Raw genomic sequence first — 113,649 nt, forward strand, 5'->3', positions numbered from 1 at the left:
TCGGATCGGACGCACACCCGGAGCCGGTGGTGTGCCGGAAGCGGGTGACGGACACGACCAGGCCGAGCCCGAACAGCAGCAATCCCAGGATCGCCGTGCAAACGAGCGCGACGGGATGAATCGACATGGAACCCCCGGTGAAAGCGGACGTGCGCCGCACATCCGGCGATCGTACCCGCGGCCGGTGCTCCCGGCTATCGCGGAAACCCATAGCGTCTTCATGCATCGGCGCTCGATCCGGACATGATCAGTCCCGATTTACGGTCGATACGGCAATGCACAAAGCCGGTGCGTGAACCGCCGACGCGGCCATCCGCCGTCGCTCCTCGCGTGCCAGCGGCACGCGCAAACGTTACCCACCGCGCCATTCACTCGTCGCTGCAGCGCCGGTTGCCGCATGTCACAGGCATGTGCGTTGCGTCGGCGCATCTCGGTAATGAACCGCCCTTGGCAGCCCGCTGCGGAGGACTACACTAATCCTTAATGAGGTGCGGCTGGAGCCTGCGCCTTCAGGGAGACGCCGCCATGAATCGGCCGCTGAATCGCATCCTGCCGCGCGTGACCGGGAGTGCCTCGGTCTGGACGTGGATCAAGTGGTCCTTGCTGGCCGCGCTGGTGATCGCGATCGCGATCCTCGCGCGACTCGTGATGACCGAGATCGAGACGTCGCGCTTGCAGGCGCACTACCTGTCCGAGCTCACCCGCGACGTCGGCTACACCGTCGAGACCGGCGCAAGCGACCATATCCGCTTCCCTGCCAACGGGCCGTACGACCAGCGCCTCGGCTACTCGATGATTCCCGCGTTCCAGCAGCGCCTGCTCGCGCACGGCTTCGTCGTCGGCAAGCAGGGGCGCGATTCGCAACGCATGCTGTCGCTCGCCGATCACGGCCTGTTCCTGCCTTACGAAGAGAAAGACCAAGCCGGGCTGATGCTGTTCGACTCGACCGGCTCGCCGCTGTTCGCGACCGTGTTCCCGCAGCGCGTCTACGCCGACTTCGACACGGTGCCGCGTGTGGTCGCCGATTCGCTGCTGTTCATCGAGGATCGCTACCTGCTCGACGCGAACCAGCCGAACCGCAACCCGGCGATCGACTGGGGCCGCTTCAGCCGCGCGCTCGCCGACCAGGCGTTGCACGTCGTCAACCATCACCAGGCGCGCCCGGGCGGCAGCACGCTCGCGACTCAGATCGAGAAGTTCCGCCACTCGCCGGACGGCCGCACTGCGACGCCGCCGGAGAAGCTGCGGCAGATCGCGTCCGCGTCGGTCCTCGCGTACCTGAACGGTCCGCAGACGATGCTCGCGCGGCGCGCAATCCTGGTGCGCTACCTGAACTCGGTGCCGCTCGCCGCGCGGCCTCACGTGGGTGAAATCACCGGCATCGGCGACGGCCTCGCCGCGTGGTACGGCCGCGACTTCAACGACGTGAACCGGATCCTGTCCGCACCGACGACCGGCGACAACGTCGACGAACAGGGCAAGACGTTCCGCGAGGTGCTGTCGCTGATCATCGCTCAGCGCGCGCCGTCGTACTTCCTGAATCGCGGCTATCCGGCGCTGCAGAAGCTGACCGACAGCTACCTGCGGCTCCTGTCGAACGGCGGCGTGATCTCGCCCGCGCTGCGCGATGCGGCGCTCGCCGCCCAGATCGAGCGCAGCGCGCCGCCGGCGGCCGCGCGCGTGCAGTCGTTCGTGTCGCGCAAGGCCGTGTCGTCCGCGCGAGCTTCGTTGCTGTCGGCACTCGGGATGAACGACCTGTACCAGCTCGACCAGCTGGACCTGGAAGCCACCAGCACGCTCGACAACGGCGTGCAGCAGGCGGTCGCCGAGCGGCTCGCGCAGGCGTCGACCCGCGACGGTGCGCAAGCCGCCGGCCTGTACGGCTTCGAGATGCTCGCGCCGAAGGACGACCCGTCGCACCTCACGTACAGCTTCACGCTGTACGAGCACCGCAACGGCGCGAACATGCTGCGCGTGCAGACCGACAGCGTGAACCAGCCGTTCGACGTGAACCGGGGCGGCCGCATCAACCTCGGGTCGACCGCGAAGCTGCGCACGCTGATCACCTACCTCCAGATCGTCTCCGACCTGCATGCGCGCTACGGCAACCTGTCGAACGCGCAACTCGCGAAGGTGAAGCCGGATCCGATCGACGGGCTGTCGCGCTGGGCGCTCGATTACCTGTCGCATACGCGCGATCGCTCGCTGCAGGCGATGCTCGACGCAGCGGTCGAACGCAAGTATTCGGCGAGCCCCGACGTGTTCTACACGGGCGGCGGCGCGCAGGTGTTCTCGAACTTCGAGAAGTCGGACAACGGCCGCATCCTGACGCTGCATGCGGCGTTCGAGCACTCGGTCAACCTGGTGTTCGTGCGGCTGATGCGCGACATCGTCCATTACGAGATGCTGCAGGCGGCTGGCCCGTCGTCGTCGTGGCTCGGCGATCCGGAGCAGCGCAAGCATTATCTCGAGCAGTTCGTCGACGGCGAAAGCAAGGTCTACGTGAAGCGCTACTACACGCGCTACGCGGGCAAGGCGCCCGATGACGCGCTCGCGCTGATGCTGAAGGACGTGCGCAAGTCGCCGCCGAAGATCGCGACGGTGCTGCGCAGCGTCGCGCCGAACGAATCGCTCGCGTGGTTCAGCGCGCAGATGCGCGCGCAACTGAAGGGCACGCCGGCCGCGACGCTGTCGGACGACGATCTCGCCGCGCTCTACGCGAAATATGCGATCGACCGGTTCAACCTGAACGATCGCGGCTATATCGCGAGCGTCCACCCGCTCGCGCTGTGGACGCTCAACTACCTGCGCGCCCACCCGGACGCGCCGCTCGGCGACGTTCAGCGCGACAGCCGCGACGCGCGCTTCTACACGTATTCGTGGCTGTACAAGACGCGCTACCACGCGACCCAGGACAGGCGTATTCGCCACATGGTCGAGCTGCGCGCGTACGGGGAGATCACGAAAGCGTGGCGCGCCCTCGGCTACCCGTTCGCGGAAGTCACGCCGTCGTACGCGGCCGCGATCGGTGCATCGGGTGACCAGCCCGACGCGCTCGCGAAACTGATCGGCCTGATCGCGAACGGCGGCCAGAAGGCGCCGACCGAGACGATCACGCGCCTCGACTTCGCGAAGGGCACGCCGTACGAAACGCGCTTCGTGCGCGCGGCCGCGCAGCCGCAGCCGATGCTGTCGCCGGAGATCGTCAACGTCGCGCACACGCTGCTGCGCGACGTCGTGCTCAACGGCACCGCGCGGCGTCTCGCGGGCGGCTTCACGCTGCCCGACGGCAAGACGCTCGAGGTGTACGGCAAGACCGGGACGGGCGACCAGCGCTTCAACGTCTACGCGCGCGGCGCGCGGCTGATCGAGTCGCGCAAGGTCAATCGCAGCGGCACGTTCGTATTCGTGCTCGGCGACCGCTTCTTCGGTGTGCTGACGGCAACCGCGCACGAGCCGTACGCGGCACGCTACGACTTCACGAGCGCGATGGCGGTGCAGTTGCTGAAGTCGATGGCGCCGGCGCTCGCGCCGCTGATCGAGCGTCCTGTCACGGCGGGCACGCGCACGACGGGCCCCGCGCCGCAGGCGGAAATGCCGACGCCGCAAGCAGCGCCGGCCGAGCCTTCCTGACAGCGGCTCGCGCGCGTCGGCGGCGCCCCGGCCGGACGCCATTGGCGGCGACGGTTCAAGCGCGTACAGTAGCGCGCACTGCATCGCGCGCATTGTGCGGCAGCACCCTTCCCCATCCGTTCCGACCAAGAGGAAAACCGCCATGCTCGAACTGCGCCCCGGCTGCGAATGCTGCGACAAGGACCTGCCGCCCGATTCGCCGGACGCACGCATCTGTACCTTCGAATGCACGTTCTGCGCGCGCTGCGCGGACGACGTGCTGAAGGGCCGCTGCCCGAACTGCGGCGGCGATCTGGTGGTGCGACCGCGCCGCCCGGCGAGCCTGCTCGCGAAGTATCCGGCGTCGACGCAACGCGTGCTGAAACCGGGCGGCTGCGCGAACCACTGACGGCCTGCACAGCCCTCCCCGTCAGGACATCTCGATCCGCGCGCGCGTCACCGCGAGCAGCGACGCCATCGCGCGGCGCGCGCCATCCTCGTCGCGCACGCGAATCGCGTCGCTGACGGCCGTGTGCTCGGCAAGCGATGCGTTGAATACATGCGCGCGGCGCGCGTTCAGATGCAGCTGCGCCTCGAGCGTCCGATCGATGAGTGCGCCGAGCGGCACCAGCAGTTCGTTGCCGCCGGCCTCCAGCACGCTCAGGTGAAAGCGCAGGTCCGCGCGCACCCATTCGTCGACGTTGCGCGCGGCGGCCATCGCGCGCACCGCGTCGTCGATCGCGTCGAAAGCGCCCGGCCCGTGCGCGCGTGCGGCCAGCGCGGCCGCATGCGGCTCGATCATCTCGCGCATCTCCTGCAGCTTCAGCGCGAACGCCAGCGGCGGCGCGACGCGCGCGTACCAGTCGAGCAGGTCGGCGTCGAGCAGGTTCCACGCGCGGCGCGGCCGCACGCGCGTGCCGACCTTCGGCCGCGATTCGACCAGCCCCTTCGACGTCAGCGTGCGCAGCGCCTCGCGCAGCACCGTGCGGCTCACGCCGAACATCTCCATCAAGTCCGGCTCCCGTGGCAGCAGCGACTCGGGCGGATAGTCGCCGCGCAGGATCGCCGTCGCCAGCCGGAAGGCCGTCTGTCCATGCAGGTCGCGTTGAATGATCGTTCTCCAGTGACGGGCAAAACCGCGGCTGCCCACTATCTGCACAATAGTGCTATTAATACTATTTTTTATCGGGCTACGCTAGGATAAACGTCACGTATTCGACCGGCGCCGCATTCGCACGTCCGCGCCGGTCAACCCTGGAGACTCGCGACATGAAAATCACCCGCCTCGAAACCTTCGTCGTCCCGCCGCGCTGGCTGTTCCTCAAGATCGAAACCGACGAAGGGATCGTCGGCTGGGGCGAGCCGGTCGTCGAGGGTCGCGCGCACACGGTCGAAGCCGCCGTGCACGAACTCGCCGACTACCTGGTCGGCAAGGATCCGCTGCTGATCGAGGATCACTGGCAGGTGATGTACCGCGCCGGCTTCTATCGCGGCGGCCCGATCACGATGAGCGCGATCGCAGGCATCGACCAGGCGTTGTGGGACATCAAGGGCAAGCATCACGGCGTGCCCGTGCACGCGCTGCTCGGCGGCCAGGTGCGCGAGCGCATCAAGGTGTATTCGTGGATCGGCGGCGACCGGCCGAGCGACGTCGCGAACAACGCGCGCGCGGTGGTCGAGCGCGGCTTCAAGGCCGTGAAGATGAACGGCTCCGAGGAGCTGCAAATCGTCGACACCTACGACAAGGTCGAGCAGGTGATCGCGAACGTCGCGGCGGTGCGCGACGCGGTCGGCCCGCACGTCGGAATCGGCGTCGACTTCCACGGTCGCGTGCACAAGCCGATGGCAAAGGTGCTCGCGAAGGAGCTCGATCCGTACAAGCTGATGTTCATCGAGGAGCCGGTGCTGTCGGAGAACGCCGAAGCGCTGCGCGACATCGTCAACCAGACCAACACGCCGATCGCGCTCGGCGAGCGGCTCTACTCGCGCTGGGACTTCAAGCACATCCTCGCGAGCGGTTACGTCGACATCATCCAGCCTGATGCGTCGCACGCGGGCGGCATCACGGAGTGCCGCAAGATCGCGACGCTCGCGGAGAGCTACGATGTCGCGCTCGCATTGCACTGCCCGCTCGGGCCGATCGCGCTGGCAGCGTGCCTGCAGCTCGACGCGGTGAGCTACAACGCGTTCATCCAGGAACAGAGCCTCGGCATCCACTACAACCAGGGCAACGACCTGCTCGACTACCTGCGCAACCCCGAGGTGTTCCGCTACGAGGACGGCTTCGTCGCGATCCCGCAGGGCCCGGGGCTCGGCATCGACGTCAACGAGGAGAAGGTGCGCGAGATGGCGAAGACGGGGCATCGCTGGCGCAACCCGGTGTGGCGTCACGCCGACGGCAGCGTCGCCGAGTGGTGATGAGGGAGTGAGAGGAGGTGCGTTGCGCGGCGCGGATGCCGCGCAACGGCTTCGAGACGGCCGCCCGACAGGCGGCCGCTTTCGCATCTGGGCCATGCGACGCGCGGGCGCCCGGCCCGGCGCCGCGCCGCCTCGGCCGTCAGCCGAGCGCAGCGAACCCCGGCACGCAGAACGCGAGCACGGCGGCCGCGACGAACACGCCGATCATCGTCAGCGCCTCGAGATGCAGGATGTTGCGGAACGTATGCGCGTCTTCGGTCGATGCGGTACGGCGCAGGCGCGGCAGCGCGGAGAAGCGGTTCAGCCCGCCGAGCACGAGCGCGAGCGCGACGAGCAGCAGCTTGAGCAACAGCACGCGCCCCCACGTGCTGCCGTCGAGCGGCGCGAGCGAGCCGCCGAGCCCGCGCACCGCATTGAGCACGCCCGTGCCGAGCACGAACACGACCGCGATCACCGACGTACGCGACAGTTGCTGGCTGATCCGGATCAGCGCGCCGCGCGCGACCGATGAGCCGAGCACCGGCAGCACCGCGAGCCCGCCCGCAAGCACGAGGCCGCCCCACACTGCGGTCGCGAGCAGGTGCAGCGTCTGCACGCCGACCGCCGCGGACAGCGGGCCGGTGTCGGCCGCATGGCCGAGCGACGCCTTGCCGGCTGCGACCACGATCACCGCGAGCCACAGCACCGCGTGCGCGACCGGGCCTTCCGGCTTTGCCAGCGCGACGATCGCGAGCACGACGGCGCCGGCGAACGCGACGCTCCACGCGAAGCCCGTGTGCGTCTGCGCGAGCATGACGGGAATCGCGGCGAACGCGCCGCCGAGCCCCGCGCCGCTCATCGACGCGGCCTCGTACACCAGCCAGCCGAGATCGGCGAGCACCAGCGCCAGCGCCGCCGCGACCAGCGAATGTTGCGCGCGCAGCCATGCAGGATGCGCCGGCGCGACGACCGGCCGCGCACCGTCCTTGCCGAGCCACGCCTTCAGCAGCGCCGAGCCGACGGCCATCGCGAACGTCGCATCCATCAGCGCCGCCAGCGCGACCTGCCCGATCCACAAGCTGTCGATCCTCATCGCGCGCGCCCTCCGGAGAACGGCCGGCCTGCGGCGCGGCGGCAAGTGGAACGACAGCGGGAAAATGGCAACGGCACGGTAGCGAACGTCATCGATGAATCCGGAAACGGGAGAAATGACTGGATCTGCGGCGGAGGCGGCGCCGCGCGACCCGCGAGTGTACGGTCTTCGATGGTCAAAGCGCACGCCGGTTCACACGATCCATGCGCAAAGCGCGTCAAATTGTCGCAAGTCGCAAACAGGCAGGAACCGATGTCCTTTTGCCAAATAGCCGTCATTACCCATCGATGATAGAATGCCGCGTCGCAGCAGCCCGGCTGTCCTGCCGTCCATGCGCCGAGCCGATCGTAGCCCGGACAGGTCCCCGACGAATAAACATGGAGTCTCGTGTGTCTTCAAGACGCCTCTTCCGTCCGTTGCTTGCCGTTCTCCTGATCGGTGGCGCGGGCCTTATGAGCGCTGCCCAAGCGCAGACCAAGCCCACGGAGCAAGCGCACGCCCAGCAGGCGCCGCTCAAGGCACCCGACACGATGGCCGAGCGCGTGCGCGGCTGTACCGCATGCCATGGCGTTCACGGCCAGGGCACGGACAACGACTATTTCCCGCGGCTTGCAGGCAAGCCGGCCGAGTACCTGTACAACCAGCTCGTCAACTTCCGTGATGGCCGGCGCAAGTACCCGCCGATGAACTATCTGCTGACGTACCTGAACGACGATTACCTGAAGGAAATCGCCGAGCACTTCTCCGCCGAGCGCCCGCCGTACCCGACGCCGGCCAAGCCGACGCTGCCGGCTGCCACGCTCGCGCGCGGCAAGCAGCTCGTCACGCAAGGCGATCCGTCGCGCAAGCTGCCGGCCTGCGTGGCCTGCCACGGCGCGGGGCTGACCGGCATGCAGCCGGCGATCCCGGGCCTCGTCGGCCTGCACGCGGATTACCTGAGCGCACAGCTCGGCGCATGGCGCTCGGGCAACCGCCACGCGAAGGCACCGGATTGCATGCATGAAATCGCGTCGAAGCTGTCGGACGAAGACGTGACGGCCGTGACCGCATGGCTCGCCGCGCAACCGGCGCCCGCCAACCCCGTGCCGGCCCCGGCGCGTTCGATGAAGACTCCGCTCGCCTGCGGCAGCGAACCGCAATAAGGCAAGGGAGACAGACACAATGAAACGCAAGTCCCTGTTTGCACTCTCGGCCGTCGCGATCGTCGCGGCTGCCGCCCTCGTGCCGGTCCTGTGGCCGGGCAACGACACGCTGCACGGCAACGCCGCCGTCGCGGCCACGCCGGCCGACCAGGCCGCGCTGATCAAGAAGGGCGAATACCTCGCGCGCGTCGGCGACTGTATCGCGTGCCACACCGTGCGCGGCGGCAAGTCGTTCGCGGGCGGCCTGCCGATGGCGACGCCGTTCGGCACGATGTACACGCCGAACATCACGCCGGACGACAAGGACGGCATCGGCAAGTGGACGTCGGACGACTTCTACCGCGCGATGCACACCGGCCGTTCGAAAGATGGCAGCCTGCTCTACCCTGGCTTCCCGTTCGCGAGCTACACGAAGGTCACGCGCGCCGACTCGGACGCGATCTACGCGTACCTGCGTTCGGTCCCGCCGGTCTCGGTGCCGAGCCGTCCGCATGAACTGAAGTTCCCGTTCAACAACCGCAACCTGCTGATCGGCTGGCGCACGCTGTTCTTCAAGGAAGGCGAATACAAGCCGGATCCGACCAAGTCGGTCGAATGGAACCGCGGCGCGTACCTTGTCGAAGGCCTCGGCCACTGCTCGATGTGCCACACGTCGATCAACATGATGGGCGGCCCGGTGAATTCGGCGGCGTTCGCAGGCGGCCTGATCCCGCTGCAGAACTGGTATGCGCCGTCGCTGACGAACGACAAGGAACTCGGCCTCGGCGACTGGCACGTGCAGGAGCTATCGGACCTGCTGCAGGCCGGCGTGTCGAACAAGGGCGCGGTGTTCGGCCCGATGGCCGACGTCGTGCACAACAGCCTGCAGTACATGAGCGACGAGGATACGCGCGCGATGTCGACGTACCTGAAGTCGATCCCGCAGAAGGCTGAAGCGCCGAAGAACATGCAGTACGAGCCGTCGAAGCAATTCGGCAACGCGCTGTTCGACCAGGGCAAGAAGATCTACGCGGACAACTGCGCGACCTGCCACGCCGAAACCGGCGCGGGCAAGCCGCCGGCGTATCCGCCGCTCGCGGGCAACCATTCGATCGTGATGGAATCGGCGGTCAACCCGATCCGCATGGTGCTGAATGGCGGCTATCCGCCGAGCACGTTCAAGAATCCGCGTCCGTACGGGATGCCGCCGTTCGCGCAGTCGCTGTCGAACCAGGAAGTCGCGGCGGTCGTCACGTATATCCGGATGTCGTGGGGCAACAACGGTACGCCGATCTCGCCGCAACAGGTGAGCGACCTGCGTTCCGCGCCGCTTGACTAAATAACGCGCGACACACACGGGGGCGCGGCTGCGGGAAACCGCAGCCGCGCCCCTTTGCTTTTTGCGACGCCGTTCCCCGCGCGGGCCGCGCGAGGCGTCGCCGATCATAAAACTCAAGAGTGGTATCTATGTCTTTCGAATCTCTCGGCTTGGCCGAACCGCTCGTCAAGGCGGTCAACGAGCTCGGCTACACGTCGCCGACTCCCATCCAGCAGCAGGCGATCCCCGCCGTCCTCGGCGGCGGCGACCTGCTCGCCGGAGCACAGACCGGCACCGGCAAGACCGCCGGCTTCACGCTGCCGATCCTGCAGCGCCTGCACACGTTCTACGCCGAACATCGCGGCGCGAAGCGCGCGGTGCGCGCGCTGATCCTCACGCCGACGCGCGAACTCGCTGCCCAGGTCGAGGAAAGCGTGCGTGCATACAGCAAATACCTGAAGCTGCGCTCGACCGTGATGTTCGGCGGCGTCAGCATCAATCCGCAGATCGATGCGCTCAAGCGCGGCGTTGACATCGTCGTCGCGACGCCGGGGCGTCTGCTCGACCACATGCAGCAGAAGACGATCGACCTGTCGGATCTCGACATCCTCGTGCTCGACGAAGCCGACCGGATGCTCGACATGGGCTTCATCCACGACATCAAGCGCGTGCTCGCGAAGCTGCCGCCGCAGCGCCAGAACCTGCTGTTCTCGGCCACCTTCTCCGACGAGATCAAGTCGCTCGCCGACAGCCTGCTCGATTCGCCGGCACTTATCGAGGTCGCGCGTCGCAACACCACCGCCGAAAGCGTCGCGCAGAAGATCCACCCGGTCGACCGCGACCGCAAGCGCGAACTGCTCACGCACCTGATCCGCGAACACAACTGGTTCCAGGTGCTCGTGTTCACACGCACCAAGCACGGCGCGAACCGGCTCGCGGAGCAGCTGACGAAGGACGGCATCAGCGCGATGGCGATCCACGGCAACAAGAGCCAGTCGGCCCGCACGCGCGCGCTCGCGGAATTCAAGAACAGCACGCTGCAGGTGCTCGTCGCGACCGACATCGCCGCGCGCGGGATCGACATCGACCAGCTGCCGCACGTCGTCAACTTCGACCTGCCGAACGTGCCGGAAGATTACGTGCACCGTATCGGCCGTACGGGCCGCGCGGGCGCGACGGGCGAAGCCGTGTCGCTCGTGTGCGTCGACGAGAAGCAGCTGCTGCGCGACATCGAGCGGTTGATCAAGCGCGAGATTCCGCAGGAAGTGATCGCGGGCTTCGAACCCGATCCGAACGCGAAGCCGGAACCGATCCAGCAACGCCGCGGGCAGCAACCGCGTGGCGGCCACGGCGGCGGCGGCAATCGCCAGCCTCGTGCGGGCGGCTCCGGTCAGCCGGCCGCGAAGCGCGACGGCAATGCGCAGCCGAAGGCCGCGAAGGCGGCCAAACCGCGTACGGGCGGCGGCGCGAGCGGCAACGCCAGCGGCGGTGCCCGCCCGTCAGGCGGCAACGGCGCGCGTCCCGCGAACGGCAATGCCGCGCATGCGAACCGCAACCGTTCGTCGCGCAGCGGCCAACGCGGTCACTGAAGCCGCGCGGCCGCGCGCCGCAGGTGCTCGACCTGGCGCTGCCAGCGCGCGAGCACCTCGGCGCGCACCTGCCCTTCCAGCGCGAACGTGACACCCGTCGCGAGACGCGCATAGCCAACCCGCTGCGCATCGCCGTGTGCGATCGTCGCGGCGAACCCGGCCAGTCCGCCGAAGTCCCCTTCGAGCGGCTCGATCCTCAGTTGTGCCTGAAAAAATGCGCCGTCCGCGACGAGCGTCAACGCGGCCGCGCGCCGTTGCGCCAGCGCGCGCGCCGCGCGCGATTGCGGCCAGAGTGCGAACAGCAACGTGCGCGCGTCGCGTGCATGAATTTCGCCGACGCTGAGCAGCGTCGTGCGCAGCTGACCATCGTCGGTCGCGACGATCAGCGATGCGGCGAAATCGGCATGGCGTTCGAGCGCGGTGCCGTCGAACAGCGCAACGACGGCCGGCGGCCACGCGTCGAACGTCCATTGTTCGAGCGCGTGGCGATGGGAATCGGTCATGATGGCGGCCCCGGTGAAAAGCAGACGATGATGCCGAAGCATACGCGCGCCGCGGGGCCCGCGGTGACACTCAGCGCATGAACACGTGCCGCGTGATCTTCGTCAGCGGATAGTGGACACTCGGCTGGATCTTCGCGGGGAGGTCGAGCGGTTTGAGCAGCATCTTCACGCACATGTCGGCCGACAGGTTGCGCCGCACGAGCGAGCTGATGCGCGCGGCGCGCTCGCGATTGTATTGATCGTCGCCGACCCGCTCCGGGTAGCGGATCGCGAATACGTGGCGCAGCGCGATCTCGGAATCCTCGTTCTTGATTTCCAGCACGCGGCGCATCAGCGCGCCGAGCACCGCGAGCCGGCCGTTGCCTTCGAGCTTGTTGTACTTCTTGAAGAACTTGAAGAAGTGCTTGTAGTGACGCACCTCGTCCGTGCGGATGTTGTCGGTGATTTCCTTCAGCACGGGCTCGTCCGAGCATTCGTTGATCGCGCGATAGAGCGTGGCCGTGCCCGTCTCGACGACGCAGCGCGCGACCATCTCGAGCGCGCGGGTCTTCTCGAACGCTTCGACCGAGCACGTCTTCGAATATTCGGCGAAGAAATTCGCGAACGCGGTATCCCAGTCGAACTCGGGCCACACATGTGCGATGTACGCCTTCAGCGCGCGCCCGTGCTGCAGTTCCTCGTGCTCCCACGCATTGTTGAGCCACGCGGACACTTCCGGATCGTCGTTGAAGAATTCGCTCAGGTTGCTCGTGTAGAGATCCGAGCCGCTTTCGATGAACGACGACGCGCACAGCAACAGCAGCAGGTCCTCGTTCGCGGCCGCGCGCTGACGATCGATCCGGTTCAGGTCGATGTCCTCGATACGCCACGGCATGACATGCGTCGTTTCAGTAGGCATGGTGGTGCGCTCCCAGTCGTCGCACGGCCGGCCGGCCCGATCTTCGGCACAGGCCCGGCGCGCCCGCAGGCGACGTTTTGCTTGCATTTTTAGTGAGTTGGTCCGGCCGAACCATCCTGGCATCTTAGCCGGACTTTTATGTTCGTGCTTCAGAGCACTGACCATACCCGATGGGCGCAGTTCCGCCGCGTATGTTGCGGTTCGTTAGATGAGTTGTTCGAACCGGTTGCGCACGTTCGACGAGATGCGCCGCGCAAAGCAAAACGGGCGGCCCTCCGGCCGCCCGTCGAGCGCGACACTGGAAGCGTTCCGTCAGAAACCGGCCGCGAGACCGTCGCGACGGCCGTCGCTCGCGGCCACGTAGCCGCGCTCGGGATCGTCGCGGTCAAGGCGCCACACGAACTGCCCCGAGCCGAAATCCATGTAAGGATCGTCGATCGACTTGATCGTGTGACCGCGCGCGGCGAGCGCGTCGACCGTGTCGCGATTCATCGTCGATTCGACATCGAGCGTGAAGTCGCGATTGACCTTCCAGCGCGGCGCGTCGCACGCGGCCTGAGGCTGCTGCCGGTAGCCGAGCATTCGCACGACGGTCTGCAGATGGCCCTGCGGCTGCATGTCGCCGCCCATCACGCCGAAGCTCATCACGGCCTCGGTGCGGCCGTCGACATCCTCGGTGACGAACGCCGGAATGATCGTATGGAACGGCCGCTTGCCGCCCGCGACGACGTTCGGCGACGCCGGGTCCATCGAGAAGCCGTGCCCGCGGTTCTGCAACGCAATGCCCGTATCCGGCACGACGAGCCCCGAACCGAAACCCATGTAGTTCGACTGAATGAAGCTCACCATCATCCCGCGCTCGTCGGCCGCCGACAGATAGATCGTGCCGCCAGAATGTGGCCGGCCCGCAGCGAAGTGCGTCGCGCGTGCGCGATCGATCAGCTTCGCGCGTTCCGCGAGATACGCGTCGTCGAGCATCTGCGCGGGCGTCACGTCCATCGCGCGCGGATCGGCGACGTAGCGATAGACGTCCGCAAACGCGAGCTTCATCGCCTCGATCTGCAGGTGCTGCGAGTCGGCCGAATCGACCGGCCACTCGGCCACGCCCGCATGCTCGGCGATCCCGAGCGCGATCAGCGCGGCGATGCCCTGCCCGTTCGGCGGATTCTCGTGAATGGTGTGCCGGCCGAAGCGCTTGCCGATCGGCTCGACCCATTCCGGCCGGTACGCGCGCAGGTCGGCCTCGGTCAGCGCGCCGCCGCCTTCGCGCGCGAATGCCGCGATCTGCCCGGCGAGCGCGCCCTCGTAGAACGCGCGCGGACCGTCGTTCGCGAGGGTGCGCAGCGTCCGCGCGTGATCCGGCAGGCACATGCGCTCGCCGACGAGCGGCGCGCGCCCGCGCGGCATGAAGGTGTCAGCGAAGCCCGGCAGCCCCTGCAGCTCGGGCACTGCGGCCGCCCACTTGTGCGCGACGATCGGCGACACCGAATAGCCGCGCTCGGCGATCTCGATCGCCGGCTCGAGCAGGTCCGCGAACGGCAGCGAACCGAACTTCGCGTGCAGCGCTTCCCAGCCCGCGATCACGCCCGGCACCGTGACGGTGTCCCAGCCGCGCGTCGGCTTGTTCGCGATGCCGCGCGCGTTTGCGCCGTGGCGCCGGCGGAAGTAGTCCGGGTTCCACGCAGCCGGCGCGACGCCCGACGCATTCAGCCCGGACAGCCGCTCACCGTCCCACACGAGCGCGAACGCATCGCCGCCGAGCCCGCACGACACCGGCTCGACCACCGTGATCGCGGCGGCCGCGGCCAGCGCCGCATCGACGGCATTGCCGCCCTTCCACAGCATCCGCAGCCCGGCCTGCGCCGCGAGCGGGTGCGACGTCGACACGACGTTGCGCGCGAACACCGGAATGCGGGTCGTCGGATACGGGTTGTGCCAGTTGAAGCCAGTCATCGGTTCCACCTCGTCGAAAGCTCAATGAACGCGCCAGACGCACGACCGGCGCGCGCGGACGGTCCGCCATTGCAGCGCGATCCGCGCGATCGCGCAAATTCATTTGTGACATGAATCCATGTACTTTCCGCATGAATTCCGGACGGTGATGCGCCGCAAGCCGGTCGAACGCCCTTCCCGCCCTTACAATAGCCGCTCCGCTTCACGACCTGACCGCCGAGCCATGACCCGAGATCCCCGCCTCACCCTCAACGCGCGCCAGCAGGAACTGCTCGAATGGGTGCAGCGCGACGGCTTCGTGACCGTCGACGATCTCGCCGCCCACTTCGCGGTCACGCCGCAGACGATCCGCCGCGACGTGAACTGGCTCGCCGACCTGAACCTGCTGCGCCGCTACCACGGCGGCGCGAGCCTGCCGACCAGCTCGGAGAACGTGTCGTACACCGCGCGCCAGCGGATGTTCCACGACGAGAAGCGGCGCATTGCGGCGCTCGCCGCGTCGCACATCCCCGACCAGGCATCGCTGTTCATCAATCTCGGCACGACGACCGAGGAAGTCGCCCGCGCGCTGAATCGCCATCACGGCCTGCACGTGATCACGAACAACCTGAACGTCGCGTCGATGATGAGCGGCTACCCCGATTGCGAGGTGCTGATCACGGGCGGCATCGTGCGGCCGTGGGACAAGGGCATCGTCGGCGAACTCGCGATCGACTTCATCCGCCAGTTCAAGGTCGACTACGCGATCATCGGCACGTCGGCGATCGAGGCCGACGGCACGCTGCGCGACTTCGACACGCGCGAGGTGCGCGTGGCGGAGGCGATCATGCAGCATGCGCGCACGGTCTATCTCGTCGCCGATCACTCGAAGGTCGGCCGCCCGGCGCTGGTGCGCCAGGGACACCTGAGCCAGGTGCATGCGCTCTTCACCGACAAGCCGCTGCCACCCGAGATGGCCGACGCGGTGGCGAACGCCGGCACCCAGGTGTACGTCGCGGAATGATGCTTGCGTTGCTGCACCGCACCCAAAACTTCAAGTGAAATCAAGAAGTTGGCGCGCCGACTGAACCGCTTGCGGTACATCTGCCTGTCAAACTGAAAATTAACGGGGCACGATTTGTCGTTGCCCGCGCGTTCGACTAGACTCCAGTTCCCCGGCCCGTTCGCCCGTTACGCCCGTGCCAAGGCGTGTGCGAATCCCAAGGCCGGCGAATACAGCTTTCCCCCCAAGCCATACCCCGTGGGGTATCGCGCACCGGTGTTCGCGCCGGTCGCGCGGGCAGACCGATTGCCATGGAGAGAACGATGCTGAGTCCGCATGAATTCGCCACGCTACTGCTTGTGAAGGACGCCCCTGACCAGGGCGACATGGATCGGGACGAACTCGACGCGCTGCTCGAACAGCAGCTCGTACGGCTGGAAGGGCTGGGATCGGGACGCAAATACTGCGTGACCGAGACCGGCGACGCCGCACTGCGATCCATCAAATACCGCTATTCGTGAAGCCCCGCTGTTCCTGACCTGAGCGCGCCGGCCGGATTTCCGGCCGCGCCGCTTTTCCGGTTTTCCCGCCTCCCGCAGCTTTTCCGCGTCAGCCGCCGCGCAGCGTCGGATCGACCGCGGCCCGCCAGCTGACGGCCTGCGCGCGTGCGCCGTTGAAATACGCGATCCATCCGGCCCGCCCCGCCGCGTCGGGTGCCGCATAGTGCGCCGAAAGTTCGTTTACGAACGCGCAATAATTCGCCTGCGTCAGCCCGCGATACCGCTTCGCCACGTACGCGTCATACAGCGTCGAATAGACCGGCTGCGCGTCCGCGCCCCAGTCGCGCGCGGTGCCGCCGCACGACGTCTGCAGGTCGACGAACGACGGCGCGCGCCAGTTTCCGGCCAGCGGCGGCATACCGGCGCTGCACCCTGCCAGAACGACGGCGCACGCACCGGCCCACATCCCAATACGCATGATTCACCTCGCGAAACGGTCGATTCCGCCAGTATCGTCCGGGATCGCGCCGCGCGCTACTGGCCCCGCTTTTTCGAACTTTACTTTTTCGATTTCGTTCGTTAAATTTCGAATTCGAACATTTCGTGTTCGCCAATTTCCATCAGACGATAAGGACAGCAGGTGACCCAACCGAATCGCTACGATCTGCTCGTCGTCGGCGGCGGCATCAACGGCGCGGGCATCGCGCGCGATGCGGCCGGCCGCGGCCTGTCGGTTTTGCTCTGCGAGCAGGACGACCTCGCGTCGCACACGTCGTCGTCCAGCACGAAGCTGATTCACGGCGGCCTGCGCTACCTCGAATACAACGAATTCGGCCTCGTGCGCAAAGCGCTGCAGGAGCGTGAAACGCTGCTGCGCGCGGCGCCGCACATCATGTGGCCGCTGCGCTTCGTGATGCCGCACATGCCGAACCTGCGGCCGGCCTGGCTGATCCGCATCGGCCTGTTCCTCTACGATCACCTCGCGAAACGCGAACTGCTGCCCGGCTCGCGCGGCATCGACATGCGCCGCCATGCGGCCGGCGCACCGCTCATCGACTCGATCAAGCGCGGCTTCGTGTATTCGGACGGCTGGGTCGACGACGCACGTCTCGTCGTGCTGAATGCGCTCGATGCGAAGGAGCGCGGCGCCGAGATCCTGACGCGCACGAAGCTCGTGTCGGCGGAACGCCGAGGCGACGAATGGGAAGCACGGCTGCGGCACGCGGACGGCTCGATCCGCGTCGTGCATGCGCGCGCGGTCGCGAACGCGGCCGGCCCGTGGGTCGGCGAGGTGCTGCACGGCGCGCTCGGCCGCGGCGCGCAACACAGCGTGCGGCTCGTGAAGGGCAGCCACATCATCACGCGCCGCCTGTTCGATCACGATCACGCATACATCTTCCAGAACCCGGACAAGCGGATCATCTTCGCGATTCCGTACGAGCACGACTTCACGCTGATCGGCACGACCGACGTCGAATACACGAACGATCCCGCGAAGGTCGCGATCGATCGCGACGAGACGCAGTATCTGTGCGATTCGATCAACCGCTACTTCAAGCGCAAGATCTCGCCCGCCGACGTGCACTGGACCTATTCGGGCGTGCGCCCGCTGCTCGAGGACGAAAACGCCGCGAACGCGTCGGCCGTCACGCGCGACTACCGCCTCGAGATGGATGACGGTGCCGGCGCGCCGCTGCTGTCGGTGTTCGGCGGCAAGATCACGACCTTCCGCAAGCTCGCGGAAGAGGCCGGCGACCTGCTGTGCCGCGCGCTCGGCCGCGACGCGAAAACCTGGACGGCCGGCGCGCCGCTGCCCGGCGGCGACATCGCGAACGCGAAGTTCGACGTGTTCGCCGACGCGTTCGCGAAACGCCACCCGTGGCTGCCCGCCGCGCTCGCGCGCCGCTATGCGCGCGCGTACGGCACGCGCGCGGAACGCGTGGTCGACGGCGCGACATCGCTCGCCGAGCTCGGCGCCGAAATCGCGCCGGGCATCCACGACGCCGAACTGCGCTACCTGCGCGACGTCGAATGGGCGACCTGCGCGCAGGACGTGCTGTGGCGCCGCTCGAAGCTCGGGCTGCACGCAGCGCCCGGCACGCTCGACGCGGTGACGGCCGCGGTCGACGCGTGGTTCGCCGCCGCGCACGCGCCGCACGCGTGATTCGTTTGCAGTAGCAGTTGCTTGACCGACGTTGATTCACCGACGCGCCGCGTAACATGCGGCGCGCATCACAACTACGCCAATCCACGGATGGAGATGAGAGACATGCAGGATCAGTACATCCTCGCGCTTGACCAGGGCACGACGAGCTCCCGCGCGATGCTGTTCGACCGCCAGGGCAACATCGTATCGATCGCCCAGAAGGAATTCGAACAGATCTACCCGCAACCCGGCTGGGTCGAGCACGACCCGCAGGAAATCTGGTCGACGCAAGCGGGCGTCGCCGCCGAAGCGGTCACGCGCACGGGCCTGAACGGCACGTCGATCGCCGCGATCGGCATCACCAACCAGCGCGAAACGACGATCGTCTGGGATCGCGAGACGGGCCAGCCCGTCTACAACGCGATCGTGTGGCAGGACCGCCGCACCGCCGACTTCTGCGATTCGCTGAAGAAGCAGGGCCTCGAGGCGAAGGTGCGCGCGAAGACCGGCCTGCCGATCGACTCGTACTTCTCCGCGACCAAGATCCGCTGGATCCTCGACAACGTGCCGGGCGCGCGCGACAAGGCGCGCCAGGGCAAGCTCGCCTTCGGCACCGTCGACAGCTGGCTCGTGTGGAACTTCACGAAGCACGAACTGCACGTGACCGACGTGACCAACGCGTCGCGCACGATGCTGTTCAACATTCATACGCGCGAGTGGGACAGCGAGCTGCTCGAGCTGCTCGACATTCCGCGCAGCATGCTGCCGGAAGTGAAGGCGTCGTCGGAAATCTACGGCCATACGAAAACCACGGTGTTCGCGTCGAAGATCCCGCTCGCCGGCATCGCCGGCGACCAGCACGCGGCGCTGTTCGGGCAGATGTGCACGACGTCGGGCATGGTGAAGAACACCTACGGCACCGGCTGCTTCCTGATGATGAACACCGGCGACAAGCCGATCGAGTCGAAGAACAACCTCGTCACGACGATCGCCTGGCAGATCGGCGACGACGTGCAGTACGCGCTTGAAGGCAGCATCTTCATCGCGGGCGCGGTCGTGCAGTGGCTGCGCGACGGCGTCGGCATCATCAAGACGGCCGCCGAGATCGAAGCGCTCGCCGCGAGCGTGCCGCACACCGACGGCGTCTATCTCGTGCCGGCGTTCGCGGGCCTCGGCGCGCCGCACTGGAATGCGCGGGCACGCGGTTCGGTGTTCGGCGTCACGCGCGGCACGACCTCCGCGCACCTTGCGCGCGCGGCGCTCGACGCGATCGCTTACCAGTCGCTCGACGTGCTGGCCGCGATGGAAGCCGACTCCGGCATCAGCATCGGCGAGCTGCGCGTCGACGGCGGCGCGAGCGCGAACAACCTGTTGATGCAGTTCCAGGCCGACCTGCTCGGCGTCGACGCGGTGCGTCCGCAGATCACCGAGACGACCGCGCTCGGCGCGGCCTATCTCGCGGGCCTCGCGATCGGCTACTGGAAGAACCTCGACGAAGTGCGCAGCCAGTGGCAGCTCGATCGCCGCTTTTCGCCGTCGATGCCGAAGGAGCAGGTCGAACGCTGCATGGCCGGCTGGCAACGCGCGGTGCGCGCCGCCAAGGCGTGGGCCGACGACACGCAGTAACCCGCAGAAACCAGAAGCAATCCGAACGAAATAGAACAACACCGGCGGACCGCGCGGCGCGCGAGTCCGCCGTCATCTATGAGAGACAACATGTCACCTTATATTGCTGAATTCATCGGCACCGCGATCCTCGTGCTGCTCGGCAACGGCGCGGTCGCGAACGTGCTGCTTGCGAAGACCAAGGGCAAAGGCGCGGACCTCATCGTGATCGTGATGGGCTGGGCGATGGCGGTGTTCGTCGCCGTCTACGTGACCGCGTCGTTCAGCGGCGCGCACCTGAACCCGATCGTCACGATCAGCCTCGCGCTCGCGGGCAAGTTCGCGTGGTCGAAGGTCGGCGGCTACATCGCCGCGCAGATGCTCGGCGGAATGGCCGGCGCGCTGCTCGTGTGGCTCGCGTATCGCCAGCACTTCGCGAAGGAAGTCGACGCCGACCTGAAGCTCGCCGTGTTCTGCACGGCGCCCGCGATCCGCAGCACCACGCACAACGTGCTGACCGAAGCGATCTGCACGTTCGTGCTGATTCTCGGCGTGCTGTATCTCGCGTCGCCGCAGGTCGGCCTCGGCGCGCTCGACGCGCTGCCCGTCGGCCTGCTCGTGCTCGGCATCGGCATCTCGCTCGGCGGCCCGACCGGCTATGCGATGAGCCCGGCGCGCGACCTGTCGCCGCGCCTGATGCATGCGCTGTTGCCGATCCCCGGCAAGCGCGACAGCGATTGGCGCTACGCATGGGTGCCGGTCGTCGGGCCGCTGCTCGGCGGCGCCGCGGCGGCCGGCCTGTATCTGCGTCTGCACGCGATGGCCTGAGCGCGGTTTCATTCGAGCTTGAGCGCGCGGCCGCGGCCGCCGCGCGCTCACCCCCTCCATCCTCTGCTTCCCCGGCCACCACTGCGCCGGCACCGCACACCGCCGCTAGCGACCGCCCGCGGCCGACACCAGCGACTTCGGTTTCACGCTCGCGTCCGCGAGCACTTCCGGCGCCACGTCGATCCCGCCTCGACCAGCATGCGCAATGCGCAGTTCCTCCCGGCATCCAGCCCAAAGGGTGGCGCGGCGCAACCGCGAAAGCACGTATCATGGCGAGATGCTCGGCGTCGCCGACACCCCGCTTCTTCACCATCATGCTCGATCACCTTATCTGCGACTGCGACGGCGTCCTCGTCGACAGCGAAGTCATTGCCGACCGCGTGCTGTTCGAAACGCTGTCCGCCACCTTCCCTCACCTCGATTTCGAAGACGCCGCGAAGTCCGCGTTCGGCCAGCAGACGTCGCGCTTTCTCGCCGGGCTCGAAGCGCACTTCGGCATCCGGATGCCCGAGAACTTCATCGAGACCGTCGAGCGCAACATCGAGACCGGCCTCGCCCAATCGCTCGCGCCGATCACCGGCGTGCGCGACGCGCTGTTGAAGGTCGGCCTGCCGGCCGCGGTGGTATCGAACAGCCGGCTCGCGCGCGTGCGCAGCTCGCTGAAGCGCGCGTCGCTCACCGAAATCTTCGGCGATCGCGTGTTCAGCTCCGAGCAGGTCGCGCGACCGAAACCCTACCCGGACGTGTACCTGCACGCCGCGCAGACGCTCGGCGTCGCGCCGGCGCGCTGCATCGTCGTCGAGGACAGCGTGTCGGGCCTGAACGCCGCGCGCGCGGCGGGCATGAAGACGATCGCTTTCGTCGGCGCGAGCCACATCCCCGACAACTACGCGGATGCGCTGCGCGCGATGGGCATCACGCGAATCATGCGAAGGATGGATGAACTGCCGGCGCTCGTCGCGGCCGGCCTGCGCGGCGAATTCGGCGACGTGCAGTCCTGACGGACGGCCGCGCCGAACCGGAGCGACCGGCGTGCGGCGCGATGCGCACGCCGTATCGCGGGCGCATCGGCGCGCCCGCTCGAGCGGCACTCAGGCCGGTTCGCAGCAGCGCTCGCGGGCAGCTGCCAGCGCCTGCCGGAACTCGACCAGTTCCGCGATCGTCAGCATGGGCAGCCCGTGGCGACGCGCGAAATGCTCGACGTCGTCGCCGCGCGTCATCGTGCCGTCCGGATTCATCAGCTCGCACAGCACGCCCGCCGGCTTCAGGCCGGCGAGGATCGACAGGTCGACCGTCCCTTCGGTGTGGCCGCGGCGCGCCAGCACGCCGCCCGGTTGCGCACGCAACGGAAACACGTGGCCAGGCCGCACGATGTCGTACGGCTTCGCATCGTCGGCGATCGCAGCGCGGATCGTCGTCACGCGGTCGGCCGCGGACACGCCGGTATGCACGCCTTCGCGCGCCTCGATCGACACGGTGAACGCGGTGCCGTTGCGGCTCTCGTTGGTCTGCACCATCGGCGGCAGCTCGAGCGCGCGAACCTTGTCGTCGGTCAGGCACAGGCACACGATGCCGCTGCACTCGCGGATCAGGAGCGCCATCGTCTCGGGCGTGATGCGCTCGGCGGCGACGATCAGGTCGGCCTCGTTTTCACGGTCGTGGTCGTCCTGCAACACGACCGCGCGGCCCGCGCGCAACGCGTCGAGCGCGGCGGCGATGCGCGGCGGCACCGGTTCGGAATCGAGCAACGGGAGATCAGCAAAGGCGTCGGCGGGTGCCGACGAAACGGACATGAAGGACATGTGAAACGCTCCTCGCAATTACGATTTGGGCGAAAAACGTTTCAGGGCATTGCAAACAGACAGAACGACAACCCGCTTCGCACGCATGGCAAAGCGGCCCTGACGGACATGACTATCTGCACATCTTCTCTCATCCGGACTATGACCGTCGGCTCTGGCATTCGACCAGATCTGCTGACCCCGCGCGGATGCGCGGGCGCTCGCGGGCTCGCCAGCTTTCGCCAGCCTACCGCCGGTGGGGAATTTCGCCCCGCCCTGAAGACGCACTGATTACCGGCCGGGGTCTACCCGTGACCGGCGGGCCAAGCATACATCAGCTGCGCGCACCGCGCAGCGCACCACACGTAAAACCTTACTGACGACTCTGTCTAACGGCATCGTCCGAACGGCCGGTGCGCGGCGTCGGGCACGAGCCAGCGCGGCGGCACCTCGGGGCTCACCGTCACGCGGAACGCGCGCGCCTCGCTGTCGCCGGGATTGCGCAGGCTGTACGGCTGATCGGCGTCGAACACGATCGCATCGCCGGTCGCGAGCAACTGTCGCCGATCGTGCACGCTGACTTCGAGCGTGCCCTCGCTGACGACCAGGTTGACCGTCGTGCCGGGCGCACGGCGCGTGCCGGGTTCCGTGTGCAGCGGCGCGATCCGCAGCTCGTGGAATTCGGCCGCGGCAGGTTCGCCTTCCGGATACAGCGCGCGCGCCGAGAAGCGGCCGTTCGAGCTGACGACGCGCGCCGCGCGTTCGGCCGCCAGGTGCTCGAAGCCGTTCACCGCGTGGCGCCGCAGGAATGCGGCGACCGATACCTTCAGCGCCGCGGCGATCTTGCAGAGCACCTTGATCGACGGCACGCTGCGCGCGGATTCGATCTGCGCGAGCATCGCGCGCGACACGCCGGACAGCCGCGCGAGCGCATCGAGCGACAACTGCCGCTCGGCGCGCAGGCGCGCGAGATTCACACCGACGACCTGCTCCAGGACATCGAGCGACGCGGACGTCCGCGCGTCGGCGGCATTGCCGGACTCGAAGGAAGACACGTCGCGCACCAGCGCCAGGGGTGAAGACATAGCATGGCCTCCGGGCCGCCACGCGGCCCTGCGAATGGGGTAAGCCGGAATCGGATTGCGCCACGAACGGCGCGTATCGAGACGCTATCACCGGGCCCCGACCCGGCAAACGAAGTTATCTTCACACCGTTATCAGGATCGCGGAGGAATGCGTTTCTCGCGAACCTTTTCCTGTCGCCATGGCGTCGGCGGCACCGCTCAATGCGCGGCCGGTGCCGCACCGCGCGCCGGTGCGCGCGCATCGAGCCGCATCGCGAGCCACGTGACGACGAGCGCCGCGAACGTCACCGCGACGGCGACCCACGGCAACGCGTCGAGCGCGAAGCCGTGCGTCAGCGCGAGGCCGCCGAGCCACGCGCCGCCCGCATTGCCGACGTTGAACGCGCCGATGTTCAGCGTCGACGCGAGATGCGGCGCGCTCGCGGCCTTCTCGACCACGCGCGCCTGCAGCGGCGGCACCGTCGCGAACGCGGCGATCCCCCAGACGAACACGGTCACCGCGGCCGCGACCGGCAGGTGGCTCGTCTTCGCGAACACGGCCATCACGGCCATCAGCGCGACCAGGATCGCGATCAGCGACGGCATCAGCGCGCGGTCGGCCAGCCTGCCGCCGAGCGTATTGCCGACCGTCAAACCCGCGCCGAACAGCACGAGGATCAATGCGACCGCACGCGGCGAATAACCGGTGACGGTTTCGAGGATCGGCGCGATGTACGTGAACACGACGAACACGCCGCCGAAGCCGAGCACGGTCATCAGAAGTGCGAGCCAGACCTGCGGCTCCTTCAGCACGCGCACCTCATGGCCGAGGCCGACGGGCCCGCTGTCGTGGCGGTTCGGCACGAGCAACGCGACGCCGCCGAGCGACAGCACGCCGAGCGCGGCGACGATCCAGAACGACGCGCGCCAGCCGAGCAACTGGCCGACGAACGTGCCGAACGGCACCCCGAGCACGTTCGACAGCGTGAGGCCGGTGAACATCAGCGCGATCGCGCTCGCGCGTTTGTCTGCCGGCACGAGCGACGCGGCCACCACCGCGCCGATGCCGAAGAACGAGCCGTGCGCGAACGACGTGACGACGCGCGCGACCATCAGCATCGCGTAGCCGGACGCGGTCGCGCACAGCACGTTGCCGACGATGAAGATCGCCATCAGCAGCTGCAGCGCGGCCTTGCGCGGCATGCGGCTCGTGAGCACCGCGAGCAGCGGCGCGCCGACCGCGACGCCGAGCGCATAGCCCGTGACCAGCAGGCCGGCCGACGGCAGCGACACGGCGAGGTCGTGCGCGACTTCGGGCAGGAGTCCCATGATGATGAATTCAGTGGTGCCGATGGCGAAGGCGCTGATCGCAAGCGCCAGGAGCGGAATGGGCATGACGTTCTCCGAAAAGGCGGCGGACGCGCAATCCGGTCCGTACCGCACCGCACAAAAGCGGAATGTGCGCATTGTCCCGAATACGCCTATCTTTGATAATTGGCGTGGCATTTGAACCATTTTCAAAAGATTCTGGAAAATCCAATGGATCGACTGGGCGACATCCGGCTGTTCGTCGAGGCGGCCGAACTGGGCAGCCTGTCCGCCGCGGGGCGCAAGCTGAACCTCACGCCGGCCGCCGCGAGCGCGCGCCTCGCGAAGCTCGAGGCGAAGATCGCGACGCGGTTGTTCGAACGCTCGACGCGGCAGCTGCGCCTCACCGACGAGGGCCGGCTCTACCTGAACTGCTGTCGGCAGGCGCTGCAGGCGCTCGATGACGCGCACGCGCTGCTGCAGGAAGGCCGCAACGTGGTGGCCGGCAAGGTGCGGCTGTCGTCGACGTCCGATTTCGGCCGCAATCAGCTGCTCGACTGGCTCGACGAATTCACCACGCTGCATCCGGGCGTCACGTTCTCGCTGACGGCATCCGATTCGTCGTCGAACCTGTGGCAGGACGAGATCGACCTCGCGATCCGCTTCGCCGCCCCGCCCGACGGCGCGCTGATCGCACGCCGGCTCGCCGCGAACCGGCGCGTGCTGTGCGCGGCGCCGTCGTTCGTCGAGCGCCACGGCGTGCCGGCCGACCCGCATGATCTGGCCCGCTTTCCCTGCAACGTGATCACGATCGCGTCGGGCCCGATGAACACGTGGCGCTTCACGCGCGGCGACGAGGTGCAGACCTACACCGTGCCCGTGTCGACAGCGTTCGAAACCAACGACGGCGGCCTCACCCGCGAATGGACGCTGCGCGGCCACGGCATCGCGCTGAAGTCGCTGTGGGACATCGCCGACGACGTGCGCGCCGGCCGGCTGCGCGTGCTGCTGCCCGACTGGCGGCACCAGGACGCGCCGCTGCATGCCCTCTATCACGGCAAGCGGTACATGGCGCCACGCGTGCGCGTGCTGCTCGACTTCCTCGCCGAACGCTTCGCGCGCGAGGAGGCGGCGCTCGACGACCTGCTGAACGCATGCCGCTGATGGCTGCCGAGGTTGCCGGTTCGCCATATCGGGGTCGGAGCGCCATGGCGGCGTCGCGCGGCTGCAACCCGCCACCCGTCCTGGACAGCGCGTAAAGCTATAATGGAAAGCTTTCCCGACGGCTTTTCACGCGTTCGCGCGTATTCGCGAAAGGCGCGCTCGATGCGCGCCGCGGCCCGGCCCGCCACGCGGCGCCGGCACGAGCCGCTGCACCGGCAGCAGCCGTCCCGATTCACCCTTGACGACGCCCCCAGGTCAACCACTGCGAACGGCGAATCCCCATGACCAAGAAAGTTTACGTAAAGACCTTCGGCTGCCAGATGAACGAGTACGACTCGGACAAGATGGTGGACGTGCTCAATGCGGCCGAAGGCCTCGAAAAGACCGATACCCCGGAAGACGCGGACATCATCCTGTTCAACACGTGCTCGGTGCGTGAGAAGGCGCAGGAAAAGGTGTTCTCCGACCTCGGCCGCGTGCGCGAGCTGAAGGAAGCGAAGCCGGGCCTGCTGATCGGCGTCGGCGGCTGCGTCGCCAGCCAGGAAGGTGCGTCGATCGTGTCGCGCGCCCCGTACGTCGACCTCGTGTTCGGCCCGCAGACCTTGCACCGCCTGCCGCAGATGATCGACGCGCGCCGCGAAAGCGGCCGTGCGCAGGTCGACATCACGTTCCCCGAGATCGAGAAGTTCGACCACCTGCCGCCCGCGCGCGTCGAGGGGCCGAGCGCGTTCGTGTCGATCATGGAAGGCTGCTCGAAGTACTGCAGCTACTGCGTCGTGCCGTACACGCGCGGTGACGAAGTATCGCGTCCGCTCGACGACGTGCTGACGGAAGTGGCCGGTCTCGCCGACCAGGGCGTGCGCGAAGTCACGCTGCTCGGCCAGAACGTGAACGCGTATCGCGGCGTGCTGACGGCCGGTTCGACCGAGATCGCCGATTTCGCGACGCTGATCGAATATGTCGCCGACATCCCCGGCATCGAGCGGATCCGCTACACGACGTCGCACCCGAAGGAATTCACGCAGCGCCTGATCGACACCTACGCGAAGGTGCCGAAGCTCGTGAGCCACCTGCACCTGCCGGTCCAGCACGGCTCCGACCGCATCCTGATGGCGATGAAGCGCGGCTACACCGTGCTCGAATACAAGTCGGTGATCCGCAAGCTGCGCGCGATCCGCCCGGACCTGTCGCTGTCGACCGACATGATCGTCGGCTTCCCCGGCGAGACCGACGAAGATTTCGACAAGATGATGGCGCTCGTGCACGAGATGAGCTACGACACCAGCTTCTCGTTCATCTACAGCCCGCGCCCCGGCACGCCGGCCGCGAACCTGCACGACGACACGCCGCGCGAAGTCAAGCTCAAACGCCTGCAACATCTGCAGGCGACCATCGAGGAAAACGTCGCGCGCATCAGCCAGTCGATGGTCGGGAAAGTCGAGCGGATTCTCGTCGAGGGGCCGTCGCGCAAGGATCCGAACGAACTGTCGGGCCGCACCGAGAACAACCGGGTCGTGAATTTCCCGGCGCCGCTCGCGTCGCACCCGCGCCTGATCGGCCAGATGATCGACGTGAAGATCAACCATGCGTACCCGCACTCGCTGCGCGGCGAGCTCCTGCTCGTGAGCGACGACGCGAGCGCGGCCACCCACTGACCGACTGACGTTCAACAGGAGCCCGACGCTACTTTGAAGACCGTCCAAGCACTGGAATTCACCGCGCCGCGCGACGACAACGCGCGCCTCGCCAACCTCTGCGGCCCGCTCGACGAGAACCTGCGGCAGATCGAACAGGCGCTCGACGTCACGCTCGCGCGGCGCGGCCACCGGATCACGATCCGCGGGCGCGGCGCGAAGCTTGCGCTCGCAGCGCTCGAGAACTTCTACAACCGCGCGCGCGATCCGCTGTCGGTCGACGACATCCAGCTTGCGCTGGTCGAAGTGCGCCACACGTCCGGCAACGGCCGCCAAGACACGATCGACGTGCGTTTTCGCGGCGACCCCGACCATCCGTTCGACGATCCCGTCGTGCAGCTCGACGCGGACACGCCGGACGAAGAGCCCGCGCCGAAGCTCTATACGCGGCGCGCCGACCTGCGCGGCCGCACGCCCGCGCAGCGCGAATACCTGAAGCAGATCCTGTCGCACGACGTGACGTTCGGCATCGGGCCGGCCGGCACCGGCAAGACCTACCTCGCGGTCGCGTGCGCGGTCGACGCGCTGGAGCGCGACCAGGTCAAGCGCATCGTGCTGACGCGCCCGGCCGTCGAGGCCGGCGAGCGACTCGGCTTCCTGCCGGGCGATCTCGCGCAGAAGGTCGATCCGTACCTGCGGCCGCTGTACGACGCGCTGTACGACCTGCTCGGCTTCGACAAGACCGCGAAGATGTTCGAGCGCCAGATGATCGAGATCGCGCCGCTCGCGTACATGCGCGGCCGCACGCTGAACCACGCGTTCATCATCCTCGACGAAGCGCAGAACACGACCCCCGAGCAGATGAAGATGTTCCTCACGCGAATCGGCTTCGGCTCGAAGGCCGTCGTCACCGGCGACACGAGCCAGGTCGACCTGCCGCGCGGGCACAAGAGCGGCCTCGTCGAGGCGCAGCAGGTGCTCGGCGGCGTGCGCGGCATCGCGCTCACGCGCTTCACGAGCGCCGACGTCGTGCGGCATCCGCTCGTCGCCCGCATCGTCGAGGCATACGACGACTTCCACGCGCAGCACAAGGACGCATGACGAGCCGGCGGCGCCCGTGCGCCGCACCGGCCGACGGCCCGGCCGCCCGACGGCGCGCCGGGCTTTTTTTCGCCTGCGCGCGGCCGGTTCGAATTCGGGCGCGATCGGCCGTTTGGTGTATCCTCAACGCGTTCCAATCGCCGCACCCGTCATGAAATCTTCCCGTTCTCGCAAGTCCGGGCGCGACCAGTCCGCCGCGCCCGCTTCCCCCCGTCTCTCGCTGTTCGATGCGAAGGGCAAGGCCCGGACCGTCAGCGCGCAAGGGCTTCGAATCGACTTCCCCGATGGCCGCAGCCTGATGTTCGACCTGTCGGGCAGTTCGGGCGAGGCGGCCGTCGCGATCGTCGCGCAGCACAACGATCCGGCGATGCGCGCGAAGCTCGCGCTGCAGCCCGAGCACTACGACAGCGTAACGCTGCACGTGGGCGCCGAACCCGCGCCGCTCGACGAGGAAATCGCGGAAATGGCGCACGAGGCGCGCGAGCTGGAGCTCGACCTGTCCGTGCAGTACGGCGACGAAATCACCGGCGACATCCGCAAGACGCTACCCAAGCGCAAGCTGATCGCCGAATGGATCGAGCCGGCGCTGTTCGCGAGCGCGCAGCTCACCGTGCGCTTCGTCGGCGAGGAAGAAGGCCGCACGCTGAACGCCGGCTACCGCCACAAGGACTACCCGACCAACGTGCTGACCTTCGCGTACGACCCGGCGCCCGACGGCACCGTGATCGGCGACCTCGTGCTGTGCTGCCCGGTCGTCGAGAAGGAAGCGCACGAACAGGGCAAGCCGCTCGCGGCCCACTACGCGCATCTGCTGGTGCACGGCGCGCTGCATGCGCAGGGCTACGATCACGAGACGAGCGACGAGGACGCCGCCGAAATGGAAGCGCTCGAAGTCGACATCCTCGCGAAACTGGGCTTTCCGAACCCGTACCAGTAAAGTCGTCCGCACCATGCACCACGCCGCGATGCTGCCGCCTGCCTACCCGCCGTCGATCGGCGAGGGACGGCTGCTGACGGAAGACGAGCTCGCCGCGTCGCTCGCGCACACGATGCGCGACTGGGACGGCCAACAGGATCTCTGGCTGTTCGGCTATGGCTCGCTGATCTGGAACCCCGGGCTGCCGACCGTCGCCGCCGTGCGCGGCAAGGTGCATGGCTACCATCGCGGGCTCTACCTGTGGTCGCGCGTGAACCGCGGCACGCCCGAGCGTCCGGGCCTCGTGCTCGCGCTCGATCGCGGCGGCTCGTGCTCGGGCATTGCATTCCGGCTCGCGGGCGCGACCGCGCAGCCGCATCTCGAGACGTTGTGGAAACGCGAAATGCCGATGGGGTCGTACCGGCCCGCATGGCTGCCGTGCTCGCTCGAGACCGGCGAACGCGTGAACGCACTCGCGTTCGTGATGCGCCGCGACGTGCCCACTTACACCGGCAAGCTGACCGACCCCGTCGTGAAGGAAGTGTTCAGCTGCGCGGCTGGCCGCTACGGAACGACGCTCGACTACGTGAGCCGCACCGTGGACGCGCTGCGCGCGAGCGGCATCCCCGATCGCGCGCTGGAAGGGCTGCTCGCGCGATGCCGGTGAGGTTCGACAGGGCCGGCCGCACCGCCCGTGCTTGCGAAGGAAGCCCCGCGCCCATGAAACCGTCACGCAAATCCCGCATCACGCTGGCCGCGCTGCTCGTCGCTGCGAGCGTCGCGCTGTCCGGCTGCGGCATCTTCGGCTGCGGCGGCGCCGCGACCAACGGCGCGGCGGCCGGCGGCTGTTCCGCCGGCATGCGCTTTTGAGGGTCCGAGCGGCAGCTCGACTTGCCCCATACGCGACGAAATGCCGCTGCCGCCGACAGACCGGCCGGTCGTCTCCGCTTTTTTGCCGTCGCTGCCCCGCCGCCTCTTTCTGAGATAGGATGGAGACGAAGGACGGTGCCGCGCCCGGCGCGGCCGTTCCCGAGCGGGGCTTGTGCGCGCCGCCTGCCCCTGGCCGGACGGCCGGTGTGACACGGTCGCGCCATGCCCTTGGTGTATCCTTGCCTACTCCGTGACCGCGCGCTCCGGCATGACCCGGGCGCACCACCATGAACGATTCGTATCCCAGTCGTAAGCTCACCGACAAACCGCAAGAAAAGCGCTCGCTGCTCGAGCGCCTGACCGACTTCATCTCGCCCGAGCCGGAATCCCGGACCGAGCTGCTGGAAATCCTCCAGGACGCCCACGAACGCAATCTGATCGACGCCGATTCGCTGTCGATGATCGAAGGCGTGTTCCAGGTGTCCGACCTGTGCGCCCGCGACATCATGGTGCCGCGCGCGCAAATGGACGCGATCAACATCGCCGACAAGCCCGAAGACTTCATCCCGTTCGTTCTCGAGAAGGCGCATTCGCGCTACCCGGTGTACGAGGAGAACCGCGACAACGTGATCGGCGTGCTGCTCGCGAAAGACCTGCTGCGCTTCTATGCGGAAGAGGAATTCGACGTGCGCGGGATGCTGCGCCCCGCCGTGTTCATTCCCGAATCGAAGCGCCTGAACGTGCTGCTGCACGACTTCCGCGTGAACCGCAACCACCTCGCGATCGTCGTCGACGAATACGGCGGCGTCGCGGGCCTCATCACGATCGAGGACGTGCTCGAGCAGATCGTCGGCGACATCGAGGACGAATACGACTTCGACGAGGAAGCCGGCAACATCATCTCTGGGCCGGACGGCCGCTACCGCGTGCGTGCGCTCACCGAGATCGAACAGTTCAACGAGACGTTCGGCACCGACTTCCCCGACGACGAGGTCGACACGATCGGCGGCCTGATTACCCATCACTTCGGCCGCGTGCCGCATCGCGGCGAGAAGCTGCAGCTCGGCAATCTCGTGTTCGAGATCCAGCGCGGCGATGCGCGCCAGGTCCACGTGCTGCTGGTGCGCCGCAACCCGCTCGCGAGCCGCCGCGCCGAAACCTCGCACGAGGACTGACCGTCTCGCGCCAGCCGCGTCTCTTTCAACCGCTCGCCCTCTTTCGCTTCACATGGACGATCCGATCCCGTCCCGCCCGGCTGGCGGCCTTTTCGCGGCGGCCCCCGGCCGCACGCTGCCGCGCTGGCACTATCCGGCCGCACTGCTCGCCGGCGCGGCCAATACGCTCAGCTTCGCACCGACCCCGCACGGCGGCTGGCTGCAGCTCGCCGTATTCGTCTGGTTTTTCGCGCAGTTGACACGCACGTCGAGCTGGCGCGGCGCCGCGCTCACCGGCGGCGCGTTCGGCTTCGGCAACTTCATCACCGGCATCTGGTGGCTGTACATCAGCATGCACGTGTACGGCGAGATGGCCGCTCCGCTCGCGGGCGGCGCGCTGGTGTTGTTCTCGCTCTACCTGTCGCTGTACCCGGCGTTCTCGGCCGCGCTCTGGTCATTTTGCGCAGGCCATGCGTGGCATCGTCGCGAACCCGATCCGCGACCGTTCTCGCCGACCTGGCACGGCGCGTTCGCCTTCGCGAGCGCGTGGGCGCTCGGCGAATGGCTGCGCGGCACCGTGTTTACCGGCTTTCCGTGGCTCGCGAGCGGCTATCCGCAGGTCGACGGCCCGTTCGCGGGCTTCGCGCCGGTCGTCGGCGTATACGGGATCGCCTGGGTGCTCGCGCTGTTCGCGGCGCTGGTCGTGCAGGCGCTCGTCGCCGCGCGCCGGTCGCCCGCATCCGGATCCGGCGGCGCCGGCAACGCACGCGTGCGCGCCGCCGCGCCGGCCGGCATCGCCGTCGCGCTCGTCGCGGCCGGCATCGGGCTGTCGCAGGCCACGTGGACCGTGCCCGCGAACGCGCCGCTCACGGTGCGGCTGCTGCAGGGCAACGTGAAGCAGGACATCAAGTTCGAACAGGAAGGCATCGATGCGGCGATCAAGATGTACACGCAGATGATCGTCGAGAAGCCCGCCGACCTGATCGTCACGCCGGAGACGGCGATCGCGGTGATGATCCAGGAGCTGCCCGAGCCGTTCGCCGTCGCGATCCGCAAGTTCAGCGACACGACGGGCTCGGCCGTGCTGTTCGGCGCGGTCGGTGCGTCGGTGACGCCGGAGGGGCGTTACGTCGACTACACGAACAGTCTCTACGGCGTGACGCCGCATTCGCGCGACATCTATCACTACGACAAGCATCATCTCGTGCCCTTCGGCGAGTTCATCCCGTGGGGCTTCCGGTGGTTCGTCGACCTGATGAAGATGCCGCTTGGCGACTTCGCGCGCGGCGCGCCGGTGCAGAAGCCGTTCCTCGTGCACAACCAGCCGGTGATGGCCGACATCTGTTACGAGGACTTGTTCGGCGAGGAAATCGCCGCGACGATCCGCGACAACCCGCAGCCGCCCGGTGTGCTCGTCAACGTGACGAACCTCGCGTGGTTCGGCGACACGATCGCGCTCGACCAGCATCTGCAGATCGCGCGGATGCGCGCGCTCGAGACGGGCCGGCCGATGCTGCGCTCCACCAACACGGGGATGACGGCCGCGATCGACGCGCACGGCCGCGTGCTCGGCCAGTTGAAGCCGTTCACGGTCGGCTCGCTCGACGTGCGTATCGAAGGCACGAGCGGCTTCACGCCGTACGTGACGAGCGGCAACAACATCGTGCTCGCCGTGTCGTTCATCCTGCTCGCGTTCGGGTTCACGTTCGGGCCGGGGCTGCGACGGCGCGACGGCGCGACGGGGGACGACCGGAACGCCTGACGCATCGGGCGGCCGTTGCGTGCGACGCGGCGGCCGCTCAGCGCCCGCTACGCTTCCGCAGCCAGACCGCGCAAATCCCGCACCACCGCCTCCATCACCGCCCCCCAATCACCGAACCTCGGTTGCCGGTACAACGTCGCGGTCGGATACCACGGGCTGTCGGTGCGCTCGAGCAGCCACGGCCAGTGCGGATTCACGTCGAGCAGCACCCAGGTGCGCGCGCCGAGCGCGCCCGACAGGTGCGCGACCGACGTGCACACCGTGATCACCAGATCCAGCGCGCCGATGAACGCGGCTGTATCGTCGAAACTCTTCAGTTCGGCGGTGAAGTCCTCGATCGCGAAACCGGCCGCACGCGCCGCGGCGACATCCGCGTCCGCACCCGGCTGCAGCGAATGGAACGCGACGCCGTCGATACCGCGAAACGCAGCGGCATAGCGTTCGAGCCCGACGCGCCGGAACGGATTGCGCTGATGCTGCGCGCTGCCCGTCCACACGAGCCCTGCCTTCAGCCGGCCGTCACCCGCGAACCGCGCCCGCCATGCGTCGCGCGCGCGCGAATCGGCGTGCAGGTACGGCACCGACGCGCCGAGCGTCGACGTCTCCATACCGAGCATCAGCGGCAGGCCGATGAGCGGCACTTCGTAGTCGAAGGCAGGCAGCTCGTCGACGCCGCCGCCCGCGCTGAACGCGTCCGCGTGTGCGCCGAGGCTGCGCCGCATCAGCGTGCCCACCTGCGGAAACGTATTCCACGCGAGGCGGCCGCCCTCGCGGTGCACGCGCTCGGCGAGCGGCGCGACGAAGCGCGCGAATTGCAGCACGTCGCCGAGGCCCTGCTCGCCCCAGACGAGCAGCGTCTTGCCCGCGAGGGGCTCGCCCTGCCAGCGCGGGCCGGGCAGCACCGGCCGGCGGCCGCGCAGCTCGCCAGCGCCGTCCCAGCGTGCCTCGTGGCCGCGCCAGCCGGCCGCGTAGTTGCCGCGCACGAGCTGGATGATCGCGAGGTTGAAACGAAACGACGCGTCGTCGGGCGACAGCTCGCACGCACGCGCCGCGTAGCGCTCGGCGTCGTCCCAGCGCTGCGCCTCCTTCATCGCCATCGCGATGTTGTTCAACGCAAGCGCATTGTCGGGCGCGATCTCCGCAAGCCGCGCCGAGCAGGCGAGCGCGCCGTCGAGGTCGAGCGTCGCGAGCCGCGCGACGATCAGGTTGATCCACGCCTGTACGTCGCGCGGGTCGGCCTCAACGGCCGCGTCGAGCAGCGCGATTTCCTCGCGTCGGTCGCCGCCCGACAGCCGCAGCGCGATCGCGAGGTTGTTGCGCAGCGACGGCCAGCGCGGATCGAGCGCATAGGCCGCGCGATACGGCGCGACGGCGTCCGCGTGGCGGCCGAGCATCTGCAGTGCGTAGCCATGATTGAAATGCGCACCGGCGCCCGGATGAACGCGCACCGCGCACTCGGCCAGCGCGAGCGCGTCGGCCGTGCGCTGCCGCGCGACGAGCGCCACGGTGAGTTGCGAGAGCGCAGCCGTGTCGACCGCATGCAGATGGCCGGCGGCGGCGAGCCAGAGTGCGTGCGCGTCGTGCTCGCCGCGCGCTTGCGCGTCGGCGGCCTGCCCGAGCAGCGCGAGCAGCGGCGGCATCAATGGAATGAGGAGGTCGTTCGAATCGTCCATGCGGCCCGGAGTGGAAAATCGGTCGTGCGGCAGGCGGCGCGCGCACCGCGATACGTGCATCTTAACGCCCGCGCGAAGCTGCGCGGCAGGCGGCGCAACACGTGCATCGCGACGCCGCACGCCCGAGCGCACCGCGCCTGCCGGCAACCGCCCGCAGGCTGCGCGGGGCTCGCCGGATCACCGTCGGCGGCCCCTTCGTCCGCGTTCCGGCCGCATCCGCCCGCCGATCCGGTAAAATTGCACGTTTCAGCACACTAACAAGCCGCGCCGCCGCGCGAGCCGACCCTCCGGGCCCCGCCCGGAGCGCCGCCCGCAACGGAGCGCCAGCGCCACGAAGGCTCTTCATGCTTACGTTTCAGCAAATCATCCTGACGCTGCAGTCCTACTGGGACAAGCAGGGTTGCGCCCTGCTCCAGCCCATCGACATGGAAGTCGGCGCGGGCACGTCGCACGTTCACACGTTCCTGCGCGCGGTCGGCCCGGAGCCGTGGCGCGCCGCTTACGTGCAGCCGTCGCGCCGTCCGAAGGACGGCCGCTACGGCGAGAACCCGAACCGCCTGCAGCATTACTACCAGTATCAGGTCGTGCTCAAGCCGGCACCGGAAAACATCCTCGACCTGTACCTCGGCTCGCTGGAAGCGCTCGGCTTCGACCTGAAGCAGAACGACGTGCGATTCGTCGAGGACGACTGGGAGAATCCGACGCTCGGCGCGTGGGGCCTCGGCTGGGAAGTGTGGCTGAACGGGATGGAAGTCACGCAGTTCACGTATTTCCAGCAGGTCGGCGGCCTCGACTGCAAACCCGTGCTCGGCGAGATCACCTACGGCCTCGAGCGCCTCGCGATGTATCTGCAGAAGGTCGAGAACGTGTACGACCTCGTATGGACGGAGTGGGAAGAGCAAGGCCCGAACGGCCCCGAGCTGCGCCGCCTGTCGTACGGTGACGTCTACCACCAGAACGAAGTCGAACAGTCGACCTACAACTTCGAGCACGCGAACGTCGACCTGCTGTTCACGTTCTTCAACAGCTACGAAGCGGAAGCGAAGAAGATGATCGACGCGCAGCTCGCGCTGCCCGCGTACGAACTCGTGCTGAAGGCCGGCCACACGTTCAACCTGCTCGACGCGCGCGGCGCGATCTCGGTCACCGAGCGTGCGGCGTACATCGGCCGCATCCGCGCGCTGTCGCGTCTCGTCGCGCAGGCTTACTACGAGTCGCGCGAGAAGCTCGGCTTCCCGATGCTCGGCAACCCGCCGGGCGTGCCGGGCCTCACCACCGACGCCCAGGATGCCGCCCAGCCGGCATGGGCGCCGCCGCTCAAGGTCGAACGCAAGATCGATCAGGACTGACGAGACGAGATTTATTCCACACATGACGCACAATCATCCCGCCCCCCTGCTCGTCGAACTGCTGACCGAAGAGCTGCCGCCGAAGGCCCTCGCGCGCCTCGGCGACGCATTCGCCGAAGGTCTCGCGCAACGCCTCGCGGCGCGCGATCTCGTCGAAGGCGATCTCGTATTCGAACGCTACGCCACGCCGCGCCGCCTCGCGGTCGTCGTGCAGAACGTGCGCGCCGTCGCGCCTGAAAAGCAGGTCCGCGAAAAGGTCCTGCCCGTGTCGGTCGCGCTCGACGCCGAAGGCAAGCCGACCGCCCCGCTCGCGAAGAAACTCGCGGCGCTCGGCCACCCGAACCTGACGATCGCCGATCTCGAGCGCGCGCAGGACGGCAAGGCCGAAGCGTTCTTCGTCAACTACTCGGCGGCCGGCGCGACGCTCGCCGACGGCCTGCAGGCCGCGCTCGACGAAACGCTCGAGAAGCTGCCGATCCCGAAGGTCATGACCTACCAGCGCCCGGACGGCACCGACGTGAAGTTCGTGCGCCCCGTGCATCGCCTGACGGTGCTGCACGACGATCGCATCGTGCCCGTCACCGCGTTCGGCGTCGATGCCGGCGACACCACGCTCGGCCACCGCTTCCTGTCCGACGGCCTCGTCGCGATCCAGCACGCACGCGCGTATGCCGACACGCTGCGCGACAAGGGCCGCGTGATCGCGCACTTCGCCGATCGCCGCGAAACGATCCGCACGCAACTGAACGAGCACGCGAACGGCGACACCGTCGTGATGCCCGAATCGCTGCTCGACGAAGTGACGTCGCTGGTCGAGTGGCCGGTCGTCTATCCGTGCCGCTTCGAGGACGAATTCCTGCAGGTTCCGCAGGAATGCCTGATCCTCACGATGCAGACGAACCAGAAGTATTTCGCGCTGACCGACATCGGCGGCAAGCTGCGCTCGCGCTTCCTGATCGTGTCGAACATCGAGACGAAGACGCCCGAGGAAATCGTCGAAGGCAACGAGCGCGTCGTGCGCCCGCGCCTGGCCGACGCGAAGTTCTTCTTCGAACAGGACAAGAAGAAGCCGCTCGCCGAGCGCGTGCCGCTGCTCGCGAACGTCGTCTATCACAACAAGCTCGGTTCGGCGCTCGCGCGCGTCGAGCGCCTCGAAGCGCTGGCCGGCGAGATCGCGCCCGCGATCGGCGCCGACGCCGCGCACGCGAAGCGCGCCGCGCGACTCGCGAAGGCCGACCTGCTGACCGACATGGTCGGCGAATTCCCGGAACTGCAGGGCACGATGGGCACGTACTACGCGCGTCACGACGGCGAGCCCGACGACGTCGCGCTCGCATGCGCCGAGCACTACCAGCCGCGTTTCTCCGGCGATGCGCTGCCGACCACGCCGGTGTCCACCGCCGTCGCGCTGGCCGACAAGCTCGAGACGATCGTCGGCATCTGGGGCATCGGCCTCGCGCCGACCGGCGAGAAGGATCCGTTCGCGCTGCGCCGTCACGCGCTCGGCGTGCTGCGCCTGCTCGTCGAGAAGCAACTGCCGCTCGATCTCGTGTCGCTGCTGCGCACGGCCCATGCGCGCTTCGAAGGCGTGGCGGGCGTCGCGGAGTCCACCGACGCGATCTTCGCATTCTTCATGGACCGCCTGCGCGGCCTGCTGCGCGAACGCGGCTACACGGCGGGGGAAGTCGACGCGGTGCTGAGCCTGAACCCGACGCGCGTCGACGATCTCGTCGCGCGCCTCGACGCGGTGCGCGAATTCACGCGCCTCGCGGAAGCCGAAGCGCTCGCGGCCGCGAACAAGCGGATCTCCAACATTCTGAAGAAGTCGGAAAGCGGCGCGAACGGCGCGGTGCAGCCGACGCTGCTCGTCGAGGCCGCCGAAAAGGCGCTGCACGAACAGCTCGCGGCCGTGACGCCGCACGTGCAGTCGCAGCTCGAGGCGCGGGCATACACGGGCGCGCTGTCGGCGCTCGCCGCGCTGCGCGCGCCGGTCGACACATTCTTCAACGACGTGATGGTCAACGCCGAGGATCCCGCGCTGCGCGCGAACCGTCTCGCGCTGCTGTCCGCGCTGCATCAGCAGATGAACTGCGTCGCCGACATCTCGAAGCTCGCCGCATAAGGGCCGAAAGATGCCGACCAGCCCCAATCGCAAGCTCGTCGTCCTCGACCGGGACGGCGTGATCAACGTCGATTCGGACGCGTTCATCAAGACGCCCGACGAGTGGATCGCGCTGCCCGGCAGCCTCGAGGCGATCGCACGACTCAACCACGCGGGCTATCGCGTGGTCGTCGCGACCAACCAGTCCGGCATCGGCCGCGGGCTGTTCGACATGGCCGCGCTCAACGCGATGCACCTGAAGATGCATCGCGCGGCGGCCGCCGTCGGCGCACGCATCGACGCGGTGTTCTTCTGCCCGCACGTGTCGGAAGACCACTGCGACTGCCGCAAGCCGAAACCCGGCATGATGCAGATGATCGCGGAGCGCTTCGAGGTCGACCCCGGTCACACGCCGGCCGTCGGCGATTCCCTGCGCGACCTGCAGGCCGGCGTCGCGGTCGGCTTCCAGCCGCACCTCGTGCTGACCGGCAAGGGCAAGAAGACGCTCGCCGCGGGCAATCTGCCGGCCGGCACGAAGGTTCACGACGACCTGCGCGCATTCGCGCTCGACTTCCTTTCACACGAACACGAGTGATGCGGCCGCCGCGCGCATCCTCCCTACTGTCAGACCCACGCCGATGCGCTTCGTCCGCTCCCTGCTGCTGCTGATCTACTTCATCGTGTACACGGTGCCTTACGCCACCGCGTGCTTCATCGCGTTCCCGTTCATGCGTCCTGACGCGCGCTACTGGATGGCGGCCGGCTGGTGCAAGTCGACGCTGTGGGTCGTGCGCTGGCTGAACGGCATCCGCTACCGCATCGAAGGGATGGAAAACCTGCCCGACGGCCCGGCCGTGCTGCTGTCGAAGCACCAGTCCGCGTGGGAGACGCTCGCGTTTCCGGCGCTGATGCCGAAGCCGCTCTGCTACGTGTTCAAGCGCGAACTGCTCTACGTGCCGTTCTTCGGCTGGGCGCTCGGGCTGCTGCACATGGTCAACATCAACCGCAAGGAAGGCAAGAACGCGTTCGCGTCGGTGATCCGCCAGGGCAAGAAGCGCCTGTCCGAAGGCGCCTGGATGATCATGTTTCCGGAAGGCACGCGCACGCCGGTCGGCAAGCAGGGCAAGTACAAGACGGGCGGCGCGCGCTTCGCGATCGAAACCGGCACGCCGGTCGTGCCGATCGCGCACAATGCAGGTCACGTGTGGCCGCGCAATTCGTTCACGAAATTCCCGGGCGTCGTCACCGTGTCGATCGGCAAGCCGATCCCCGTCGACGGCAAGACGCCCGACGTATTGAACTCGCAGGTCGAAGCATGGATCGAAGCGGAAATGCGCCGCATCGACCCCGATGCCTATCGCCAGCCGGGCAACGCCGGCACGCGCGATGCCGCGCGCGTCTGAATCATCCGGATTGCAGCCGTTGCGAACGACGAAACGAAGCGAACTGATGAAAAAGCGTCCGCGGCCACGGCCTGCCGTCGTGGCCCTCGATCATCGCCAGATGGACCTGCCGCTCTTCGACGGGCCGGCCGCGTCGCCGGCGCCGTCGGCCCCCGCCGCACCACCCTCGCCGCCTGAAGCGGCTGTGGCGCCCGCGATGCCCACCGCGCCGCTCGATCCTGGCCCCGCGCCCGATCGCTCCCGCATCCGCACACTTGCAATCGACAGCCGTGTGCTCGAATATCGGCTGAAGCGCTCCGCGCGCCGCACGATCGGATTCACGATCGACGGCAGCGGGCTGTCGATCACCGCACCGCGCTGGGTCACGCTCGCCGACATCGAAGCCGCCATCGCCGAGAAGCAGCGCTGGATCTTCGCGAAGCTCGCGGAATGGAAGACCCGTACCGAGCAGCGCGCGCTGCCGCAGATCGACTGGCGCGACGGCGCGCAACTTCCTTATCTTGGCAAGACGATCACGATCGCGCTCGGCGCCGGTGCGCTCACATTCGACGCCGATGCGCAGCGGCTGTCGCTGCCGTTGCCCGCGCAAGCCGACACGCAGCAGATCAAGGACCGCGTGCAGGGCTGGCTGCAGGGCGAAGCGAAACGGATCTTCGGCGAACGCCTCGTCGTCTACGCGGAAAAGCTCGGCGTCACGTATTCGATGGTCGCGCTGTCGTCGGCCGCGACGCGCTGGGGCAGTTGCTCGAGCGACGGCAAGATCCGGCTGAACTGGCGGCTGATCCACTTCCCGATGTCGATCATCGACTACGTCGTCGCGCACGAACTGTCGCACCTGCGTGAAATGAACCACAGCCCGGCCTTCTGGCAGACCGTCGAATCGATCTTCCCGGAATTCCGCGAAGCGCGTCACACGCTCAAGCATCACCCGCCCGAGCTGCTGCCGGCGCTGTAACGCGATCGGTCGCACCGAAAATACGAACGGGCGATGCGGATTCCTCCGCATCGCCCGTTTTCGTTGCTCGCCACGCCCATCGTGCGTCGCGCGCCGCTCATCGCGCGCTCAGTGCGCCTTCTTCTGGATGAACTCGATCTTGTAGCCGTCCGGATCCTCGACGAATGCGATCACGGTCGTGCCGTGCTTCATCGGGCCCGCTTCGCGGGTCACCTTGCCGCCTTGCGCCTTGATCCGGTCGCAGGCCGCGTACGCGTCGTCGACTTCCAGCGCCAGATGGCCGAAACCGTTGCCGAGATCGTAGGACGGCGTATCCCAGTTATGGGTGAGCTCGATCACGGTGCCCGTGCTTTCCGCTTCGTAGCCGACGAATGCGAGCGTGAACTTGCCTTCCGGATAATCCTCGCGACGCAGCAGCTTCATGCCGAGCAATTCAGTGTAGAACTTGATCGATCGGTCGAGATCGCCGACTCGCAGCATCGTATGCAGCAAACGCATGTGTTGTACTCCTGTGGGGACTTTCCAGAAGCGGAAATTCTACCGGAGTCGGGTGAATCCCGCCGGCGGCGCCCCGTCCGCCGCCGGCCGGTACCGGGCATCTGCACGGCGAACCCGCCGCCCGTGCGGCGGCGGTCATCACGGTGTCCGACGGCCCCCCGGCAAGTCCACCGATCGGGTAACATCCTTCCACCTCGCACCAAAAGCGGGCATGCTGTCCGCCGCTTGAACGCGACCACCCCCTCATTCAGCCACACAGCCTGCCGTGCGAAACCGCCGAATCGAGCGCGCCGGACGCGACATCCGTCCGCCGCTGCCCACGCCCCTGCCCCCTTGCCGCAGCATCGGGGAGGTCCGCCGATGACCGCGCTCGCCGGCACGCCCGCGCGCCGCGCACTCGACACGCGCGCCATCGGCGTGATGCTGCTGCTGTGCGCGATCTGGGGCTTCCAGCAGGTCGCGATCAAGAGCACGAACGCGGCGATCCCGCCGATGTTTCAGGCCGGGCTGCGCTCGGTGATCGCGGCGCTCCTGCTGTGGGGCTGGGCGCGCTCGCGCGGCACGCCGCTGTTCCGCGCGGACGGCACGCTCGGCGCGGGCATCGCGGCCGGTGCGCTGTTCGCCGGCGAGTTCATCTGCGTGTTCTTCGGGCTGACGCTGACGAGCGCGTCGCACATGGCGATCTTCCTGTACACGGCACCGTGCTTCACGGCGCTCGGCCTGCACCTGTTCGCGCCGGGCGAGCGGCTGCAGCGGGTCCAGTGGGCCGGCGTCGGGCTCGCGTTCGCCGGCATCGCGCTCGCGTTCGCGGACGGCTTCCTCAAGCCGCGCGCGCCCGGCGCATCGGTATTGGCCGGGCTCGCCGGCGACGCGCTGGGCATCCTCGGCGGCGCGATGTGGGCCGCGACGACGGTCGTCGTGCGCTCGACGTCGCTCGCGCGGGCCAGCGCGAGCAAGACGCTGTTCTACCAGCTCGCGGTGTCGGCCGTCGTGCTGATCGCGCTCGCCGCGCTGCTCGGCCAGATGTCGTTCGCGCAGGTCACGCCGATCGCGCTCGCGAGCCTCGCGTACCAGTCGGTGATCGTCGCGTTCGTCAGCTATCTGTCGTGGTTCTGGTTGCTGACGCGCTACAGCGCGTCGCGGCTGTCGGTGTTCACGTTCCTGTCGCCATTGTTCGGCGTCGCGTTCGGCGTGCTGCTGCTCGGCGAATCGGTCGGCTGGCGCTTCATGTCCGCGGCCGCGCTGGTGCTGACCGGAATCGCGCTCGTCAACGCGCCGCCGCGCGGGCGCGCGTAACTTCGCCCGGCCGCGCTCCGGCTTCGACGAGAACGCCGAAAAGCAAAAAGGCTGCCCGTCGGGGCAGCCTCATGAATCCCGAGCCGGCGGGCGCCACACGCGTTGCCCGCGTGGTCCGGTTACTCCGCGGCCTTGCGCACCTTCGCAAGCGCCTGCGCGACGCCGACATATTCAGCCACGCTCACATCCTCCGCGCGTCGCGCGAGGTCGAAGCCGAGCCCGTCGAAATCGATCGTCTCGCGGTAATCGCCAAGCGTGTTGCGCAGCATCTTCCGACGCTGCGAGAACGCCGCCGTGACCACTTCGCCGAGCAGCACGGGATCCACGTCCGGCAGTTCGTGCGGCTCGTAAGGAATCATCCGGACGATCGCCGAATCGACCTTCGGCGGCGGCTGGAACGACTCCGGCGGCACGTCGAGCATCTTGTCCATCACGTAGCGGTACTGCAGCATCACCGACAGTCGCGAGAACGCCTTCGTACCCGGCTCCGCGACCATCCGTTCGACGACTTCGTTCTGCAGCATGAAATGCTGGTCGATGACCACGTCGGCGAACGTCATCAGATGAAACAGCAGCGGGCTGGAAATGTTGTACGGCAGGTTGCCGACGATGCGCAGCGACGGCTTGTCGCCGGGCGCCGCGAGCGAGCCGAAGTCGAACGCGAGCGCGTCGCCCGCGTGCAGCTCCAGCAGTGCGCCGAAGCGCTGCTGCAGGCGCCCGATCAGGTCGCGGTCGAGCTCGACCGCATGCAGCGGCGACTCGGGCGTCGCGAGACGCGCGATCAGCGGCTCGGTCAGCGCGCCGAGGCCGGGGCCGATCTCGACCATTCGCTGGCCGCGCGCGGGGCCGATCGTCGCGACGATCGAGTCGATCACGCCGTGATCGACGAGGAAGTTCTGCCCGAAGCGCTTGCGCGCGAAGTGGCCTTGGTGCTGTCTGCTGTTCGACATCGACTGAGAAAAACGAAAAATACGACGAATGAGGTCAGGCCCGGGCCCGCCCGTCAGGCCGCGCGGCGATGGCGCGCCATCGTGACGGCAGTGTCGAGCGCGGCGACCATGCTGCCCGGATCCGCGCGGCCCGTGCCGGCCAAATCCAGTGCGGTGCCGTGATCGACCGACGTGCGAATGATCGGCAGCCCGAGCGTGACGTTGATGCCCTCGCCGAAGGTCGCATACTTCAGCACGGGCAAGCCCTGATCATGGAACATCGCGAGCACGCAATCGGCATCCTCGAGATAGCGCGGCTGGAACAGCGTGTCGGCCGGATACGGGCCGCGCGCATCGATGCCCTGCGCTTGCGCGCGCGCGAGCGCCGGCGAGATCACGTCGATCTCCTCGCGCCCGAGATAGCCGTTCTCGCCCGCGTGCGGGTTCAGCCCCGTCACGAGGATGCGCGGCGCCGCGAGGCCGAAGTCGCGCCGCAGGTCGCGATCGACGATCGCCAGCGTTTCGACGAGACCGTCGATCGTCAGCGCGGCCGACACGTCCTTCAGCGGCAGGTGCGTGGTCGCGAGCGCCACGCGCAGCGGCCGCTCGCCCGTGCCCGCCAGCATCATCACGACGCGCGGCGTGTGCGTGCGTTCCGCGAGGTATTCGGTATGGCCGGTAAACGGCACGCCGGCATCGTTGATCGTGCTCTTCTGCAGCGGTGCGGTGACGATCGCGTCGAACCGGCCGGCCATCGCGCCGTCGATCGCGGCATCGAGCAGCGCGAGCACGTAGCGGCCGTTGGCCGCGTCGAGCTTGCCGGCCTGCGCGGGCACGGCGAGCGGATGATGCTCGACCGACACCGGTCCGCCGCCGGCGAGCACCGCTCGGTCGGCACCGACGGCCGCCGCGCGCGCGTCGAGCAGCGCGGCGTCGCCGAGCACGGTGAAATGCGCGCCCGGCCAGCGGCGTGCGGCATCCTGCAACGCCTGCACGGTCAGTTCCGGGCCGACACCCGCGGGTTCGCCGGTCGTGATCGCGATCTGCAGCGCGGATGCCGTCATGTGAAGCTCGCTCAGTTCGCCGGGCCGACGCCGCCGATCTTGTACTGCACGTACGAAGAATCGCGCAGTTCGCGCAGCCAGTCGGCGTACGCCTGCTCGGCCTTGCGCTGGCCGATCGCCTGGCGCGCGATATCCATCTGCTGCTGCACCGAGCCTTCCGCCTCGCGGCGCTCCATCACCTGGATCAGGTGGTAGCCGTACTCGGTACGAATCGGCTGGCTGATCTGGCCGTCCTGCAGATTGTTCATCGCGCGCTCGAATTCCGGCACGGTCTCGCCCGGGCTGATCCAGCCGAGATCACCGCCCTGCGACGCCGAACCGTCCTGCGAGTAAGTGCGCGCGAACTTCGCGAAATCGCCGCCCGCCTCGACCTGACGGCGGATGTCCTGCAGCTGCTGGCGGGCCTGGCCTTCCGACTTGCCTTCGCCGACACGCAACAGGATGTGGCGCACGTGCGTCTGCACGATCTTCGGTGCCGCGGCGGTCGCGCCCTGGCTCTGGCGGCGGTCGACGAGACGCACGATCTCGAAGCCGTCCGGCACGCGGATCAGCGTCGGGTTGACCTGGCCCGGGCGCAACTTCGATGCCGCGTCGACGACGTCGGCCGGCAGCGCGCCCGGCGCCTTGAAGCCGAGGTCGCCGCCCTTCTTCGCGTCGTTTGCTTCCGAATTGTTCTTCGCGAGCTTCTCGAAATCGGCGCCCGACGTGGCCTGCTGCAGCAGCGCTTCAGCCTTCTTCTGTGCGGCTTCGATGTCGGCCTGCGGCGCGTTGGTCGGCGCCTTGATGAAGATGTGCTGGAAGCGCAGGTCCTGCTGCTGCGATGCGTTCGGCCCGCGCTGGCTCGCGATGTAGTTCGCGACCTCTGCGTCCGATACGGTGATCTTGCCGTCGACCTCGCGCTCGCGCAGCTTCGACAGCATCAGCTCGGTACGCGCGTCGCTCGTGAACACGCTCCAGGGCACGCCTTGCGCGACGATCCGCGCGCGATACTGGTCGAGCGTCATCCCGTTCGCCTGCGCGAGGCGCTGCAGCGTGGACTGCACGGTCGCGTCGTCGACGCGGATCCCGTCGTCCTTGGCCTTCTGCACCTGGATACGCTCGAGCACCATCTGGTTCAGCACCTGCGCGCGCAGCTGGTCGGCCGGCGGCACGGGTGCGTTCTGCTGCTGCAGCCGGCGCGAGATCAGGCCGACGCGCTGGTCGAGTTCGCGGCCCGTGATCACGTCGTTGTTGACGACCGCGACGACTTCGTCGGCGAGCTGCGCGCCTTGCGAACCGAGCGCCTGCGCCGAGGCCGGCGCGGCGGCGAGCAGCGCGGCGGCGGCGGCGAGGCTGGACACGACTGCCGCGAAACGAAGGGTTTTCTTCATTGCCACTGGAACTCCATTGAAATCGTGCTGACCGGTGCAGACAAGCCGGCGTTACTCGTAGTTGCTGAAGCGGGACATCGGCGGCGGCGCGGACGGCAGCGGCGTGTAGCCCGGCACCCCGGCGCGGAACGCGGCCACGAGGCCGTTGTCGACGCTCGACAGCCCCTTCAACGTCAACTGCATCATGAATCGCGTCGACGAGTTCTGCTGTCCCGACGTGTTCACGCCGTTCGCGTACCGCTGGACACCGACCCCGAGCGCCCAGCAATCCGCGTCGTATTGTAAGCCGAGCAGACCGTCGACGATCCGGTCGGCGGCCAGGTCGTAGTTGAAGCGGCCGATCGCATACAGGCGGCGCGTGAGCGGCCATTGCGCGGACACCAGGAACTGGTTGATCGGCTGGTTGTCGAGCGTCGTGTTCGCACGCGTATAGCGGTAGCCGACGTTGATCACGCGGCGCTCGCCCGGACTGAATCCGAAACCGATGCTCGATTTCACGAGCTGGTTGTTGTTCTGGTTGTACTGAAACGCCGTCTCCGACATGAAACCGGAGCCGAGCTTCAGCGCGGCGCCGACGATCAGGTCCGAGTGGCGCGCCAGCACGGCGCTCTGGCCGGAGTTCAGCGTGACGCGCTGGTCGGCGAAATAGTACTGCTGTGCGACCACGAAACGCGCGCGTTCGTCGCCCGTGCGGGGATCGATGAAGCGCGACGTCAGGCCGGCCGTGATCCGGTTCGCATCCGCGATCCGGTCGTTGCCGACGAACGTGTTCGGCTGGTAGATCTCCGCGAGGCCGAAGTCCGATTCCGCCGTGTCGAACAGCGGCGCGTTCGACTGGTCGCGATACGGCGTGTACACGTAGTACAGGCGCGGCTCGAGGGTCTGGATGAAGTCCTGGCCGAACAGGCGCACCGAGCGATCGAAGATCAGGCCCGAATCGAAGCTCACGGTCGGGATCGACTCGGTGAAGCGCTTCGGGTTGTTCGGGGTGCTCGACGACAGGTGGTTCAAGTCGTACGACGCGAAGTGATACTGGACCTTCGGCACGACGAAGTAGCCGGGGCCGTACACGCCGTACGCGATGTACGGGTTGAAGACGATGCGGTCGCCTTCGGTCGCATCGGCGGTCGTGATGCGGAACCGCGAATAGTCGGCTTCCGCGCCGAAGTCGAAGCCGCCGACGTTGTACTTCGTGTACTTCACGTTCAACTGCGGCTCGCGGCTGTACGGCGCGATCGACGGCGGCAGCGTCTGCCAGTGCTGGTAGCGCGCGAGCACCGACCACGGGCCCTTGTTGTACGTCAGGCCGGCTTCCTGCTGGTACAGCGTCTGCGTCCCGTTGATGAACTGGTTCATCGACCCAAGGTCTTCGGGATACGTATTGTCCGAAACCTTGTTGAAGTAGACGTAGCCGCCGAAACCGCCGCCGAAGTTCTGCTGGTGCTGCCAGTAGATCGCGTAGCGGTCGCGGTGCGCGAGCCGGTCGTCCGGCAGGTAATTTGCCGTAAACGTGCCCGAATACGTCGGCGACAGATAGCGGAACGTCGCTTCGGTCTGCACGCCGCGGCGCGAAATGATGCGCGGCGTGATCGTCAGGTCGCGGTTCGGCGCGATGTTGAAGTAGTACGGCAGCGTCAGCTCGAACCCGTTGTTCGAGTTCATCGAGAACGTCGGCGGCAACAGGCCGCTGCGCCGCTCGCCCGACAGCGGGAACGTCATCCACGGGCTCGCGAAGATCGGCACGCCCTGGAAGAACAGCACGCCGTTGCGCGCGGTGCCTTCGTCGGCACCCGTGTCGAAGTCGAAACGGCTGCCCTTGATGTACCACGCGGGATTCGTCGCGCACTGGCACGCGGTGTAGGTGCCGTTGACGAACACCGAGCGCTCGCTGTCGAGCAGGTCGACGCGCTCCGCGCTGCCCGAGCCACCCGTCACGTTGAAGTGGTACTTCGGCGCCGTCATGAAGCCCTGGTTCGCCTCGACCTTCAGATGCGCGTCGGGGCCCGCGAACGACGTGCCGCCGTTGATCACCTTGACCTGGCCGTACGCATCGGCCATGTCGGTATCCTGATCGTAGTGGATCGCGTCGGCCTTCACGACCGCGTCGCCGCGACGCAGCTCGGCCGAACCCTTCGCGGCGAGGTCCTGATCGGCCGTGCCGCTCGTATGGTCGGCAATCACGAAGGTGGCCGGCTTCGCGCCGTCCTTCAGCGGATGATCCTCGAGCTGCGGGGCGAGACGCAGGTCCCACGGCGAGTCGAGCGGCTGCGGCTGCGCGGCCGCGCCCGACAGCTGCGCGTGCGACACGGCCGGCACGAGGCCGGGCACGGCCAGGAGCGCGAGCGCGAGCCGCCGTTTGCGCGGCGCCCCGTCACCGGGGAAGACATTCGGGAATAGCGGTTTGGGCGGCATCTATCGTTTGGCGAATCGCCCCTTGTCAACCGCACCTGCACGGCACATTCGCGCGCGGCGGGCCGCGCCGTCGCACCGCGACTGCGGCTGAGCGCAAACCGGGAGGGCGATCGGGCGGACGGCGCGACAGGCGGCGGGCCTGCACGGCGGGCGCTGACGCGGGGCGCGTCAAAAAAGTCGTGGGGTATTATATGGCAAGACGTTCCCCCCTCCGCCGAGTTTCATGACATCCCCATCCGCCGCATCCCAGCCCGACGCCCGCCTCGACGCACTGACCGCGTGGCTGCGCCCGCTCGCCGAGCGTTTCGCCCTCGACCTGTCGACCCTCGCGCCCGCGTCGTCGGACGCCAGTTTCCGCCGCTATTTCCGGGTCGCGTCGGCCACGAGCCCCGGCGGCTCGCTGATCGCGGTCGACGCGCCGCCTCCCGAGAAATGTCGCGAATTCGTTCAGGTCGCCCAGTTGCTCGCCACGGCCGGCGACCACGTGCCGGACGTGCTGGCCCACGATTTCGACGCGGGCTTCATGCTCGTGACCGACCTCGGCCGCACGTCGTACATCTCGGTGCTCGATCCGGCCGACCCGATCGCGGCGCGCCCGTTGATGCGCGACGCGCTCGACGCGCTGATCCGCTTCCAGCTGAGTTCGAAACCCGACGTGCTGCCGCCGTTCGACGAGGCATTCCTGCGCCGCGAGATGGAGCTGCTCCCCGAATGGTTCGTCGGCCGGCACCTCGGCAAGCCCGTCACCGACGCGATGCGCGGCACGCTCGAGCGCACCTTCGCGCTGCTGATCGCGAGCGCCCATGCGCAGCCGCAGGGCTTCATGCTGCGCGATTTCATGCCGCGCAACCTGATGGTCTGCGAGCCGAATCCCGGCGTGCTCGACTTCCAGGACGCCGTGTACGGGCCGCTCACGTACGACGTCGTGTCGCTGCTGCGCGACGCGTTCATCAGCTGGGACGAGGAGTTCGAGCTCGACTGCTTCGCGTACTACTGGGAAAAGGCGAAGAAGGCCGGCCTGCCGGTCGATCCGGACTTCGGCGAGTTCTACCGCCAGCTCGAGTGGATGGGACTGCAGCGCCACATCAAGATCCTCGGGCTGTTCGCGCGCATCAACTACCGCGACGGCAAGCCGCACTACCTGAACGACCTGCCGCGCTTCCTCGCCTATGCGCGCAAGGTCGCGCTGCGCTACCGCCCGCTCGTGCCGTTCGCGAAGCTGCTCGACGAGCTCGAGGGCAAGAGCCCGGCCGATGTCGGCTATACGTTCTGACCGCCTTCACATTCAGCCGAACATGAGCACTACCCTGACCACGGCGATGATCTTCGCCGCCGGGCGCGGCGAACGGATGCGCCCGTTGACCGACACCCGCCCGAAGCCGCTGCTCGAAGCCGGCGGCAAGCCGCTGATCGTCTGGCAGATCGAGGCGCTCGCGCGCGCGGGCATCGAAACGATCGTGATCAACCACGCGTGGCTCGGCGAACAGCTCGAGGCGACGCTCGGCGACGGCTCGCGCTGGGGTGTGCGGCTCGCGTATTCGGCCGAAGGCGACGCGCTGGAAACCGCCGGCGGTATCGCGCAGGCGCTGCCGCTGCTCGAGCGCGACGGCCGGCCGACGGTGTTCGCGGCGGTCGCGGGAGACGTGTACAGCGCATTCGACTACCGGACGCTTGCTGCGCGCGCCGCGCGCATGGCCGCGCTCGACGCGCCCGCGATGCATCTCGTGATGGTGCCGAACCCGCCGTTCCATCCGGACGGCGATTTCGTGCTCTGCGACGACGGCCGGCTGGCGCTCGCCGGCGCCCCGCGCGTCACGTTCGGCAGCATCGGCGTATACGACACGCGGATGTTCCGCGACATCGTGCCCGGCACGCACCGGCCGTTGACGCCGTACTTCAAGGCGACCATCGAGGCCGGTCGCGCGAGCGGCGAGTTGTATGAAGGCATCTGGGAAAACGTCGGCACGCCGGCGCAGCTCGGCGAGCTCGACGCACGGCTGCGCGCCGCCGCACGCTGATCCTTTCGCGGCGGGCCGCGGGGCCATCCGGCGGCGCGACGGCCCGAAAGCGCGATGACGGCCCGGTCGGTCGGCGGCAAGCCATCGCTGAATCAAAGCCGCGCCCGCAGCGCCCGATCACCCGGCCGTGACCGCCCAACGCCGCCAATGCCGAACGACCGGCGAACCAACCGTTCCCGCACCGCCCTGCGCGGCATCCACGCTCACGCGGCCTCGGCCGCTTCCCCGCCCGCCGCCGCGCGCTGCTGCTGCAGCGCCCACATCTGCGCATACAGCCCGTCCGCGCGCACGAGTTCGTGGTGCGTGCCGCGCTCGACGATTCGCCCGTGATCCATCACGAGAATCTGCTGCGCATGCACGACCGTCGACAGCCGGTGCGCGATCACGAGCGTCGTGCGGTGCCGCGCAATCTGGTCGAGTTCGTGCTGGATCGCGCGCTCCGAGCGCGAGTCGAGCGCCGACGTCGCCTCGTCGAACAGCAGCACCGGCGGATCCTTCAACAGCGTGCGCGCAATCGCGACGCGCTGCTTCTCGCCGCCCGACAGCTTCAGCCCGCGCTCGCCGACCGGCGTGTCATAGCCCTTCGGCAGGCTCTCGATGAAGTCGTGGATGTGCGCGGCGCGCGCGGCCGCGATCACTTCGTCGCGGCTCGCGGTCGGCCGGCCGTACGCGATGTTGTAGTAGATCGAGTCGTTGAACAGCACGGTGTCCTGCGGCACGATCCCGATCGATGCGCGCAGGGAGTCTTGCGTGACGTCGCGAATGTCCTGGCCGTCGATCCGGATTGCGCCGCCTGTCTGCCGGTCGAGATCGTAGAAGCGGAACAGCAGCCGTGACAGCGTCGACTTGCCCGACCCGCTGTGACCGACCACGGCGGTCGTGGTGCCCGCGTCGATCGTAAACGTCACGTCGTGCAGGATCTGCCGCGACGCCTCGTACGCGAAGTTCACGTGCTCGAAACGAACCTGCGCGCCCGCCACCGCGAGCGGCCGCGCGTCGGGCGCGTCCGCGACTTCCTTCGCGGCCGACAGCAGCCCGAACATGCGGTCCATGTCGGTGAGGCTCTGCTTCAGTTCGCGATACACGACGCCGAGAAAATTCAGCGGGATGTACAACTGCAGCATGAACGTGTTGATCAGCACGAGATCGCCGAGCGTCAGCTTGCCGGCCAGCACGCCCTGCGTCGCGCGCCACAGGATGAACACGAGCCCTGTGCCGATGATCGCCTGCTGGCCGAAGTTCAGCACCGACAGCGAATTCTGCGAGCGGATCGCGGCCTTGCGGTAGCGCTTCAGGTTCTCGTCGTAGCGCTGCGCCTCCCACTCCTCGTTGCCGAAGTACTTCACCGTCTCGTAGTTGATCAGCGAATCGACCGCTCGCGAGTTCGCGCGCGAATCGAGTTCGTTCATCGTGCGGCGAAAGTGCGTGCGCCAGTTGGTGACCTTTACGGTGAACACGATGTACGTGACCAGCGCCGCGAACGTCACGTACGCGTAGTACGCGTCGTACTTGACCACGAAGAAGCCGAGCACGAGCCCGACCTCGACGAGCGTCGGCAGGATGCTGTACAGCGAATAGGAAATCAGTTGCTGGATGCCGCGCGTGCCGCGCTCGATGTCGCGCGACATGCCGCCCGTCTGGCGCTCGAGATGGAAGCGCAGCGACAGCCCGTGCAGATGCCGGAACACCTGCAGCGCAAGCTGGCGCACCGCGCTCTCGGTCACCTTCGAGAACAGGATCTCGCGCAGCTCGGTGAAGAGCGACGTCGACAGCCTCACGAGCGCATACGCGACGACCAGCAGGCCGACGCCGCCCGCGAGCACGATACCGGCCGACTGCTCCGCCCTGCCGAGCGCGGTGAGCTGCTGCACGGCCGACAGGTGATCGACGATGCGCTTCATCACGACCGGCACGCCGAGGTTCGCGACCTTCGCGCCGATCAGGCAGCCGAGCGCAAGCGCGACACGCCATTTGTAGGTGGCCAGGTACGGCAGCAGCGACCGGATGGTCTGCCAGTCGTTGCGAGGCCCGGTGGGAGCCGGCGCGGGCTCGCCGGAAGCGGAATATCGGCGCATGGGGGAGGATCGGCGGCGATGCGGCACGCGTTGCTCCGACGGCCGGCTCGCCCGCTTTCTCGTACAATTTGCGAACGTTGTATTGTCGCAGAAGCCGCTACGCGCCGCTGCCGGCGGCCTCGCCGGCCGGCCTGCGCGTGGTGGCGCATTTATTATAGGATGAAAGCCCCCGCCATGACCGATTCGACCCTCGAACTTCCGCAAAAGCAGCCCGCGCTGCGCGTCGTCCCGCAACCGCACGACGCGAACGTCCACGGCGACGTGTTCGGCGGCTGGATCATGTCGCAGGTCGACATCGCCGGCTCGATCCCCGCGAGCCAGCGCGCGAACGGCCGTGTCGCGACGGTCGCGGTCAATTCGTTCGTGTTCAAGCAGCCGGTGTTCGTGGGCGATCTGCTCAGCTTCTACGCGACCATCATGCGCACCGGCAACACGTCGATCACGGTCGACGTCGAGGTGTACGCGCAACGCATGCGCCTGATGGGCGAAGTCGTGAAGGTCACCGAAGCGACGCTCACCTACGTCGCGACCGGCCCCGATCGCAAGCCGCGGCAGCTGCCGCCGCTCTGATCCCCGCGCGCAGCGGCAGCGCACGCGGCCCGTCAGTGCGTGGCCGTCAGCCCGAACTCCCGCATCGCGGGCAGGAAGTCGTGATTGAGCGTCGGCTTGCGCGACAGCTTCATCAGCACGTAGCGCTGGAACGGCGCGAGCCGCTGCCACTGCGCGAGCGCGGGCGCCGGCAGCCCGGCCAGCGCGCTCTGCTGCACGAGCGCATCCGGCACCGAGTCGGTCGCGCGCCAGCTCGGCTGCTCGTCCGGCTGGAACCAGGACGGTTCGAGGTCGGCGTGCGTGCGCAGCATTTCGAATAGCGCGTGATCGAAATTGGGCTCGATCGCGGTGTCGTCGTCGGCCGGAAAGCGCGCGAGCAGCTTGCGGTCCTCGAGCGGCAGCAATTGCCACTGCTCCAGGGAAATCCGCAGACCGAAACGGTCGAGATTGAAACGCACGATCATCGGAATGTACGTCAGGTTTTCCGACGATTCGTGTTCGAAATTGAATAGCAGCGGAGCGTCGCTGAGTCCCATGGTCGTTACCTGAGTGGCGGATGCCGGCGCGGCCGGCCTGCCTGAGGTATTTTAGAACCTCTGCGCGCGAGCGGCGGACGCGATCGTCGCCGCCCATGCCTCGAATCAACGGGAGTGCTGGTGAATCCGACTGAAACAGAAGAACCGCGCGGCGCGATCGAGCTGTCCGTGCGCCGCACGCGCGGCGGCGCCGTCGAAACCGCGCACGACTATGTCGGCCAGGAATGGCCGGTCGCGCTCGTGTTCAACGGCATCTCGCATGCGGTGATGATGTGCACGCCGCGCGACCTGGAGGCGTTCGCGGTCGGCTTTGCTATCTCGGAAGGGATTGTCGAACGCGGCAGCGACATCAAGGACATCGAGGTGATCCTGCACGCCGACGCGCCGCTGCCGCACGCGGAGGTGCATCTGGAGGTCGTCCAGCAGGCGTTCGCCGCGCTGAAGGACCGCCGCCGCGCGCTCGCGGGCCGCACCGGCTGCGGCGTGTGCGGGATCGAGAGCATCGACCTGCTCGATCTCGCGCCCGAGCGGGTGCCCGACACCGGCTTTCTCGCGCGCCTCGCGCCCGACGCGCTCGCGCGCGCGGCGCACGCGCTGCCGGTGCACCAGGCGCTCACGCGCCTCACCGGCGGCCTGCATGCGGCCGCGTGGTGCGACGCAACAGGCGCGATCCGGATGGCGTTCGAGGATGTCGGCCGCCACAACGCGCTCGACAAGCTGATCGGCTCGCTCGTGCTCGCGCGTGCCGACGCGACCGACGGCTTCGTGTTCCTGTCGAGCCGCGCGAGCTACGAGCTCGTGCGCAAGTCGGCGCGGGTTGGGATCCCGATGGTCGCGACGATCTCCGCGCCGTCGTCGCTCGCGATCGAGATCGCGAAGGCGGCCGGCCTGCGCCTGGTCAGTTTCTGCCGGGAAACCGGCCACGTCGATTACGGCACGGCCTGAGCTGGCAGGCCGCTCCGTCAGTCAAACTGACGGAAATCCGGCTTGCGCTTCTCGAAGAATGCGGTCATCGCCTCGCGTGCTTCCGGCGCGCGCAGCATTGCCGAGAAGTGCCCGGCCTCCTCCTTCATCCGCGCGGCAACGCCCACCCTGCCCGTCTCCTTCAAGAGCGCCTTCGTCACGCGCAGCGACGACGCCGGCAGCGCCGCGAGTTTCGCGGCCTGCTTCGCCGCGAATGCGTCGAGCTCGGCGGCCGGCAGCACCCGGTTGACGATGCCGATGCGGTGCGCTTCCAGCGCGTCGAACGCTTCGCCGAGCAGCAGCTTCTCGGCGGCGACCTGATGGCCGGCCAAACGCGGCAGCAGCACGCTCGATGCGGCTTCCGGGCACAGCCCGAGCTGCGCGAACGGCAGCGAGAATGCGGCGGTGTCGGCCGCGTAGACGAGATCGCAGTGCAGCAGCATCGTCACGCCGACGCCGACCGCGATGCCGGGCACCACGGCGACGATCGGCTTGGCTGCGCCGCTGATGCGTGCGAGAAACTGGAATACCGACGCGTTCTCGTCCTTCGGCGGCGACTTCAGGAAATCCTCGAGATCGTTGCCCGCGCTGAAGTTGCCGTCGCTGCCGCGCAGCACGATCACGCGGACTGCCTTGTCCTCCTGCGCGTCGGCGAGCGCATCGGCCATCGTCTGGTACATCGCCGCCGTCAGCGCGTTCTTCTTCGCCGGGCGCGCGATCGTGATCGTCATCACGCCGTCGGCGCGCTCCACTTGAATTTCGGCCACATCCGTCTCCTTTGACTTTCCTCTTCCGGAATGAAAAACGGTGCGCAAGCTCGTGGCTCGCGCACCGTGATCGCTACTGTCCCGCTCCGCTTACAGGCGTTCGATGATGCCCGCCGCGCCCATGCCGGTGCCGACGCACATCGTGACCATCCCGTACTTCAGGTTGCGGCGGCGCAGGCCGTGCACGACGGTCGCCGCACGGATTGCGCCGGTCGCGCCGAGCGGGTGGCCCAGCGCGATCGCGCCGCCGACCGGGTTGACCTTCGACGGGTCGAGGCCGAGATCGCGGATCACCGCCAGCGATTGCGCGGCGAATGCCTCGTTCAGCTCGATCCAGTCGAGGTCGTCCTGCTTCAGGCCGGCGGCCTTCAGCGCGGCCGGGATCGCTTCCTTCGGCCCGATGCCCATGATTTCCGGCGGCACGCCGCGCACCGCGAAGCTCACGAAGCGCGCGAGCGGCGTCAGGTTGAATTCCTTGAGCACCTTCTCCGATACGACCAGCAGCGCGCCCGCGCCGTCCGACGTCTGCGAGCTGTTGCCGGCCGTGACCGAGCCCTTGTTCGCGAACACCGTGCGCAGCTTCGCGAGGCCTTCGAGCGACGTGTCCGCGCGCGGGCCTTCGTCCAGCTTGATCTCCCGCGTCGTCACGTCGACTTCCCCGGTCGCGAGGTTCGGGAAACGCTCGGTGATCGTGTACGCGGCGATTTCGTCGCCGAACTCGCCGGCCTGCTGCGCGGCGAGCGCCTTGCGGTGCGACTCGACAGAGAACGCGTCCTGGTCTTCGCGGCTCACCTTCCACTGCTCGGCGACGCGCTCGGCGGTCAAGCCCATTCCGTATGCGATGCCGAAATCCTCGCTGCGATCGAAGATGTGCGGCGACATCGACGGCTTGTTGCCCATCATCGGCACCATGCTCATCGATTCGCAGCCGCCCGCGAGCAACGCGTCCGATTCGCCGACGCGAATGCGGTCCGCCGCCATCGCCAGCGCCGTGATGCCCGACGCGCAGAAGCGGTTGACCGTCACGCCGCCGACCGTCTGCGGCAGACCCGCGAGCAGCGCGCCCATGCGCGCAACGTTCAAGCCCTGCTCGGCTTCCGGAATCGCGCAGCCGATGATCGCGTCCTCGATCACCTTCGTGTCGAGGCCGGGCACCTGCGCGACCGCCGACTTGATCGCGTGAACCAGCAGCTCGTCGGGGCGCGTGTTCTTGAAGACACCGCGCGGAGCCTTGCCGATCGGGGTGCGGCTTGCGGCGACGATGTATGCGTCTTGCAGTTGTTTGCTCATTTCAGACTCCTTGCCTTGTCGCTCGCTCAGTTACGCACCGGCTTGCCGGTCTGCAACATGCCCATGATCCGTTCCTGCGTCTTCTGCGTGCCGAGCAGCTCGACGAATGCGCGGCGCTCGAGCGCGAGCAGCCATTGCTCGTCGACGAGGCTGCCGGCTTCGACGTCGCCGCCGCACACGGCTTCGGCGATGCGGCTCGCGATCAGGAAGTCGTGGTCGCTGATGAAGCGGCCGTCACGCATGTTGACGAGCGATGCCTTGATCGTCGCGATGGCCGAGCGGCCCGCGACCGGCACGTCCTTCGCGCGCAGCGGCGCACGGTAGCCGACGGCCGCCAGCGCGCGTGCTTCCTTCTTCGCGGTATCGAGCAGCTCGAACACGTTGAAGATGATCGTGTCGGACGGCTTCAGGTAGCCCATCGCGCGTGCATCGTGCGCCGACGACGATACCTTTGCCATCGCCGCGTTCTCGAACGACTTCGTGACGAACTTCAGGATGTCGGTGGTCGCGTTCGCGGCCGTTGCCGCATCCGCCGCGCGCAGCGCCGCTTCCTTCAGCCCGCCGCCCGCCGGCACGAGGCCGACGCCCACTTCGACGAGACCGATGTAGCTCTCGACGTGCACGACGCGCTTCGCGCTGTGCAGCATCAGCTCGCACCCGCCGCCGAGCGCGATGCCCGACACGGCCGCAACGACCGGCACGTTCGCGTACTTGACGCGCAGCATGCCTTCCTGGAATTTCTTCACGAACGGCTCGATGCCCTTCGCGCCGCCCATCATGAACGCGGGCATCGCCTCTTCGAGGTTCGCACCGGCCGAGAACGGGCCGCCCGGTGTGCCGAGCTTCAGCGACGTCGGCTGCCAGATCACCACGCCCTTGTAGTCCTTCTCCGCGAGTTCGATCGCCTGCACGAGGCCGTCGATCACGCTCGGCCCGATCGTGTTCATCTTCGACTTGAACGATACGATCACGACGTCGTCTTCACCTGCACGATCGTCGACCCATGCACGCACCGCGTCGGTCTCGAACAGCGTCTTGCCGTACGTCCTCGGATCGGCGCCCGCTTCACCGAGCAGCGGCGCGCGGAACACCTGCCTGTCGTAGACGGCGAGATCGGAACGCGGCACGAAGCGCTTCGACGCCGGCGCCCACGAGCCTTCGGCCGTGTGCACACCGCCCTTCTCGGCAACCGGGCCTTCGAGAACCCACGACGGCAGCGGCACGTTCGCGAGCGCCTTGCCGGCCGCGATGTCTTCCTGCACCCACTCGGCGACCTGCTTCCAGCCGGCGGCCTGCCAGCCTTCGAACGGGCCTTCATTCCAGCCGAAGCCCCAGCGGATCGCGAGATCGACGTCGCGCGCGTTGTCGGCGATCGACTCGAGATGCACGCCGATGTAGTGGAACACGTCGCGGAAGATCGACCACAGGAACTGCGCGTGCGGATGGTTCGTTTCGCGCAGCAGCTTCAGGCGCTCCGCCGGCGGGCGCTTCAGGATGCGGCCGACGGTTTCGTCCGCCTTCGCGCCCGAATCGACGTAGGTGCCCGTCTTCGCGTCGAGCACCTTGATCGCCTTGCCTTCCTTCTTGTAGAAACCGCCGCCCGTCTTCTGGCCGAGCGCGCCCTGCTTCACCAGCTCGGCGAGCACGGCTGGCGTCTGGTAGACCGGGAAGAACGGATCGTCGGCGAGGTTGTCCTGCATCGTCTTGATCACGTGCGCCATCGTGTCGAGGCCGACTACGTCCGCGGTGCGGAACGTCGCCGACTTCGCGCGGCCGAGGCGGCTGCCCGTCAGGTCGTCGACTTCGTCGAAGCGCAGGCCGAATTTCGCGGCCTCGGTGATCACCGCGAGGATCGAGAAGATGCCGACGCGGTTCGCGATGAAGTTCGGCGTGTCCTTCGCTCGCACGACGCCCTTGCCGACGATGCTCGTCAGGAAGGTCTCGAGCTGGTCGAGGATCTCCGGACGCGTATGCGCGGTCGGGATCAGCTCGACGAGATGCATGTAGCGCGGCGGGTTGAAGAAGTGCACGCCGCAGAAGCGCGCCTTCAGTTCGTCCGAGAAACCTTCGGACAACTTCGTGATCGACAGGCCCGACGTGTTGGTCGCGAAGATCGCATTCGGTGCGATGTGCGGCGCGACCTTCTTGTACAGGTCGTGCTTCCAGTCCATCCGCTCGGCGATCGCCTCGATCACGACGTCGCACTCGGCGAGCTTCGCGATGTCGTCTTCGTAGTTCGCTGCTTCGAGGTATTTCGCGTCGTCCTTCACGCCGAACGGCGCGGGCGACAGCTTCTTCAGGTTTTCGATCGCCTTCAGCGCGATCGCGTTTTTCGGGCCTTCCTTGGCCGGCAGGTCGAACAGCAGCACCGGCACGCGCGCGTTGACGAGATGCGCGGCGATCTGCGCGCCCATCACGCCGGCGCCCAGCACGGCGACCTTGCGAATCAGGAAATTGCTCACGGGATGTCTCCGGATAATGTCGTGCAGCGCGGGTTGTGTGGGCTGCACGGCGAAGTGAGTACCAGGAACCGTTGCGTTCGGGCGGCGCGCGACGCGCACCGCCCGGACTCGCGTCAGAACAGCGATTCGTCGACTTCCATCAGCGTCTTCGAACCGGCGCGCGCGGCGCGGATCGTCGCCGCCGTCTCGGGCAGCAGGCGCGCGAAATAGAAGCGGGCGGTCGCGAGCTTCGACTTGTAGAACGGGTCGCCCGATGCTTCCTTGTCGAGCGCGAGACGCGCCATGCGCGCCCAGAAGTACGAGAACACCAGGTGGCCGACGGTGCGCAGGTACGGCACGGCGGCGGCGCCGACTTCGTCCGGGTTCTGCATTGCCTTCATGCCGATTTCCATCGTCAGCTTCTGCACCTTGTCGCCGATGTCGGCGAGCGGGTTGATGAACTCGGCCATCTCCGGCTTCACACCTTCGGCTTCCGCGAATTCGGTGACGAGCTTGCCGAACTTCTTCAGCTTCGCGCCCATGTCGCCGAGCACCTTGCGGCCCAGCAGGTCGAGCGACTGGATCGAGTTCGTGCCTTCGTAGATCATGTTGATCCGCGCGTCGCGCACGTACTGCTCCATGCCCCACTCGGAGATGAAGCCGTGACCGCCGTAGATCTGCATTGCATGGTTGGTCGACTCGAACGCGTTGTCGGTCAGGAATGCCTTGATGATCGGCGTGAGCAGCGCGACGAGATCGGCCGCTTCCTTGCGCACCGCTTCGTCAGCGTGCGACAGCTCCTTGTCGATCTGCAGCGCGGACCAGTACGTGAACGCACGCGCGCCTTCCGCGTACGCCTTCTGCGTGAGCAGCATGCGACGCACGTCCGGGTGCACGATGATCGGGTCGGCCGGCTTGTCCGGTGCCTTCGGGCCCGTCAGCGAGCGCATCTGCAGGCGCTCCTTCGCGTACGTCAGCGAGTTCTGGTACGCGACTTCCGTCAGGCCGAGGCCCTGCATGCCGACGCCCAGACGCGCGGCGTTCATCATCACGAACATCGCGTTGAGGCCCTTGTTCGGCTCGCCGACCATCCAGCCCTTCGCGTTGTCGAGGTTCATCACGCACGTCGAGTTGCCGTGGATGCCCATCTTGTGTTCGATCGAGCCGCACTTGATGCCGTTGCGCTCGCCCGGCTCGCCCGCAGCGTCCGGAATGAATTTCGGCACGATGAACAGCGAGATCCCCTTCGTGCCTTGCGGCGCGTCCGGCAGGCGCGCGAGCACGAGGTGGATGATGTTCTTCGACATGTCGTGCTCGCCGCTCGAAATGAAGATCTTCGTGCCGCTGATCGAGTACGAGCCGTCGCCGTTCGGTTCGGCCTTGGTGCGCAGGATGCCGAGATCGGTGCCGCAGTGCGGCTCGGTCAGGCACATCGTGCCCGTCCATTCGCCCGACACGAGCTTCGGCAGGTAGCGTTGCTGCAGTTCCGGCGCGCCGTGCGCGTGCAGGCATTCGTAGGCGCCATGCGACAGGCCCGGATACATCGTCCATGCCTGGTTCGCCGAGTTCAGCATTTCGTAGAGCGCGTTGTTCACGAACGCGGGCAGGCCCTGGCCGCCGTAGTCCGGATCGCAGCCGAGCGCCGGCCAGCCGGCCTCGACGTACTGCTGATACGCTTCCTTGAAGCCGGTCGGGGTCTTCACGACGCCGTCGCCTTCATACGTGCAACCTTCGCGGTCGCCGATCTGGTTCAGCGGGAACAGTACCTCGGAGCAGAATTTGCCCGCTTCCTCGAGGACCTGGTTGATCGTGTCGGCGTCGAGGTCCGCATGCCGCGGCATTTGCTTGACCTCGGCTTCGACGTTCAGAAGCTCGTGCAACACGAATTGCATGTCGCGCAGCGGCGCGGCGTACTGTCCCATGACTCTCTCCAAAGGTGGGCAAAACGGCTCGAGCTCCTGGCGGGCGGATCACGCGCCGCTAACGGCTCTCGCTCTGATACGAAACGATCGTCTTTTCCAGCGCGGCCCATGTGAGGCGCACGGCATCCGGCGAATGCAGGAATCGTGCGTCGTGATGCAGGCCGAGCGTGAAGCTGTACAACTCGAAGAGCATCAGGTCCGGATCCGTATCCGCACGCAGATGGCCTTCTTCCTTCGCCTGCGAAATGGCACGCAGCATCGCGGCACGCCAGGCCGTCACGCTCGCGATCAACTGCTCGCGCACGGGGCTGTCAGGCCGGTCGTCGTACTCGACGGCGCCGCTGATGTAGATGCATCCGGTCGTCACCTCCTGGATGCGCTTCTCCGTCCAGCGGGCCAGCATCGCCCGAAGGCGCGGCAAGCCTCGCGGCTCGCGCAGGCTCGGAAAGAACACCTCGTTTTCGAAACGATGGTGATACTCGCGGACGACCTCGACCTGCAGGTCCTCGCGCGATCCGAAGTGCGCGAACACACCACTCTTGCTCATCTGCATGCGCTCGGCCAGCAGGCCGATCGTCAGCCCCTCCAGCCCGTCACGGCTGGCGAGGTCCAAAGCAGCTTCGAGTATCGCGGCACGCGTCTGTTCGCCTTTTCGCATAGCTATTTCTGTAACCGTTCGGGGGTTCGAATAAAATCGAACGGCCGTACTATTATTGAGTGCGGCCGCTCGCGAAACAAGGAAATTATTAGAAACCGGTGTCTAACCGAGCCGCTATTTTGCGCGATTCCGGCGGGACCGGAGCGGCTTTTCCGCACGAACGTGCGGACAGATTTTTGAAGCGAATGCTTAGTCCGTATCAGTCGTAACCACCGACCGTCAGCGCCTTCATCACGACGCGATACGTGTTGTACGCGAGCCAGTTCAGCATACGCTCGATGCGCGGCCGTGCGGCATACCGCGCGGCGTCGATTTCGCGGCCTTCGGAGAAGGCGGCCGCGATCGCATCGCGCAGTTCGTTGGTGACCGCATCGTAGCGCACCAGCACGACGTTCGCCTCATTGTTCAGCATCAGGCTCAGCGCGTCCAGGTTCGACGAGCCGACAGTCGCCCAGTTATCGTCGATCACCGCCACCTTGCCGTGCAGGATCGTCTTGTCGTATTCCGCCACGCGCACGCCGGCGCGCAGCAGCGCGTGATACAGGAACGGCACGGCCGTATCGAGCGCCGTGAACTCGTTGCGGCCAATCAGGATCCGCACGTCGACGCCGCGGCGTGCGGCGCCCGTCAGCGCGCGGCGCAGCTTGCGGCCCGGCATGAAATACGGATTTGCGAGCAGGATCCGCTGGCGCGCCCGGCCGATCGCGGCGAGATACGCCTTCTCGATCGCGCGGCGGTTCACGACATTGTCGCGCGCGACGAACGCGACGCTCGGCTCCGTCACGACCCGCAGCGCACCGGCCTTGATCCACCGGTGGCTGCGCATCCAGCGCCGGAACATATCCGGGAACGCTTCGCCGCCGTGCAGCCCGGCCGCGTACTGGGCGTACGGCTTGTGGCCGAACTGGATGCGGTGCCACTGCAGCTCGAACGCGGCGCGCACGTCCGACACCGCCGGCCCGGCCATCTCGACCGCGAAATCCCAGCGCGGGAACGGCAGCGTCGCGCTGCCCTGCGCGTAGTCGTCGACGATATTGATGCCGCCGCAGAACGCGACCGCATGATCGATCACCGCGAGCTTGCGGTGCGTGCGCGAGAAGCCGAAGCGGCCGAACAGGTAGCGGTTGTAGATGCAGTGCTCGACGCCTGGGCCGACCCACGTATCGAACAGCGGCAGGCGCGCGGTGCCGACGCCGTCGGTGATCACACGCACGCGCACGCCGCGCTGCGCGGCGCGGATCAGCGCATCCGACACCGGACGGCCGGCCGCGTCGTCGCAGAAGATGTAAGTTTCGAGCATCACCTGCTCGCGCGCCGCATCGATCCGCTCGATCAGCGCGTGGAAGAATTCGCTGCCGGTCTCGCAAAGCCGCACCGTGTTGCCGGCCGTGAACGCGAGCCGCGACGCGGAGCCGCGCTCCTGCAGGAACATCTGCCGCAATTGCGCGAAGCGCTTGCGGGTCTCCGCATTCATGCGGACGAGCCGTGCGGCGCCCGCGCGAGCGAGACGCGCACGGGCAATTGCAGGATCGCTTCGGCGTTCGACGGCGAGAAGCAACGCGCGGCCGCTTCACGGTACGGCAGCCACGCATGGTCGACGTGCTCGCGCGGCGACAGCGTCACGCCGACGCGGCGCGGCACGCACAGGCCGAACCAGTGCTCGACGTTGCGCGTGACGCCCGGCGCATAGCGATGCAGATATTGTGGATAGATGCTGTATTCGATCCGGTGGTGCCAGTCGACCAGCGCGGTGGCCGGCACGTCGTGCGTACCGACCGAGATGCCGGTTTCCTCGGCGACTTCGCGTGCGGCCGTGAGCGCGAGCGGCTCGTCGAGCGCGTCCTTCGATCCGGTCACCGACTGCCAGAAATCGGGCTGGTCGGCGCGCTTGATCAACAGCACGTCGAGGTCGGGCGTGTAGATCACGACGAGAACGGATTCGGGGATTTTCGGCGGCTTCGTCATCTTTGTTTCATGCGGCACAAGGCCGGGCGCCGGGCACCGTGCCCGAACGTGCGGCAAGTGCTGCGACTGTACCGCAAAAAACGAAAAAGGCGCACCACGGCGCCTTTTCGCTGGATGTCGTGCACGCGTCGCCGCACACACGACCTGTGGCACGCGTTACGCCTTCGGCTGTTCCGGCTGGCGCAGACGGATGTGCAGCTCGCGGAGCTGACGCTCGTCGACCGGGCTCGGCGCCTGCGTGAGCAGATCCTGCGCGCGCTGCGTCTTCGGGAACGCGATCACGTCGCGGATCGAGTCGGCACCGGCCATCATCGTGACGATGCGGTCGAGGCCGAATGCGATACCGCCGTGCGGCGGCGCGCCGTACTGCAGTGCGTCCAGCAGGAAGCCGAACTTGAGCTGCGCTTCTTCCGCACCGATCTTCAGCGCGCGGAACACCTTGCTCTGCACTTCCTCACGATGGATACGCACCGAGCCGCCACCGATTTCCCAGCCGTTCAGCACCATGTCGTACGCCTTCGCGAGGCAACGGCCCGGATCCGTCTCGAGGTACTCGAGGTGCTCGTCCTTCGGGCTGGTGAACGGGTGGTGCGCGGCGACGTAGCGCGCGTCTTCGTCGTCGTATTCGAACATCGGGAAGTCGACGACCCACAGCGGCTTCCAGCCGGCCTGGACGAGGCCGTTCGCCTTGCCGAATTCCGAATGGCCGATCTTCAGGCGCAGTGCGCCGAGGCTATCGTTGACGACCTTCGCGCGATCGGCCGCGAAGAAAATGATGTCGCCGTCTTCAGCACCGGTGCGCTCGAGGATCGCCGCGATCGACGCGTCGTGCAGGTTCTTGACGATCGGGCTCTGCAAGCCGTCGCGGCCCTTCGCCTTCTCGTTGACCTTGATCCATGCGAGGCCCTTCGCGCCGTAGATGCGCACGAATTCCGTGTAACCGTCGATGTCGCCGCGCGAGAGCTCGCCGCCCTTCGGCACGCGCAGCGCCGCGACACGGCCGTCCTTCGCATTGGCCGGCGTGCTGAACACCTTGAAGTCGACGTCCTTCATCGCGTCGGTCAGCTCGGTGAATTCGAGTTGCACGCGCAGGTCCGGCTTGTCCGAACCGAAACGCGCCATCGCTTCCGAGTACGGCATCACCGGGAATTTCGCGTCGAGTTCGACGTCGATCGTCGTCTTGAAGATGTGACGGATCATGTCTTCGAACAGGTCGCGGATCTCCTGCTCGCCGAGGAACGACGTCTCGCAGTCGATCTGCGTGAATTCCGGCTGACGGTCGGCGCGGAGGTCTTCGTCGCGGAAGCACTTGGTGATCTGGTAGTAACGGTCGAAGTTCGCGACCATCAGCAGCTGCTTGAACAGCTGCGGCGACTGCGGCAACGCGAAGAACTGGCCCGCGTTCACGCGCGACGGCACGAGGTAGTCGCGTGCGCCTTCCGGCGTGCTCTTCGTCAGCATCGGCGTTTCGATGTCGATGAAGCCCTGCTCGTCGAGGTACTTGCGCGCTTCGATCGCGACGCGATAGCGCAGGCGCAGGTTGTGCTGCATCTGCGGACGGCGCAGGTCGAGCACGCGGTGCGTGAGGCGCGTCGTTTCCGACAGGTTGTCGTCGTCGAGCTGGAACGGCGGCGTGATCGACGCGTTCAGGACGATCAGCTCATGGCACAGCACTTCGATCTTGCCGCTCTTCAGGCCGGTGTTGACCGTGCCTTCCGGACGGTTGCGCACGAGACCCTTGATCTGCACGCAGAACTCGTTGCGCACGCCTTCGGCGGTCGCGAACATTTCCGCGCGATCCGGGTCGCACACCACCTGCACGAGGCCTTCACGATCGCGCAGGTCGATGAAGATCACACCGCCGTGATCGCGGCGGCGCTGCACCCAGCCGCACAGCGACACGGTTTGGCCCAGCAGGTGTTCGGTCACGAGACCGCAGTATTCAGTACGCATCGACATGATGTTTGCTTTCGTTCGGTTTGATCAACGGGTGCCGCAACGCGCGGCCCGGGCGATGATTCTTTACTTACAGCGGCGGCTCGACGGGACGGCGGGCGGGCGCCGGAGCCGGCGCCGGAGGCGCCACGACGCCCATCGAGACGATGTACTTGAGCGCGGCATCGACCGACATGTCGAGTTCGATGACTTCGCTCTTCGGCAGCATCAGGAAGAAGCCCGACGTCGGGTTCGGCGTCGTGGGTACGTACACGCTCACGTACTCTTCCGTCAGATGGTTGACCACGTCGCCGCCGGGCGTACCCGTCAGAAACGCGATCGTATACGAGCCGCGCCGCGGGTATTCGATCAGCAGCGCCTTGCGGAACGCGTTGCCGCTGCTCGACAACAGCGTGTCCGACACCTGCTTGACGCTCGTGTAGATCGGCCCGACGACCGGGATGTGACGCACAACCGCGTTCCACCACGTGACGAGCTTCTGGCCGATGAAATTCTGCGTGGCCAGTCCGACGACAAAGATGAACGCGAGCGTCAGCACCGCGCCGATCCCCGGCAGGTGGAAGCCGAGCATCCGCTCCGGTTGCCACGATTCGGGCAACAGCAGCAGCGTCTGGTCCATCGTGCCGATGATGAGGCCGAGCACCCACAGCGTGATCGCGAGCGGGACGAGAACCAGCAGGCCGGTCAGGAACACCGATTTCAGGGTCGTCTTTTTCATCATCTGCCGTCAATGAACCGCGCCGGAAGCGCGGGTTGGTCGCTGCCCGGCCGGGCAGCGACGGTCAACTGCTGGCGGCGGGCGCTGCAGCCGGGGCGGGCGCGGCGCTCGTCGTCGTACTTTCGGAGCTCGCGGCAGCGGGCGCGGCGGCCGGTGCTGCCGCCGTGTCGCCGGACGCCGTCGCCGGCGCGCTGGTGCCGCCCGAACCACCGCGGAAATCGGTGACATACCAGCCCGAGCCCTTCAGCTGGAAGCCGGCGGCAGTGACCTGCTTGCGAAAAGCATCCTTCCCGCATTCGGGGCACTGCGACAGCGGCGCGTCGCTCATCTTCTGGAGCACGTCCTTCGCGAAACCGCACGCTTCGCATCGATAGGCGTAGATCGGCATGATATTTTTCCCGCAGAAACTGGAAACGGCTTGCAAAACCTTGAATTATAGCCGAAACCCCGGCGCGCTCCGGCAACGGCCGCGACGCCCGGGCTTCAGCGACGGCGCCACGTGAGCCAGCGCTCGTGCCCTTCGAACACGGCCAGCGAATCGGTCACCGGCAGATCCTCGACCAGTTCGAAGTGCGGCGCGAGCAGCGCCTCGAGTTCCGCGCGCTCGATGCCGAACGGCGGCCCCTTCGGTTTCGCCGTCACGAAAAAATAGCCGGCCAGCAACGCGCCGGCCGGCAACAATTCGGCCATCCGCGCCGCATAGTCGGCGCGCAAGCTCGGCGGCAGCGCGCACAGGAATGCGCGCTCGTACACCCACTGCACGTCGAACGGTGGTTGGTATGCGAAGAAATCAGCCTGCTCGACGACGTCCGCATGCGCGCCGAGCTGCGCCTTCGCGGCCGCCACCGCCTGCGCCGAGAAATCGATCGCGCGCACGGGCCAGCCGGCCTGCGCGAGCCAGCCGGCTTCCTGCGCACTGCCACAGCCGGGAATCAGCACCGCGCACGGCTCGCGCCGCTGCGCGAACGCGCGAAACCCGTCCGGCACGCCGCCGAAATCCCATGGCGTCACACCGCGCGCGAAACGCTCGTCCCAGAACGCGGCGTTTCCGGGGTCGCGTGTCGCGAAATCGGCGGCGCTCGGCGCGGACGGTTGTTTGGGTTCGGACATCGCTCGGCTCCCTTCGGTCATGCGCCGTACGCGAGCGCGAGCAGCACGCGCGCGACGAGCGCCCCGACGCCGACGGCAAGGCCAAAGATCAACAATGCCTGCAGCAGCCGGTTCGTACGTTTCTGCTCGACGAGAATCTGACGCATCAGGTCCTCGCTCGCCGCGCGCGGCGCGTCGTGGCGCGCCGCCATCGCGTGGTGGATGAGGCGCGGCAGTTGCGGCAGCGTCTTGCTCCACTGCGGCGCCTCGACCTTGAAACGCTCGTACCAGCCGCGCAGGCCGATCTGCTCGGTCATCCAGCGTTCGAGATACGGCTTCGCCGTCTTCCACAGGTCGAGTTCGGGATCGAGCGAACGACCGAGCCCCTCGACGTTCAGCATCGTCTTCTGCAGCAGCACGAGCTGCGGCTGGATCTCGACGTTGAAACGACGCGACGTCGAGAACAGGCGCATCAGCACCTGGCCAAGCGAGATGTCCTTCAGCGCGCGGTCGAAATAGGGCTCGCACACCGCGCGGATCGCGCTTTCGAGCTCCTCGACGCGCGTCTCGGGCGGCACCCAGCCCGACTCGAGGTGCAGCGTGGCGACGCGGTGGTAATCGCGCTTGAAGAACGCGAGGAAGTTCTGCGCGAGGTAGTTCTTGTCGAAATCCGACAACGCGCCGACGATCCCGAAATCGAGCGCGATATAGCGGCCGAACGTGTTCGGATCGAGGCTCACCTGGATGTTGCCCGGGTGCATGTCCGCATGAAAGAAACCGTCGCGGAATACCTGCGTGAAGAAGATCTCGACGCCTTCGCGCGCGAGCTTCTTGATGTCGACGCCGGCCGAGCGCAGCGTCTCGACCTGGCTGATCGGCACACCGGTCATGCGCTCCATCACGAGCACCTGCGACGTCGAGAAATCCCAGAACATCTCGGGCACGAGCAGCAGGTCGAGGCCAGCGAAGTTGCGGCGCAGCTGGCTGCCGTTCGCGGCCTCGCGCATCAGGTCCAGCTCGTCATGCAGGTACTTGTCGAATTCGGCGACGACTTCGCGCGGCTTCAGGCGCCGGCCGTCTGCCCACATGCGCTCCGTCCACGTCGCGATGTCGCGCATCAGCGCGAGGTCCGAATCGATCACCGGCAGCATGTTCGGGCGCAGCACCTTGACCGCGACAGCCTTGCCCGCGTGCTGGCCCTGCTTCAGCTTCGCGAAATGCACCTGCGCGATCGACGCGCTCGCGATCGGCTCGCGCTCGAATTCGTCGAACAGCTCGTCGACCGGGGCGCCGAGCGACTTCTCGATGATCGCGATCGCGACCGCCGAATCGAACGGCGGCACCTGGTCCTGCAGCTTCGCGAGCTCGTTCGCGAAATCGACCGACAGCAGGTCGCGGCGCGTCGACAGCACCTGGCCGAACTTCACGAAGATCGGGCCGAGGCTTTCGAGCGCGTGACGCAGCCGCACGGCGGGCGGATCGGAATAGCGGCGGCCGATCGTCGTGATCCGCAACAGCAGCTTCACGCGCCGGTCGTCGATCCGCGACAGCATCACTTCGTCGAGGCCAAAGCGGATGACGGTGTAGACAATCTTGATGAAACGGAAAATGCGCATGCCCTGCGGCCCTCAGTGCGCGCCGCGTGGACCGAAGCCCGCGCGCGCGCCGATTTTTTGTTCGAGTCGCTCGACCCGTTTCTCGATCCGCGCGAGCGCATCGCGCGCACGCGCCAGTTCGGCGTCGAAGCCGCCGAGCGCGGTGCGCCGGACGACTTGCGGATTCTCGTCGAGCCAGTACTCGGCGACGGAATCGAGCACGTTGCGGCCGGTGCGGCGCGCGCGCGCGCCGGCGTCGCGCACGACCGTCGCGATCCGGTGCGCCGCCGCGTCGCCAACCAGCTTCGCGAGATCTTCCTCAGGTTCCCAGCGCAGGTGTTCGGCCAGCTTCGCGATCTGCGTCGCGAACTCCGCGTCGCCGTCGATCTTCACGTGCTTCATCACGGCCGCCTGGCCGCCCTGCAGGAATGCGGCGACGGTGTCGCCCGCGAGTGCGATCGACACGTCGACGTGTTGCGCATCGTGCGCTTCCACCGCGGACAGGTAACCATCGGGCTGCACGAGCAGCGTGAGCGTGACGGGCGGCACGTCGAGCCGGGCGGTCTTGCCCGCATAGGGGATCAGGCGGTCGCGCGCCCACGATTCGCGCGCGAGCAGGTGATTGACAGCAGCAGCAAAAGGCTTGGCGGCAAAGGTCATCGGGCTGGGAAAGAAAAAACCCGCGCAGGCCGGGCGCCCACGCGGGTTTCTATTGTAACGTCGGATCGTCGGCAGACCGCGGCCAACCGCACACCCGGGCGGCAAGCGGTCGCAGCGCGGCGGCCGTCGCCCGGGCAGCCGGCAAGCCGGCCGCCGGTCACGCTCAGTGCGTGTTGAGCTGCTGGATACCCGCGAGCAACCAGCCCTGACTGCCCGACTTCGACAGGTTCCACACCTCGTCGAACGGCGCCGCCGACGCATTCGCCGATTCGCGGATCAGCCCGTGGAAGCGCACGCTCGCCGACTGCTCGATGCCGCGATCCTCGATCGCGACCAGTTCCGCGTCGAGCTGCACGACATCGGTCTGGTTCGCCTCGTTGCCGCGCGAGTCGAGGTCGATCTTGATCTCGGCGAACATTTCCGGCGTCGTGAACTCGCGAATGTCGGCCAGGTTGCCCTGGTCCCAAGCCGCCTGCAGCCGCACGAAATAGACCTTCGCGCTGCGCAGGAACGCCTCGGTGTCGAAGCCGGCCGGCACCTGCAACGGTGCAGCGGCCATCGCACCGGCCGCGCCCGCAGCCGTCGCGCCGCCACCGAATACGCCTTGCGCTTCGTTCGCGTAGCTGCTGCCGCTGCTCGCATAGTTGCTGCCGGCACCCTGCTGGAACGACGGGCTTTGCGAATAATTGCCCGACGACGACGCCGAACCGCCCACCGAGTACGCCGGCTCGTGCGGGCGGCGACGGTTCATGAACTTGCGGATCAGCCAGATACCGACCATCGCGAGCAAGGCGATCACAATGACGTTCGCCATCATGCTCGCGAATGCACCGCCGAGGCCGAAGTGCGACAACAGCGCTGCGATGCCGAGGCCGGCCGCGAGACCGGCGATCGGCCCGAGCCAGCGCGAGCGGTTCGGCTGCGCGGCCGGAGCCGGCGCGGCCGGGTTCGCGCGCTGCGCCTGCGCCGGCGCAGCCTGCTGCATCGGCTGCTGCGCGGGCGGAGTGGCCTGACGCTGCGTGACGGTGGAGTTTTGACGGCCGATGCTGCGCCCGCCGCCCATGCGCCGGGCTTCGGCGTCGAGCGATGCGAACGTGCCGGCCGTGAGCAGGCCGACCATCAGCAGCGTGCCGACCCGTCGAGCCCACGGCTTCGACGGCTTGCTACGGTTGAACAGCGAACGCGATTCGGACATCAGCTTCTCCAGATGTAAGGCGAATGTATGGAAAGAACCCCTTAGTACTTGGTTCCTAGGTGTAACGCTACCACGCCACCTGACAAATTGTAATATTTGACGGCATCGAGGCCCGCTTGTTCCATCATCGTCTTCAGCGTGTCCTGATCGGGATGCATCCGGATAGATTCCGCAAGATACCGATAACTTTCAGCATCTTTCGCGAACTTGTCGCCAAGCCACGGTAATACTTTGAAAGAATACAGATCGTACGCTTTTTTCAGCGGATCCCAGACTTTCGAGAATTCGAGGACCATCACGCGGCCACCGGGCTTCGCCACGCGGCGCATCTCGGCGAGCGCGGCGTCCTTGTGCGTCATGTTGCGCAGCCCGAACGCGACCGTGACCACATCGAAGTAGTTGTCGGGAAAGGGAATTTTCTCGGCGTCGCACAGCAGCGACGGCGTCACGATGCCCTTGTCGAGCAGCCGGTCGCGGCCGACACGCAGCATCGATTCGTTGATGTCGGTGTGCCAGACCTCGCCCGTCGGGCCCGCCGCCTTCGCGAACGCCTTGGTCAGGTCGCCCGTGCCGGCTGCGATGTCGAGCACCTTGAAGCCGGGGCGCACATTCGCCTGCGCGATCGTGAACGCCTTCCACGCGCGGTGCATGCCGGCCGACATCAGGTCGTTCATCAGATCGTAGTTGCTCGCGACCGAATGGAACACGCCCGCCACTTTCTTCGCTTTTTCGGTTTCCTCGACGCTTTCGAAGCCGAAGTGGGTTTTGCTCATCGCGTTGATCCTCAGTAAATGGCAAGACGGCGCCGAGCGGGCGCCGTCGATTTCAGTGGCAGTGGCCGTGCGGCGCGGGAGCCGCCTGCATCGGCGCGTCGCGCTCGACGCCCGCCGCCTTCAGTTTGTCGAAATAGTCGCGCCACAGCGCGTCCTGCTGCGTCGCCAGTTCGTACAGCAGATCCCACGAATAGATGCCGGTCGAATGGCCATCGGAGAACGTCGGCTGCAGCGCGTAGTTGCCCACGCCCTCGAGCGCGGTGATCGTCACCTCGCGCTTGCCCGTCTGCAGCGTCTCCTGGCCGGGCCCGTGGCCGCGCACCTCGGCCGACGGCGAATATACGCGCATCAGCTCGAACGGGATCCGGTAGCTTTCGCCGTTCGGGTACTGCAATTCGAGCACGCGCGACACCGCGTGCACGACGACGCCGGACGGAATCGGCGTCGTGGAAGTCAAACCGCTCATGGCTGCCTCGAATCGGTCATGCGTTGAATTTCCTCGCGAACCGCATTGTGCAGCAGCGAGGCCTGCGCGGCGCGCGAGCGCAACAGCGCCTCGGATACGCTGCGCTGGCGCGGCGCCCACACGGGCTGCGGGAAATGGGCGTCGTTGGAGAAGCGCGGAATCACGTGCCAGTGCACGTGCGGCACCATGTTGCCGAGGCTCGCGAGATTCACCTTGTTCGGCTGCATCACGCGGCGCACGGCCCGCTCCACCGCGTACACCACGCGCATCAAATGTGCCCGTTCGGGCTCGCCGAGATCGGAGAACTCGGCCACGTGCGCGCCCCAGATCACCCGGCAGAAACCCGGGTATTCGTGCTCGCCCGTCGCGAGCACGACGCGCAGCGCATCGTCCTGCCAGAGCACCTCGCCGCCGTCTTCACGGCAAAACACGCATTCCATCGTCGCTCCCATGTGGACGGGCGCCGGCGCTGATGCACCGGCGCCCGCTCTCATCCCTAGTCCGGCCGGGCGGTCGTCATGCCGGCATTAGACCAGCACGCGCTCGATCCCGCCATTGTTCGCATGTGCGACATAGTCGGCCATCCAGTTTTCGCCGAGCACCTGGCGCGCGATCTCGACCACGATGTAATCGGCCTCGAGGTTCGCGTCCTCGTTGTAACGCGACAGGCCCTGCAGGCACGACGGGCAGCTCGTCAGGATCTTCACGTCCGGGCCGTTCGCGGCCGCGGCGGCCGGCGCCGGCGCGTCGCCGGCCACCACGGGAATCGCGCGCAGCTTCGCGGCGCCCTTGCGGATTTCCTCTTCCTTGCGGAAGCGAACCTGCGTGGACACGTCCGGACGCGTGACCGCGAGCGTGCCCGATTCGCCGCAGCAGCGCTCGTTCTTCTCGATCTTGTAACCGTCCTTCTCCGCGCCCATCAACTCGTTGACGAGCTTCACCGGGTCCATCGTCTTGATCGGCGTATGGCACGGGTCGTGATACATGTAGCGGGTGCCCGTCACGCCATCGAGCTTCATCCCCTTCTCGAGCAGGAACTCGTGGATGTCGATGATCCGGCAGCCCGGGAAGATCTTGTCGAATTCGTAGCCTGCGAGCTGGTCGTAACAGGTGCCGCACGACACGACCACCGTCTTGATGTCGAGGTAGTTCAGCGTGTTCGCGACCCGGTGGAACAGCACGCGGTTGTCGGTGACGATCTTCTCGGCCTTGTCGTACTGGCCCGAGCCGCGCTGCGGATAGCCGCAGCACAGGTAGCCCGGCGGCAGCACGGTCTGCACGCCTGCCTCCCACAGCATCGCCTGCGTGGCCAGCCCGACCTGCGAGAACAGTCGCTCGGAGCCGCAGCCCGGGAAGTAGAACACCGCTTCCGAATCGACGGTCGTCGACTTCGGGTTGCGGATGATCGGCACGATCTTGTTGTCCTCGATGTCGAGCAGCGCGCGCGCCGTCTTCTTCGGCAGGTTGCCCGGCATCTTCTTGTTGACGAAGTGGATCACCTGCTCGACCACGGGCGGCTTGCCGGTGGTCGCGGGCGGATGCTGGGTCTGCTTCGTCACGACCTTCTTCAGCATGTCGTTCGCGAAGCGCTGCACCTTGTAGCCGACACCCATCATCACGCTGCGCGCGGCGTTGATCGTCTGCGGATTGGTCGCGTTCAGGAAGAACATGCCCGCCGCATTGCCGGCGTTGAATTTCTTCTTGCCCATCTTGCGCAACAGGTTGCGCATGTTCATCGTGACGTCGCCGAAGTCGATCTTCACCGGGCACGGCGTCGCGCACTTGTGGCATACCGTGCAGTGGTCGGCCACGTCGTTGAACTCGTCCCAGTGCTTGATCGACACGCCGCGGCGCGTCTGCTCTTCGTACAGGAACGCCTCGACCAGCAGCGAGGTCGCAAGGATCTTGTTGCGCGGGCTGTACAGCAGGTTCGCGCGCGGCACGTGCGTCGCGCACACCGGCTTGCACTTGCCGCAGCGCAGGCAGTCCTTCACCGAATCGGCGATCGCGCCGATGTCGGACTGCTGCATGATCAGCGACTCGTAGCCCATCAGCCCGAAGCTCGGCGTGTAGGCGTTGCGCAGGTCGGCGCCGTCGAGCAGCTTGCCCTTGTTGAAGCGGCCGTTCGGATCGACGCGCTGCTTGTACGCGCGGAATTCGGCGATCTCGTCGTCGGTCAGGAACTCGAGCTTCGTGATGCCGATCCCGTGTTCGCCGGAGATCACGCCATCGAGCGAGCGCGCGAGCGTCATGATGCGCGCGACCGCCGCGTGCGCATCCTGCAGCATCTCGTAGTTGTCGGAGTTGACCGGGATGTTGGTGTGGACGTTGCCGTCGCCCGCATGCATGTGCAGCGCGACGAACACGCGGCCGCGCAACACCTGTTTGTGGATCGCCTGCGCTTCGTCGAGGATCTGCTTGAACGCGCCGCCGTTGAAGATCGCGCGCAGCTCCGCGCGGATCTCCTGCTTCCACGAGATGCGGACCGTGCGGTCCTGCGTGACGTGGAACACGGTCGCGCCCGGCTGCTCGTCCGCGCGATCGGCGAACTTCTCGGCGAGCGCCTCGTAGCCGAGCTGCACGAGGTAGTGCTGTGCCTCGCGCAGCGGCTGGTCGAGCCGGTCGCGCACGAATTCCCAACGCGCACGCACGCGCTTGAGCAGCTCCAGCGCCTGCTGCACGCGATCCTCGAGCAGCTCGGCGCTCGGGATTTCGTTCGCGTCGTCGGTCTTGCCGAGCGGCAGGTTGCCTGCGCGGAAGAACGCCTCGAGCGCGTCGACCAGTTGCAGCTTGTTCTTCAGCGACAGCTCGATGTTGATCCGTTCGATGCCGTCGGTGTACTCGCCCATCCGGTTCAGCGGAATGACGACGTCCTCGTTGATCTTGAACGCGTTCGTGTGCTTCGCGATCGCGGCCGTGCGGCTGCGGTCGAGCCAGAAGCGCTTGCGCGCCTCCGCGCTGATCGCGACGAAGCCTTCGCCGCTCTTGCCGTTCGCCATCCGGATCACTTCGGACGTCGCGTGCGCGACCGCATCGGCGTCGTCGCCGACGATGTCGCCGATCAGCACCATCTTGGGGAACGCGTTGCGCTTGCTCTTGGTCGCGTAGCCGACCGCGCGCAGATAGCGCTCGTCGAGGTGCTCGAGGCCCGCGAGGATCGCGCCGCCCTGCTTCGACGTCTCGAACAGGTAGTCCTTGATCTCGACGATGCTCGGGATCGCCTCGCGCGCCTGGCCGAAGAATTCGAGGCAGACGGTGCGCGTGTGCGCGGGCATCTTGTGCAGCACCCAGCGCGCGGACGTGATCAGCCCGTCGCAGCCCTCCTTCTGCACGCCCGGCAGGCCGGCGAGGAACTTGTCTGTGACGTCCTTGCCGAGGCCTTCCTTGCGGAACCGGCGGCCTTCGATTTCGAGCATCTCGGTCTTCAGCAGCTTCTCGCCCGGCGCGTACGCGCCGTCGAACCACTTCAGCTCGAAACGAGCGACCGCGATGTCGTGGATCTTGCCCTGGTTGTGCTCGTGACGCGTGACTTCGAGCCAGTTCCCGTCCGGGTCGACCATCCGCCACCAGGCCAGGTTGTCGAGCGCGGTGCCCCACAGCACGGCCTTCTTGCCGCCGGCGTTCATCGCGACGTTGCCGCCGATGCACGACGCGTCGAGCGAGGTCGGATCGACCGCGAACACGTAGCCGGCCGCTTCGGCTGCTTCCGTCACGCGGCGCGTGACGACGCCCGCGCCGGAGAAGATCGTCGGCACCTTGTGCGCGACACCCGGCAGTTCGGTGAGCTCGACCGCGCCGAGCTGTTCGAGCTTCTCGGTGTTGATCACCGCGGAGAACGGCGTGAGCGGCACCGCGCCGCCCGTGTAGCCGGTGCCGCCGCCGCGCGGGATCACGGTCAGGCCGAGCTCGAAGCACGCCTTGATCAGGCCCGCGATCTCGGCTTCGGTATCGGGGGTCAGCACGACGAACGGGTATTCGACGCGCCAGTCGGTCGCGTCGGTCACGTGCGACACGCGCGACAACCCGTCGAAGCGGATGTTGTCCTTCTGCGTGCAGCGGCCGAGCGCCTTGGTCGCACGGCGGCGCAGGTCGGCCATCTTGTCGAATTCGTCGGCGAATTCGTCGACCGCACGCTGCGCGGCGGCCTCGAGCATCTCGACGCGGCCGGCACGTTCACGGCCCGCGTCGTCGTGATGCTCGGTCAGATCGGCGCGACGGCGCTTGCCGATCTCGGTCAGGCGGTGGTTCAGCGCCTCGATCAGCAGCGCGCGGCGCTTCGGGTTGTCGAGCAGGTCGTCCTGCAGGTACGGGTTGCGGCGCACGACCCAGATGTCGCCGAGCACTTCGTACAGCATCCGTGCCGAGCGGCCCGTGCGGCGTTCGGCGCGCAGCTCGTCGAGCACCGACCACGCCTCCTCGCCGAGCAGGCGGATCACGATCTCGCGATCGGAGAAGGACGTGTAGTTGTAGGGAATCTCGCGCAGACGGGGCGCGGGGTCGGCGGCGACGGCGGCGGCCGCGCCATGCGGATCGAAAACTTGTGGTGCGTTCATGTTCGGACGACTCGGAGGGCCGATACACCGTGCACGGGCGTCGGCAAGCGCGTAGGCGCAATCTTGGGGAAATCTGTTCTGGTGCCAGGCGCGCGACTATCTCGCATGGGGCCGGAGCGGGTCTGGACTCACCGTTTCCAGCCGGCGGGGCCTGGCGGCACTCGGAGCCATCAGCACGATCGCGCGCGGCGCGCATGCCGCTCCGCCGCGGGGCTGGCTGCGCGCGGCGTCAGCTTCAACGGGGCGATCCGAGGGTGCCTCTGCATCTTCCGATCCTTGATTCAAAACGGAATTCTAACCCATGATCGGCCCGCCCGTGAGACGCCGGACAGGTCGTGGGGCTTTCGCCGCAACCCGCGCCGGGCCTGGTTCGGCGCGCTTTCGCGCCGGCATTCGCCGTCCGTCCGGTCGGTAACCGCGCGGTTAAACCGGTAAAAAAGGGACGCTCCGCGCGGCAAACATGCGCGCCGGCGCGGTTGCGCGACCATGCACCCGGCATGCCGCTTGCGTGCGGATGGACCCTTGGCGCTATCATTGATCCTTTACCGTCTGCTTCCGCACTGCACGCGAGCGCCCATGGCATCCCACGATTACCTGAAGAAAATCCTCACCGCGCGCGTCTACGACGTCGCGCTCGAGACGGAACTCGAACCCGCCCGCAATCTGTCGGCCCGACTGCGCAACCCCGTCTACCTGAAGCGCGAGGACAACCAGCCGGTGTTCTCGTTCAAGCTGCGCGGCGCGTACAACAAGATGGCGCACATTCCGGCCGACGCGCTTGCGCGCGGCGTGATTACGGCATCGGCCGGCAATCATGCGCAGGGCGTTGCGTTCTCGGCCGCACGAATGGGTGTCAAGGCCGTGATCGTCGTGCCCGTCACGACGCCGCAGGTGAAGGTCGACGCGGTACGCGCGCACGGCGGCCCGAGCGTCGAGGTGATCCAGGCGGGCGAGTCGTACAGCGATGCGTACGCGCACGCGGTCAAGGTGCAGGCGGAGCGCGACCTCACGTTCGTCCATCCGTTCGACGATCCATACGTGATCGCCGGCCAGGGCACGATCGCAATGGAAATCCTGCGTCAGCACCAGGGGCCGATTCACGCGATCTTCGTGCCGATCGGCGGCGGCGGGCTCGCGGCCGGCGTGGCGGCCTACGTCAAGGCGGTGCGGCCGGAAATCAAGGTGTTCGGCGTGCAGGCCGAGGATTCGTGCGCGATGGCGCAGTCGCTGCAGAAGGGCGAGCGCGTCGAGCTGAGCGAGGTCGGCCTGTTCGCGGACGGCACCGCGGTGAAGCTCGTCGGCGAGGAAACCTTCCGGCTCTGCCGCGAATTCCTCGACGGCGTGCTGACGGTGGACACCGACGCACTGTGCGCGGCGATCAAGGACGTGTTCCAGGACACGCGCAGCGTGCTCGAGCCGTCCGGCGCGCTCGCGGTGGCGGGTGCGAAACGCTACGCGGAACGCGAAGGCATCGAAAACCAGACGCTCGTCGCGGTCACGTCCGGCGCGAACATGAATTTCGACCGGATGCGCTTCGTTGCCGAACGCGCGGAAGTCGGCGAGGCGCGCGAGGCCGTGTTCGCCGTCACGATCCCCGAGGAACGCGGCAGCTTCAAGCGTTTCTGCTCGCTCGTCGGCGACCGCAACGTGACCGAGTTCAACTACCGGATCGCCGATGCGCAATCCGCGCACATCTTCGTCGGCGTGCAGATCAAGCGGCGTGACGAATCGGCCGAGATCGCCGCGAACTTCGAGTCGCATGGCTTCAAGACCGTCGACCTGACGCACGACGAGCTGTCGAAGGAACACATCCGCTACATGGTGGGCGGCCGCTCGCCGCTCGCGCTCGACGAACGCCTGTTCCGCTTCGAATTCCCGGAGCGGCCGGGCGCGCTGATGAAGTTCCTGTCGTCGATGGCGCCGGACTGGAACATCAGCCTGTTCCACTACCGCAACCAGGGCGCGGACTACAGCTCGATCCTCGTCGGGCTGCAGGTGCCGCAGGCCGACCGCGCCGAATTCGAACGCTTCCTCGCGGCGCTCGGCTATCCGTATGTCGAAGAGAGCACCAATCCGGCTTACCGCCTCTTCCTGTCGTAAAGGCATCGTGCAATGAATCCCGAACATTCTCCGCTCGGCAAGGCGACCGTCTACGCAGCGCAGTACGACGCGTCGCTGCTGTTCCCGATCCCGCGCGCCGGCTCGCGCGAGCAGCTCGGCATCACGTCGGCGCTGCCGTTCTTCGGCACCGACATCTGGAACGCTTACGAGCTGTCGTGGCTCAACGCGCGCGGCAAGCCGCAGCTCGCGGTCGCGACGTTCTTCGTGCCGGCAGAATCGCCGAACATCGTCGAATCGAAGTCGTTCAAGCTGTATCTCGGCTCGTTCGCGCAATCGAAGTTCGACTCGGTCGACGCGGTGCGCGACGTGCTCAAGCGTGACGTGTCGGCCGCGTGCGGCGCGAGCGTGTCGGTGCAGCTCGTGTCGCCGCACGATTTCGGCAAGCTCGAGATGGAAGAGCTCGACGGGCTGTCGCTCGATCGGCTCGACCTCGACACCGACGTGTACGAACCCGATCCGTCGCTGCTGTCTGCCGCCGAGGACGAAGCGCCGGTCGAGGAAACGCTCGTGTCCGACCTGCTGCGCTCGAACTGCCCGGTCACCGGTCAACCCGACTGGGGCAGCGTGCAGATTCACTACGTCGGGCCGCAGATCGATCACGCAGGGCTGCTGCGCTACATCATCTCGTTCCGCAACCACACGGGCTTTCACGAGCAGTGCGTCGAGCGCATCTTTCTCGACATCCTGCATGCGTGCAAACCGGTGAAGCTCGCGGTATACGCGCGCTATACGCGCCGCGGCGGACTCGACATCAATCCGTTCCGCACGAACTACAACCAGCCGATGCCGGACAACGCGCGGACCGCGCGGCAATAACACCAGCCCGACCGAAACGAAACAGCCCCGCCGGCTCGCGCCGACGGGGCTGTTTCACTGTGCGCAGCGGATTGCGCGCCGCCTTACTTCGCCGGCGCCTTGTAAGCGATGCAATCGACCTCGACCTTGCAATCGATCACCATGCTTGACTGCACGCACGCGCGTGCCGGCGGATGCTCGCCGAAGTACGACACGAACACCCTGTTGAACGACGCGAAATCGCGTGCGTCGTCGAGCCACACGCCGCAGCGCACGACGTGTTCGAGGCCGTAGCCGGCTTCCTTCAGGATCGCGATCACGTTCTCGATTGCCTGCTTCGACTGCGTGACGATGCCGCCTTCGACGACCTCGCCGTTCACCATCGGCGTCTGGCCCGACACATACAGCCAGCCGTCGGCCTCGACCGCGCGTGCAAACGGCATCACCTGGCCGCCCGTACCCTTCGCTTCGCCCACGCCATATCGCTTCATCGTTTCACTCCTTGGTTGTCGACCGGCATCGGCACGCAAGCGCCAGTGCCGATCCCTTGCAACGCACGGTTGCGGATGCGCGCGCCGACATGGCGCACGCGGCAAATCGGATCGGCGCCGCGCTCAGAACGCGGCTTCGGCACTCGCCGGCACGCGCTCGCCGCGCGCGACGAAACCGCCGGCGCGCGCGCCGGTCGGCTGGCCGTTCTCGTAAGTCAGCACGCCGTTCACCCACACCGCGTCGATCCCGTGCGCGGGCTGCTGCGGCTTCTCGAACGTCGCGGCATCGATCACGCGCGCCGGATCGAACAGCACGAGATCCGCGTGGTAGCCGACATGCACTTCGCCGCGCCGCGCGATCCCGTAGCGGCGCGCGGACAGCGACGTCATCTTGCGGATCGCTTCCTCGAGCGGCAGCAGGTTCGTGTCGCGCACGTAATGGCCGAGCACGCGCGGGAATGCGCCCCAGAGCCGCGGGTGCGGCAGCGGATCGTTCGGCAAGCCGTCCGAGCCGACCATCGTCGCCGGGTGCGACAGAATCCGCCGCACGTCGTCCTCGGACATGTTGTGGTACACGGCGCCGGCCGGACGGATGCGCTGCGCGGCCTCCTGCTCGGTCACGCCCCAGTCGGCCGCGATCGCCTTCAGCAACTTGCCCGCGACTTCCGGATGCGGCTCCGACCACGTGATCGTGATGTCGATGTCGCCCGTCACCTGCTTCAGGTCGAGCGTCGACGAGCTGCGGCTGTACGGATAGCAGTCGCAGCCGACGGGCTGGTAGCGGCGCGCGCCTTCGAGCGACGCGAGCACCTCGGTGCTGCGCCCCCAGTTCGACGGGCCCGCGCATTTCAGGTGCGAGATCACGACCGGCACCTGCGCGTGACGGCCGACGCGATACGCTTCGTCCATCGCGTCGAGGATCGCGTCGAACTCGGTGCGCATGTGCGTCGTGTATAGCGCGCCCGCGTTCGCGAGCGGCTCGGCGAGCGCCATCACTTCCTCGGCGGGCGCCGCGAACGCGGAGCCATATGCGAGGCCCGACGACAGCCCGAGCGCGCCGTTCGCGAGCGCCTCCTCGAGCTGTGTGCGCATCCCGGCAATTTCGCCGTCGGTCGCCGCGCGGTCGAGGCGGTCCATCTGGTTGTTGCGCAGCGCGGTGTGCCCGACGAGCGCCGCGACGTTCACGGCCGGACGCGCATCGTTGACGGCCGCGACATACGCGGCGAAGGTCGGGTAGCGGAACGCGGCGCGATCGCCGAGCAGGTTCATCGGGTCGGGCGGATCGCCCGCGAGCGTCACCGGCGACGCGCTGATCCCGCAGTTGCCGACGATCACCGTCGTCACGCCCTGCGAGATCTTCGGCAGCATTCCCGGCGCGCGGATCACGTGCGTGTCGTCGTGCGTGTGGACGTCGACGAAGCCCGGCGCGAGCGCGCGGCCATTCGCATCGACGACGGTTTCGGCAAGCCAGTTCGACAGGTTGCCGATCGCCGCGATCACGCCATTGCGGATCGCGACGTCGCGCGTGACGGGCGGCGCGCCGGTGCCATCGTACAGCTGCGCGCCGACGATCAGCGTATCGGCGGCTTCGGGATGCGAATGCATGGTCAGTCTCCTACCGGTTGACGGTCTCCGCCGCCGCGGTGCGCATCGAGCGCATGCTTGATGCGGCGCAGCGATTCTCGGCCCGCATCGCCGAGCCGCAGCGCGACCCCGGTGACGAGCACGTCGATCGCCATCATCATCGCGTAGCGCGATGTCGAAGGCTTGTAAATGAAATCGGTCTCGAATGCGACGACCGGAATCAGATGGTCGGCGAGCTTCGCGAGCGGCGACGCCGGCGCGGTGATCGCGATCAGCTTCGCGCCGTAGCGTTTCGCGAGCCGGCAGCTTTCGAGCAGTTCGGGCACGCGCCCGCTCACCGACAACGCGACGACCACGGCGTCGCGCGACAGCGTCGCCGACACCATCCGCTGCAGCAGGCTGTCCTGATAGCTCGCGACCGGCCGGCCAAAGCGCACGAGCCGGAAGCGCAGTTCGTCGGCGAGCGCGGTCGAGCCGCCGCCCTGCCCGTACACATAGATCATCTTCGCGCCGGCGAGCAGGTCGGCCGCCGCGTCGAACGACGTGTTGCGCAGCAGCTGGTGGTTGTGCGCGAGCGCCACGCGAATCTCGTCGTAGACGACCGATGCGGGGCTCGCGTCTTCTTCGGGATGCTCATCGGCCGGCACCAGAAAACGCTGGCCGACCGCCGCGGCCTGCGCAACGAGCACCTTCAGTTCGCGCACGTCGCGGCAGCCGACGGCCTTCGCGAAACGCGTGACCGTCGCGACGCTGACTCCCGCGTCGCGCGCGAGCGCGCCAATGCTCGCATGTGCGGCGCGCGCGAGATCGGCGAGGATGAATGCGGCGACCTTGCGTTCGGCCTCGCGCAGCTCGGGCGCGCATTCGGCGATCCGCGCGACGATGTCGAGGACCGGCTGGGCGACCGAAGCCGGTGGCTCGGCTGCGAACGGGACGGATGGGCTGGCGGGCGAATTCATCTGCTGAAAAGTGTGCGGCGCTTCATGTTACTAAATAACATCACCGCGCCGATGCTACTTTCTGTACCATCTGCATGTCAACTTCAGTGCAATGCATAGTAATGATGGAGCGGGATGAAATGAAAGTTACAAACTATCAGGAACCGACAATCAATCCGTTGGGCAAGGGCCTCGGCAACCTGCCGAGCGCGAGCGTGCCGCTCGACGACGCGGGCCGCCTCGAGTGGAACCTGCTCGCGGAAGATGTCAGCCTGCCGGCCGCCGTGCTGTACGCGGATCGCATCGAACACAATCTGAACTGGATGCAGGCGTTCGTCCAGCAGTACGGCGTGCAGTTCGCACCGCACGGCAAGACGACGATGGCGCCGCAGCTGTTCCGCCGCCAGCTCGACGCCGGCGCATGGGGCATCACGCTCGCGACCGCGCACCAGACGCAGGCCGCGTATCACGGCGGCGTGCGGCGCGTGCTGCTCGCGAACCAGCTGGTCGGCCGCCAGAACATGGCGATCATCGCTCAGTTGCTGTCCGATCCCGAGTTCGAATTCTTCTGCCTCGTCGATTCGGCCGACAGCGTCGACCAGCTCGGCCGCTTCTTCGGCGACGCAAAAAAGACGCTGAACGTGCTGATCGAGCTCGGCGTACCGGGCGGCCGCGCGGGCGTGCGCGACGCCGCGCAACGCCAGGCCGTGCTCGATGCGATCGCGCGCTATCCGGACACGCTGAAGCTGGCCGGCATCGAACTCTACGAAGGCGTGCTGAAGGAGGAAGGCGAGATCCGCGCGTTCCTGCAGGACGCGGTCGCGCTCACGCGAGCGCTGGCCGAAGCCGGCCGTTTCGCGCGCACGCCGGCGATCCTGTCGGGCGCCGGCTCGGCGTGGTACGACGTGGTCGCGGAGGAATTCGCGAAGGCGTCCGACGCCGGTTTCGCGGAAGTCGTGCTGCGCCCGGGCTGCTACCTGACGCACGACGTCGGCATCTACAAGAAGGCCCAGACCGACGTGTTCGCGCGCAACCCGATCGCCCGCAGGATGGGCGAAGGGCTGCTGCCGGCGCTGCAGCTGTGGGCGTACGTGCAGTCGGTGCCCGAGCCGAATCGCGCGATCGTCGCGCTCGGCAAGCGCGACGCGGCGTTCGACGCGGGCTTGCCCGAGCCGGCGCGCCACTTCCGCCCGGGCCGCGACAGCGCGCCGCGCGATGTCGCCGCGAGCGAAGGCTGGGCCGTCACCGGAATGATGGACCAGCATGCGTACCTGCAGATTCCGCCGGGCGCGGACGTGAAGGTCGGCGACATGGTCGCGTTCGACATCTCGCACCCGTGCCTGACGTTCGACAAGTGGCGCCAGCTGCTCGTCCTCGATCCGCAATTCCGCGTGACGGAAGTCGTCGAAACCTTCTTCTGACGCCCCGCGCACCGCCCCGCCGCCGCGCGGGGCGGCCGTCACGCGCGCTTCAAGCGGGCGGAGTACACTGCGCTTTCGTCCTCGGGGCCGCTTCGCCGCCGCAGCGCCGTCTGCCGCACGCGGCGCGAACGGACCCTCAACGCTGTTCAATGGAGAAAGCCATGGCCGCGAAGAAGATCCTGTTCCTGACCGGCGATTTCGCCGAAGACTACGAAACGATGGTGCCGTTCCAGGCGCTGCAGGCCGTCGGCCACCACGTCGATGCGGTCTGCCCGGGCAAGCGCGCGGGCGACAAGGTCAAGACCGCGATCCACGATTTCGAGGGCGACCAGACTTACACCGAAAAGCCCGGCCACAACTTCACGCTGAACGCGACGTTCGACGACGTCGATGCGTCGGGCTACGACGCGCTCGCGATCGCGGGCGGCCGCGCGCCCGAATACCTGCGTCTCGATGCGAAGGTGATCGCGCTGGTGCGCGCGTTCGCCGAAGCCGGCAAGCCGATCGCCGCGATCTGCCATGCGGCGCAGCTGCTCGCGGCCGCCGACGTGATCCGCGGCAAGCGCATCTCGGCCTACCCTGCCTGCGCGCCGGAAGTGAAACTCGCGGGCGGCGAGTACGCGGACATCCCGGTCGACGCGGCCGTGACCGACGCGCCGTTCGTCACCGCGCCCGCGTGGCCCGCGCATCCGGCATGGCTCGCGCAGTTCCTCGCGCTGCTGGGCACGCGCATCGAGCTGTAAACGAAGCTGGATGAAATGAAATGAAACGCCGGCCGGCGGCTGGTTCGCGCGACCCGCGCGTGACCCGTATGCCGCGCCGGTCAGGATCGGCCGACGGGGCGCGCCCCGCCGAGCCGCCTCCCGCCCTGCCCTTCAGTACGGCGTCGATCCGACTTCCGCGATCCGCGACTCCAGCATCGCCAGCGCACCCGACAGCGCGGTCAGCACGTCGTCCGGCAGTTGCGCCATCGTCTGGTCGAGGAACGCCTTGCGGCGCGGCAGGCACGCGTCGAACGCGGCCCGACCGTCTTCGGTCAGCGTGACGTTGGTCACGCGATTGTCGCGGGCGTCGGACGCGCGCTCGATCCAGCCGAGCGCGTCGAGCGATTTCAGCTGGCGCGTGAGCGCGCCCGGATCGATGCGCAGCACTTCCACGAGCTTCTTCTGCGACGAATGCCCGCCCATCGTGTGCAGCGCGACCATGATGCGCCAGCGCGGCATCGGCTGCCCGACGTGCGTTTCGAACGCGCTCATGAACGCGCGATACGTGCGTCCGAATTGCTGCAAGATCGCGACGCGGTCCTGTTCTTCCATGCGCTGATGCCTACTCGTTCAATCGGTGAATCGTTCAATCGGCCGCGACATGCGGTTCGATCTTGCGCCGCAGCGCGATCGGCGGCACGCGGCGACACTGCCATACCGACACCACGGCGACGACGGCCGCCATCGCGACGCCCAGGTGAATCGCGCCGACCAGCGATTCCCGGGCCGCTTCCAGCAGCAGCGCGCCATTATGCCCGGCGCGCGTCAGCTCCGCGACGAGACCACTCTGCGCGGCGCGGTCGATCAGGATCTGCGGATCGGCGAGCTGCGCATGCCACTGCAGCGCATGATCGCCCGACAGCGCATTGCGCACGCCGCTCGAATACAACTGGTTGACCAGCGTGCCCGTCAGCGCGGTGCCGATCATCCCGCCGACCATCCGCAGCGACTGCAGCAGCGCCGTCGCGATGCCGAGGTGCTCGCGGCCGGCCGTCTGCTGCGCGAACACGGTGAGGTTCGGCAGCACGAAGCCGAGGCCGATGCCGCCGGCGACCATCAGCGCCATCAGCGCCCAGGCGGGCGTCGTGTGCGTCGACACGACGATCCCCGCGCACGCGATCGCGAACAATATGAAACCGACGTGCAGCATCGCATTCGGATTGCGGATGCGCGTGACGACGCGGCCGTTCATGATGCTGCCGATCGTGATGAACACGACGAGCGGCGTGATCACGAGCCCGGCCTCCTTCGGCGACATCCCGAAGCCGCCCTGGAACAGCAGCGGCGCGTAGAACAGCAGCGAGAACATCGAGAATCCGGCAAGGATCGCGAGCACGAACAGCGCCGACAGCGCGCGGTTGCCGAACATGTCGAACGGCAGGATCGGCTGCGCGCAGCGCTTTTCCCAATGCCACAAGCCGACGCCGGCGCCGAGCGCAACGATCAGCAGCAGCGACGCCCAGCTCATGACGCCATACTTCGGCAGCCACTCGACGAACAGCTGCAGCGCGCCCAGCGACAACGCAATCAGCAGCGCGCCGGGCCAGTCGAGCCGCATCTTGCGGTCGTGCTCGACATGGCGCAGGTGCGGCAGGTAGCGCCACACGAAGAACAGCGACAGCAGGCCGACCGGCAGGTTGACGTAGAACACCGAGCGCCAGCCGAACGACTGAGTCAGGAACCCGCCGAGCGACGGCCCGACCGCGTTCGCGATGCCGAACGCGGAGCTCATCAATACCTGCCAGCGCAGCCGCACGACGGAATCGGGGAACAGGTCGGGAATGCACGCGAACGCGGTGCCGACCAGCATCCCGCCGCCGATTCCCTGCAGGCCGCGCGCGAGCACCAGGAACAGCATGTCGTTGGCCATCCCGCACAGCACCGACGCGCCGGTGAACACGACGATCGACGCGATCACGAACGGCTTGCGGCCGTAATAGTCGCCAAGCCGGCCGAAAATCGGCACGGTGATCACGGAACTGAGCAGATATGAGGTGGCGACCCACGCGTACAGGTCGAAACCCCTCAGCTCGGCCACGATGGTCGGCAATGCGGTGCCGACGACCGTCTGGTCGAGCGCGACGAGCATGGTGACGAACGAGATTCCGATCATCGCCAGCAGCGATTCACGGAACGGCAGAAGTTGCCCGCTCGAATGGTGGGCGGCAGTATGGACGGCCATTTTTTGTTGATGCAACTTTTGACGAGTCAAACAATCTCAAAATTCTAGCATGCCGGAGTAATCTAGGCCGGCGACGGTCGGGGCCTGTGCCCCGCCGCAAAGGAGAAAGATGGAACCGATTTCAATCGCGCCCGCGGCGACGCTGTCGGCGCAAGACCAGGACGCGCTGCGGCGCGCGAAGCAGGTACTGGAAAGCCCGTCGCTGACGATGAAGCTGACGGGCGTGCTGGGCGCGCCGGTCGAGAAGATGATCGCGCGGCTGCCCGACTTCGCGACCGGCAAGATCAACGACGCGACGCAGCTTGCGCTGCGCAAGTGCCTGAACATCGCGCTGCGCACGCTCGGCAAGCCACAGACGCCCGACGCCGAGCCCGAGAAGCCGAGCAACCTGCTGCACAAGCTCGCGGTCGCGACGACCGGCGCGGCGGGCGGCGCGTTCGGTTTCCTCGCGCTGCCCGTCGAGCTGCCGGTGACGACCACGCTGATCTTCCGCTCGGTGTGCGACATCGCTCGCAGCGAAGGCGAGGACCTGGGCGCGGTGGATACGCAGCTGCAGTGCCTGGCCGTGCTCGGCATGGGCGGCAACGCGGACAAGCGGGAAGAGGACGCCGATCTCGGCTATTTCGTGCTGCGCGGCGCGCTTGCGCAGGCGATTTCGAAGGCGTCGTCGGACATCACGACGAAAGGGATCGCCGCGCACAGCTCGGCGGCGGTGTTCAAGCTCGTGCAGACGGTGGCATCACGCTTCTCGGTACAGGTCACCGAGCAGATGGCCGCGAAGTCGATCCCGGCGATCGGCGCGGTGCTCGGCGCGACCGTCAACACGCTGTTCATCGACCACTTCCAGCAAATGGCGCACGGCCACTTCACCGTGCGCCGGCTCGAGCGCAAGTACGGCCCGGTCGCCGTGAAGGCCGCGTATCAGGCGATCGACGGCTCGCCCGCGCGCTGAACCGCCCGCTCGACCGCGACGCGACGCAGGAACGCGGCCGCGCGGTCGAGTGCGTCGCGCGACTCCGGCACCATCGGCGCGTATAGCTGCCATACGTGCGGCATGTCTGGCCACACCTCGATCTCCACCGGCACGCCAGCCGCCTTCGCGGCGTCGGCGACGCGGCGTGAATCGTCGAGGAGCACCTCGGTGCTGCCGGCCTGGATGAAGAGCGGCGGCAGCCCGGTGAAATCCGCGTAGAGCGGCGACGCGTACGGATGCGTCGCCGATTCGTCTCCCAGATACAGCTTCGCCGCCTTCGGCAGCGCCGCAGCCGCGAACATCGGGTCGAGGCCGTCGTTGCTGCGCATCGTGCCGCCGGTGCCGGCCAGGTCGGTCCACGGCGAGAACAGGATCGCGCCGGCGGGCAACGGTTCGCCGCGATCGCGCAACGCGACGAGCGTCGCGAGTGCAAGGCCGCCGCCCGCCGAATCGCCGCCGAACACGATCGACTCGGGCGGCGTGCCGAGCGCGAGCAATTGCCGGTAGGCTGCCAGCGCGTCGTCGAGCGCGGCCGGGAAGCGGTTCTCGGGCGCGAGCCGGTAGTCGAGGGAGAACGTGCGCACGCCCGCGCGCTTCGTGAGGCCGAACACGAGCGGCCGATGGGTTTTCGTCGAACAGAAGTAGTAGCCGCCGCCGTGGAAGTACAGCAACGTGCGGCCGGACCCGCGAGCGGCGACCGCGTCGGTGCGTTCGAGCCATTCGCCGCGCAGCGGCGCGTCGCCGGGACCGTAGCACTCGCGCAGCCGGTAGCCCGACGGCGCGCGACGCGGCACGATCATTCGCAGGTCGGTAAAGCGCCGCGCGCGGGCAGGATCGAGCACCGGGCGCTTGGTCTCGGGACGAAACTGCCAGCGCAGCAGCCAGCACGCGAACTTGCTTTGCCAACTCATCGAACACACTCCGTCATCACACAGTGTGACGATGGTACGTGCGATCGTCACCGCGTCGCTCGACGGGAGCCTCTATATCAAACGCCGGCGCGCGGTTCGCCAGCCTCAGTTCGCCGGCATCATCTGGCCACGGATCTCGCCGGACGGATGCTCCTTCGTGTGCACGTTGAAGTACCACTTGCCGCCCATCAGGTCGGTGACCTGCGAGTCGGTGAGTTCCTTCGAGCCCTTGATCGGGCTCGCAAGCGCGTCCTTCGGAATCGGCACCTGCACACCGGCGTTCTGACCGACCGGCGCGGGCCCGTGGAAATGCGCAGCGGTGGCCGGGCCTGTGAGGTGGTCGTAAGTCACCGTCCACTGCAGCATGTGGGTGGCCGTGTCGTAGGTCGCATCGACGGCGCCCGCGCCCTTGGTCGCGGTGGGCGGCACTTCGCTCGACGGCTGCAGGTTGGCGGACAGGCGCACCGTTTCGGCGGCGGCGCTGCCGGCGGCCAGCACGCCCGCAAGCAACGCCATCTGGAGCAAACGCAGCTTCGGCATGAATCCTCCTTGTACGACGGGGTACGCCACCCGGACGGGGACGCTCCATGATGGTAGTCGATCGCCGCCGATCCGGCACCGGTGCGTCGCTCGCCAGCCTGACGGAACCTGGAAGAGACCTTTGCAGCGGGAGCCCTGAATCCGCGCGCGGCCTTTCGCTACACTTCGTCTCACAGTTGCTTGTTTCCTTCGTCCGAAGGAGTCTGCGAGTATTCACGCGGCCACCCGGCCGCGTTTTTTTTACCCATGCCCGGGCGTCATGCTCGCAGCGTCGGGCAAAACTCCGCTTCGCAGGCCGTCAAGCATCACGAATCAGTTGCCGCCGCCGCGATCGCGCCCGGCGTCGCGCCGACACCGCGCTCTCACGCGCGATAGCCCGGATCGATCCGGTCGACGATGCGCTGCAACGCGTCGAATGCATCCTGCCCCGCACCGTGCTTCGGATCGAAGTTCAGGGAATCGCGCACGCAGCCCTCGAGCACCGGCGGCGCGATCGGCAGTGCATCGCCGATCGCGTGGGTCGCGACCTGCACTTCGCATGCGCGATTGAGCAACCACATCAACGAGAAGGTCTGCGCGAGCGTCGCGCCGATCGTCACGGGCCCGTGGTTGCGCAACAGCAGCACGGGCCGCCCGCCAGCGCTCTCGACGATGCGCCGTCCTTCCTCGAGATGCACGGTAATGCCCTCGAAATCGTGATACGCGATCTTCCCGTACAACTGCGCCGAATAGAAGTTCGAGAACGACAACCCGTCGCGCGAGCAGCACACGGCCATCGTCGGCGTCGTATGCACGTGCATCACGCAATGCGCGTCGGGCAGCGCCGCATGGATCGCGCTGTGGAACGTGAAGCCCGCCGGATTGATCGGCCAGTCGGAATGGCCGATCACGTTGCCGTCGATGTCGATCTTCACGAGGTTCGACGCGCATACCTCGCGGTAATGGAGCCCGAACGGATTGATCAGGAAATGGCCGTCCTCGCCCGGCACGCGCAGCGAGATATGGTTGTAGATCAGCTCGGTCCAGCCGAGATGGTCGAAGATCCGGTAGGCGGCCGCGAGCTGCACGCGCGCCTGCCATTCGGCTTCGGAGAAGCGGGCGGGACGCGTGAACGGCTGGTTCGGTACACGTTGCATGGGGCACTCCGGTTGCGGGCGGGGCGGCCGCGCGGGCGGCTCGCGCATGTCCCTCGTCTCCTGGCGGCGCACGCGGCGCGCGGGTGCGTCCGGCGCGGGTGCGGAAGGCGCATCGTTCGGCGCTGCTGGACGGCCCGCATTGCGCGAGCCGTCCGGCAGCGCCCTTCACGGTACGCATATCGTTGCGCGCACAACCATATCACCTTTCCCCGCGCACCGGTATCGCGGGTTTGGCCCGAGTCGTTCCGGCCCTTACAACTGGTCGTCGACCGGCAGCAGCATGAAGAAGCCCGTCATCAGGTTGCGCATCAGCCCGGCATGCGGATCGACGTGATAAGTCGCCGGCTCGCCATTGTCGGTGCCGGTCCACTCGAGTTCGGGCGGGCCTCCGCCCGCGGGCGTCGCGAGGCTTACGCGGTAGCTTTCGTCCGGCTGCGTCACGCGCGCGAAGATCGTCGCGGCCTGCTGCGCGATCGTCGGGCTGTGGATCACGAGCGCGAGTTCGGTATTCAGGTGCGCGGAACGCGGATCGAGGTTCAGCGAACCGATCACGAGGATCTTGCGGTCGATCACGTACGCCTTCGCATGCAGGCTCGCGCGCGAGCGCGAGCCGAACAGGCCCGCGCTCGGCGGGTTCGGCCGCGCCTTGAATTCGTACAGTTCGACGCCGCGCCGCAGCAGCGGCACGCGGTACGGCGCGTAGCCGGCTTGTACGGCGACCGCGTCGGTCGCGGCAAGCGAATTGGTCAGGATCGCGACGCGCACGCCGCGCGCGGTCGTGTCGCCCAGGATCTTCACGCCCGCGTCATGCGGCACGAAGTACGGCGAAAACGCGAGGAATTCCTGCTGCGCGCCGCGCGTCAGTTCGACGAGGCGCTGCATCGGCGGACTCACGTACGCGTCGGTCGGCCGCACGACCTTGTCCGGCGCGTCGACCTTGAACTCGGCTCGCGCCCACACGAGCTCGAGCTCGTCGCGCGCGATCTGCTGCGCAAGCGGCGTCGCGTTCAGCGGCTTCGCGTTGTATGGATCGGCGTTCTTGCGCCAGTGGTCGCGCAGCTCGTCGCGCATCGCGTCGAGCTCCTTCGGATCGAACGTCTGATGATTCAGCACCCGCAGCGGATAGCTGCTCGCGCTCGCCCAGTAATCGTCGAAGCTCGTCGAGATGTCGTTCGTCACGGGGCCGGCCGCGAGCACGTCGAGATCGCGGAACTGCAGTGTCGGGCTCGCGCTGAAGTATTCGTCGCCGAGATTGCGGCCGCCGACGATCGCGATCTGGTTGTCCGCGATCATCGCCTTGTTGTGCATCCGCCGCGTGAAGCTGTCGATCCTCGTCAGGGAGTTGGCCGTGCGCTCGACCATCCCGTAGTGCGACGCGCCGAATGGGTTGAACACGCGAATCTCGATCTTCGGGTGCGTATTGAGCGCGGCCATCACGCGGTCGATATCGCGGAAATTCAGGTCGTCGACCAGCATCCGCACGCGCACGCCGCGATCGGCCGCATACAGTGCCGCGGCGAGCAGCAGCTTGCCGGTCGTGTCCTCGGTCGCGATGTAGTACTGCATGTCGAGTGTCTTCGTCGCCGCGCGCGCGAGCGCGATGCGCATCTGCAGCGCGGTCGCGCCGTCGGGCAGCAGCCGGAAGCCCGATTGCCCCGGATGCGCGGCTTCCGGCGCGGCCAGCGCGTTGCGCAGCGGCGTCGCGGTATCGGCCGGCAATGCGTGCGAGACGGGGCGATCGAGCGTGGTGGCGGGCGGATGCGTCGCGCAGGCGGCGACCAGCGACAGCAGCGCGCAGATGGCGAGCGCGCGGGCCGGGCGGCAGGCGGTGCGCCACGACAGCGCGGCCGGCGCGCGCCGGATCAAAGACGTGAGCACGGAAACTTCCTCGACAGGCGGATCGATGGATCCGCAATCGCCGCGGCGTGCGGCTGACGGGTGGTTCCAACCGATTCTAGTGGGCGCCCGATGAGCCGGTCAATCGCGCGGCTGGCGCATGCGGTGCCGTGCAACCGCGACGCGCGCCGCCGGCGAGGGCATCCTGGCACGGCAGCCCGCGACTCGGCCGCCGGACAGGCTCGCGGCATCCATGGTCCAACCAGTCTCACGCCGTGTCGCCGCTTCGTTCGAAGTGGCTGCGCACGTAGTCGATATGGGTCTGCATCGCGGTGCGCGCCTCCTCGGGCCGGTGCGCGCAGATCGCTTCGCAGACTACCCGGTGCTGAAGCAACAGCAGCTCGGACGCCTGCTCGTCGTGCGTCGTCATCCCCGCGACGTTGATCGAGATGTGCTCGCGCAGCATCCCGATCACGCTCGTGTGCAGGTGCAGGAACATCGTGTTGTGCGATGCGAGCGCGATCGCCTCGTGCAGCTTCGCGTCGGTCGATGCCTCGACGGCCGCGTCGTCGTTCGCGTGCGCGGTCTCGAGCTCGCGCAGCAGCGCACGGATCCGGCGCCGGTCGTTCGCATCCGCGCGCAACGCGGCGAAATACGCGGTCGCGCCTTCGAGCACGCGACGGAATTCGAGTATGTCGTCGCGCAGCGCCGGGTGGTCGGCGACCAGTTGGCCCCACGGCGACGCAATGCCCGAGCGCAACTGGTCCGTCACGTACACGCCCGCGCCGCGCCGGCTCTGCAGCAGCCCGCGCGCGACGAGCCGCTGCGTCGCCTCGCGCACGGTATTGCGCGCGACGCCGTACTGCTGCGCGAGCACGCGCTCGGCCGGCAGCCGCGCACCGGCCGGCCAGGTGCCGTCGAGCAGCGCCGTCTCGATTTTGCGCATCACCACTTCGGTCCGGCCCCGTGCCGTCATCGCCGCCATCGCCGTGTCTCCATCGGAATCCCCGCCGCGCCGATTGGCCCAACCAATTTGAGCTGCGACGCCGTCGCGGGAATTATGCAGCGAAAACGTCGTCCCGCATTCGCTTGCCGGGCCGGCGCCCCTGGAGCGAGACATGAACGAAAGGCACTACCCCGCCACCGCCCCCGCGCACGTCTATCTGTTCGCGACCTGCCTGGTCGACCTGTTCGTCCCCGAAGCCGGGCTCGACGCGGTCCGCCTGCTGGAACGCGAAGGCCTGACCGTCCACTATCCGCGCGGCCAGAGCTGCTGCGGACAGCCGGCCTACAGCAGCGGCAATCCCGATCAGGCGCGCCGCGTCGCGGCCGCGCAGCTCGACCTGTTCGGCGAGCCGTGGCCCGTGATCGTGCCGTCCGGCTCGTGCGCGGGCATGATCCGGCACCATTGGCCGGCTCTGTTCGCCGACGACCCCGTGCACGGTCCGAAGGCTCGCGCGATTGCGGAGCGCACGTACGAACTCGCCGAGTTCCTCGTTCATGTGCTCCACGTGCGGCTCGACGGCATCGATACGAACGCCGGCCCGGACGAGCGCGTGGTGCTGCACACGTCGTGCGCGGCCCGCCGTGAAATGGGCACGCGCGTGCACGGCGTCGCGCTCGTCGACGCGCTGCCGGGCGTCACGCGCATCGAACATGAACGCGAATCGGAATGCTGCGGCTTCGGCGGCACGTTCTCGCTGAAGCATCCCGACATCTCCGGTGCGATGGTGCACGACAAGGTCGCATCGGCCTGCGCGACGGGCTGCGACCGGCTCGTGTCGGCGGACTGCGGCTGCCTGCTGAATATCGGCCATGCCGCGACCAAGGCCGGCGCGACGCTGCCCGTCGAGCATCTCGCAAGCTTCCTTTGGCGCCGCACGGCAGGCGCCGGCTCGCTGCGCGGAGACACGCAATGAGCGCGCGCGACGCCATCCTCGCGCGCCTGCGGGCCGCCGCCCCCGGTGTCGCCGCGAACGCCGCGCCCGCGCTCGATGCGCGCATCGACACGCATTACGCGGCACGCCGCGCACCGGTCGCCGTCGATTCTCACGCGCTCGCGCGCACGATGCAGGCCGCACTCGCCGCGTCGCACGCCGACGTCTGGTGCGCCACCGCGGACGCGTGGCCCGCGCAGCTTGCCGCACGGCTCGCCGACGCCGGCGTGCGCCGCCTGCTGCTCGATCCGGCCCGCGCCGAATCCGCAGCCCTCGCGCGTGCGCTGCCCGACGCGGTCGCGCCGGTGCCGTTCGACCGGCCGATCGACGCGTGGAAAGCCGAGCTGTTCGACACGATCGACGCGGGCTTCACCGTCGCGCGCTCGGGCATCGCGGCGACCGGCACCGTCGTGCTCGCGCCCGATGCCGGCACGCCGCGCACGGTGTCGCTGGTGCCGCCGCTGCACGTCGCGCTCGTCCATGCGAACACGCTGCACGCGGACCTTCACGCCGCCGTGCACGCGGAGCGCTGGCACACCGGCATGCCGACCAACGTCGTGCTGGTGTCGGGCCCGTCGAAAACCTCCGACATCCAGCAGACCCTCGCGTATGGCGCACACGGGCCGCGCAACCTCTGGGTCGTGATCGTCACCGAACCGACCGCAACCGCCTGCCAGGACCTGCCGCGATGAGCGACCAACCGCTGCAATTCGTCGCCCCCGGCGACTTCAAGGCCCGCGCGCGCGCCGCGCTCGACAATCCCGCGCTGCGCCGGAGCTTTCGCGGTGCGATGGACTTCCTGCAGGACAAGCGCGCGACCCAATTCCCCGACGATACCGAACTGCAGCAACTGCGCGATCTCGGCGAAGCCGTCCGGCAGCACGCGCTCGCGCAACTGCCCACGCTGCTCGAGCGGCTGGAGGCGAAGCTCACGGCAGCCGGCGTGCACGTGCACTGGGCCGAGACGGCCGCCGACGCGAACGCGATCGTGCTCGGCATCGCGCAGACGAAAAAGGCGCGCCGCGTGATCAAGGGCAAGTCGATGGCAAGCGAGGAAATCGAACTGAACCATTTCCTCGCGAATCACGGGGTCGACTGCATCGAGTCCGACATGGGCGAGTTCATCGTGCAGCTCGCGGGCGAGAAGCCGTCGCACATCGTGATGCCGGCTATCCACAAGACGCGCGGCGACATCGCCGAGCTGTTCGAGGAACACATCCCCGGCACGCGCTACACGGAGGACGTCGACGAGCTGATCCAGACGGGCCGGCGCGCACTGCGCCGCGCGTTCGCGCAAGCCGACATCGGCCTGTCCGGCGTGAACTTCGCGGCGGCCGACACGGGCACGCTGTGGCTCGTCGAGAACGAGGGCAACGGCCGGCTGTCGACCACCGTGCCCGACACGCACATCGCGATCATGGGCATCGAGAAGGTCGTCGAGAAACTCGAGCACGTCGTGCCGCTGTCGAGCCTGCTGACGCGCTCGGCCACCGGCCAGGCGATCACGACCTACTTCAACCTGGTCTCCGGCCCGCGCCGCGACGGCGAACGCGACGGCCCGCGCGAGCTGCATCTCGTGCTGCTCGACAACGGCCGCACGCAGGCCTATGCCGACGAACAGCTGCGCGCGACGCTGCAATGCATCCGCTGCGGCGCGTGCATGAACCACTGTCCCGTCTATACGCGCATCGGCGGCCACGCATACGGGACGACCTACCCGGGCCCGATCGGCAAGATCATCTCGCCGCATCTGCTCGGCCTCGACGCGACGGCCGACCTGCCGAGCGCATCGACGCTGTGCGGCGCGTGCGGCGAGGTGTGCCCGGTCCGGATTCCGATTCCGCAGTTGCTCGTGCGGCTGCGCACCGAGGCGAACCGCAAGCCCGACGAACCCGTCGCGCATCCGCTGCGCGGCCAGGGCGCGAACTACAACCGCGCGGAAGACCTCGTGTGGCGCTTCTGGTCGGGCGCGTTCGCGCATCCGCGCGCGTACCGCGCATTCCGCTGGACCGCGACGCGCCTGCGCGCGCTGACGCCGGCCCGGCAGATGGGCTGGACGCAGCACCGCACGCCGCTCGAGCCGGCGCCGCGCAGCCTGTCCGACCTGCTGCGCGCACGCGGGCAGCCCGAATAGAGCACCTCGCTTTCAGACCCGTACCAATAGAAATCCATGGAGGAGACACCCATGCAGGTTTGGCATCAGATCTACACCCCGCTCGGCAGCCTCGGGCTGTCGGCGCTCGTCGCCGCGATCCCGATCGTCTTCTTTTTCGTCGCGCTCGCCGCGTTGCGGATGAAGGGGCACGTCGCCGCCGCGATCACGCTGCTGCTGGCGCTCGGCGTCGCGATCCTCGCTTACGGCATGCCCGTGCCGCAGGCGCTCGCCGCGGCCGGCTTCGGCTTCGCGTACGGCCTGTGGCCGATCGCGTGGATCATCGTCGCGGCCGTGTTCCTGTACAAGATCGTCGTGAAGACCGGGCAGTTCGACATCATCCGCGCGTCGGTGCTGTCGATCACCGACGACCAGCGGCTGCAGATGCTGCTGATCGGCTTTTCGTTCGGCGCGTTTCTCGAAGGCGCCGCCGGCTTCGGCGCGCCGGTCGCGATCACGGCCGCGCTGCTCGTCGGTCTTGGCTTCAGGCCGCTGCACGCGGCCGGACTGTGTCTGATTGCAAACACCGCGCCGGTCGCGTTCGGCGCGATGGGCATCCCGATCATCGTCGCCGGGCAGGTGACCGGCATCGACGCGTTCCACATCGGCGCGATGGCCGGCCGCCAGTTGCCGCTGCTCTCGCTCGCGGTGCCGTTCTGGCTCGTGTTCATGATGGACGGGCTGCGCGGCGTGCGGCAGACCTGGCCGGCCGCGCTCGTCGCCGGCGGCAGCTTCGCGATCACGCAGTACTTCACGTCGAACCATATCGGGCCCGAGCTGCCGGACATCACGTCGTCGCTCGTCAGCCTCGTGTCGCTTGCCACGTTCCTGAAGGTCTGGCAGCCGAGCAGCGCGAAGCAGACGGCCGGCGGCCTCGTCGCGTCCGGCGGCGGTGCGGCGCTCGCGGGATTCGGCGGGGGCGGCAACGCCACGGGGGCGAGCCGGCAGGCGTCGCCGTACACGCTCGCGCAGACCGTGCGCGCGTGGTCGCCGTTCCTGATCCTGACGGCCGTCGTCACCGTGTGGAGCATCGCGCCGTTCAAGGCGCTGTTCGCCGCGCACGGCGCGCTCGCGTCGACCGTCCTGAAGTTCCATGTGGCCGGGCTCGACCAGCTCGTCGTGAAGACCGCGCCGATCGCCGCGACACCGAAGGCGCTCGACGCCGTGCTGAAGATCGACGTCGTGTCGGCGGTGGGCAGCGCGATCCTCGTGACCGCGCTGATCTCGATGGCGCTGTTGCGGATGAAGCCTCGCGATGCGCTCGTCACGTTCGGCGAAACGCTGAAGGAACTCACGCGCCCGATCCTGTCGATCGGCCTCGTGCTCGCGTTCGCGTTCGTCGCGAACTACTCTGGGATGTCGTCGACGCTCGCGCTGATGCTGGCCGCGACCGGCGCCGCGTTCCCGTTCTTCTCGCCATTCCTCGGCTGGCTCGGCGTGTTCCTGACCGGCTCGGATACGTCGTCGAACGCACTGTTCTGCTCGCTGCAGCAAGCGACCGCGCACCAGCTCGGCGTGCCGGAAACGCTCGCGGTCGCCGCGAACACGACGGGCGGCGTGACAGCGAAGATGATCTCGCCGCAGTCGATCGCGGTGGCATGCGCGGCGACCGGTCTCGTCGGCAAGGAATCCGAGCTGTTCCGCTTCACGGTGCGTCACAGCCTGCTGTTCGCGGTGATCGTCGGCCTGATCACGCTCGTGCAGGCCTACGTGCTGCCGGGGATGGTGCCGTAAGCAACGGGCGCTGCCGTTTCCCCGTTCGCCGAAAAACAAAAACCCCACGCCCGCAAGAGCGTGGGGTTTTTCGTTCATCCAGGGCGCCGGACGCGGCCGGCGCGCCAGGCGGCGATCAGCTGCCCTTCGCGATGCGATCCTGGATGTGCTGCGCACGGCTCGACGACGACGGGTGCGAGCTCATCATCGAGCTCTTGCCGCCATCGAGCTGCGCGAGCTTCTGGAACGCGGTGACGAGGCCCCTCTGGTTCATGTTCTTCTGCTTCATCAGGTCGAACGAGTAGTCGTCGGCCGCGCTTTCCTGCGTCTGCGAGAACTGCGCGTTGATGAACTTCTCGGTGATGTCGCCGAGCTGCGAGCTCGTCAGGGCCGCGACGCCCGGCGATGCCGCGCCGGCCGCCGTACGTGCCGCGCTGACCGCGTAGGCGGTCTGCATCGCCTTCTTCGAATGACCCAGCGCGACGTGGCCCATTTCATGACCGATCACGCCGCGCAATTCGTCGTCGTTCATCATGTCCATCAGGCCGCTGTACACGCGCACGCAGCCGTTGCCCATCGCCCACGCGTTGACGTCCTTGGTCATGTAGACCTTGTAGTTGATCTTCTGGCCGTTCAGCGTCATGTCGCCGAAGCCCTTCATCACCTTCGTCAGGCGCTTCGAATACGCGCTGTTCGGCGCGGCGATCTTCGATTCGGCGTCGCTCGCCTTGCACGAGTCGTTCGACAGCGCCGCGATGTCGCTGTCCGACAGCGTCGCCGCCTTGAACAGGCTGGTCCCCGCCGACGTCAGGCTGTTCGCGTCGAGATTCTGCACCCCGCCGCATGCGCTCAACAGGAACGCCATGCCACACGCTGCCGCCGCTTTCTTGATATGCATCCCGGATCCCTCGGTAGTTGTATTTGGGAGCGGCGATTTTGCATAATTCGGCAGAAAATTACCAGATGTTTACATCGAATGACAGCCTGATTACTGACGGATATGGAATGAACGGCGCGATTGATCGACGAATTGACGACAATCGCGCCATCAATCGCCGCGGCCGGACGATCGGCTGAGCGCGGCAGGCGACCGTCGCGTGAGCCGCCGCGCGACCAGCATCGGCAGTCGCACCACGAAACCGGCGAAGAGCCGCAGATGCATCCACACGAGCAGCGCGTTGTCGCGGCCATAGTGGAAATGCGACACGCCGCCCTCGTGCGCGCCGAAGTAGCGCACCGGCGCTTCGATGCGGATCGGCCGCACCCCGGCCCAGCACAGCCGCACGGCCGCTTCCGGATCGAAGTCGAACCCGCGCATCCACGACTGGCGATGCATGATCGCGGCGAGTGGTGCGACCGGGTACACGCGAAAGCCGTACAACGAATCGCCGATCCCGGCCCATAGCGTCTCGAGGTCGGCCCATCCGTTCGACAGCCGCCGCCCCTGCACGCGCAGCTGCGGCGCGCTCGCGTCGAACTTCGGCAGGCCCAGCACCATCGCATCCGGCGCCGCCTGCGACGCGGCCATGAATTCGGGAATCAGGTCGGCCGGATGCTGGCCGTCGGAATCCATCGTCAGCACGTGCGTGAAGCCGCTCGCAGCAGCCGCGTCGAGCCCGGCCAGCACCGCGACGCCCTTGCCGCGGTTCTCCGGCAGCACGATCACGCGCAGCCCGGGGTCGCGTTCGGCCATCGCCTGCAGCCGCTCGGCGCTGCCGTCGGTGCTGCCGTCGACGACGACCCACACCGGATTCCACTGCGCGCGGGCGTTGCGCACGGTCGTGTCGACCTTGACGCCCGGGTTGTAGCTCGGAATCAGTACGAGATGCGTGGACGACGCGTGCAGCTTGGACATGGGAACGGCCGATTGCGAAGACGAGGATCCTGACAAAAGTTTATGACCTGCAGGCGACTGCCGACAGGCCTGGTCGACGCCGGGCGACGGTTCGCGCAGCGACAGGCTCGCGCGCTTCACGACAGGTTCTCCAGCGGATGGCCGGCGCTCGCTTCGATCTCGACAAGCAGATCGTCGCGGCACACGTCCGCGTGGACGAACAGCGGCCGCACGCCGGGGCCCGCCGCCTCGCGCAGCGCGCGTTCGATCGCGGCGAGCGCCGCGGCATCGCCGGCGTCGCGCACGTAGACGCGGTAGCTCAGGTCGGCGAGCGCGAAGGGGCCGTGCCCCTGCCGCGCGGCCTGCTCGAGCACGGCGGCCAGGTTCGCGATCGTCTCGCGCGTTTGCGCGACGACGTCGCCGCGATGCACGGTGCGATGCCCGACGATGCTGGCGGTGCCCGACACGAACAGCAACGGCGCGGCATCGTCGCCAGGCCACGCGGCCGCGCGCGCGAACGTCGGCGCACGCGGGCCGTATTCCGCCGGGTAGTGATACGCGCTGACCTGGCGCGGGTTCTCGACCGGATCGGCCGGCGTGCGGCTCGCGATGAAATGGATCGCGAGCGGCGCGGCCGGCGGCGTGTCGCGCTCGACCGGCACGACCGAGCCGAGCGCGCAGGCCGCCGGCACGCTGCCCGTCAGCGCGCGACGGCACGCGTCGAACGCGCGCTGCCTGCCGATATTGAACTGACGATAGCGTTCGATCCCGAACTGCAGCGCGTTGATCGCGGGCACCGTATTCCAGATTCGCAGCGGATGCGCGATGCCGAGCATGTCGAGCACGTCGAACAGCGCGCGGTACGCGTCGTATGTCGCGCGTTCGAGCGGCGTGCCGCCGTCGCGATCGGCATCGGCCGCTTCCGCCTCTTCCTGCACGACGATGCTGCCGAACACGAGCCCCGCCGTTTCGCTGTAGCGATACTGCAGCGTGCCGCGTCGCTCGCTGCGCAGATCGTGCGCGTCGCACTGCCAGATTTCGCAGACCGCGCCGGCGCGTGCGTGGCTGCCGGCGTCGAGCAGCGCCATCTGCACCGGCGCGAGCGGCAGGTCGGGTGCGGCGGCGGCGAGCATGCCGGCCATCGCGTCGGTCGGCGCGCCGGCCGCGCCGATGCAGACCGCACCGAGCGCGCCGGGAAACACGATATCGAATGCGTCGCCCCGCTGCCGCGCAGCGTGCAGCAGTGCAGTCAGCCGCGCATGATCGATCTGGACGAGTCGCAACGCACGGTTGCCGCCGTTCGCTGCGGGCGACAGGCCCACTCGCGATGCGGCGGCTCCGCCCGTCATGGGTTCGCGCGTGACCGCGATCGTGGCGGACGACACTGAGCACGCTTGCCGTTCGGCGTCGACTGGATGCACTGACACTTCGATTTCCTCACTATGCGGTGCAGGCGCGCGGCATCGTGGCCACGCGCCGCGTTGCGCGCCGTTGCGTCGCGTCAGGCCGGCGGCGCGCGCATCGTCATGCGAGCCCGCCGTTGACGGACAGCACCTGTCCCGTCACATAAGCGGCCGCGTCGGATACCAGATACGCGACCATCGCCGCGACTTCATCGGGCCGCCCCGCGCGTTGCGCCGGCACGAGCTGCCTGATCCGTTCGGCGGGAAACACCTGGTCCGCCATCGGCGATTCGATGATGCCGGGCGCGACCGCGTTCACCGTGATGCCGCGCGACGCAAGCTCCAGCGACAGCGACTTCGTCGCGCCGATCAGCCCCGCCTTCGCGGCCGCGTAGTTGACCTGCCCGCGATTGCCGGTCACGCCCGCGACCGACGCGATGTTGACGATCCGGCCGCGCCGCGTGCGGATCATCGGCAGCAGCAACGGCTGCGTCACGTTGAAAAAACCGTTGAGCGTCACGTCGATTACGCTGTGCCACTGCCGGCGCGACATGCCGGCCATCGGCGCGTCGTCGTGAATGCCCGCGTTGTTGACGAGGATCTGCACCGGTGCATCGTCGATGAACGGCGCGAGCGCGGCGAGCGTCGCATCGGCGTCGGTCACGTCGAATGCAATCGCATGCGCGGCGCCGCCAGCCGCGACGATCCGCTGGGCAACCGCCTCCGCCTGCGCGAGATTGCGGTTCGCGTGCACCCAGACTTCGTGGCCGGCCTGCGCAAGCGCCGCGCAGATCGCCTGCCCGAGTGCGCCGCTGCCGCCGGTTACGAGCGCACGCATCGCATTGCTCCGTTCATCGCGTTTCCTCCAGATCGACGCGGCGGTGGTTCGTCCAGCCACCGTCGCCGCGTGCCGTCGTCGTCCTCGTGCCGCGCCGCCGTCACTTCGTGCGATGCGCGGCGACGTACTCGGCAAGCGCGCCGAGCGTCGCGAAGATCTTCTGGTTGTCCGGATTGTCCGAGCGCAGCTCGAAGCCGTACTTCTTCGAAATCAGCAGCGCGATTTCCAGGATGTCGATGGAGTCGAGCCCGAAGCCCTCGCCATACAGCGGGGTCTCGGCCGTCACCGTTTCGAGCGGGACGTCTTCGAGATTCAGTTCGCCGATGATCAGCGTGGCGAGCTCTTGTTCGAGTGCGTTCATCATGATTGCGGGCAGGCGGCCATGGCAGCGGGAGGCGCCCGGAAACGGCAATCGTCATGCGCGACCGGCGCGTGCGAAGCGCGCGCGAATCTCCGTCCCTCCGGCGTTTGCCGGCTCCCCGCCTGCGTTATTGGGGGTCGTTTGTAAAAGTTACGCGGATTCTAGACGATGGGGTATCGGCACGTATACGCGGAATGGTTACAGACTGAAGGCCCCCGCCGCGGCCGGTTTCGGGACCCGATCGCAGCAGACGCTTGAGCCGCTTCGGGCGGAAATGAATCGCCTCGGCGAAAGGTTCAGTGCGCTGCCATACATTCGGTTACAAAACCCGCCCGCGCCAACCTCGAACCGCCGCGCCGCGGCCCTAAAATGTGCGTGCACGACAGCCGGCCGGGACATCCACCCGGCCGCCATTCATATGATGTTTGACGGCCCGACGAATGCGTCGGGCCTCGATCCGCCCGATGTTTCCAGCAGCCATGCCGCGCCCGACCGTTCGCTTCGCCCCGGTTTGCCCGCCCGTCCGCCGCCGTGCCGTGACGGACGACGGCCATGCACGCACGCGTCGCGTGCCCGGAGCGCCGCGATGAGCTCGCCGCTCGACATCGCGCGCGGCGTCGGCGCGGTCGCCGCGGTGGCGGCGTACCAGATCGGCGCGCATTACGCGGCTGCGACGCCCGGCGCGCACGGCTTGGGTCTCGCGATGGCACTCGTGCCACCGCTGCTGCTCGCGCTTGGCGCGGCATTGCGCTCGCCGCGGCGTGGATGGCTGGTGTCCGCATGGCTGCTGGCCGCCGTCGCGCTGTGGGCCGGGCGCACCCCGCTCGCGCGCCATTTCGAATGGGGCCTGTATCTGGAACACGCGAGCTTCAACCTCGCGATGGCGCTGCTGTTCGGCCGCACGCTCGCCGCCGGGCAGGTGCCGTTGTGCACGCGCTTCGCGACGATGATCCACGGCACGATCACGCCGGCCGTCGCCCGCTACACGCGGCGCATCACGCTCGCATGGACGCTGTTCTTCGTCGCGATCGCCGCCGTGTCGACGCTGCTGTTCGCGACCGCGCCGATCGTCGCGTGGTCGACGTTCGCGAACTACCTGTCGCTGCCGCTCGTCGCCGCAATGTTCGCCGCCGAGCATGCGTGCCGGCGCTTCGCGCTGCCGCACGACGCGCGGCCGCGGATGGTCGACGCGGTGCGCGCGTACCGCGCGTCGACGCAGCCGTCACGATGAATTCATGACCGGGCGCCGCATCGCGGCCGCGCCGGTGACCGCCTCCCGCTTCAGCCGATTTATGCCGACTTACCCGCTGGTGTTTCATTCCTCGCCGGACCAGACGATTGCCTGGCGCGACGGCGCGCCCGTCAGCGTGCGCGCGTTCGTCGCCGACGTCGCGCGCGTGGCCGCCGCGCTGCCCGCCGGCGGCCACGTGTTCAACGTATGCCGCGATCGCTACCGGTTCGCGGTCAGCCTGTGCGCGGCGCTCGTCGCCGGCAGGATCAGCCTGCTGCCGTCGACCCACACGCCGGAGATGGTGCGGCAGCTTGCGTCGTTCGCACCGGACGCGTTCTGCCTGCACGACGCGCCGGACTGCACGATCGACCTGCCGCGCTTCGCGTATCCGGACGCCGCGCCCGCCGACTTCCTCGGCGACGCGCCATGCGTGGTGCCGCGCATCGACGCGTCGCGGATCATGGCGTATGTGTTCACGTCCGGCTCGACCGGCGCGCCAGTGCCGCATCGCAAGACCTGGGGCTTCCTGGTCGGCTGCGTGCGCGCGGCGGCCGACCGCCTCGGCCTGCTCGACGGCCGCGCGGCCACGCTGATCGGCACCGTGCCCGCGCAACACATGTACGGCTTCGAGTCGACGGTGCTGCTCGCGCTGATCGGCGGCCTCGCGTTCAGCAACCGCCAGCCGTTCTACCCGGTCGACATTCGCGACGAACTCGCCGCGATCCCGCAGCCGCGCGTGCTCGTCACGTCGCCAATTCACCTGCGCGCGCTGCTGTCGGCCGGCCATGCGCTGCCGCCGGCCGCGCTCGTGCTGTCGGCCACCGCGCCGCTGTCGGAAAAGCTCGCATGCGAAGCCGAGGCCGCGCTCGATGCGCCACTCGTCGAGATCTACGGCAGCACCGAGACCGGCCAGGTCGCGACGCGCCGCACATCGCAAGGCGCGACGTGGCAGCTGTTTCCCGGCATCCGCCTCGACACGCGCACGGCACATGACGCGGGCGACGACAGCGGCCCGACCGTGTGGGCGTCGGGCGGCCACGTCGAAACCCCCGTGCCGATGGGCGACGCGCTCGAACTGCTCGGCGACGGCCGGTTCCTGCTGCACGGCCGCAAGGCGGACCTCGTCAACATCGCCGGCAAGCGCACGTCGCTCGCCTATCTGAATCACCAGTTGAACGCGATCGCCGGCGTCGTGGACGGCGTGTTCTTCATGCCGGACGACGCCGCGCCGGCCGGCGCCGATGCGACCCGCGAACCGGTCACGCGGCTCGTCGCGCTCGTGGTCGCGCCGACGCTCGCCGCGGCCGACCTGCAGCGCGCGCTGCGCGAGCGGATCGATCCCGCATTCATGCCGCGTCCGCTCGTGTTCGTCGACGCATTGCCCCGCAACGAAACGGGCAAGCTGCCGCGCGACGTGCTCGCCGCGCTCGTTGCACGGCACGCGCGCAGCGCGATGGGCGACACGAGCGAGCTCGCCGTGACGGATGCACCGCTCGCGTTCACGATTCCCGCCGATCACCCGGCGCTGCCCGGGCATTTCCCCGGTCATCCGATCGTGCCGGGCGTCGTGCTGCTCGATCACGCGATCGCCGCGCTCGGCGCGTCGCTGAACCGCCCGCTGCACACGTGGCGGCTGGCTTCCGCGAAATTCCTGAGCCCGGTCGCGCCCGGCGAGCCGCTCGATCTCGCGTTCGATGCGACAGCCGGCGGCGCGATCCGCTTCACGCTGCGCACCGGCGCGCGCGACGTCGCCACCGGCGTGCTGTCCGCGCCGCTCGCCGCGCAGGACGGCACACTGCCATGAAGCGCACCGCTTGGGCCGAGCGCCAGGAGCGCAGCAACGCGGCGCTGCTGCGCGCGATGACCTGGATCTCGCTGCGGTTCGGCCGACGGCCGTCGCGTGTCGTACTGCACGCCATCGCGGCCTATTTCGTGCTGTTCTCGCCAGCCGCCTGCGCGGCGTCGCGCGACTATCTGCGCCGCGTGCTCGGCCGTCCCGCGCGCTGGCGCGACGTGTACCGGCACGTGTTCACGTTCGCGGCGACGATCCACGACCGCATCTATCTGATGAACGGCCGCTTCGATCTGTTCGACATCCGGCTGCATGGCGAAACGCGCGTCGACGACGCACTCGCCGCCGGGCGCGGCGCATTCCTGATGGGCGCGCACCTCGGCAGCTTCGAAGTCGTGCGCGCGATCGGCCGCACGCGTGCGGACCTGCGCGTCGTCGTCACGATGTTCGAAGAGAACGCGCGCAAGATCAACGCGACGCTCGCCGCCGTGAACCCGGCCGCGAAACCGGAAGTGATTCCGCTCGGGCAGGTCGATTCGATGCTGAAGGTGCGCGAGCGCCTCGACGCGAACTGCATGGTCGGCATGCTCGCCGACCGCACGCTGCTCGACGATGCGGCAACATCGCTGCGGCGGTTGCCGCTGCTCGGCGCACCGGCCGCATTCCCGCTCGGGCCGCTGTACATGGCCGCGATGCTGCGGCGCCCGGTGCTGTTCATGACGGGCCTCTATCGCGACGGCAACCGCTACGACGTGCACTTCGAGACGCTCGCCGATTTCTCCGACGTGGGCCGCGACGCGCGTGCGGCGGCCGTCGACGCGGCGCTTGCGCGCTACGTCGCGCTGCTCGACAGGTATTGCCGCGCGGCGCCGTACAACTGGTTCAACTATTTCGATTTCTGGCAGACCGGCGCGGCGGCTGCGCGCCGCGACGATGCGCGCGCGTGCGCCGACCTGCCGGCCACGAGGGATTCCGACGCATGACCGCCGCTCGCCGCTTCCTGTCGCTGTTCCCGCTCCCGCGCGCGCTCGCGCTGCGCCGCTCGATGCGCACGTTCGCCATCACGGCCGCCGTCGCGCTCGCCCTGCCCGCGTACGCGGCCGATACCGGTTCCGCGTGGACCCTGGACCGGCTGATGTCGACGCTCGCGCAGCACAAGTCCGGGCGCGCGACGTTCACCGAGACGAAGACGCTGTCGATCGCCGCGCAACCGCTCGAATCGTCGGGCGAACTCGTGTTCGTCGCACCCGATCACCTCGAGAAGCACACGCTCAGCCCGAAGCCCGAGCATCTCGTCGTCGACGGCGACATGCTCACCGTCGAGCGCAACAACCGCAAGTACACGCTCGCGCTGGCGCGCTATCCGGAGCTCGGCGCGTTCATCGACAGCATCCGCGCGACGCTCGCCGGCAATCGCTACGCGCTCGAGCAGGTCTACAAGGTCGCACTCGCCGGTCGCGGCGACGACTGGACGCTGATGCTCACGCCGCTCGATTCGCGGATGCTGAAGGTGGTCAGCACGATCACGCTCGAAGGCTCGCGCGACGTGTTGCGCAGCGTCGCGATCCAGCAGGCCGACGGCGACCATTCGACGATGCGCCTGCAACCCGTCCCCGCGCAGTGATGGACGAACGTACCCGGCCAAGCGCCCCCGCCGCATACCGCACGTCCGCGTGGCGGCAGCGCGCCGTGCTCGTGTGGCTGCTCGCGCTCGTCGCGTGCGGGATCGCGATCGCCCGCGCGAACTTCACGGCCGATCTGTCCGCGTTCCTGCCGAGCGCGCCGAGTGCCGGCCAGCGCGTGCTCGTCGATCAATTGCGCGACGGCATCGTGTCGCGGATGATCCTCGTCGCGATCGACGGCGGCGATGCGGCCACGCGCGCCGCGCTGTCGCGGCGCGTCGCCGGCGCGCTGCGCGCCGATCGGCAATTCTCGGCGGTCAACAACGGCGAAGCCGTCGACGACGAGCGCGACCGACGGTTCGTGTTCGACCATCGCTACCTGCTGAGCCCGGCCGTCTCGCCGCAGCGCTTCAGCGCGGACGGCCTGCGCCAGGCGCTCGGCGACAGCCTCGACCTGCTGAGCTCGTCGGCGGGTCTCGTCGCGAAGGCGATGTTGCCGCGCGACCCGACCGGCGAAGTGACCGCGCTCGCCGATCAGCTCGACAGCGGCGCGCAGCCCGCGATGCGCGACGGCGTATGGGCGTCGCGCGACGGCATGCGCGCGGTGCTGGTCGTGCAGACAGCCGCCGCCGGCGCCGACACCGATGCGCAGGCGCGCGCGATCGACGCGGTGCGCCGCGCGTTCTCCGCCGCGACACGGACGCTGCCGAACCGCGGCGCATATACGCTCGCGATGACCGGCCCCGGCGTGTTCTCGGTCGACACGCGCGACACGATACGGCACGACGTCGAGCGGCTGTCGACGGCGAGTGCCGTGCTGATCGTCGCGCTGCTGCTGACGCTGTACCGCTCGCCGCGCACGCTCGCGCTCGGGCTGCTGCCAGTGCTGACGGGCATCGCGGCCGGCATCGCGGCGGTCGGCGTCGCGTTCGGCACCGTCCACGGGCTGACGCTCGGCTTCGGCACGACGCTGATCGGCGAAGCCGTCGACTACTCGATCTACCTGTTCGTGCAGTCGGCGCAGGCCGGCTCGCGCGGCGCCGCGCGGCCCGCCGCTGCGACGCGCGCATGGGTCGCAGCGTACTGGCCGACGATCCGCCTCGGCGTGCTGACCTCCGTGTGCGGCTTCGCGTCGATGCTGTTCTCCGGTTTTCCGGGCCTCGTGCAGCTCGGGCTGTACTCGATCGCCGGGCTGACGGCCGCCGCGCTCGTCACGCGCTTCGTGCTGCCTCACCTGCGCGGCGAGCACGTCGCGATTCGCGACGTGTCGCGTGTCGGCGCGGTGCTCGCGCGTGCGGCCGCTGCGGCGCCGCGGCTGCGCTGGCCGCTCGGCGTCCTCGTGCTCGCCGCATGCGCGACGCTCGTGTTGCGTCACGACGGCCTGTGGAGCCGCGAGCTTGCGGCGCTGAGCCCCGTCCCTGCCCGCGCGCAGGCCCTCGACGCACGCTTGCGGGCCGATGTCGGCGCACCGGACGTACGCTATCTCGTCGTGATTTCCGCGCCGACCGAACAGGCCGCGCTCGAACGCGCGGAACGGGTCGCCGCGCAATTGCAGCCGCTTGTCGATCGCGGCACGCTCGCGGGCTTCGAAAGCCCCGCGCGCTATCTGCCGAGCGATGCCACACAGCGTGCGCGCCAGGCAAGCCTGCCGGACGCGGACGTGCTCGCCGCGCGCATGCGTGCGGCCGTGGCGAACCAGCCGATCTCGGTCCGGCCCGAGCTGTTCGCGCCGTTCATCGTCGATGTCGAAACCGCGCGCCACGCGCGGCCGATCACGCACGCGGACCTGCGCGGCACGTCGATGGCGCTCGCCGTCGACGCGCTGCTGACCGAGCGTGCCGGCCGCTGGAGCGCGATGCTGCCGCTGCGCGCGCCGGACGTCGCGCACACCGCTTCGGCTGCGGCCCCGACGCTCGATGCCGCGCCGATCCGTGCGGCCGTCGCGCGCGCCGGCGTGCCGGATACGCTGTTCGTCGACATGAAGGCCGAGGCCGACCGACTGTACGTGGACTACGTGCACGAGGACATCCGGCTGTCGCTCGCGGGCTTCGCGGCGATCGCCGTGCTGCTGCTGATCGCGCTGCGCTCGCCGCGCCGCGTCGTGCGCGCGCTCGCGCCGCTGATCTCGGCCGTGCTGGTGGTGACGGCCGGCTTCGCGCTCGCCGGCGTGCCGCTGACCATCCTGCATCTCGTCGGGATGCTGCTGATCGTCGCGGTCGGCTCGAACTATGCATTGTTCTTCTGCAAGCGCGACGATGCGCAACCGGTCACGCCATACACGCTCGTGTCGCTGCTGGTCGCGAACCTCGCGACGGTCGCCGGCTTCGGCCTGCTCGCGCTGTCGCGCGTGCCGCTGCTCGAAACCTTCGGGCTGACCGTCGGCCCCGGCGCGATGCTCGCGCTCGCATTCGCTGCGATTCTCGCACCGCGTACCGTGGCGACGCGCAACGCTCGCCCCGATCTGACAGGAGCCCGCGCATGAACGCGCCGTCATCCGTTCCGCCCCGACAGCCCGGCAGCGATGCGCGCCGCTGGAAACCGACGCCGCTGATCGCGGGCACGGCCGCACTGCATGCGGGCGCGCTCGCGACCATCGTCGCGCAACCGGCCGCGTGGCCGTGGGCCGCCGGCGGCGTGGTCGCGTCGCATCTCGCGCTGACTGCCGCCGGCCTGTGGCCGCGCAGCGCGCTGCTCGGACCGAACTGGACGCGCCTGCCGGCCGGCGCCGGCCGCCGGATCGCGCTGACCATCGACGACGGCCCGGATCCCGACGTCACGCCGCGCGTGCTCGACCTGCTCGATCGTCACGATGCGCGCGCGACGTTCTTCTGCATCGGCGATCTCGCGCGCCGCCATCCGCGGTGGATCGAAGCGATCGTCGCACGCGGTCATGCGGTCGAGAACCACAGCCAGCGGCACCGGCATACGTTCTCGTTGTCGGGGCCCGCCGCGCTGCGGCGCGAAATCGCGGCCGCGCAACAGACGCTGACCGAGATTGCCGGCACGCGTCCGCGCTTCTTCCGCGCGCCGGCCGGTCTGCGCAATCCGTTTCTGGAGCCGGTGCTGTGCGAGCTTGGCCTGCAGCTCGCCAGCTGGACACGCCGCGGGTTCGACACGCGCGCGCGCGATGCCGAGATCGTCACGCGCCGCCTGCTCGACGGTCTGGCGCCGCGCGACATCCTGCTCGTGCACGACGGCCACGCGGCACGCGACGCGCGCGGCGAACCGGTCGTGCTCGACGTGCTGCCGGCCCTGCTGCGCGCAGCCGCCGATGGGCAGTTGCACTGGGTCACGCTGCGCGCCGCGCTCGCGTCCAAACCACCCGGCCAGCCGGGCACGCCGGCACCCCCGTTTGATAAAATCTGACCACGCCCGGCGCGCCCGCCAGCCCCGCTGCGGCGCCCGTTCCGGCCACCGGATACGACCCTCGTGAAACCTCTCCTGCTCTCGCACTTCACCGCCACCAGCTGTATCGGCAGCGGCCTCGATGCGACCGTCGACGCGCTGCGCAACGCACGCGGCGGGCTCGCGCCGTGCGACTTCGAACGCGCCGATCTCGACACCTGGATCGGCGCCGTGGATGGCGTCGATGCGCATCCCGTGCGCACGGATCTCGCCGATTTCGACTGCCGCAACAACCGCCTCGCACAACTCGGCCTCGTCCAGGACGGCTTCGACGCGCGCGTCGCGGCGGCCGTGTCGCGCCATGGCGCCGCGCGCGTCGGCGTGTTCATCGGCACGAGCACGTCCGGCATCCTCGAGACCGAACGCGCGTACGAGAAACGCGATCCGGCGAGCGGCGCGCTGCCCGCGGCGTTCCGCTACGCACACACGCACAACCCGTATTCGCCGGCCGCGTTCGTGCGCGCGTATTTCGCGCTGCGCGGGCCAGCCATGGCGATCTCGTCCGCGTGTTCGTCCGGCGCGAAGGTATTCGGCTCCGCGCGCCGGATGATCGAAGCGGGGCTGATCGACGCAGCCGTCGTCGGCGGCGTCGATTCGTTGTGCCTGACGACGCTGTACGGCTTCAATTCGCTCGAACTGCTGTCGCGCCGGCCGTGCCGGCCGTTCGACGTCGCGCGCGACGGCATCTCGATCGGCGAAGCGGCTGCATTCGCGCTGCTCGAACGCATGCCGGACACACGCGCCGCGTTCGACGACGACGCGATCCTGCTGCTCGGCATCGGCGAATCGAGCGATGCGCATCACATGTCGTCACCGCATCCGGAAGGGCTCGGCGCACGCATCGCGATCGAACAGGCACTCGCCTCCGCCGGCCTCGCCGCGGGCGACATCGACTACGTGAACCTGCACGGCACCGCGACGCCCAGCAACGATGCCGCGGAAAGCCGCGCCGTCGGCGCGCTGCTCGCCCGCACGCCGTGCAGCTCGACGAAGGGGGCGACCGGCCACACGCTCGGTGCGGCCGGCGCGCTCGAAGCGGTCGTCGCCGCGCTCGCGCTGCGCGAGCAATTCGTGCCGGCAGGCGTCAACACGACGCAGCCCGACCCGGCGCTGGCCGCCGACTACGTGCTCGCGAGCCGCGACGCACGCGTGCGTGCGGTCCTGTCGAATTCGTTCGGCTTCGGCGGCACGAACTGCAGCCTGATCCTCGGCCGCGCCGAGCATGCTCGCCACGGGGAGCCGACATGATCCTCACGGCATTCATCGAAAGCGTCGGTCTCGTCGGCCCCGGACTCAATGATTGGCCGCACGCGGCCGACGTGCTCGCGGGCCGCACGGCCTATGCGAGCGCGCGCACCGTGCTGCCGCCGCCCGCCAGCCTGCCGCCGGCGGAGCGCCGTCGCACCGGCCCGGTCGTGCGCGTCGCGCTCGCGGTCGGCCTCGAGGCGGCAGCCGCAAGCGGACGCGATGCCGCCACGCTCGCGACGGTGTTCAGCGCGTCCGGCGGCGACGGCCAGAACTGCCATGCAATCTGCGAGACCCTCGCAGGCGACGATCGCCATCTGTCGCCCACGCGCTTTCACAACTCCGTGCACAACGCGCCGGCCGGCTACTGGAGCATCGCGACCCGCGCGATGGCGACGTCGAACGTGCTGTGCGCGCACGACGGCAGCTTTGCCGCGGGCCTGCTCGAGAGCCTGTGCCAGGTCGCGGTCGATCGCGTGCCGAGCCTGTTGATCGCCTACGACACCGACTATCCGGAGCCGCTGCGCGCAGTGCGGCCGATCGTCGACGCATTCGGCGTCGCGCTCGTGCTCGCACCCGACGCGAGCGAACGCACGCTCGCGCGCATCGACGTGCAGCTCACCGACGCGCCGGCAACGACGCTCGCGAATCCCGAACTCGACGCGCTGCGCACCGGCAATCCGGCCGCGCGCGCACTGCCGCTGCTCGCCGCGCTCGCCGCGCGGCACACGGCGAGCGTCGTGCTCGACTATCTGGAAGATATGCGCGTGCAGGTCGATATCACGCGGCCGGATGCCGCGGCGGAGCACGCACAATGACGACGCCCGTCTCGACGCTCATGCCCGAGCCGACGACAGCAACGCTCGATCACGCATGGATCGCCGCGCACATTCCGCACGACGGCGCGATGTGCGTGCTCGATCGCGTCGAAGCATGGGATGCCGCACGGATCCGCTGCAGCGCGACGAGCCATCGCGATCCGCGCAACCCGCTTCGCTCGCGCGGCAGGCTCGCATCGGTCTGCGGAATCGAATACGCGGCACAGGCGATGGCCGTGCACGGTGCGCTGGTCGGTGCGCAACGCGCGCGGACGGAACCCGCGCGGCCGCGCGCCGGTTATCTGGCGAGCGTGCGCAACGTCGACGCGTTCGTCGATCGGCTCGACACGTTCGAGCTGCCGCTGATCGTCGACGCCGAGCGCATCGGCGGCGACGACCGCTCCGTGCTGTACAGCTTCACGCTGCGCTGCGGCGAGCGCATGCTGCTCGGCGGCCGCGCCGTGGTGATGCTCGATGCATCGGCGGCCAGCGGACTCGTTCCGCCGCCTGCCGGCCGCGCGGACATTCGATAACCAGCCTCAAGGAAACCAGGTCGTGAAAGCACGTCAGTTCATTTGCACCGCGTTCGTTCTGGCGCTGATCAGCCCGATCGCGCACGCGGACATGTCCGAAGTGAAGCAGGACATCAAGCGCGATTCGAAGGAAGCCGCGCACAAGACCGGCGAGGCCGCGCGCAGCTTCGGCCACGCGACCGCGAGCGCCGCGAAGACGGTCGGCCACGGCATCGCGCATGCGTCGCGCGAGGGCTGGGATGCCACCAAGCGCACGACGAAGCGGATCTTCCACAAGAACGATTCGGGCGAAGGTTCGGCGAAAGGCAGCGACTGAGCGCGGGCGTCCCGCGTACCACACGCGAATGCGCGTGATGCGGCACGACGCGTAAGCGCCCGTGCCGCATCGCCGTCGTCAGCGCGCGCCGCTACGCGTGCGGCGCGCCGGCCCGCGCGCGAGGCACTTGCCGTACGCGACGAACCAGCAATCGCGATGATCGAAGTTGCGCAGCAGCCGCGCGCGGCGCCGCTCGAGCCAGTGAAGCGCGATCGCAAT

Annotated in this window: 101 protein-coding genes and 1 riboswitch (2 of these 102 running past the window's edge); of the genes, 49 read left to right on the forward strand and 52 right to left on the reverse strand. The window is 68.0% G+C overall.

The window, feature by feature from the left end; genetic code table 11:
• On the reverse strand, nucleotides 1-127 hold the 5' portion of the coding sequence (locus WI26_RS12880) for an MAPEG family protein (protein WP_069226114.1). Its footprint begins 266 nt before the window's first position; only the first 127 of its 393 coding nucleotides appear in the window; it begins with the start codon at nucleotides 125-127; its stop codon lies off the left edge, out of view.
• A gap of 398 nt (nucleotides 128-525) precedes the next feature.
• Between WI26_RS12880 and WI26_RS12885 the strand changes: the two genes are divergently transcribed.
• Nucleotides 526-3,633 carry a biosynthetic peptidoglycan transglycosylase gene (locus WI26_RS12885; RefSeq protein ID WP_069226115.1) on the forward strand — a complete coding sequence of 1,036 codons (3,108 nt, stop codon included), beginning with the start codon at nucleotides 526-528 and terminating at the stop codon, nucleotides 3,631-3,633.
• A gap of 142 nt (nucleotides 3,634-3,775) precedes the next feature.
• Nucleotides 3,776-4,021, forward strand: coding sequence for a DUF1272 domain-containing protein (locus WI26_RS12890; protein WP_059465727.1), 246 nt, complete (start codon nucleotides 3,776-3,778; stop codon nucleotides 4,019-4,021).
• 21 nt (nucleotides 4,022-4,042) lie between these two features.
• Here WI26_RS12890 and WI26_RS12895 read toward each other — a convergent pair whose 3' ends face one another.
• A complete protein-coding gene (locus tag WI26_RS12895) occupies nucleotides 4,043-4,675 on the reverse strand; it encodes a FadR/GntR family transcriptional regulator (RefSeq protein ID WP_420480784.1) in 633 nt (210 codons plus the stop codon).
• Between the two features lie 206 nt (nucleotides 4,676-4,881).
• On the opposite strand from WI26_RS12895, the gene dgoD reads away from it, so the two are divergent.
• Complete coding sequence (gene dgoD, locus WI26_RS12900) at nucleotides 4,882-6,030, forward strand: galactonate dehydratase (RefSeq protein ID WP_069226117.1); 1,149 nt, start codon at nucleotides 4,882-4,884, stop codon at nucleotides 6,028-6,030.
• 139 nt (nucleotides 6,031-6,169) lie between these two features.
• Here dgoD and WI26_RS12905 read toward each other — a convergent pair whose 3' ends face one another.
• A complete protein-coding gene (locus tag WI26_RS12905; protein WP_069226118.1) occupies nucleotides 6,170-7,102 on the reverse strand; it encodes a CopD family protein in 933 nt (310 codons plus the stop codon).
• A 377-nt stretch (nucleotides 7,103-7,479) separates the two neighbouring features.
• Here WI26_RS12905 and WI26_RS12910 point away from each other — a divergent pair, with 377 nt between their 5' ends.
• From WI26_RS12910 to WI26_RS12920, 3 genes are all read left to right on the forward strand, one after another.
• Nucleotides 7,480-8,244 carry a c-type cytochrome gene (locus WI26_RS12910; RefSeq protein ID WP_059447825.1) on the forward strand — a complete coding sequence of 255 codons (765 nt, stop codon included), beginning with the start codon at nucleotides 7,480-7,482 and terminating at the stop codon, nucleotides 8,242-8,244.
• A gap of 19 nt (nucleotides 8,245-8,263) precedes the next feature.
• The gene (locus tag WI26_RS12915) at nucleotides 8,264-9,562 is read left to right on the forward strand and encodes a c-type cytochrome (protein ID WP_059465730.1); all 1,299 of its coding nucleotides are present in this window, start codon (nucleotides 8,264-8,266) and stop codon (nucleotides 9,560-9,562) included.
• Nucleotides 9,563-9,690: 128 nt separating this feature from the next.
• Nucleotides 9,691-11,130, forward strand: coding sequence for a DEAD/DEAH box helicase (locus WI26_RS12920; RefSeq protein WP_069226119.1), 1,440 nt, complete (start codon nucleotides 9,691-9,693; stop codon nucleotides 11,128-11,130).
• Here WI26_RS12920 and WI26_RS12925 read toward each other — a convergent pair.
• The 3 genes from WI26_RS12925 to WI26_RS12935 form a co-directional block, all read right to left on the reverse strand.
• On the reverse strand, nucleotides 11,124-11,633 hold the full coding sequence (locus tag WI26_RS12925) for a hypothetical protein (RefSeq protein ID WP_069226120.1): 510 nt from the start codon (nucleotides 11,631-11,633) through the stop codon (nucleotides 11,124-11,126). The genes WI26_RS12920 and WI26_RS12925 overlap by 7 nt on opposite strands.
• 70 nt (nucleotides 11,634-11,703) lie before the next feature.
• Nucleotides 11,704-12,531, reverse strand: coding sequence for a ferritin-like domain-containing protein (locus tag WI26_RS12930; protein ID WP_059465733.1), 828 nt, complete (start codon nucleotides 12,529-12,531; stop codon nucleotides 11,704-11,706).
• A 312-nt stretch (nucleotides 12,532-12,843) separates the two neighbouring features.
• Nucleotides 12,844-14,484, reverse strand: coding sequence for a gamma-glutamyltransferase family protein (locus WI26_RS12935; protein ID WP_069226121.1), 1,641 nt, complete (start codon nucleotides 14,482-14,484; stop codon nucleotides 12,844-12,846).
• A 223-nt stretch (nucleotides 14,485-14,707) separates the two neighbouring features.
• Here WI26_RS12935 and WI26_RS12940 point away from each other — a divergent pair, with 223 nt between their 5' ends.
• Together WI26_RS12940 and WI26_RS12945 are read left to right on the forward strand one after the other, a co-directional pair.
• Nucleotides 14,708-15,487: a DeoR/GlpR family DNA-binding transcription regulator gene (locus WI26_RS12940; RefSeq protein WP_044846783.1), complete on the forward strand. Its 780-nt coding sequence runs from the start codon at nucleotides 14,708-14,710 to the stop codon at nucleotides 15,485-15,487.
• 302 nt (nucleotides 15,488-15,789) lie between these two features.
• Nucleotides 15,790-15,987 (forward strand): hypothetical protein, encoded by a 198-nt coding sequence (locus WI26_RS12945; RefSeq protein ID WP_040144790.1) that lies wholly within the window; start codon nucleotides 15,790-15,792, stop codon nucleotides 15,985-15,987.
• Nucleotides 15,988-16,075: 88 nt separating this feature from the next.
• Here WI26_RS12945 and WI26_RS12950 read toward each other — a convergent pair whose 3' ends face one another.
• The gene (locus WI26_RS12950) at nucleotides 16,076-16,444 is read right to left on the reverse strand and encodes a hypothetical protein (RefSeq protein WP_059540090.1); all 369 of its coding nucleotides are present in this window, start codon (nucleotides 16,442-16,444) and stop codon (nucleotides 16,076-16,078) included.
• Nucleotides 16,445-16,606: 162 nt separating this feature from the next.
• Here WI26_RS12950 and glpD point away from each other — a divergent pair, with 162 nt between their 5' ends.
• The 4 genes from glpD to WI26_RS12970 all read left to right on the forward strand — a co-directional run bounded on the left by glpD (nucleotide 16,607) and on the right by WI26_RS12970 (nucleotide 21,546).
• Entirely contained in the window at nucleotides 16,607-18,130 is a 1,524-nt protein-coding gene (glpD, locus tag WI26_RS12955) for a glycerol-3-phosphate dehydrogenase (RefSeq protein ID WP_059465736.1), read from the forward strand.
• Nucleotides 18,131-18,235: 105 nt separating this feature from the next.
• Complete coding sequence (gene glpK / locus WI26_RS12960) at nucleotides 18,236-19,738, forward strand: glycerol kinase GlpK (RefSeq protein ID WP_059465737.1); 1,503 nt, start codon at nucleotides 18,236-18,238, stop codon at nucleotides 19,736-19,738.
• Nucleotides 19,739-19,828: 90 nt separating this feature from the next.
• Complete coding sequence (locus tag WI26_RS12965; RefSeq protein WP_069226122.1) at nucleotides 19,829-20,545, forward strand: MIP/aquaporin family protein; 717 nt, start codon at nucleotides 19,829-19,831, stop codon at nucleotides 20,543-20,545.
• A gap of 314 nt (nucleotides 20,546-20,859) precedes the next feature.
• Nucleotides 20,860-21,546, forward strand: coding sequence for an HAD family hydrolase (locus WI26_RS12970; RefSeq protein WP_059540083.1), 687 nt, complete (start codon nucleotides 20,860-20,862; stop codon nucleotides 21,544-21,546).
• 90 nt (nucleotides 21,547-21,636) lie between these two features.
• Here the strand turns inward: WI26_RS12970 and ribB are convergent, their stop codons facing one another.
• The 3 genes from ribB to WI26_RS12985 form a co-directional block, all read right to left on the reverse strand.
• A complete protein-coding gene (gene ribB / locus WI26_RS12975) occupies nucleotides 21,637-22,347 on the reverse strand; it encodes a 3,4-dihydroxy-2-butanone-4-phosphate synthase (RefSeq protein ID WP_059447834.1) in 711 nt (236 codons plus the stop codon).
• 118 nt (nucleotides 22,348-22,465) lie between these two features.
• A riboswitch (FMN riboswitch) is annotated at nucleotides 22,466-22,614 on the reverse strand.
• A gap of 101 nt (nucleotides 22,615-22,715) precedes the next feature.
• On the reverse strand, nucleotides 22,716-23,411 hold the full coding sequence (locus tag WI26_RS12980; protein WP_069226123.1) for a helix-turn-helix domain-containing protein: 696 nt from the start codon (nucleotides 23,409-23,411) through the stop codon (nucleotides 22,716-22,718).
• 198 nt (nucleotides 23,412-23,609) lie between these two features.
• Nucleotides 23,610-24,785, reverse strand: coding sequence for an MFS transporter (locus WI26_RS12985; protein WP_059465739.1), 1,176 nt, complete (start codon nucleotides 24,783-24,785; stop codon nucleotides 23,610-23,612).
• Nucleotides 24,786-24,929: 144 nt separating this feature from the next.
• Between WI26_RS12985 and WI26_RS12990 the strand changes: the two genes are divergently transcribed.
• The 8 genes from WI26_RS12990 to lnt all read left to right on the forward strand — a co-directional run bounded on the left by WI26_RS12990 (nucleotide 24,930) and on the right by lnt (nucleotide 33,299).
• Complete coding sequence (locus WI26_RS12990; protein ID WP_059465740.1) at nucleotides 24,930-25,862, forward strand: LysR family transcriptional regulator; 933 nt, start codon at nucleotides 24,930-24,932, stop codon at nucleotides 25,860-25,862.
• A gap of 281 nt (nucleotides 25,863-26,143) precedes the next feature.
• The gene (gene miaB / locus WI26_RS12995) at nucleotides 26,144-27,517 is read left to right on the forward strand and encodes a tRNA (N6-isopentenyl adenosine(37)-C2)-methylthiotransferase MiaB (RefSeq protein WP_069226124.1); all 1,374 of its coding nucleotides are present in this window, start codon (nucleotides 26,144-26,146) and stop codon (nucleotides 27,515-27,517) included.
• A 33-nt stretch (nucleotides 27,518-27,550) separates the two neighbouring features.
• A complete protein-coding gene (locus tag WI26_RS13000; protein ID WP_069226125.1) occupies nucleotides 27,551-28,597 on the forward strand; it encodes a PhoH family protein in 1,047 nt (348 codons plus the stop codon).
• A gap of 151 nt (nucleotides 28,598-28,748) precedes the next feature.
• The gene (gene ybeY, locus WI26_RS13005; RefSeq protein ID WP_069226126.1) at nucleotides 28,749-29,534 is read left to right on the forward strand and encodes an rRNA maturation RNase YbeY; all 786 of its coding nucleotides are present in this window, start codon (nucleotides 28,749-28,751) and stop codon (nucleotides 29,532-29,534) included.
• A gap of 13 nt (nucleotides 29,535-29,547) precedes the next feature.
• Nucleotides 29,548-30,180 (forward strand): gamma-glutamylcyclotransferase, encoded by a 633-nt coding sequence (locus WI26_RS13010; RefSeq protein ID WP_059540080.1) that lies wholly within the window; start codon nucleotides 29,548-29,550, stop codon nucleotides 30,178-30,180.
• Nucleotides 30,181-30,233: 53 nt separating this feature from the next.
• Nucleotides 30,234-30,383, forward strand: a complete 150-nt coding sequence (locus tag WI26_RS32700) for a hypothetical protein (RefSeq protein WP_167359244.1) — start codon at nucleotides 30,234-30,236, stop codon at nucleotides 30,381-30,383.
• A 287-nt stretch (nucleotides 30,384-30,670) separates the two neighbouring features.
• A complete protein-coding gene (locus WI26_RS13015; RefSeq protein ID WP_059447841.1) occupies nucleotides 30,671-31,558 on the forward strand; it encodes an HlyC/CorC family transporter in 888 nt (295 codons plus the stop codon).
• A gap of 52 nt (nucleotides 31,559-31,610) precedes the next feature.
• A complete protein-coding gene (gene lnt, locus WI26_RS13020; RefSeq protein ID WP_069226127.1) occupies nucleotides 31,611-33,299 on the forward strand; it encodes an apolipoprotein N-acyltransferase in 1,689 nt (562 codons plus the stop codon).
• 47 nt (nucleotides 33,300-33,346) lie between these two features.
• Here the strand turns inward: lnt and WI26_RS13025 are convergent, their stop codons facing one another.
• Nucleotides 33,347-34,972 (reverse strand): tetratricopeptide repeat protein, encoded by a 1,626-nt coding sequence (locus WI26_RS13025; RefSeq protein WP_069226128.1) that lies wholly within the window; start codon nucleotides 34,970-34,972, stop codon nucleotides 33,347-33,349.
• Nucleotides 34,973-35,316: 344 nt separating this feature from the next.
• On the opposite strand from WI26_RS13025, the gene glyQ reads away from it, so the two are divergent.
• Genes glyQ through WI26_RS13050 form a run of 5 tightly spaced genes read left to right on the forward strand, consistent with a single transcriptional unit; the run spans nucleotide 35,317 to nucleotide 40,780 of the window.
• Complete coding sequence (glyQ, locus tag WI26_RS13030) at nucleotides 35,317-36,321, forward strand: glycine--tRNA ligase subunit alpha (protein ID WP_081334262.1); 1,005 nt, start codon at nucleotides 35,317-35,319, stop codon at nucleotides 36,319-36,321.
• 22 nt (nucleotides 36,322-36,343) lie between these two features.
• Nucleotides 36,344-38,443: a glycine--tRNA ligase subunit beta gene (gene glyS / locus WI26_RS13035; protein ID WP_069226129.1), complete on the forward strand. Its 2,100-nt coding sequence runs from the start codon at nucleotides 36,344-36,346 to the stop codon at nucleotides 38,441-38,443.
• A gap of 10 nt (nucleotides 38,444-38,453) precedes the next feature.
• The gene (gene gmhB / locus WI26_RS13040) at nucleotides 38,454-39,017 is read left to right on the forward strand and encodes a D-glycero-beta-D-manno-heptose 1,7-bisphosphate 7-phosphatase (protein WP_059465747.1); all 564 of its coding nucleotides are present in this window, start codon (nucleotides 38,454-38,456) and stop codon (nucleotides 39,015-39,017) included.
• Nucleotides 39,018-39,060: 43 nt separating this feature from the next.
• Entirely contained in the window at nucleotides 39,061-39,825 is a 765-nt protein-coding gene (locus tag WI26_RS13045; protein ID WP_069226130.1) for a lysophospholipid acyltransferase family protein, read from the forward strand.
• 46 nt (nucleotides 39,826-39,871) lie between these two features.
• Nucleotides 39,872-40,780 carry a M48 family metallopeptidase gene (locus WI26_RS13050; protein WP_069226420.1) on the forward strand — a complete coding sequence of 303 codons (909 nt, stop codon included), beginning with the start codon at nucleotides 39,872-39,874 and terminating at the stop codon, nucleotides 40,778-40,780.
• Nucleotides 40,781-40,888: 108 nt separating this feature from the next.
• On the opposite strand, the gene gloA is transcribed toward WI26_RS13050, so the two are convergent.
• Entirely contained in the window at nucleotides 40,889-41,278 is a 390-nt protein-coding gene (gene gloA / locus WI26_RS13055; protein WP_059447847.1) for a lactoylglutathione lyase, read from the reverse strand.
• A gap of 360 nt (nucleotides 41,279-41,638) precedes the next feature.
• Between gloA and WI26_RS13060 the strand changes: the two genes are divergently transcribed.
• On the forward strand, nucleotides 41,639-42,574 hold the full coding sequence (locus tag WI26_RS13060; RefSeq protein ID WP_059465748.1) for a DMT family transporter: 936 nt from the start codon (nucleotides 41,639-41,641) through the stop codon (nucleotides 42,572-42,574).
• A gap of 119 nt (nucleotides 42,575-42,693) precedes the next feature.
• Here WI26_RS13060 and rsmA read toward each other — a convergent pair whose 3' ends face one another.
• From rsmA to WI26_RS13080, 4 genes are read right to left on the reverse strand one after another with little or no spacing between them, the layout of a single operon-like run.
• Complete coding sequence (gene rsmA / locus WI26_RS13065) at nucleotides 42,694-43,524, reverse strand: 16S rRNA (adenine(1518)-N(6)/adenine(1519)-N(6))-dimethyltransferase RsmA (RefSeq protein ID WP_069226131.1); 831 nt, start codon at nucleotides 43,522-43,524, stop codon at nucleotides 42,694-42,696.
• Nucleotides 43,525-43,577: 53 nt separating this feature from the next.
• Nucleotides 43,578-44,567 carry a 4-hydroxythreonine-4-phosphate dehydrogenase PdxA gene (pdxA, locus tag WI26_RS13070; protein WP_060322250.1) on the reverse strand — a complete coding sequence of 330 codons (990 nt, stop codon included), beginning with the start codon at nucleotides 44,565-44,567 and terminating at the stop codon, nucleotides 43,578-43,580.
• An 11-nt stretch (nucleotides 44,568-44,578) separates the two neighbouring features.
• Nucleotides 44,579-45,937: a peptidylprolyl isomerase gene (locus WI26_RS13075; protein ID WP_059465751.1), complete on the reverse strand. Its 1,359-nt coding sequence runs from the start codon at nucleotides 45,935-45,937 to the stop codon at nucleotides 44,579-44,581.
• A 51-nt stretch (nucleotides 45,938-45,988) separates the two neighbouring features.
• On the reverse strand, nucleotides 45,989-48,349 hold the full coding sequence (locus WI26_RS13080; protein WP_069226132.1) for an LPS-assembly protein LptD: 2,361 nt from the start codon (nucleotides 48,347-48,349) through the stop codon (nucleotides 45,989-45,991).
• Between the two features lie 223 nt (nucleotides 48,350-48,572).
• Between WI26_RS13080 and WI26_RS13085 the strand changes: the two genes are divergently transcribed.
• Nucleotides 48,573-49,622 (forward strand): aminoglycoside phosphotransferase family protein, encoded by a 1,050-nt coding sequence (locus tag WI26_RS13085; RefSeq protein ID WP_069226133.1) that lies wholly within the window; start codon nucleotides 48,573-48,575, stop codon nucleotides 49,620-49,622.
• Nucleotides 49,623-49,644: 22 nt separating this feature from the next.
• Nucleotides 49,645-50,367: an N-acetylmuramate alpha-1-phosphate uridylyltransferase MurU gene (murU, locus tag WI26_RS13090; RefSeq protein WP_059465754.1), complete on the forward strand. Its 723-nt coding sequence runs from the start codon at nucleotides 49,645-49,647 to the stop codon at nucleotides 50,365-50,367.
• 203 nt (nucleotides 50,368-50,570) lie between these two features.
• Here murU and WI26_RS13095 read toward each other — a convergent pair whose 3' ends face one another.
• Nucleotides 50,571-52,442 carry an ABCB family ABC transporter ATP-binding protein/permease gene (locus WI26_RS13095; protein WP_069226134.1) on the reverse strand — a complete coding sequence of 624 codons (1,872 nt, stop codon included), beginning with the start codon at nucleotides 52,440-52,442 and terminating at the stop codon, nucleotides 50,571-50,573.
• A gap of 174 nt (nucleotides 52,443-52,616) precedes the next feature.
• On the opposite strand from WI26_RS13095, the gene WI26_RS13100 reads away from it, so the two are divergent.
• Nucleotides 52,617-53,012, forward strand: a complete 396-nt coding sequence (locus WI26_RS13100; protein WP_006485741.1) for an acyl-CoA thioesterase — start codon at nucleotides 52,617-52,619, stop codon at nucleotides 53,010-53,012.
• Between the two features lie 32 nt (nucleotides 53,013-53,044).
• Here the strand turns inward: WI26_RS13100 and WI26_RS13105 are convergent, their stop codons facing one another.
• Nucleotides 53,045-53,527, reverse strand: coding sequence for a nitrate reductase associated protein (locus WI26_RS13105; RefSeq protein ID WP_069226135.1), 483 nt, complete (start codon nucleotides 53,525-53,527; stop codon nucleotides 53,045-53,047).
• 114 nt (nucleotides 53,528-53,641) lie between these two features.
• Between WI26_RS13105 and fdhD the strand changes: the two genes are divergently transcribed.
• Nucleotides 53,642-54,472, forward strand: a complete 831-nt coding sequence (gene fdhD / locus WI26_RS13110) for a formate dehydrogenase accessory sulfurtransferase FdhD (RefSeq protein ID WP_167358003.1) — start codon at nucleotides 53,642-53,644, stop codon at nucleotides 54,470-54,472.
• Nucleotides 54,473-54,489: 17 nt separating this feature from the next.
• On the opposite strand, the gene WI26_RS13115 is transcribed toward fdhD, so the two are convergent.
• From WI26_RS13115 to WI26_RS13200, 18 genes are all read right to left on the reverse strand, one after another.
• A complete protein-coding gene (locus tag WI26_RS13115) occupies nucleotides 54,490-55,257 on the reverse strand; it encodes an enoyl-CoA hydratase (protein ID WP_069226136.1) in 768 nt (255 codons plus the stop codon).
• A gap of 90 nt (nucleotides 55,258-55,347) precedes the next feature.
• On the reverse strand, nucleotides 55,348-56,547 hold the full coding sequence (locus WI26_RS13120; protein WP_059465758.1) for an acetyl-CoA C-acyltransferase: 1,200 nt from the start codon (nucleotides 56,545-56,547) through the stop codon (nucleotides 55,348-55,350).
• A gap of 26 nt (nucleotides 56,548-56,573) precedes the next feature.
• On the reverse strand, nucleotides 56,574-59,009 hold the full coding sequence (locus tag WI26_RS13125) for a 3-hydroxyacyl-CoA dehydrogenase/enoyl-CoA hydratase family protein (protein WP_069226137.1): 2,436 nt from the start codon (nucleotides 59,007-59,009) through the stop codon (nucleotides 56,574-56,576).
• Nucleotides 59,010-59,122: 113 nt separating this feature from the next.
• The gene (locus WI26_RS13130; RefSeq protein ID WP_069226138.1) at nucleotides 59,123-60,910 is read right to left on the reverse strand and encodes an acyl-CoA dehydrogenase C-terminal domain-containing protein; all 1,788 of its coding nucleotides are present in this window, start codon (nucleotides 60,908-60,910) and stop codon (nucleotides 59,123-59,125) included.
• A 58-nt stretch (nucleotides 60,911-60,968) separates the two neighbouring features.
• Nucleotides 60,969-61,568 carry a TetR/AcrR family transcriptional regulator gene (locus WI26_RS13135; protein ID WP_006751498.1) on the reverse strand — a complete coding sequence of 200 codons (600 nt, stop codon included), beginning with the start codon at nucleotides 61,566-61,568 and terminating at the stop codon, nucleotides 60,969-60,971.
• 199 nt (nucleotides 61,569-61,767) lie between these two features.
• A complete protein-coding gene (gene clsB, locus WI26_RS13140; RefSeq protein WP_069226139.1) occupies nucleotides 61,768-63,042 on the reverse strand; it encodes a cardiolipin synthase ClsB in 1,275 nt (424 codons plus the stop codon).
• Nucleotides 63,039-63,533: a dihydroneopterin triphosphate diphosphatase gene (gene nudB, locus WI26_RS13145; protein WP_059465819.1), complete on the reverse strand. Its 495-nt coding sequence runs from the start codon at nucleotides 63,531-63,533 to the stop codon at nucleotides 63,039-63,041. Before nudB ends, clsB begins: the two co-directional genes overlap by 4 nt.
• 156 nt (nucleotides 63,534-63,689) lie before the next feature.
• A complete protein-coding gene (gene aspS, locus WI26_RS13150) occupies nucleotides 63,690-65,492 on the reverse strand; it encodes an aspartate--tRNA ligase (RefSeq protein WP_059465762.1) in 1,803 nt (600 codons plus the stop codon).
• Between the two features lie 67 nt (nucleotides 65,493-65,559).
• Nucleotides 65,560-66,210, reverse strand: coding sequence for a DUF502 domain-containing protein (locus WI26_RS13155; protein ID WP_069226140.1), 651 nt, complete (start codon nucleotides 66,208-66,210; stop codon nucleotides 65,560-65,562).
• Between the two features lie 61 nt (nucleotides 66,211-66,271).
• Nucleotides 66,272-66,595, reverse strand: a complete 324-nt coding sequence (locus WI26_RS13160) for an FmdB family zinc ribbon protein (protein WP_059540070.1) — start codon at nucleotides 66,593-66,595, stop codon at nucleotides 66,272-66,274.
• 95 nt (nucleotides 66,596-66,690) lie between these two features.
• Nucleotides 66,691-67,317: a methyltransferase domain-containing protein gene (locus WI26_RS13165; RefSeq protein WP_069226141.1), complete on the reverse strand. Its 627-nt coding sequence runs from the start codon at nucleotides 67,315-67,317 to the stop codon at nucleotides 66,691-66,693.
• 17 nt (nucleotides 67,318-67,334) lie between these two features.
• On the reverse strand, nucleotides 67,335-68,912 hold the full coding sequence (gene ubiB, locus WI26_RS13170; protein ID WP_059465766.1) for a ubiquinone biosynthesis regulatory protein kinase UbiB: 1,578 nt from the start codon (nucleotides 68,910-68,912) through the stop codon (nucleotides 67,335-67,337).
• Nucleotides 68,913-68,924: 12 nt separating this feature from the next.
• Entirely contained in the window at nucleotides 68,925-69,551 is a 627-nt protein-coding gene (locus WI26_RS13175) for a ubiquinone biosynthesis accessory factor UbiJ (RefSeq protein ID WP_060322223.1), read from the reverse strand.
• Nucleotides 69,552-69,714: 163 nt separating this feature from the next.
• Nucleotides 69,715-70,746 carry a Tim44 domain-containing protein gene (locus WI26_RS13180; RefSeq protein ID WP_069226142.1) on the reverse strand — a complete coding sequence of 344 codons (1,032 nt, stop codon included), beginning with the start codon at nucleotides 70,744-70,746 and terminating at the stop codon, nucleotides 69,715-69,717.
• A 41-nt stretch (nucleotides 70,747-70,787) separates the two neighbouring features.
• Complete coding sequence (gene ubiE, locus WI26_RS13185; protein ID WP_044846838.1) at nucleotides 70,788-71,519, reverse strand: bifunctional demethylmenaquinone methyltransferase/2-methoxy-6-polyprenyl-1,4-benzoquinol methylase UbiE; 732 nt, start codon at nucleotides 71,517-71,519, stop codon at nucleotides 70,788-70,790.
• Between the two features lie 52 nt (nucleotides 71,520-71,571).
• Nucleotides 71,572-71,985 (reverse strand): gamma-butyrobetaine hydroxylase-like domain-containing protein, encoded by a 414-nt coding sequence (locus tag WI26_RS13190; RefSeq protein WP_011886002.1) that lies wholly within the window; start codon nucleotides 71,983-71,985, stop codon nucleotides 71,572-71,574.
• Nucleotides 71,982-72,425, reverse strand: coding sequence for an HIT family protein (locus WI26_RS13195; protein WP_059465769.1), 444 nt, complete (start codon nucleotides 72,423-72,425; stop codon nucleotides 71,982-71,984). The genes WI26_RS13190 and WI26_RS13195 overlap by 4 nt, the downstream gene beginning before the upstream one ends.
• An 87-nt stretch (nucleotides 72,426-72,512) precedes the next feature.
• The gene (locus WI26_RS13200; RefSeq protein ID WP_059511762.1) at nucleotides 72,513-76,538 is read right to left on the reverse strand and encodes a DUF3683 domain-containing protein; all 4,026 of its coding nucleotides are present in this window, start codon (nucleotides 76,536-76,538) and stop codon (nucleotides 72,513-72,515) included.
• A gap of 576 nt (nucleotides 76,539-77,114) precedes the next feature.
• On the opposite strand from WI26_RS13200, the gene ilvA reads away from it, so the two are divergent.
• Both ilvA and queF read left to right on the forward strand, forming a co-directional pair.
• Nucleotides 77,115-78,638 carry a threonine ammonia-lyase, biosynthetic gene (gene ilvA / locus WI26_RS13205; RefSeq protein ID WP_069226143.1) on the forward strand — a complete coding sequence of 508 codons (1,524 nt, stop codon included), beginning with the start codon at nucleotides 77,115-77,117 and terminating at the stop codon, nucleotides 78,636-78,638.
• A 12-nt stretch (nucleotides 78,639-78,650) separates the two neighbouring features.
• Nucleotides 78,651-79,475 carry an NADPH-dependent 7-cyano-7-deazaguanine reductase QueF gene (gene queF, locus WI26_RS13210; protein WP_059540067.1) on the forward strand — a complete coding sequence of 275 codons (825 nt, stop codon included), beginning with the start codon at nucleotides 78,651-78,653 and terminating at the stop codon, nucleotides 79,473-79,475.
• Nucleotides 79,476-79,558: 83 nt separating this feature from the next.
• Here the strand turns inward: queF and WI26_RS13215 are convergent, their stop codons facing one another.
• From WI26_RS13215 to WI26_RS13225, 3 genes are all read right to left on the reverse strand, one after another.
• Entirely contained in the window at nucleotides 79,559-79,945 is a 387-nt protein-coding gene (locus WI26_RS13215; RefSeq protein WP_009691931.1) for a RidA family protein, read from the reverse strand.
• A gap of 123 nt (nucleotides 79,946-80,068) precedes the next feature.
• Complete coding sequence (locus WI26_RS13220) at nucleotides 80,069-81,550, reverse strand: N-acyl-D-amino-acid deacylase family protein (RefSeq protein ID WP_069226144.1); 1,482 nt, start codon at nucleotides 81,548-81,550, stop codon at nucleotides 80,069-80,071.
• A 2-nt stretch (nucleotides 81,551-81,552) separates the two neighbouring features.
• Nucleotides 81,553-82,488 (reverse strand): MurR/RpiR family transcriptional regulator, encoded by a 936-nt coding sequence (locus WI26_RS13225; protein WP_059511759.1) that lies wholly within the window; start codon nucleotides 82,486-82,488, stop codon nucleotides 81,553-81,555.
• Between the two features lie 119 nt (nucleotides 82,489-82,607).
• Here WI26_RS13225 and WI26_RS13230 point away from each other — a divergent pair, with 119 nt between their 5' ends.
• Complete coding sequence (locus WI26_RS13230; protein WP_059465775.1) at nucleotides 82,608-83,888, forward strand: amino acid deaminase; 1,281 nt, start codon at nucleotides 82,608-82,610, stop codon at nucleotides 83,886-83,888.
• 161 nt (nucleotides 83,889-84,049) lie between these two features.
• Nucleotides 84,050-84,631 carry a DJ-1/PfpI family protein gene (locus WI26_RS13235; RefSeq protein ID WP_057926569.1) on the forward strand — a complete coding sequence of 194 codons (582 nt, stop codon included), beginning with the start codon at nucleotides 84,050-84,052 and terminating at the stop codon, nucleotides 84,629-84,631.
• A gap of 132 nt (nucleotides 84,632-84,763) precedes the next feature.
• Here WI26_RS13235 and WI26_RS13240 read toward each other — a convergent pair whose 3' ends face one another.
• Together WI26_RS13240 and WI26_RS13245 are read right to left on the reverse strand one after the other, a co-directional pair.
• The gene (locus WI26_RS13240) at nucleotides 84,764-85,204 is read right to left on the reverse strand and encodes a MarR family winged helix-turn-helix transcriptional regulator (RefSeq protein WP_059540064.1); all 441 of its coding nucleotides are present in this window, start codon (nucleotides 85,202-85,204) and stop codon (nucleotides 84,764-84,766) included.
• 34 nt (nucleotides 85,205-85,238) lie between these two features.
• Complete coding sequence (locus tag WI26_RS13245; protein ID WP_059465778.1) at nucleotides 85,239-86,834, reverse strand: MDR family MFS transporter; 1,596 nt, start codon at nucleotides 86,832-86,834, stop codon at nucleotides 85,239-85,241.
• Nucleotides 86,835-86,943: 109 nt separating this feature from the next.
• Here WI26_RS13245 and WI26_RS13250 point away from each other — a divergent pair, with 109 nt between their 5' ends.
• A complete protein-coding gene (locus WI26_RS13250; RefSeq protein WP_069226145.1) occupies nucleotides 86,944-87,786 on the forward strand; it encodes an EcsC family protein in 843 nt (280 codons plus the stop codon).
• Here the strand turns inward: WI26_RS13250 and WI26_RS13255 are convergent.
• The 5 genes from WI26_RS13255 to WI26_RS13275 all read right to left on the reverse strand — a co-directional run bounded on the left by WI26_RS13255 (nucleotide 87,756) and on the right by WI26_RS13275 (nucleotide 93,215).
• Nucleotides 87,756-88,718, reverse strand: coding sequence for an alpha/beta hydrolase (locus tag WI26_RS13255; RefSeq protein WP_069226146.1), 963 nt, complete (start codon nucleotides 88,716-88,718; stop codon nucleotides 87,756-87,758). The two genes, WI26_RS13250 and WI26_RS13255, sit on opposite strands and share 31 nt — an antisense overlap.
• 105 nt (nucleotides 88,719-88,823) lie before the next feature.
• Complete coding sequence (locus tag WI26_RS13260; RefSeq protein ID WP_069226147.1) at nucleotides 88,824-89,258, reverse strand: CHRD domain-containing protein; 435 nt, start codon at nucleotides 89,256-89,258, stop codon at nucleotides 88,824-88,826.
• 362 nt (nucleotides 89,259-89,620) lie between these two features.
• A complete protein-coding gene (locus WI26_RS13265; protein ID WP_006497398.1) occupies nucleotides 89,621-90,394 on the reverse strand; it encodes a class II aldolase/adducin family protein in 774 nt (257 codons plus the stop codon).
• Between the two features lie 252 nt (nucleotides 90,395-90,646).
• Nucleotides 90,647-92,272, reverse strand: coding sequence for a phospholipase D family protein (locus tag WI26_RS13270; protein WP_069226148.1), 1,626 nt, complete (start codon nucleotides 92,270-92,272; stop codon nucleotides 90,647-90,649).
• Between the two features lie 226 nt (nucleotides 92,273-92,498).
• Nucleotides 92,499-93,215: a FadR/GntR family transcriptional regulator gene (locus WI26_RS13275; protein ID WP_069226149.1), complete on the reverse strand. Its 717-nt coding sequence runs from the start codon at nucleotides 93,213-93,215 to the stop codon at nucleotides 92,499-92,501.
• 133 nt (nucleotides 93,216-93,348) lie between these two features.
• Between WI26_RS13275 and WI26_RS13280 the strand changes: the two genes are divergently transcribed.
• The 4 genes from WI26_RS13280 to WI26_RS13295 are packed head-to-tail and all read left to right on the forward strand — an operon-like array spanning nucleotide 93,349 to nucleotide 98,053.
• Nucleotides 93,349-94,149, forward strand: coding sequence for a (Fe-S)-binding protein (locus WI26_RS13280; RefSeq protein ID WP_069226150.1), 801 nt, complete (start codon nucleotides 93,349-93,351; stop codon nucleotides 94,147-94,149).
• Nucleotides 94,146-94,859, forward strand: a complete 714-nt coding sequence (locus tag WI26_RS13285) for a LutC/YkgG family protein (RefSeq protein ID WP_059465786.1) — start codon at nucleotides 94,146-94,148, stop codon at nucleotides 94,857-94,859. The genes WI26_RS13280 and WI26_RS13285 overlap by 4 nt, the downstream gene beginning before the upstream one ends.
• Nucleotides 94,856-96,301: a LutB/LldF family L-lactate oxidation iron-sulfur protein gene (locus tag WI26_RS13290; RefSeq protein ID WP_069226151.1), complete on the forward strand. Its 1,446-nt coding sequence runs from the start codon at nucleotides 94,856-94,858 to the stop codon at nucleotides 96,299-96,301. The genes WI26_RS13285 and WI26_RS13290 overlap by 4 nt, the downstream gene beginning before the upstream one ends.
• Nucleotides 96,302-96,352: 51 nt before the next feature.
• Nucleotides 96,353-98,053: a lactate permease LctP family transporter gene (locus tag WI26_RS13295; protein ID WP_069226152.1), complete on the forward strand. Its 1,701-nt coding sequence runs from the start codon at nucleotides 96,353-96,355 to the stop codon at nucleotides 98,051-98,053.
• Nucleotides 98,054-98,168: 115 nt separating this feature from the next.
• Here the strand turns inward: WI26_RS13295 and WI26_RS13300 are convergent, their stop codons facing one another.
• The 5 genes from WI26_RS13300 to WI26_RS13320 form a co-directional block, all read right to left on the reverse strand.
• Nucleotides 98,169-98,930, reverse strand: a complete 762-nt coding sequence (locus WI26_RS13300) for a M48 family metalloprotease (RefSeq protein ID WP_069226153.1) — start codon at nucleotides 98,928-98,930, stop codon at nucleotides 98,169-98,171.
• 150 nt (nucleotides 98,931-99,080) lie between these two features.
• The gene (locus tag WI26_RS13305; protein ID WP_059465790.1) at nucleotides 99,081-99,887 is read right to left on the reverse strand and encodes a glycosyltransferase family 2 protein; all 807 of its coding nucleotides are present in this window, start codon (nucleotides 99,885-99,887) and stop codon (nucleotides 99,081-99,083) included.
• A 116-nt stretch (nucleotides 99,888-100,003) separates the two neighbouring features.
• On the reverse strand, nucleotides 100,004-101,293 hold the full coding sequence (locus WI26_RS13310; RefSeq protein WP_069226154.1) for an endoribonuclease L-PSP: 1,290 nt from the start codon (nucleotides 101,291-101,293) through the stop codon (nucleotides 100,004-100,006).
• A gap of 97 nt (nucleotides 101,294-101,390) precedes the next feature.
• Nucleotides 101,391-102,107: a 3-oxoacyl-ACP reductase FabG gene (gene fabG, locus WI26_RS13315; protein ID WP_059511750.1), complete on the reverse strand. Its 717-nt coding sequence runs from the start codon at nucleotides 102,105-102,107 to the stop codon at nucleotides 101,391-101,393.
• A gap of 100 nt (nucleotides 102,108-102,207) precedes the next feature.
• On the reverse strand, nucleotides 102,208-102,468 hold the full coding sequence (locus WI26_RS13320; RefSeq protein ID WP_059465793.1) for a phosphopantetheine-binding protein: 261 nt from the start codon (nucleotides 102,466-102,468) through the stop codon (nucleotides 102,208-102,210).
• 586 nt (nucleotides 102,469-103,054) lie between these two features.
• Here WI26_RS13320 and WI26_RS13325 point away from each other — a divergent pair.
• From WI26_RS13325 to WI26_RS13370, 10 genes are all read left to right on the forward strand, one after another.
• A complete protein-coding gene (locus WI26_RS13325) occupies nucleotides 103,055-103,699 on the forward strand; it encodes a hypothetical protein (RefSeq protein WP_069226421.1) in 645 nt (214 codons plus the stop codon).
• Nucleotides 103,700-103,760: 61 nt separating this feature from the next.
• Nucleotides 103,761-105,503, forward strand: a complete 1,743-nt coding sequence (locus WI26_RS13330) for an acyl-CoA synthetase family protein (RefSeq protein WP_069226422.1) — start codon at nucleotides 103,761-103,763, stop codon at nucleotides 105,501-105,503.
• On the forward strand, nucleotides 105,500-106,474 hold the full coding sequence (locus WI26_RS13335) for an acyl-CoA synthetase (RefSeq protein ID WP_059540050.1): 975 nt from the start codon (nucleotides 105,500-105,502) through the stop codon (nucleotides 106,472-106,474). Before WI26_RS13330 ends, WI26_RS13335 begins: the two co-directional genes overlap by 4 nt.
• Entirely contained in the window at nucleotides 106,471-107,115 is a 645-nt protein-coding gene (locus tag WI26_RS13340; protein WP_069226155.1) for a LolA family protein, read from the forward strand. Before WI26_RS13335 ends, WI26_RS13340 begins: the two co-directional genes overlap by 4 nt.
• Nucleotides 107,115-109,595, forward strand: coding sequence for an MMPL family transporter (locus WI26_RS13345; protein WP_069226156.1), 2,481 nt, complete (start codon nucleotides 107,115-107,117; stop codon nucleotides 109,593-109,595). The genes WI26_RS13340 and WI26_RS13345 overlap by 1 nt, the downstream gene beginning before the upstream one ends.
• Nucleotides 109,592-110,479, forward strand: coding sequence for a polysaccharide deacetylase family protein (locus tag WI26_RS13350; RefSeq protein WP_069226157.1), 888 nt, complete (start codon nucleotides 109,592-109,594; stop codon nucleotides 110,477-110,479). The genes WI26_RS13345 and WI26_RS13350 overlap by 4 nt, the downstream gene beginning before the upstream one ends.
• Nucleotides 110,480-110,542: 63 nt before the next feature.
• Nucleotides 110,543-111,766 carry a beta-ketoacyl-[acyl-carrier-protein] synthase family protein gene (locus tag WI26_RS13355; protein WP_069226158.1) on the forward strand — a complete coding sequence of 408 codons (1,224 nt, stop codon included), beginning with the start codon at nucleotides 110,543-110,545 and terminating at the stop codon, nucleotides 111,764-111,766.
• Nucleotides 111,763-112,581, forward strand: coding sequence for a beta-ketoacyl synthase chain length factor (locus WI26_RS13360; protein WP_059540046.1), 819 nt, complete (start codon nucleotides 111,763-111,765; stop codon nucleotides 112,579-112,581). Before WI26_RS13355 ends, WI26_RS13360 begins: the two co-directional genes overlap by 4 nt.
• Nucleotides 112,578-113,114: a hotdog family protein gene (locus WI26_RS13365; protein WP_059540045.1), complete on the forward strand. Its 537-nt coding sequence runs from the start codon at nucleotides 112,578-112,580 to the stop codon at nucleotides 113,112-113,114. Before WI26_RS13360 ends, WI26_RS13365 begins: the two co-directional genes overlap by 4 nt.
• A gap of 22 nt (nucleotides 113,115-113,136) precedes the next feature.
• The gene (locus WI26_RS13370; RefSeq protein ID WP_059540044.1) at nucleotides 113,137-113,430 is read left to right on the forward strand and encodes a hypothetical protein; all 294 of its coding nucleotides are present in this window, start codon (nucleotides 113,137-113,139) and stop codon (nucleotides 113,428-113,430) included.
• A 78-nt stretch (nucleotides 113,431-113,508) separates the two neighbouring features.
• Here WI26_RS13370 and WI26_RS13375 read toward each other — a convergent pair whose 3' ends face one another.
• Nucleotides 113,509-113,649, reverse strand: the 3' portion of a protein-coding gene (locus tag WI26_RS13375; protein WP_069226159.1) for a hypothetical protein. It continues 60 nt past the right edge of the window; the window shows 141 of its 201 coding nt (coding positions 61-201); its start codon lies off the right edge, out of view; it ends in the stop codon at nucleotides 113,509-113,511.

This window comes from Burkholderia diffusa (genome assembly GCF_001718315.1).
GTDB classification, from domain to species: domain Bacteria; phylum Pseudomonadota; class Gammaproteobacteria; order Burkholderiales; family Burkholderiaceae; genus Burkholderia; species Burkholderia diffusa_B.

Excerpts from the sequence above, each read along its gene's own strand:
- WI26_RS12885 (WP_069226115.1), top strand. The coding sequence starts at position 526 with ATGAATCGGCCGCTGAATCGCATCCTGCCGCGCGTGACCGGGAGTGCC.
- WI26_RS12890 (WP_059465727.1), top strand. The coding sequence starts at position 3,776 with ATGCTCGAACTGCGCCCCGGCTGCGAATGCTGCGACAAGGACCTGCCG.
- dgoD (WP_069226117.1), top strand. The coding sequence starts at position 4,882 with ATGAAAATCACCCGCCTCGAAACCTTCGTCGTCCCGCCGCGCTGGCTG.
- WI26_RS12905 (WP_069226118.1), bottom strand. The coding sequence starts at position 7,102 with ATGAGGATCGACAGCTTGTGGATCGGGCAGGTCGCGCTGGCGGCGCTG.
- WI26_RS12910 (WP_059447825.1), top strand. The coding sequence starts at position 7,480 with ATGGAGTCTCGTGTGTCTTCAAGACGCCTCTTCCGTCCGTTGCTTGCC.
- WI26_RS12915 (WP_059465730.1), top strand. The coding sequence starts at position 8,264 with ATGAAACGCAAGTCCCTGTTTGCACTCTCGGCCGTCGCGATCGTCGCG.
- WI26_RS12920 (WP_069226119.1), top strand. The coding sequence starts at position 9,691 with ATGTCTTTCGAATCTCTCGGCTTGGCCGAACCGCTCGTCAAGGCGGTC.
- WI26_RS12925 (WP_069226120.1), bottom strand. The coding sequence starts at position 11,633 with ATGACCGATTCCCATCGCCACGCGCTCGAACAATGGACGTTCGACGCG.
- WI26_RS12930 (WP_059465733.1), bottom strand. The coding sequence starts at position 12,531 with ATGCCTACTGAAACGACGCATGTCATGCCGTGGCGTATCGAGGACATC.
- WI26_RS12935 (WP_069226121.1), bottom strand. The coding sequence starts at position 14,484 with ATGACTGGCTTCAACTGGCACAACCCGTATCCGACGACCCGCATTCCG.
- WI26_RS12940 (WP_044846783.1), top strand. The coding sequence starts at position 14,708 with ATGACCCGAGATCCCCGCCTCACCCTCAACGCGCGCCAGCAGGAACTG.
- WI26_RS12945 (WP_040144790.1), top strand. The coding sequence starts at position 15,790 with ATGCTGAGTCCGCATGAATTCGCCACGCTACTGCTTGTGAAGGACGCC.
- WI26_RS12950 (WP_059540090.1), bottom strand. The coding sequence starts at position 16,444 with ATGCGTATTGGGATGTGGGCCGGTGCGTGCGCCGTCGTTCTGGCAGGG.
- glpK (WP_059465737.1), top strand. The coding sequence starts at position 18,236 with ATGCAGGATCAGTACATCCTCGCGCTTGACCAGGGCACGACGAGCTCC.
- WI26_RS12965 (WP_069226122.1), top strand. The coding sequence starts at position 19,829 with ATGTCACCTTATATTGCTGAATTCATCGGCACCGCGATCCTCGTGCTG.
- WI26_RS12970 (WP_059540083.1), top strand. The coding sequence starts at position 20,860 with ATGCTCGATCACCTTATCTGCGACTGCGACGGCGTCCTCGTCGACAGC.
- ribB (WP_059447834.1), bottom strand. The coding sequence starts at position 22,347 with ATGTCCTTCATGTCCGTTTCGTCGGCACCCGCCGACGCCTTTGCTGAT.
- WI26_RS12980 (WP_069226123.1), bottom strand. The coding sequence starts at position 23,411 with ATGTCTTCACCCCTGGCGCTGGTGCGCGACGTGTCTTCCTTCGAGTCC.
- WI26_RS12985 (WP_059465739.1), bottom strand. The coding sequence starts at position 24,785 with ATGCCCATTCCGCTCCTGGCGCTTGCGATCAGCGCCTTCGCCATCGGC.
- WI26_RS12990 (WP_059465740.1), top strand. The coding sequence starts at position 24,930 with ATGGATCGACTGGGCGACATCCGGCTGTTCGTCGAGGCGGCCGAACTG.
- miaB (WP_069226124.1), top strand. The coding sequence starts at position 26,144 with ATGACCAAGAAAGTTTACGTAAAGACCTTCGGCTGCCAGATGAACGAG.
- ybeY (WP_069226126.1), top strand. The coding sequence starts at position 28,749 with ATGAAATCTTCCCGTTCTCGCAAGTCCGGGCGCGACCAGTCCGCCGCG.
- WI26_RS13010 (WP_059540080.1), top strand. The coding sequence starts at position 29,548 with ATGCACCACGCCGCGATGCTGCCGCCTGCCTACCCGCCGTCGATCGGC.
- WI26_RS32700 (WP_167359244.1), top strand. The coding sequence starts at position 30,234 with ATGAAACCGTCACGCAAATCCCGCATCACGCTGGCCGCGCTGCTCGTC.
- WI26_RS13015 (WP_059447841.1), top strand. The coding sequence starts at position 30,671 with ATGAACGATTCGTATCCCAGTCGTAAGCTCACCGACAAACCGCAAGAA.
- lnt (WP_069226127.1), top strand. The coding sequence starts at position 31,611 with ATGGACGATCCGATCCCGTCCCGCCCGGCTGGCGGCCTTTTCGCGGCG.
- WI26_RS13025 (WP_069226128.1), bottom strand. The coding sequence starts at position 34,972 with ATGGACGATTCGAACGACCTCCTCATTCCATTGATGCCGCCGCTGCTC.
- glyQ (WP_081334262.1), top strand. The coding sequence starts at position 35,317 with ATGCTTACGTTTCAGCAAATCATCCTGACGCTGCAGTCCTACTGGGAC.
- glyS (WP_069226129.1), top strand. The coding sequence starts at position 36,344 with ATGACGCACAATCATCCCGCCCCCCTGCTCGTCGAACTGCTGACCGAA.
- gmhB (WP_059465747.1), top strand. The coding sequence starts at position 38,454 with ATGCCGACCAGCCCCAATCGCAAGCTCGTCGTCCTCGACCGGGACGGC.
- WI26_RS13045 (WP_069226130.1), top strand. The coding sequence starts at position 39,061 with ATGCGCTTCGTCCGCTCCCTGCTGCTGCTGATCTACTTCATCGTGTAC.
- WI26_RS13050 (WP_069226420.1), top strand. The coding sequence starts at position 39,872 with ATGAAAAAGCGTCCGCGGCCACGGCCTGCCGTCGTGGCCCTCGATCAT.
- gloA (WP_059447847.1), bottom strand. The coding sequence starts at position 41,278 with ATGCGTTTGCTGCATACGATGCTGCGAGTCGGCGATCTCGACCGATCG.
- WI26_RS13060 (WP_059465748.1), top strand. The coding sequence starts at position 41,639 with ATGACCGCGCTCGCCGGCACGCCCGCGCGCCGCGCACTCGACACGCGC.
- rsmA (WP_069226131.1), bottom strand. The coding sequence starts at position 43,524 with ATGTCGAACAGCAGACAGCACCAAGGCCACTTCGCGCGCAAGCGCTTC.
- pdxA (WP_060322250.1), bottom strand. The coding sequence starts at position 44,567 with ATGACGGCATCCGCGCTGCAGATCGCGATCACGACCGGCGAACCCGCG.
- WI26_RS13075 (WP_059465751.1), bottom strand. The coding sequence starts at position 45,937 with ATGAAGAAAACCCTTCGTTTCGCGGCAGTCGTGTCCAGCCTCGCCGCC.
- WI26_RS13080 (WP_069226132.1), bottom strand. The coding sequence starts at position 48,349 with ATGCCGCCCAAACCGCTATTCCCGAATGTCTTCCCCGGTGACGGGGCG.
- WI26_RS13085 (WP_069226133.1), top strand. The coding sequence starts at position 48,573 with ATGACATCCCCATCCGCCGCATCCCAGCCCGACGCCCGCCTCGACGCA.
- murU (WP_059465754.1), top strand. The coding sequence starts at position 49,645 with ATGAGCACTACCCTGACCACGGCGATGATCTTCGCCGCCGGGCGCGGC.
- WI26_RS13095 (WP_069226134.1), bottom strand. The coding sequence starts at position 52,442 with ATGCGCCGATATTCCGCTTCCGGCGAGCCCGCGCCGGCTCCCACCGGG.
- WI26_RS13100 (WP_006485741.1), top strand. The coding sequence starts at position 52,617 with ATGACCGATTCGACCCTCGAACTTCCGCAAAAGCAGCCCGCGCTGCGC.
- WI26_RS13105 (WP_069226135.1), bottom strand. The coding sequence starts at position 53,527 with ATGGGACTCAGCGACGCTCCGCTGCTATTCAATTTCGAACACGAATCG.
- WI26_RS13120 (WP_059465758.1), bottom strand. The coding sequence starts at position 56,547 with ATGAGCAAACAACTGCAAGACGCATACATCGTCGCCGCAAGCCGCACC.
- WI26_RS13130 (WP_069226138.1), bottom strand. The coding sequence starts at position 60,910 with ATGGGACAGTACGCCGCGCCGCTGCGCGACATGCAATTCGTGTTGCAC.
- WI26_RS13135 (WP_006751498.1), bottom strand. The coding sequence starts at position 61,568 with ATGCGAAAAGGCGAACAGACGCGTGCCGCGATACTCGAAGCTGCTTTG.
- clsB (WP_069226139.1), bottom strand. The coding sequence starts at position 63,042 with ATGAATGCGGAGACCCGCAAGCGCTTCGCGCAATTGCGGCAGATGTTC.
- nudB (WP_059465819.1), bottom strand. The coding sequence starts at position 63,533 with ATGACGAAGCCGCCGAAAATCCCCGAATCCGTTCTCGTCGTGATCTAC.
- aspS (WP_059465762.1), bottom strand. The coding sequence starts at position 65,492 with ATGTCGATGCGTACTGAATACTGCGGTCTCGTGACCGAACACCTGCTG.
- WI26_RS13155 (WP_069226140.1), bottom strand. The coding sequence starts at position 66,210 with ATGATGAAAAAGACGACCCTGAAATCGGTGTTCCTGACCGGCCTGCTG.
- WI26_RS13160 (WP_059540070.1), bottom strand. The coding sequence starts at position 66,595 with ATGCCGATCTACGCCTATCGATGCGAAGCGTGCGGTTTCGCGAAGGAC.
- WI26_RS13165 (WP_069226141.1), bottom strand. The coding sequence starts at position 67,317 with ATGTCCGAACCCAAACAACCGTCCGCGCCGAGCGCCGCCGATTTCGCG.
- ubiB (WP_059465766.1), bottom strand. The coding sequence starts at position 68,912 with ATGCGCATTTTCCGTTTCATCAAGATTGTCTACACCGTCATCCGCTTT.
- WI26_RS13175 (WP_060322223.1), bottom strand. The coding sequence starts at position 69,551 with ATGACCTTTGCCGCCAAGCCTTTTGCTGCTGCTGTCAATCACCTGCTC.
- WI26_RS13180 (WP_069226142.1), bottom strand. The coding sequence starts at position 70,746 with ATGTCCGAATCGCGTTCGCTGTTCAACCGTAGCAAGCCGTCGAAGCCG.
- ubiE (WP_044846838.1), bottom strand. The coding sequence starts at position 71,519 with ATGAGCAAAACCCACTTCGGCTTCGAAAGCGTCGAGGAAACCGAAAAA.
- WI26_RS13190 (WP_011886002.1), bottom strand. The coding sequence starts at position 71,985 with ATGAGCGGTTTGACTTCCACGACGCCGATTCCGTCCGGCGTCGTCGTG.
- WI26_RS13195 (WP_059465769.1), bottom strand. The coding sequence starts at position 72,425 with ATGGAATGCGTGTTTTGCCGTGAAGACGGCGGCGAGGTGCTCTGGCAG.
- WI26_RS13200 (WP_059511762.1), bottom strand. The coding sequence starts at position 76,538 with ATGAACGCACCACAAGTTTTCGATCCGCATGGCGCGGCCGCCGCCGTC.
- ilvA (WP_069226143.1), top strand. The coding sequence starts at position 77,115 with ATGGCATCCCACGATTACCTGAAGAAAATCCTCACCGCGCGCGTCTAC.
- queF (WP_059540067.1), top strand. The coding sequence starts at position 78,651 with ATGAATCCCGAACATTCTCCGCTCGGCAAGGCGACCGTCTACGCAGCG.
- WI26_RS13215 (WP_009691931.1), bottom strand. The coding sequence starts at position 79,945 with ATGAAGCGATATGGCGTGGGCGAAGCGAAGGGTACGGGCGGCCAGGTG.
- WI26_RS13220 (WP_069226144.1), bottom strand. The coding sequence starts at position 81,550 with ATGCATTCGCATCCCGAAGCCGCCGATACGCTGATCGTCGGCGCGCAG.
- WI26_RS13225 (WP_059511759.1), bottom strand. The coding sequence starts at position 82,488 with ATGAATTCGCCCGCCAGCCCATCCGTCCCGTTCGCAGCCGAGCCACCG.
- WI26_RS13230 (WP_059465775.1), top strand. The coding sequence starts at position 82,608 with ATGAAAGTTACAAACTATCAGGAACCGACAATCAATCCGTTGGGCAAG.
- WI26_RS13235 (WP_057926569.1), top strand. The coding sequence starts at position 84,050 with ATGGCCGCGAAGAAGATCCTGTTCCTGACCGGCGATTTCGCCGAAGAC.
- WI26_RS13240 (WP_059540064.1), bottom strand. The coding sequence starts at position 85,204 with ATGGAAGAACAGGACCGCGTCGCGATCTTGCAGCAATTCGGACGCACG.
- WI26_RS13245 (WP_059465778.1), bottom strand. The coding sequence starts at position 86,834 with ATGGCCGTCCATACTGCCGCCCACCATTCGAGCGGGCAACTTCTGCCG.
- WI26_RS13250 (WP_069226145.1), top strand. The coding sequence starts at position 86,944 with ATGGAACCGATTTCAATCGCGCCCGCGGCGACGCTGTCGGCGCAAGAC.
- WI26_RS13255 (WP_069226146.1), bottom strand. The coding sequence starts at position 88,718 with ATGAGTTGGCAAAGCAAGTTCGCGTGCTGGCTGCTGCGCTGGCAGTTT.
- WI26_RS13260 (WP_069226147.1), bottom strand. The coding sequence starts at position 89,258 with ATGCCGAAGCTGCGTTTGCTCCAGATGGCGTTGCTTGCGGGCGTGCTG.
- WI26_RS13265 (WP_006497398.1), bottom strand. The coding sequence starts at position 90,394 with ATGCAACGTGTACCGAACCAGCCGTTCACGCGTCCCGCCCGCTTCTCC.
- WI26_RS13275 (WP_069226149.1), bottom strand. The coding sequence starts at position 93,215 with ATGGCGGCGATGACGGCACGGGGCCGGACCGAAGTGGTGATGCGCAAA.
- WI26_RS13280 (WP_069226150.1), top strand. The coding sequence starts at position 93,349 with ATGAACGAAAGGCACTACCCCGCCACCGCCCCCGCGCACGTCTATCTG.
- WI26_RS13285 (WP_059465786.1), top strand. The coding sequence starts at position 94,146 with ATGAGCGCGCGCGACGCCATCCTCGCGCGCCTGCGGGCCGCCGCCCCC.
- WI26_RS13290 (WP_069226151.1), top strand. The coding sequence starts at position 94,856 with ATGAGCGACCAACCGCTGCAATTCGTCGCCCCCGGCGACTTCAAGGCC.
- WI26_RS13295 (WP_069226152.1), top strand. The coding sequence starts at position 96,353 with ATGCAGGTTTGGCATCAGATCTACACCCCGCTCGGCAGCCTCGGGCTG.
- WI26_RS13300 (WP_069226153.1), bottom strand. The coding sequence starts at position 98,930 with ATGCATATCAAGAAAGCGGCGGCAGCGTGTGGCATGGCGTTCCTGTTG.
- WI26_RS13305 (WP_059465790.1), bottom strand. The coding sequence starts at position 99,887 with ATGTCCAAGCTGCACGCGTCGTCCACGCATCTCGTACTGATTCCGAGC.
- fabG (WP_059511750.1), bottom strand. The coding sequence starts at position 102,107 with ATGCGTGCGCTCGTAACCGGCGGCAGCGGCGCACTCGGGCAGGCGATC.
- WI26_RS13320 (WP_059465793.1), bottom strand. The coding sequence starts at position 102,468 with ATGAACGCACTCGAACAAGAGCTCGCCACGCTGATCATCGGCGAACTG.
- WI26_RS13325 (WP_069226421.1), top strand. The coding sequence starts at position 103,055 with ATGAGCTCGCCGCTCGACATCGCGCGCGGCGTCGGCGCGGTCGCCGCG.
- WI26_RS13330 (WP_069226422.1), top strand. The coding sequence starts at position 103,761 with ATGCCGACTTACCCGCTGGTGTTTCATTCCTCGCCGGACCAGACGATT.
- WI26_RS13335 (WP_059540050.1), top strand. The coding sequence starts at position 105,500 with ATGAAGCGCACCGCTTGGGCCGAGCGCCAGGAGCGCAGCAACGCGGCG.
- WI26_RS13340 (WP_069226155.1), top strand. The coding sequence starts at position 106,471 with ATGACCGCCGCTCGCCGCTTCCTGTCGCTGTTCCCGCTCCCGCGCGCG.
- WI26_RS13345 (WP_069226156.1), top strand. The coding sequence starts at position 107,115 with ATGGACGAACGTACCCGGCCAAGCGCCCCCGCCGCATACCGCACGTCC.
- WI26_RS13350 (WP_069226157.1), top strand. The coding sequence starts at position 109,592 with ATGAACGCGCCGTCATCCGTTCCGCCCCGACAGCCCGGCAGCGATGCG.
- WI26_RS13360 (WP_059540046.1), top strand. The coding sequence starts at position 111,763 with ATGATCCTCACGGCATTCATCGAAAGCGTCGGTCTCGTCGGCCCCGGA.
- WI26_RS13365 (WP_059540045.1), top strand. The coding sequence starts at position 112,578 with ATGACGACGCCCGTCTCGACGCTCATGCCCGAGCCGACGACAGCAACG.